The 115,343-nt window shown below is 61.5% G+C and carries 87 protein-coding genes, 1 tRNA gene and 1 pseudogene (2 of these 89 cut by a window edge); 23 read left to right on the top strand and 66 right to left on the bottom strand.

Annotation, left to right across the window (positions count from 1 at the left end):
• Together ACGHIZ_RS00725 and ACGHIZ_RS00720 are read right to left on the bottom strand one after the other, a co-directional pair.
• Positions 1-632: the 5' portion of a DUF4038 domain-containing protein gene (locus ACGHIZ_RS00725; RefSeq protein WP_117839938.1), read on the bottom strand. It extends 682 nt beyond the left edge of the window; the window shows 632 of its 1,314 coding nt (coding positions 1-632); the start codon lies at positions 630-632; the stop codon falls past the left edge of the window.
• Positions 633-840: 208 nt separating this feature from the next.
• The gene (locus ACGHIZ_RS00720) at positions 841-2,268 is read right to left on the bottom strand and encodes a PTS transporter subunit EIIC (RefSeq protein ID WP_390448412.1); all 1,428 of its coding nucleotides are present in this window, start codon (positions 2,266-2,268) and stop codon (positions 841-843) included.
• Positions 2,269-2,758: 490 nt separating this feature from the next.
• Between ACGHIZ_RS00720 and ACGHIZ_RS00715 the strand changes: the two genes are divergently transcribed.
• A complete protein-coding gene (locus tag ACGHIZ_RS00715; RefSeq protein WP_390448409.1) occupies positions 2,759-4,096 on the top strand; it encodes a prolyl oligopeptidase family serine peptidase in 1,338 nt (445 codons plus the stop codon).
• Positions 4,097-4,358: 262 nt separating this feature from the next.
• A complete protein-coding gene (locus ACGHIZ_RS00710) occupies positions 4,359-5,870 on the top strand; it encodes a nucleoside hydrolase-like domain-containing protein (protein ID WP_117839935.1) in 1,512 nt (503 codons plus the stop codon).
• Between the two features lie 325 nt (positions 5,871-6,195).
• Here ACGHIZ_RS00710 and ACGHIZ_RS00705 read toward each other — a convergent pair whose 3' ends face one another.
• Together ACGHIZ_RS00705 and ACGHIZ_RS00700 are read right to left on the bottom strand one after the other, a co-directional pair.
• The gene (locus ACGHIZ_RS00705; protein WP_390446660.1) at positions 6,196-6,411 is read right to left on the bottom strand and encodes a type II toxin-antitoxin system RelB/DinJ family antitoxin; all 216 of its coding nucleotides are present in this window, start codon (positions 6,409-6,411) and stop codon (positions 6,196-6,198) included.
• A gap of 47 nt (positions 6,412-6,458) precedes the next feature.
• Positions 6,459-7,514, bottom strand: coding sequence for an IS1595 family transposase (locus ACGHIZ_RS00700; protein ID WP_390446657.1), 1,056 nt, complete (start codon positions 7,512-7,514; stop codon positions 6,459-6,461).
• Positions 7,515-7,554: 40 nt separating this feature from the next.
• Between ACGHIZ_RS00700 and ACGHIZ_RS00695 the strand changes: the two genes are divergently transcribed.
• From ACGHIZ_RS00695 to ACGHIZ_RS00680, 4 genes are all read left to right on the top strand, one after another.
• Positions 7,555-8,253 carry a DUF4428 domain-containing protein gene (locus ACGHIZ_RS00695; RefSeq protein ID WP_390448406.1) on the top strand — a complete coding sequence of 233 codons (699 nt, stop codon included), beginning with the start codon at positions 7,555-7,557 and terminating at the stop codon, positions 8,251-8,253.
• A 24-nt stretch (positions 8,254-8,277) separates the two neighbouring features.
• Positions 8,278-9,600 carry a hypothetical protein gene (locus tag ACGHIZ_RS00690; protein WP_368157057.1) on the top strand — a complete coding sequence of 441 codons (1,323 nt, stop codon included), beginning with the start codon at positions 8,278-8,280 and terminating at the stop codon, positions 9,598-9,600.
• A gap of 48 nt (positions 9,601-9,648) precedes the next feature.
• Positions 9,649-10,890, top strand: a complete 1,242-nt coding sequence (locus tag ACGHIZ_RS00685) for an SPFH domain-containing protein (protein ID WP_390448403.1) — start codon at positions 9,649-9,651, stop codon at positions 10,888-10,890.
• An 80-nt stretch (positions 10,891-10,970) separates the two neighbouring features.
• Positions 10,971-11,813 carry a hypothetical protein gene (locus ACGHIZ_RS00680; protein WP_117770244.1) on the top strand — a complete coding sequence of 281 codons (843 nt, stop codon included), beginning with the start codon at positions 10,971-10,973 and terminating at the stop codon, positions 11,811-11,813.
• A 109-nt stretch (positions 11,814-11,922) separates the two neighbouring features.
• On the opposite strand, the gene ACGHIZ_RS00675 is transcribed toward ACGHIZ_RS00680, so the two are convergent.
• The 17 genes from ACGHIZ_RS00675 to ACGHIZ_RS00595 all read right to left on the bottom strand — a co-directional run bounded on the left by ACGHIZ_RS00675 (position 11,923) and on the right by ACGHIZ_RS00595 (position 31,625).
• Entirely contained in the window at positions 11,923-12,543 is a 621-nt protein-coding gene (locus ACGHIZ_RS00675; RefSeq protein ID WP_390448399.1) for a response regulator transcription factor, read from the bottom strand.
• On the bottom strand, positions 12,540-12,890 hold the full coding sequence (locus tag ACGHIZ_RS00670; protein ID WP_390448396.1) for a sensor histidine kinase: 351 nt from the start codon (positions 12,888-12,890) through the stop codon (positions 12,540-12,542). The genes ACGHIZ_RS00675 and ACGHIZ_RS00670 overlap by 4 nt, the downstream gene beginning before the upstream one ends.
• Positions 12,891-12,892: 2 nt before the next feature.
• Positions 12,893-14,038: a hypothetical protein gene (locus tag ACGHIZ_RS00665; RefSeq protein ID WP_390448393.1), complete on the bottom strand. Its 1,146-nt coding sequence runs from the start codon at positions 14,036-14,038 to the stop codon at positions 12,893-12,895.
• The gene (locus ACGHIZ_RS00660; RefSeq protein WP_390448389.1) at positions 14,035-15,867 is read right to left on the bottom strand and encodes a histidine kinase N-terminal 7TM domain-containing protein; all 1,833 of its coding nucleotides are present in this window, start codon (positions 15,865-15,867) and stop codon (positions 14,035-14,037) included. The genes ACGHIZ_RS00665 and ACGHIZ_RS00660 overlap by 4 nt, the downstream gene beginning before the upstream one ends.
• A gap of 258 nt (positions 15,868-16,125) precedes the next feature.
• The gene (locus ACGHIZ_RS00655) at positions 16,126-17,556 is read right to left on the bottom strand and encodes a 6-phospho-beta-glucosidase (protein WP_117758597.1); all 1,431 of its coding nucleotides are present in this window, start codon (positions 17,554-17,556) and stop codon (positions 16,126-16,128) included.
• A gap of 344 nt (positions 17,557-17,900) precedes the next feature.
• Entirely contained in the window at positions 17,901-18,545 is a 645-nt protein-coding gene (locus ACGHIZ_RS00650) for a DUF4867 family protein (protein ID WP_117839929.1), read from the bottom strand.
• A 144-nt stretch (positions 18,546-18,689) separates the two neighbouring features.
• The gene (locus tag ACGHIZ_RS00645; protein ID WP_117770240.1) at positions 18,690-19,178 is read right to left on the bottom strand and encodes an S-ribosylhomocysteine lyase; all 489 of its coding nucleotides are present in this window, start codon (positions 19,176-19,178) and stop codon (positions 18,690-18,692) included.
• A 135-nt stretch (positions 19,179-19,313) separates the two neighbouring features.
• On the bottom strand, positions 19,314-20,804 hold the full coding sequence (locus ACGHIZ_RS00640; protein WP_390448386.1) for an FGGY family carbohydrate kinase: 1,491 nt from the start codon (positions 20,802-20,804) through the stop codon (positions 19,314-19,316).
• Between the two features lie 56 nt (positions 20,805-20,860).
• Positions 20,861-21,802, bottom strand: a complete 942-nt coding sequence (locus ACGHIZ_RS00635) for a transketolase family protein (protein WP_390448383.1) — start codon at positions 21,800-21,802, stop codon at positions 20,861-20,863.
• Positions 21,795-22,631, bottom strand: coding sequence for a transketolase (locus ACGHIZ_RS00630; protein ID WP_199576976.1), 837 nt, complete (start codon positions 22,629-22,631; stop codon positions 21,795-21,797). Before ACGHIZ_RS00630 ends, ACGHIZ_RS00635 begins: the two co-directional genes overlap by 8 nt.
• A gap of 2 nt (positions 22,632-22,633) precedes the next feature.
• Positions 22,634-24,034, bottom strand: coding sequence for an L-fucose/L-arabinose isomerase family protein (locus tag ACGHIZ_RS00625; protein WP_195535695.1), 1,401 nt, complete (start codon positions 24,032-24,034; stop codon positions 22,634-22,636).
• A 258-nt stretch (positions 24,035-24,292) separates the two neighbouring features.
• Positions 24,293-25,303, bottom strand: coding sequence for a LacI family DNA-binding transcriptional regulator (locus ACGHIZ_RS00620; protein WP_055252157.1), 1,011 nt, complete (start codon positions 25,301-25,303; stop codon positions 24,293-24,295).
• Between the two features lie 174 nt (positions 25,304-25,477).
• Entirely contained in the window at positions 25,478-26,896 is a 1,419-nt protein-coding gene (locus tag ACGHIZ_RS00615) for a 6-phospho-beta-glucosidase (RefSeq protein WP_164473267.1), read from the bottom strand.
• A gap of 146 nt (positions 26,897-27,042) precedes the next feature.
• Positions 27,043-28,491 carry a PTS transporter subunit EIIC gene (locus tag ACGHIZ_RS00610; protein ID WP_271740368.1) on the bottom strand — a complete coding sequence of 483 codons (1,449 nt, stop codon included), beginning with the start codon at positions 28,489-28,491 and terminating at the stop codon, positions 27,043-27,045.
• A gap of 70 nt (positions 28,492-28,561) precedes the next feature.
• A complete protein-coding gene (locus ACGHIZ_RS00605) occupies positions 28,562-29,401 on the bottom strand; it encodes a PRD domain-containing protein (RefSeq protein ID WP_231500758.1) in 840 nt (279 codons plus the stop codon).
• A gap of 249 nt (positions 29,402-29,650) precedes the next feature.
• Positions 29,651-30,625, bottom strand: a complete 975-nt coding sequence (locus ACGHIZ_RS00600; RefSeq protein ID WP_390448379.1) for a nucleoside hydrolase — start codon at positions 30,623-30,625, stop codon at positions 29,651-29,653.
• Positions 30,626-30,629: 4 nt separating this feature from the next.
• Positions 30,630-31,625, bottom strand: a complete 996-nt coding sequence (locus ACGHIZ_RS00595) for a ribokinase (protein ID WP_390448376.1) — start codon at positions 31,623-31,625, stop codon at positions 30,630-30,632.
• Between the two features lie 186 nt (positions 31,626-31,811).
• Here ACGHIZ_RS00595 and ACGHIZ_RS00590 point away from each other — a divergent pair, with 186 nt between their 5' ends.
• Complete coding sequence (locus tag ACGHIZ_RS00590; RefSeq protein WP_390448373.1) at positions 31,812-34,028, top strand: acyltransferase family protein; 2,217 nt, start codon at positions 31,812-31,814, stop codon at positions 34,026-34,028.
• A 543-nt stretch (positions 34,029-34,571) separates the two neighbouring features.
• On the opposite strand, the gene ACGHIZ_RS00585 is transcribed toward ACGHIZ_RS00590, so the two are convergent.
• The 8 genes from ACGHIZ_RS00585 to ACGHIZ_RS00550 form a co-directional block, all read right to left on the bottom strand.
• Positions 34,572-35,768: an Nramp family divalent metal transporter gene (locus tag ACGHIZ_RS00585; protein ID WP_117637211.1), complete on the bottom strand. Its 1,197-nt coding sequence runs from the start codon at positions 35,766-35,768 to the stop codon at positions 34,572-34,574.
• A 74-nt stretch (positions 35,769-35,842) separates the two neighbouring features.
• On the bottom strand, positions 35,843-37,687 hold the full coding sequence (locus tag ACGHIZ_RS00580) for a magnesium transporter (RefSeq protein WP_390448371.1): 1,845 nt from the start codon (positions 37,685-37,687) through the stop codon (positions 35,843-35,845).
• A 330-nt stretch (positions 37,688-38,017) separates the two neighbouring features.
• Positions 38,018-39,424 carry a polysaccharide deacetylase family protein gene (locus tag ACGHIZ_RS00575; RefSeq protein ID WP_390448368.1) on the bottom strand — a complete coding sequence of 469 codons (1,407 nt, stop codon included), beginning with the start codon at positions 39,422-39,424 and terminating at the stop codon, positions 38,018-38,020.
• Positions 39,425-39,499: 75 nt separating this feature from the next.
• Positions 39,500-40,252, bottom strand: coding sequence for a PRC-barrel domain containing protein (locus ACGHIZ_RS00570; protein WP_390448366.1), 753 nt, complete (start codon positions 40,250-40,252; stop codon positions 39,500-39,502).
• On the bottom strand, positions 40,252-40,641 hold the full coding sequence (locus ACGHIZ_RS00565) for a YtxH domain-containing protein (RefSeq protein WP_117583713.1): 390 nt from the start codon (positions 40,639-40,641) through the stop codon (positions 40,252-40,254). Before ACGHIZ_RS00565 ends, ACGHIZ_RS00570 begins: the two co-directional genes overlap by 1 nt.
• A 136-nt stretch (positions 40,642-40,777) precedes the next feature.
• A complete protein-coding gene (locus ACGHIZ_RS00560; RefSeq protein ID WP_390448363.1) occupies positions 40,778-41,611 on the bottom strand; it encodes a hypothetical protein in 834 nt (277 codons plus the stop codon).
• A 24-nt stretch (positions 41,612-41,635) separates the two neighbouring features.
• Positions 41,636-43,009 (bottom strand): hemolysin family protein, encoded by a 1,374-nt coding sequence (locus tag ACGHIZ_RS00555; RefSeq protein WP_390448361.1) that lies wholly within the window; start codon positions 43,007-43,009, stop codon positions 41,636-41,638.
• A gap of 110 nt (positions 43,010-43,119) precedes the next feature.
• A complete protein-coding gene (locus ACGHIZ_RS00550; protein WP_390448358.1) occupies positions 43,120-43,803 on the bottom strand; it encodes a hemolysin III family protein in 684 nt (227 codons plus the stop codon).
• Between the two features lie 186 nt (positions 43,804-43,989).
• On the opposite strand from ACGHIZ_RS00550, the gene ACGHIZ_RS00545 reads away from it, so the two are divergent.
• The gene (locus ACGHIZ_RS00545; RefSeq protein ID WP_390448355.1) at positions 43,990-44,955 is read left to right on the top strand and encodes an alpha/beta hydrolase; all 966 of its coding nucleotides are present in this window, start codon (positions 43,990-43,992) and stop codon (positions 44,953-44,955) included.
• 251 nt (positions 44,956-45,206) lie between these two features.
• On the opposite strand, the gene ACGHIZ_RS00540 is transcribed toward ACGHIZ_RS00545, so the two are convergent.
• The 3 genes from ACGHIZ_RS00540 to ACGHIZ_RS00530 form a co-directional block, all read right to left on the bottom strand.
• Positions 45,207-46,412 (bottom strand): DUF362 domain-containing protein, encoded by a 1,206-nt coding sequence (locus tag ACGHIZ_RS00540; protein WP_390448352.1) that lies wholly within the window; start codon positions 46,410-46,412, stop codon positions 45,207-45,209.
• Between the two features lie 109 nt (positions 46,413-46,521).
• Positions 46,522-49,188: an ABC transporter permease gene (locus ACGHIZ_RS00535; protein ID WP_390448350.1), complete on the bottom strand. Its 2,667-nt coding sequence runs from the start codon at positions 49,186-49,188 to the stop codon at positions 46,522-46,524.
• Positions 49,189-49,196: 8 nt separating this feature from the next.
• Positions 49,197-49,910, bottom strand: a complete 714-nt coding sequence (locus ACGHIZ_RS00530; protein ID WP_390448348.1) for an ABC transporter ATP-binding protein — start codon at positions 49,908-49,910, stop codon at positions 49,197-49,199.
• Between the two features lie 209 nt (positions 49,911-50,119).
• On the opposite strand from ACGHIZ_RS00530, the gene ACGHIZ_RS00525 reads away from it, so the two are divergent.
• The 4 genes from ACGHIZ_RS00525 to ACGHIZ_RS00510 all read left to right on the top strand — a co-directional run bounded on the left by ACGHIZ_RS00525 (position 50,120) and on the right by ACGHIZ_RS00510 (position 53,603).
• The gene (locus ACGHIZ_RS00525; protein WP_390448345.1) at positions 50,120-50,368 is read left to right on the top strand and encodes a hypothetical protein; all 249 of its coding nucleotides are present in this window, start codon (positions 50,120-50,122) and stop codon (positions 50,366-50,368) included.
• A gap of 155 nt (positions 50,369-50,523) precedes the next feature.
• Entirely contained in the window at positions 50,524-51,762 is a 1,239-nt protein-coding gene (gene istA, locus ACGHIZ_RS00520) for an IS21 family transposase (RefSeq protein WP_390447819.1), read from the top strand.
• A complete protein-coding gene (gene istB, locus ACGHIZ_RS00515; RefSeq protein ID WP_390448342.1) occupies positions 51,759-52,547 on the top strand; it encodes an IS21-like element helper ATPase IstB in 789 nt (262 codons plus the stop codon). Before istA ends, istB begins: the two co-directional genes overlap by 4 nt.
• Positions 52,548-52,667: 120 nt before the next feature.
• A complete protein-coding gene (locus tag ACGHIZ_RS00510; protein ID WP_390448339.1) occupies positions 52,668-53,603 on the top strand; it encodes an IS3 family transposase in 936 nt (311 codons plus the stop codon).
• 108 nt (positions 53,604-53,711) lie between these two features.
• On the opposite strand, the gene ACGHIZ_RS00505 is transcribed toward ACGHIZ_RS00510, so the two are convergent.
• Genes ACGHIZ_RS00505 through ACGHIZ_RS00495 form a run of 3 tightly spaced genes read right to left on the bottom strand, consistent with a single transcriptional unit; the run spans position 53,712 to position 57,039 of the window.
• A complete protein-coding gene (locus ACGHIZ_RS00505; RefSeq protein ID WP_390448336.1) occupies positions 53,712-54,917 on the bottom strand; it encodes an ABC transporter permease in 1,206 nt (401 codons plus the stop codon).
• Entirely contained in the window at positions 54,904-56,091 is a 1,188-nt protein-coding gene (locus tag ACGHIZ_RS00500; RefSeq protein ID WP_117766270.1) for an ABC transporter permease, read from the bottom strand. The genes ACGHIZ_RS00505 and ACGHIZ_RS00500 overlap by 14 nt, the downstream gene beginning before the upstream one ends.
• Before the next feature lie 9 nt (positions 56,092-56,100).
• Complete coding sequence (locus ACGHIZ_RS00495) at positions 56,101-57,039, bottom strand: ATP-binding cassette domain-containing protein (RefSeq protein WP_390448333.1); 939 nt, start codon at positions 57,037-57,039, stop codon at positions 56,101-56,103.
• A 210-nt stretch (positions 57,040-57,249) separates the two neighbouring features.
• Between ACGHIZ_RS00495 and ACGHIZ_RS00490 the strand changes: the two genes are divergently transcribed.
• Both ACGHIZ_RS00490 and ACGHIZ_RS00485 read left to right on the top strand, forming a co-directional pair.
• A complete protein-coding gene (locus tag ACGHIZ_RS00490; RefSeq protein WP_117778699.1) occupies positions 57,250-58,395 on the top strand; it encodes a sensor histidine kinase in 1,146 nt (381 codons plus the stop codon).
• Positions 58,392-59,021, top strand: a complete 630-nt coding sequence (locus ACGHIZ_RS00485) for a response regulator transcription factor (protein ID WP_117766276.1) — start codon at positions 58,392-58,394, stop codon at positions 59,019-59,021. The genes ACGHIZ_RS00490 and ACGHIZ_RS00485 overlap by 4 nt, the downstream gene beginning before the upstream one ends.
• A gap of 78 nt (positions 59,022-59,099) precedes the next feature.
• Here ACGHIZ_RS00485 and ACGHIZ_RS00480 read toward each other — a convergent pair whose 3' ends face one another.
• Both ACGHIZ_RS00480 and ACGHIZ_RS00475 read right to left on the bottom strand, forming a co-directional pair.
• Positions 59,100-59,345, bottom strand: a complete 246-nt coding sequence (locus tag ACGHIZ_RS00480) for a hypothetical protein (RefSeq protein ID WP_117773680.1) — start codon at positions 59,343-59,345, stop codon at positions 59,100-59,102.
• A 282-nt stretch (positions 59,346-59,627) separates the two neighbouring features.
• The gene (locus ACGHIZ_RS00475) at positions 59,628-65,927 is read right to left on the bottom strand and encodes a Spy0128 family protein (protein WP_390448329.1); all 6,300 of its coding nucleotides are present in this window, start codon (positions 65,925-65,927) and stop codon (positions 59,628-59,630) included.
• 868 nt (positions 65,928-66,795) lie between these two features.
• Here ACGHIZ_RS00475 and ACGHIZ_RS00470 point away from each other — a divergent pair.
• The gene (locus ACGHIZ_RS00470) at positions 66,796-68,034 is read left to right on the top strand and encodes an IS110 family transposase (protein WP_055310779.1); all 1,239 of its coding nucleotides are present in this window, start codon (positions 66,796-66,798) and stop codon (positions 68,032-68,034) included.
• A gap of 173 nt (positions 68,035-68,207) precedes the next feature.
• Here the strand turns inward: ACGHIZ_RS00470 and ACGHIZ_RS00465 are convergent, their stop codons facing one another.
• The 8 genes from ACGHIZ_RS00465 to ACGHIZ_RS00430 all read right to left on the bottom strand — a co-directional run bounded on the left by ACGHIZ_RS00465 (position 68,208) and on the right by ACGHIZ_RS00430 (position 77,409).
• Positions 68,208-68,549: a 4Fe-4S dicluster domain-containing protein gene (locus ACGHIZ_RS00465; RefSeq protein ID WP_138113720.1), complete on the bottom strand. Its 342-nt coding sequence runs from the start codon at positions 68,547-68,549 to the stop codon at positions 68,208-68,210.
• A gap of 7 nt (positions 68,550-68,556) precedes the next feature.
• Positions 68,557-69,645, bottom strand: coding sequence for a nickel-dependent hydrogenase large subunit (locus ACGHIZ_RS00460; RefSeq protein WP_390448326.1), 1,089 nt, complete (start codon positions 69,643-69,645; stop codon positions 68,557-68,559).
• A 5-nt stretch (positions 69,646-69,650) separates the two neighbouring features.
• Positions 69,651-70,370 (bottom strand): NADH-quinone oxidoreductase subunit C, encoded by a 720-nt coding sequence (locus ACGHIZ_RS00455; protein ID WP_390448323.1) that lies wholly within the window; start codon positions 70,368-70,370, stop codon positions 69,651-69,653.
• Positions 70,370-70,990 (bottom strand): NADH-quinone oxidoreductase subunit B family protein, encoded by a 621-nt coding sequence (locus tag ACGHIZ_RS00450; protein WP_390448320.1) that lies wholly within the window; start codon positions 70,988-70,990, stop codon positions 70,370-70,372. The genes ACGHIZ_RS00455 and ACGHIZ_RS00450 overlap by 1 nt, the downstream gene beginning before the upstream one ends.
• Positions 70,991-71,002: 12 nt before the next feature.
• Entirely contained in the window at positions 71,003-73,885 is a 2,883-nt protein-coding gene (locus ACGHIZ_RS00445; protein WP_196031365.1) for a proton-conducting transporter membrane subunit, read from the bottom strand.
• A 285-nt stretch (positions 73,886-74,170) separates the two neighbouring features.
• A complete protein-coding gene (locus ACGHIZ_RS00440; RefSeq protein ID WP_035136573.1) occupies positions 74,171-74,566 on the bottom strand; it encodes a helix-turn-helix domain-containing protein in 396 nt (131 codons plus the stop codon).
• A gap of 449 nt (positions 74,567-75,015) precedes the next feature.
• Entirely contained in the window at positions 75,016-77,046 is a 2,031-nt protein-coding gene (gene bilR / locus ACGHIZ_RS00435) for a bilirubin reductase, long form (protein WP_390448316.1), read from the bottom strand.
• 286 nt (positions 77,047-77,332) lie between these two features.
• Positions 77,333-77,409, bottom strand: a tRNA-Met gene (locus ACGHIZ_RS00430).
• A gap of 196 nt (positions 77,410-77,605) precedes the next feature.
• Between ACGHIZ_RS00430 and ACGHIZ_RS00425 the strand changes: the two genes are divergently transcribed.
• Positions 77,606-78,379, top strand: a complete 774-nt coding sequence (locus ACGHIZ_RS00425) for a type III pantothenate kinase (protein ID WP_158554584.1) — start codon at positions 77,606-77,608, stop codon at positions 78,377-78,379.
• 198 nt (positions 78,380-78,577) lie between these two features.
• Here the strand turns inward: ACGHIZ_RS00425 and ACGHIZ_RS00420 are convergent, their stop codons facing one another.
• From ACGHIZ_RS00420 to ACGHIZ_RS00410, 3 genes are all read right to left on the bottom strand, one after another.
• On the bottom strand, positions 78,578-79,279 hold the full coding sequence (locus ACGHIZ_RS00420; RefSeq protein WP_390448312.1) for a hypothetical protein: 702 nt from the start codon (positions 79,277-79,279) through the stop codon (positions 78,578-78,580).
• Positions 79,280-81,007 (bottom strand): dihydropteroate synthase, encoded by a 1,728-nt coding sequence (gene folP / locus ACGHIZ_RS00415; RefSeq protein ID WP_349071576.1) that lies wholly within the window; start codon positions 81,005-81,007, stop codon positions 79,280-79,282.
• 94 nt (positions 81,008-81,101) lie between these two features.
• Positions 81,102-81,854 (bottom strand): NAD-dependent protein deacylase, encoded by a 753-nt coding sequence (locus tag ACGHIZ_RS00410; protein WP_390448309.1) that lies wholly within the window; start codon positions 81,852-81,854, stop codon positions 81,102-81,104.
• Positions 81,855-81,989: 135 nt separating this feature from the next.
• On the opposite strand from ACGHIZ_RS00410, the pseudogene ACGHIZ_RS00405 reads away from it, so the two are divergent.
• Positions 81,990-82,808 (top strand): annotated as a pseudogene (locus ACGHIZ_RS00405) (exodeoxyribonuclease III).
• A gap of 161 nt (positions 82,809-82,969) precedes the next feature.
• On the opposite strand, the gene ACGHIZ_RS00400 reads toward ACGHIZ_RS00405, so the two are convergent.
• The 4 genes from ACGHIZ_RS00400 to ACGHIZ_RS00385 form a co-directional block, all read right to left on the bottom strand.
• A complete protein-coding gene (locus ACGHIZ_RS00400) occupies positions 82,970-84,208 on the bottom strand; it encodes an IS110 family transposase (protein WP_055310779.1) in 1,239 nt (412 codons plus the stop codon).
• A 434-nt stretch (positions 84,209-84,642) separates the two neighbouring features.
• Entirely contained in the window at positions 84,643-85,356 is a 714-nt protein-coding gene (locus tag ACGHIZ_RS00395; protein WP_349070253.1) for a DUF6580 family putative transport protein, read from the bottom strand.
• A 4-nt stretch (positions 85,357-85,360) separates the two neighbouring features.
• On the bottom strand, positions 85,361-87,004 hold the full coding sequence (locus ACGHIZ_RS00390; RefSeq protein ID WP_390448306.1) for an ABC transporter ATP-binding protein: 1,644 nt from the start codon (positions 87,002-87,004) through the stop codon (positions 85,361-85,363).
• Positions 87,004-87,954: an energy-coupling factor transporter transmembrane component T gene (locus tag ACGHIZ_RS00385; protein ID WP_373580802.1), complete on the bottom strand. Its 951-nt coding sequence runs from the start codon at positions 87,952-87,954 to the stop codon at positions 87,004-87,006. The genes ACGHIZ_RS00390 and ACGHIZ_RS00385 overlap by 1 nt, the downstream gene beginning before the upstream one ends.
• A 135-nt stretch (positions 87,955-88,089) precedes the next feature.
• On the opposite strand from ACGHIZ_RS00385, the gene glmU reads away from it, so the two are divergent.
• From glmU to gltA, 5 genes are all read left to right on the top strand, one after another.
• On the top strand, positions 88,090-89,502 hold the full coding sequence (gene glmU / locus ACGHIZ_RS00380) for a bifunctional UDP-N-acetylglucosamine diphosphorylase/glucosamine-1-phosphate N-acetyltransferase GlmU (RefSeq protein WP_390448303.1): 1,413 nt from the start codon (positions 88,090-88,092) through the stop codon (positions 89,500-89,502).
• Between the two features lie 193 nt (positions 89,503-89,695).
• The gene (locus tag ACGHIZ_RS00375) at positions 89,696-90,682 is read left to right on the top strand and encodes a ribose-phosphate pyrophosphokinase (protein ID WP_022094252.1); all 987 of its coding nucleotides are present in this window, start codon (positions 89,696-89,698) and stop codon (positions 90,680-90,682) included.
• 242 nt (positions 90,683-90,924) lie between these two features.
• Complete coding sequence (pth, locus tag ACGHIZ_RS00370; protein WP_195621613.1) at positions 90,925-91,554, top strand: aminoacyl-tRNA hydrolase; 630 nt, start codon at positions 90,925-90,927, stop codon at positions 91,552-91,554.
• Between the two features lie 374 nt (positions 91,555-91,928).
• A complete protein-coding gene (locus ACGHIZ_RS00365; protein WP_006235793.1) occupies positions 91,929-92,768 on the top strand; it encodes a sulfide/dihydroorotate dehydrogenase-like FAD/NAD-binding protein in 840 nt (279 codons plus the stop codon).
• Positions 92,759-94,168, top strand: coding sequence for an NADPH-dependent glutamate synthase (gene gltA / locus ACGHIZ_RS00360; protein ID WP_022094914.1), 1,410 nt, complete (start codon positions 92,759-92,761; stop codon positions 94,166-94,168). The genes ACGHIZ_RS00365 and gltA overlap by 10 nt, the downstream gene beginning before the upstream one ends.
• Positions 94,169-94,490: 322 nt before the next feature.
• On the opposite strand, the gene ACGHIZ_RS00355 is transcribed toward gltA, so the two are convergent.
• The 10 genes from ACGHIZ_RS00355 to ACGHIZ_RS00310 all read right to left on the bottom strand — a co-directional run bounded on the left by ACGHIZ_RS00355 (position 94,491) and on the right by ACGHIZ_RS00310 (position 110,384).
• A complete protein-coding gene (locus tag ACGHIZ_RS00355) occupies positions 94,491-94,985 on the bottom strand; it encodes an FN3 associated domain-containing protein (RefSeq protein WP_390448299.1) in 495 nt (164 codons plus the stop codon).
• A 12-nt stretch (positions 94,986-94,997) separates the two neighbouring features.
• Complete coding sequence (locus ACGHIZ_RS00350; protein WP_390448296.1) at positions 94,998-96,941, bottom strand: Ig-like domain-containing protein; 1,944 nt, start codon at positions 96,939-96,941, stop codon at positions 94,998-95,000.
• 99 nt (positions 96,942-97,040) lie between these two features.
• Positions 97,041-101,075 (bottom strand): leucine-rich repeat protein, encoded by a 4,035-nt coding sequence (locus ACGHIZ_RS00345; RefSeq protein WP_390448293.1) that lies wholly within the window; start codon positions 101,073-101,075, stop codon positions 97,041-97,043.
• A 335-nt stretch (positions 101,076-101,410) separates the two neighbouring features.
• The gene (locus tag ACGHIZ_RS00340) at positions 101,411-103,804 is read right to left on the bottom strand and encodes an LPXTG cell wall anchor domain-containing protein (RefSeq protein ID WP_390448290.1); all 2,394 of its coding nucleotides are present in this window, start codon (positions 103,802-103,804) and stop codon (positions 101,411-101,413) included.
• A 205-nt stretch (positions 103,805-104,009) separates the two neighbouring features.
• On the bottom strand, positions 104,010-105,647 hold the full coding sequence (locus ACGHIZ_RS00335; RefSeq protein ID WP_390448287.1) for an LPXTG cell wall anchor domain-containing protein: 1,638 nt from the start codon (positions 105,645-105,647) through the stop codon (positions 104,010-104,012).
• Between the two features lie 56 nt (positions 105,648-105,703).
• On the bottom strand, positions 105,704-107,317 hold the full coding sequence (locus ACGHIZ_RS00330) for a hypothetical protein (protein ID WP_390448285.1): 1,614 nt from the start codon (positions 107,315-107,317) through the stop codon (positions 105,704-105,706).
• Between the two features lie 56 nt (positions 107,318-107,373).
• On the bottom strand, positions 107,374-107,769 hold the full coding sequence (locus ACGHIZ_RS00325) for an LPXTG cell wall anchor domain-containing protein (RefSeq protein ID WP_390448283.1): 396 nt from the start codon (positions 107,767-107,769) through the stop codon (positions 107,374-107,376).
• 495 nt (positions 107,770-108,264) lie between these two features.
• Positions 108,265-108,480 (bottom strand): type II toxin-antitoxin system RelB/DinJ family antitoxin, encoded by a 216-nt coding sequence (locus tag ACGHIZ_RS00320; RefSeq protein WP_390446660.1) that lies wholly within the window; start codon positions 108,478-108,480, stop codon positions 108,265-108,267.
• A 47-nt stretch (positions 108,481-108,527) separates the two neighbouring features.
• Positions 108,528-109,583 carry an IS1595 family transposase gene (locus ACGHIZ_RS00315; RefSeq protein WP_390446657.1) on the bottom strand — a complete coding sequence of 352 codons (1,056 nt, stop codon included), beginning with the start codon at positions 109,581-109,583 and terminating at the stop codon, positions 108,528-108,530.
• 57 nt (positions 109,584-109,640) lie between these two features.
• The gene (locus ACGHIZ_RS00310) at positions 109,641-110,384 is read right to left on the bottom strand and encodes a hypothetical protein (protein ID WP_390448280.1); all 744 of its coding nucleotides are present in this window, start codon (positions 110,382-110,384) and stop codon (positions 109,641-109,643) included.
• A gap of 216 nt (positions 110,385-110,600) precedes the next feature.
• Here ACGHIZ_RS00310 and ACGHIZ_RS00305 point away from each other — a divergent pair, with 216 nt between their 5' ends.
• A complete protein-coding gene (locus tag ACGHIZ_RS00305) occupies positions 110,601-112,004 on the top strand; it encodes a helix-turn-helix transcriptional regulator (RefSeq protein WP_390448277.1) in 1,404 nt (467 codons plus the stop codon).
• Between the two features lie 164 nt (positions 112,005-112,168).
• Here the strand turns inward: ACGHIZ_RS00305 and ACGHIZ_RS00300 are convergent, their stop codons facing one another.
• From ACGHIZ_RS00300 to ACGHIZ_RS00285, 4 genes are all read right to left on the bottom strand, one after another.
• A complete protein-coding gene (locus ACGHIZ_RS00300) occupies positions 112,169-113,284 on the bottom strand; it encodes an AAA family ATPase (RefSeq protein WP_390448274.1) in 1,116 nt (371 codons plus the stop codon).
• A gap of 190 nt (positions 113,285-113,474) precedes the next feature.
• Complete coding sequence (locus tag ACGHIZ_RS00295) at positions 113,475-114,098, bottom strand: AAA family ATPase (RefSeq protein WP_022094991.1); 624 nt, start codon at positions 114,096-114,098, stop codon at positions 113,475-113,477.
• A gap of 168 nt (positions 114,099-114,266) precedes the next feature.
• The gene (locus ACGHIZ_RS00290; protein ID WP_006235796.1) at positions 114,267-114,905 is read right to left on the bottom strand and encodes an amino acid ABC transporter permease; all 639 of its coding nucleotides are present in this window, start codon (positions 114,903-114,905) and stop codon (positions 114,267-114,269) included.
• A gap of 3 nt (positions 114,906-114,908) precedes the next feature.
• Positions 114,909-115,343 carry the 3' portion of an amino acid ABC transporter permease gene (locus tag ACGHIZ_RS00285; protein ID WP_035136546.1) on the bottom strand. It continues 312 nt past the right edge of the window, so 435 of the gene's 747 nt are visible here — the last part of the coding sequence; its start codon lies beyond the right edge, outside the window — the gene reads right to left on this strand; it ends in the stop codon at positions 114,909-114,911.

Genomic DNA, 115,343 nt, shown 5'->3' with positions numbered 1-115,343 from the left:
CCCAGATACTGCGCCGGAATGGTACGATTGCCGCGGTTGATATGCATGGTGCGCAGTGCCTCGGGCGCGCGCTTGACGACCTCGTCGAGCGCGTCCTCGTAATAGACGATCGCCTCGTCACCGGCAAAGTCGGTATCGCCCGTCACTACGTAGACGGGGTCGAACTCGCCCAGGTTCTCGACGACGCGGGCAACGTGGGCACGGACCTCCTCACGCGGCATAACCTCGGCGCCGCAACGCTCGGCGATCTTGGCACCCCAGGTACCGGGCACGTAGTTGCACCACATAAGCACGAGCGCCGGGCGAATGCCGTGCTCCACGGCCGCCTGGCACATGCGGCGGGCGCGGTCCCAGTATTCCTGGTTGGGCGCGCTCCAGTCAAAGTGCACGCCGTCCTCGCTCGCGTAGGGCCAGATGCCCAGGTCGGGCAGGCAGCGGTCCCACTGCGGCAGGGTATTGACCTGCAGCACGTTCATGCCCTGCTCGGCGCGGCGGGTCAGATAGTAGTCCCAGTCCGCCTCGGTGATACTCGTGAATGCGCTCCAGCACGTGTCGGCAAACCAAAAGAACGGCTTGCCGTCGCAGAGAAACCCGTCCTCACGACCGTTGACGGTCAGCTTTCCCAAACTCATCTGCGTGTCCTTTCGTTTGATAAAGGATTTGCGAACCGCCGGGGGCTTTCGCGATAACCCCGCGCGAAAGCCTCCGCCGCTTGGCAAACCCTCGCGGGCGAAGCTCACCCGCCCCATCAGTCTACCTTGCAAGAAGGGCCCCGCCGGGCTTACGCCTGACGGGGCCCTGTCGTGTAGGTGAGGTCATATGTGACCGAATGGCTTGGCCTTAGGCCTCCATCTCGGCGAGCTCCTCCTTGGAGAAGCCGGAGACAAAGACGACGGCAGCGGCGATGACAAAGGAGATTGCCATACCAACGATAGCCCAGACGGTGTTCATCTGGCCACCCTGCAGGTAGTTGGTGAAGACCAGGAAGTTGGAAGCACCGCCTGCGAGGTAGTAGGTGACGCCCATGAGGCCGGAGAACACAGCGCCGATGGCACCGCCGATGAACATGCCGAACATGGTACGATGGAAGCGCATGAGGATACCGAAGAGCGCGGGCTCGGTGACGCCGCCGGCGATAGCGGAGATGACGTAGCCGATGGCAAGGGACTTCTCGTCGGGGTTCTTCATCTTGAGGAAGGCACCGAAGGCGCAGCCCCAGACAGCGGCCATAGCGCAGTTGGTGGAAACGAAGACGAAGGGATCGTAGCCGGCAGCGATGATCTGAACCTGAGCGAGCAGGATGACGGGCATGTGCATGCCGCAGACCACGAAGAGCTGCCAGAAGGCGCCGAGGACGGCCATGACGATCAGGATACCGATGCCGCCAAGGTCAGCAAGGCCGAAGAGCGCGTTAGCGATCAGCGTACCGATCTCGTTGCCGATGGGGGCGAGGACGATGAAGGCGATGGGGATGGTAACGATCATGGTGCAGAACGGCGTGAAGACCGTGGAGAGCACGTCGGGCATGACCTTCTTAAAGAACTTCTCGACGAAGTAGAGGACAGGCACCGAAAGGATAATCGGCAGGACGGACTGCTGATAGTTGGCAGCGGCGATCTGGATGCCGTAGACGGAGATGATGCCGCCACCCTCCTGAGTCGCGACACTCACGACGGACGGGGCCATGAGAGCGCCGCCGAGGAGCATGCCCAGAACCGGAGAGGCGCCGAGCTTCTTAGCGGCGGCATAGCCCAGGTAGATGGGGATAAAGGTAAACGTTGCCTCGTACAGCGTGGTGTAGAGGAACGTATAGGTCGGGTCGTCGGCCGAGAGCACACCGAGCATGGTGGGGCCGAGGACGGCCGCGATGGTGCGGAACAGACCGCCAGCCATGAGCAGCGGGATGAGCTGGGTCATGGAGCCGGACAGATAGTCGAGGATGATGTTAGGCAGGTTCTTGAGCTCGAACTTCTCCTTGGGAGCATCGAGGTTCTCGTCAACGGCCTCACCCTGCTTGACGCCGGAAATGGCGACGAACTCGGCGAGTACCTTGGGCACGTTCTGGCCGATGATGACCTGGAGCTGGCTGCCGGCGAACTGGCAACCCAGAACACCCTTCACCTTCTTGATCTTCTCCACGTCGGCCTTGCTGTTATCCTTGAGCGTCAGACGCAGGCGCGTCATGCAGTTGGTGGCGACGGTAACGTTCTCCGCGCCGCCCACGAGCTCGAGGACATCGGTGGCAATCTGTTTGTTATCTACTGCCATGGGACCCCTCCCCATATCTTCGTGTGCCTACCCGCTTGGGCGTAGGCACGCCTTTGGCCCGGCGACTATAACCCCTTACGGTTACCGAACCCTTGGATACGCTTTTGTAAACAAGGTGTTTACTGAACGTTTACGGGCTTTAGTTTACACGGAGCGCCGAATTTATGGCAATTTTGCCGTCTACAGTCCGGTGAACGGTAGGAAATCGGGGGTGAGCGTATTTGAATGGCGGGAGATGGTCTCTTTGACCCTCTATTGATATATAGCCATTTACGTGGGATTTTATTTTGATGAACACCTCACTGATCTGTTAACTCATCAACAGAATCCCTGCTAGAAGCTAGTAAACATACGTTTAGTAGTTCACGACGTGTTCAATTTTGCCGTTTACCGAGTTCATCTGGTTATTCTTCAATTCTAGATTACACTAAACATGTTTAGTTTGTATTGCCGCAGATGCCAGGCATTCGCGGCGCAAGGGAGGCAGCTCATGGAACTCAAATTGTGTACCTACGCAACCGTCACCACCTTGGGCGACTTTGGCCCCTGGATCAGCAAGGTCGTACTCGACCTGCCCTGCACCGTGCGCGCCAACGACATCGACACGAACACCTTCAATATATATGTAGAGCGTCACGAGCGCTCGGGCGAGGTTCTGATGCGCAAGGAGCGCGGCGCCGACCATGCCGCGCCCTCCGTGGGTTACATCGACATTCTCGCCGCATATCCGTGCGACGAGAACGGACGTAAGCTCGCCGTGGGCACCCATGTGGCACTCGAGGTCGCCGAGCAGCGCCTGACCAAGACCATCGAAGGCGGCGTCATGGGCTCGCGCATGCTCGATGACCAGCTGCGCATCACGCAGCTCACAGCTCTTCCCGGCAACGACGGCGACGATCCCACCTGCGGCCTGGTCTTCGACACCTGCCGTGGCGATATCTGCCCCGCGCTCAAAGGCTGGAGCAACGCCACGCAAAAGACCGCCGTCGACGGTATCGCGCTCGAATACGGCTTCTTTGAGCCCAGCTTTAAGGCCGAGGACTCGGCATGCTTCAACCCCTTTGCGCCCGAGGCCACGGCCATGCCCCAAAAGGCACCGCTCGTGGTGTATCTGCACGGCGCCGGCGAGGGCAAGGGCGCCACGCAGGGCGAAGGCGCCACGCGCGCCTATATCGGCAACCGCGTGACGGCCATCAGCCAGGCGCAGATCCAGCGCTACTTTGGCGGCTTTGCCTGGGTGCTCGTGCCGCAGTCGCCCACGTTTTGGATGGACAACGGCGTCGAGCAGCTTGGTCACTCCAACCAGAGCATCTACTCCCCCGTGCTCAAGGCACTTATCGATGAGTTTGTCGCCGAGCATGCCGACCGCATCGACACCGACCGCATCGTGGTCGCCGGTCTTTCCAACGGCGGCTTTATGACCCTGCGCCTGTGCGCCGACTACCCCGATTTCTTCGCCGCGGGCCTTCCCTGCTGCGCCCCGTGGTACAACGCCACGGACGAGGACGTAGCCGCGCTCGCCAAGACGCCGCTGTGGTTTACGCACTCCAAGGGCGACGAGCTCGTGCACCCGCAACAGACCGTGCTGCCGCTGTTCGCGCGCCTGCGCGATGCCGGCGCCAACGTGCATCTCACCTACTTTAGCCATGTCGAGGACCTGACCGGCGTGTATCGCGAGGCCGACGGCTCGGCCAAGAAGACGTTCAACCACGGCGTGTGGATCCACCAATTCAACGACCTGTGTTATCAAGACTTCGACGGGGGCAACGTACTCATCGACGGCGAGCCGGTGGGCTGCTGGGAGTGGTCGGCCAGGGTCGACCGCTAAGCCCTCCCATCGCGGGGACCGGGGTTTAGTCTTGCAAACGTCCTCGGGCATGCATGGGCTGGCGCTTTGCGCTTCGCGCTGCGCCTGCCCATGCCCCCTGCGGAATGTTTGCAAGACTAAACCCCGGTCTCCGCTGCGTTGACGTTGCTGTGACCCTGGCCGGCCGCTTCTAGCGGGCCGCCGGGTCGGTGGCGATGGGGGTATGGGTCCCGTCTTGCCTTGCGCGTAACTGGCTGAATTGATTTTGATTGGAGCTGTTCCTATGTCCCAGAAGTTGACTCGGGTGATTGTTACCACTGATATGGAAGTCGATGATATGAACTCGCTTGTTCATTTGGCTCTGTATCTCAACTTGCTTGATGTTCAGGCTGTGGTGTATACGGCTTCGCAGTATCACTTTCTTGGGGATGGGGTTCATACGCTCGGCGAGGTGAATTCGCATTGGCGGACCAAAGGGCGGCGCTCTTATGAGTGGGCTGTTGTGCCTCATGAGCCCGATCCGCTAGCCGGCGAGCTTCGTGAGTATCGGCCGTTTCCCGAGCATTGGATTGAGAGTCTCTGGAGTAATGAATATGCCCAGGCTTGGCCGCAGTTGCAAGCAAATGCGGCCGCTGCCGGTGAGCCGCCGTTTCCCACGCCCGCCCAGATGATCGAGCGCACCTTTGTGGGAAATGTTGCCTTTGAAGGTGATGTGACTGAGGAAACTGAGGGGTCTCGCGTAATTGCGCAGGCGATTCTGGATGATGATCCGCGTACGTTATGGTTGCTCAGCTGGGGTGGTATGAATACGATCGTTCGCGCCCTCATGAGTATTGCCGAGCGCTATCGCGCCACGCCCGAGTGGCCCGCCGTGCAGCAGCAGGTCTATCAGAAGGTGCGCGTGATGGGCGTTGCCGATGGCGTGGGACAGGACAACTCGTGGCTCGACCATGGGCGCGAGCTCTTTCCCGAGCTCATCTTTTGGCGTACGCCCTATATGTATGGCAACTATTTCGACGCCAAAACAGCTCAGCCCGATACGCTGCCGCTGTTTAAGGCTCCCTGGCCCGAGCAGAATCTCACGCAGGGCAACGGCCCCCTCATGGCACGCTATATGCTCTATGGCGATGGTAAGGTCTACGAAAACGAACCCGAGCGCTTTCAGTTTGGCAAGCATGCCCGCCTGGATTGGGGCCTGGAAGGCATGCCCGCGGTGCAGTTTGAGCGCGGCGACTTTATGGCCGAAGGCGACAGCATGACCTATATTCCACTGCTGCCGTTTGGCCTGCGCGGCATCGACGACCGCGACTTCGATACGCTGCTGGGCCGCATGTTTCTTGATGGACACCCCGATGCGAGCGCGCCCGCCGGTTTTGCCTCCATCGGCACGCCCGCAGACGACAATCTCAATCCCTATCTGCGTGCCTATCAGGAAAACTTTGCCGCCCGCGCGCAATGGTGCGCCCATGATCCGGCCATCTGCTCGCATCCGGCACATGTTGTCGAGGTCACGGCCGACCGTAGCGCCGCAGCCGGCGAGCGCGTCGCCCTTGCGGCAACCATCGTCGACCCCGACGACAAGGGCTTCGATGCACATTGGGATGTGGCCGTAGACCCATCGAGCTATGCAGGCGTCCAGGATCTGTCGATGTGGCAAGAATGCACGGTGGACACCGCTTTCATCGTGCCCGCCGACGCGCAGCCCGGTGACCGCTTCGTACTCACGCTTACCGTGCAGACGCGCGCCGAGCGCCCCTGCACCCGCTACGCCCAGATCGCCGTGACCGTGGCATAGCAAGAACGGCGCCCACATTCGGCAGCCGCCGCATTCGACAAAGAGTGTCCCCAATGAGTAGGAAAAATGAGCCATGTGTCCCAGTTGTGGAGACTCGTTGAGCCGTCTGGGTATCGTGAAAGGCTGCGCACTCCCCCATCATCAAAAGTGACACACGCTACCAGTTGATGGGAGGCAGCCATGGGCTTCTTTGACAAGATGTTCGAGAAGAAAGAGTGCGCGATTTGCGGTACCGAGCTGGGACTTCTAGGTAAGACAAAAATCAAGGCTCTGTTAGACCAAATTTGACACGATCGGCTGTTCGTCGAACCGGAAAATAATCGGGCTACCCCCGTCCATCGCGGTCCCCGCCCTCCCCGTCAGCCTTCCCCTCAGATCCCAGCCTGACGTCGAAGGGCAGGCCGCCCTCGCGGATCACCGCCCTGAGGAATATGTTCATGGCGCCCGACATGGAGAGCCCGAGCTCGTCGAGCACGGCTGCGGCCTCCCTTTTGACCTCGGGATCGATTCTTATCGTGGTGGCCGGGACGTTCGATGTCATTGCCGCTCCTTCCGCGGTCGCTGCTCCGTGGCCACCATTTTAATTCGCTAGGCCGCCCGCCCGTCCCAGTAGTCCATGAGGGGAGGCTCGAGGCCGAACATGTCGCGGACGCGGGTCGAGCAGGAGCCGTTGGCGAGCTGGCGGGCGACCGTGGACTCCGCCGCGCGCGAACCCGCCGCCATGAAGGTGCGGCACCAGCGGAACCAGTCGAGGTAGGCTCCCAAGTGCTTGGTGGACACTCCCTTGAAGCGGGCCATGAACGAGCCGAGGAGCGAATGGACGGCGTTGATGCGGTTGATGGTGCCCTCCGAGCGGTCCTTGGAATCATAGGATTCATGCGAGGCGACCTTCAGGTCGCGCAGCACGTCGATGTACGCGGTCGCCTTGTCCGTGGCGACGACCGCGCCCGCGCCGATGCGGTCGCGAAGGGCCTCCGCCGCACGCTTGCGCGAGACAACGCCGCGGCCCGAGACCTCGAAGAAGGTGGCGTCCGTGTCGCTAACGCCCGTCATGACGCAGATCTGCTCGCGGGAGAGGCCGCGCCTGTGGACCTGCTTGCCGCGGTGGCGAGCCTTTCTCGGCAGGGTGAAGGAGCCTTTTGAATGGTTGCCCTTGAAGGACTCGGGGAAGTACGTCTCGTCGAGCTCGCAAGCCTGCCCCTGCCCCACATGGAACGTGGGCGAGTATTCCTTCAGGCACTCAATGAGCCTGTGGCGCATGGTGTAGGCGGTCTTGAGGCAGACACCGCAGCGGCCGGCGCACTCGCGGAGAGGGAGCATGAGGGCGAAGCACTCGGCATAGGCCATCCAGGTCTCGCGGGGCAACTTGCTCGTGCCGAGGATCCGGTCGGTGGAGCCGGAGAACGTCCTGCCGCAGTCGCGGCAGAGGTAGCGCTGCTCGCCGTTCCTGGACTTGCCCTTCTTGACGATAGCGACCGAGCCGCAACGGGGGCAGCGCTCTACCTCATAGCCATCTCCCGCCGCATCGTCGAACATGGCGGCGCGGACGACGTCCCCGACCAACTCGACGGCTTTACGGCGCTCGGTCCTGCTGAGCTTCGCCAGGCTCTTCTTGAGGGTGATGACCAGGTCGTCTGCATCCATGGGCGCTCCTTCGACGTTAATTGAAGGGTACCGCCTCGCGGTGACATCGTTTTTATGTCAACCTTGGTCTAACAGAGCCAAAATCAATGAAGGCTACCTGTGCAAAGAGTGCGCCGGCAAGCTCTCCCCCTACTTTCACGGCTATCGCTCCAGCACCGCGGACGACATCCGCGAGCAACTCGCCTACCGCGAGGCCAACGCCGAGCGCCTGGCCTCGTTCAACCCCACGCGCACGCTTTCTGCCGGGCGCACCAATATTATGCTCGATGAGGACGCGGGCCTGTTGATCATCACTTCGCAGAGCCGCTGGCGCGACGCCAATCCCGACATCATCGAGTTCTCACAGGTACTCGGCTGCGATATGGATATCGACGAGCATCGCACCGAAATCTATCGCGAGACCAAGGACGGCGAGCGCGAGAGCTACAACCCACCGCGCTACGACCTGGATTACGACTTCAATCTGACCATCCACGTCAACACGCCGTACTTTACCGAGATCAACCTGCGCGTGAACGACTCCACCATCGATCAGCGCGGTTCCATCGAATACCGCGAGGCCAAGCGGCAGGCAACCGAGGTCCGCGACGCGCTGGTGCAGCTGCGCCAGGAGACGCGCGACAGCGTCGTGGCCGCCAAGGCCCCCAAGACCGCGGTCACCTGCCCCTTCTGCGGAGCCACCACCATTCCCGATGCCAGCGGGCGCTGCGAATACTGCGGCGGCGCCATCGGCGCATAGCCTCCGGCAGCGAAAGGACCGATCATGGCCTTCGAGAGTGTCAACTATCAGTGCCCCGCGTGTGGCGGCCCCCTTCACTTTGCCAGTGCCGAGCAAAAGCTCGTCTGCGACTACTGCGATTCGCGTTTTGAAGTCGAAGAAGTCGAGGCCCTCTATCGCGAGCGCCAGGACAAGGCAGATGCCAAAGCCGATGCCGCAGCCGCGGCCCCCAAGCCTGCTGTCGACGATGCCGTGCAGGAGCTGGCTCAAAACGCCGGCTACATCTGCTCATCGTGCGGTGCCGAGCTGGTCTCGGACGGCACTGTCGCCGTTACCACCTGCCCATACTGCGGCAACTCCGCCGTGGCACCCGGCCAGCTCTCGGGCGACTTCTCACCCGACCTGGTGATTCCGTTTAAGCTCGGGCGCGACGATGTCATGGCCGCGCTCAAAGACCACTACAAGGGCAAGATCCTGCTGCCCAAGAGCTTTGTCACCGGCAACCATATCGACGAAGTCCAAGGTGTCTACGTGCCGTTTTGGCTCTACGGCGCCCGCGTTGACGGCGAAGTGTGCTTTGACGCGACCAACGAGACCGTAACCGAGGAATCCGACCGCACCGTCACGACCACCGACCACTACGACGCCTACCGTAAGGGCAATATCTCGTTTGAGCGCGTGCCCGTCGACGGATCGTCCAAGATGCCCGACGGCCATATGGACGCCATCGAGCCGTTTGACTACGACGCGCTGCGCCCGTTCTCGGTCGCGTATATGCCCGGCTACATCGCCAACCGCTACGACGAGGATTGCGAGACCTGCAAGGCGCGTGCCGAGCGCCGCATGGAGGAGAGCACGATTTCGGCCCTGCGCGAGACCGTCGTCGACGAGTACGACGACGCCACGGTCGAAAACAAGCAGCTCGACTACACCTGGGAAGAAAGCGATTATGCCCTGTTCCCCGTGTGGATGCTCTCTACCTCGTGGAACGGCAAGAGCTATCTGTTTGCCATGAACGGACAGACCGGTCGCATGGTCGGCGAGCTCCCCTGCTCCAAGCCCAAGCTCGCCATCGCCTCGGTGCTGTTCTTTGTGATCGGGTTTGTCCTCTCCCAGATTCTCTTTATGGGAGAGAACGCCTTCGATCCGGACTACCTCGCCTTTGATGTCGAGGGCATCCTCATCAACATCGTCGCGCCGCTGATCATCGTAATCATCGCGGACGTGCTGCTGGTGGGCCAGCTCAAGACGGCCAACGAGGCCATCCACGCCGATTGTTACTGCGGCGAGCTCGACCTGACCGAGAAGCACGACACCTTCAGCCACACCGAGACCACCGTTGTCATGAAGGACAACAAGGACGATTAGCCATTCTGACCAATACCACCCGGCCTTTGACGAGAAAGGAAGATCACCATGGGACTCTTGAAAGCTGGATTGGGTGCTGCCGGCGGCGTCATGGCCGACCAGTGGAAAGAATTTATCTATTGCGAATCGATGCCCGCTGACGTCTTGGCCTGCAAGGGCAGCAAGCGCACCGGCGGCCGCAGCTCCAACACGCGCGGCGAGGACAACGTCATCTCCAACGGCTCCGTCATCGCCGTCAACGACGGCCAGGGCATGCTCGTGGTGCAAAACGGCAAGATCATCGAGGTCGCGCTGGAGCCCGGTGAGTTAGTCTTTGACACCGGCAGCGAGCCGAGCGTCTTTAGCGGCAACCTGGGCGATTCCATCAAGGAGACGTTCGCCAATATCGGCAGCCGCTTTACCTTTGGCGGCGACGCAGGCAAGGACCAGCGTGTCTACTTCATCAACACCAAGGAGATCATCGGTAACAAGTACGGCACCGCCTCGCCCGTGCCCTTCCGCGTGGTCGATAACAACATTGGCCTGGACGTCGACATCTCCGTTCGCTGCAACGGCGAGTATTCGTACCGCATCACCAACCCGCTGCTGTTCTACACCAACGTGTGCGGCAACGTGACCGATAGCTACACGCGCGATAAGATCGACAGCCAGCTTAAGTCCGAGCTGCTCACCGCTCTGCAGCCCGCCTTTGCCAAGATCTCGGAGATGGGCATTCGCTACAGCGCCATTCCCGGCCACACCACCGAGCTCGCCCGCGCGCTCAACGAGGTCCTCTCGGCCGACTGGCGCGACCTGCGCGGCGTCGAGATTGTGAGCTTTGGCGTCAACTCCATCGCCGCCTCGCAAGAAGACGAGCAGATGATCAAGGACCTGCAGAAGGCCGCGGTCATGCGCGATCCCACCATGGCGGCCGCCAACATCGCCAGCGCCCAGAGCGATGCGATGCGCGCCGCAGCGGCCAACCCCAACGGCGCGATGGCCGGCTTTATGGGCATGGGCATGGCAGGTGGCATGGGCGGCATGAACGCCAGCCAGCTGTTCGCCGCCGGCCAGGCACAGCAGCAGGCCGTCCCGCAGCCGGCTCCGGCACCCGCTCCCGCACCGGCTCCTGCCGCTGCTCCCGCGGCCGGCACATGGACCTGCAGCTGCGGCGCCACCAACACCGGCAAGTTCTGCTCCGAGTGTGGCAGTCCCGCACCCGCCCCGGCACCGGCCAAGTGGTTCTGCCCCAACTGCGGCAGCGAAAACGGCGGCAAGTTCTGCAGCAACTGCGGAACGCCCAGGCCCTAGCCCCTCTATCTGGTAATTGGCGGGGGATCCGCCACCCCCGCATTTGCTTCTATGGCTTTCGTTCGATAAAGGAGGACACCATGAAGACAACGTTCAAAAAGTCCGTACTCGCATTTCTGACATGCGTCCTTGCGCTCGCCTTTGCCCTGACGGGCTGCAGCGGCGGCGGCAAAGACCCCAAGGCCAACTTCGTCGGCAGCTGGGAACTCTCGGGTGGAACCATGGAGGGCGAAGAGCTGACCGATGAGTACATGAAGATGCTCGAGGATTGGGGTGTGCACTGCGTCCTGATTCTCGATGAGGACGGTACAGGTGCCCTCGACCTGTTCCTTGAAGTCGTCGACCTTAAATGGGAGGCAAAAGACGCCACCACCGTAACCATCACCGCCGAAGACGAGTCGCATGACATGAAGCTCAAGGACGGCAAGCTCATCCTCGAAGAGGATGACGGCAATCTTGTCTTTACCAAGTCCGACAAGGACCTGTCCGGCACGGTGAAGAAGGATCGCGAGGCGGCCGAGAAGGAAGAAGAGATCGACGAGGCCGTCGAAGACGACGACGTCCAGAAGATTGAAATCTCCCCCGCCGTCACCGTTGCCGATGACGACCTGTGCACCATTACCATCACCGAGAAGTTCAAGGACGAGTGGGGCGACATCGGTTTTGTCGTCAACATCACCAACAAGAGCGACAAGGACCTGACCTTCTACGCCCCCAGCGGCAAGACCAACGTCAACGGCACCATGAAGGAACCCTGGTTCTCGGCTCACCTGATGCCCGGCACCAACGCCACTGAGGAATTCACGTTCTCGAACGGCACGCTCGATAGCCTTGACGACCTGGTCAACACGACCATCGGCATCGACGCCTACCTGACCGATTCCTACGAGGACGTCGCCTCCTACAGCGCAACCATCGCGTAGCGGTAGACCACGACAGCCGCGGATTGGCGGACACATCCGCGCACACCAGACGGGGCCGCAGGAGATGATCCTGCGGCCCCGTCGCTTTTATGCCGATGCGCAACGAGCGCTAGCGCTCCATATTGGGGACGATGCTGCCTTCGGTCACCGCATGCACGGCAAGACGCATGATGTTGTCGTAGCCGGTCTTGCTCAGGATCTCCGAGATGCGACGCTTGATGGTGCCCTCACTCATAAACAGCTCGGCCGCAATCTCGCGGCGGCTTTTACCCTCGCAGGCAAGGCGCAAAATCGACAGCTCGACATCGTCGAGGGCCGCCGTGCCCGAGAAGATGCTCTCGGGAGGCTTGGGAAACGTGCAGTAACCCGCCAGCGTGGAACGCATCACGGCGAACAGTTCATCGATACCGACGTTCTTGTACACAAAGCTGTCGACGCCCGCCTCGCGTGCCTGGTCCACAAAGGTGATCTCGGGCATACCCGTCATGATAATGACGCGGCACTCGGGCAGCCGTTCTTTGATGCGCGCCGCCGCCATGATGCCGTTGGAATCGTGCTCGGTGCACACATCCATCAGTATCATGTCCGGACGCTCCTTGAGCACAACGTCCAAGGCATCCGAGGCGTCGGCAATCGCGGCGACAACGGTCATGTCGGGCTGGTCGCCCACGGAACGCGCCAGGCTCTCGCGCAAGATAGCCTGGTCTTCGACTATAAGGACGCGGATCATGAGCTTCTCCTTTGGACCGTGGCGTTGGAGGCGAGCGGGATGGACACCGCAAGTGTAAAGGGCGGGGCGGTGTGGACTTCCAGGCTGCCGCCCAGATTCTGTGCGACATGCCTCATACCAGGGATACCCGTTCCCTCGCGATACGATACGGATGCAGGCGTGCCGTCGTTAGAAACGGTCATCCACGCAACAGCGCCGTCTTCCGACGTCTCCTGCCGCAGGCGCACATGGACCTGATGGGCCTGCGCATGCTTGGTGGCATTGGTCGAGGCTTCGCGGATAATCTGCAGAAAGGCCGCGGCGACACGTGCGTCGCTTGGCAGCTCGCCCTCCACATCGATCTGCACGCTCACCAGACCAAAGGCATGGACGATATCGCCCAGTTGCTCTGCCGGTTCGGTGTCGCCCCCGCTGCGCAGATCGGCAGCGATTGAGCGCAGCAGCGGGTCGATCCGCTCGAGTGACACGTCATCCAGGCGCCCCTCCTCCAAATAACGATGGAGGATGGACAGGCCTGCCCGATCACGTCGTGCACGCGAGCGCGTATACGCAGATAGGCCGCGTTGTCAGCAACTTTTTTGACTTCTTCGATCTGGGCTTGAAGCTCTTGGCCCGCAAGCTCAAGCAGGTGGTTGGCTTGCGCCAGGCGATCGTGAGCATGCGCATACTCTGTTACATCCAGACCGATAATGCGCTCGAAGAGGCGGCCCGAAACCATAACGTCATCGTGCACAAACAAGCGAATCTCGGCGGGAGAAACCTCGACCACAACGCGCGCCTCACCAAAGCGGTCCAGATTAATGCGCACGCGGTTCTGGCTGCTTTCGGGCATTTGCATGCTGAGTTTACGCAGGTCGTTCCATGTGCTGCTCATGTCACCTAGATCGGTGGGCATATGAAACTCCACCAGGTTTTTGCGCATGCAGCGGTTCATGAGCAGCGGACGGCCCCTCGGGTCCAGATACAGGATGCCCACGGGAATCACGTTGATGGTTTCGATCGTCGAGAACGCGGTGATATCCTCCTGGCGGTTACGGACGTCCATCAAGAGCGCCGCGATGGAACGGAACAGGAAGAACGCTCCCTCTGCGATAAGGACAACGGTCCACGCCGAGCCCATAACAACAACCACTGGCGGTGTAACGGCGACAACAAGCAGCAGCTCGGCCAGCATGACGGGGCGACGATAGTGCACCATAAGCACTACGCCGTAGGCAAAGATCGCGGCATTGAGCCACAGCGCTCCGCCCATTGCCCTGGCGCAAACGTCAAGCGGCGCCACCAGATATGAGCCAGACGACGCGAACAAAATGACAGCCGAGATGACCAAGTGAAGCACAAGGCTCGCCTCGTAGGCGCAAATCACCTTACGGTTATAGGACGAGCGGCGCGATGCGATGAGCGGGACGTGGATCGTCTGTAGACACGCAGCCAGGGCAAAGACACCATCGAGCGCAACGATTTGGGGAAGGATGAGCGGGATCTGCATCGTCACTCACCCGCCCGCGGCATCAACACGATCATGCGCAGCTGGCCGGGCTCGCCCTCAAGGCGGTATGCCACGTTGCGCCCTTGCAAAGCGCTTTCGAGCTCTTGCGCAGCGGGCGTCTGCGAAAGATCTGCATCATCGTTGGAAAAAAGCGTGGCGCGCAGCTCGACACTGCATCGGTCATGGTCGCCCAAGTGATACATAAGCGCCGGATGGTCGGTGGTGTAGGCAAAAAACGCAAAGTCATACACGCAGTCGTACAGGGCGCTTACCGTACTGGCGTGCATCGGGCGCCGTATGGCGATAATCGAGGCGCAATCGATATCGATGGTGCGCAGGTCGCTCGCGAGCTCGTTGGCAATGAGCTGAATGCGGTCGCGATCAAAACCGCTCTCCCCATGCTGTGCCAACGTGAGCGACCCCTTGCGCTTGCAATAGGCGACGAGCATCTTGGCGCGCTGCAGTATGCGGTAACGCTCGTGCGAAGACGCCTCGTCGGTCAACGGCGGCAGCGAGCTCAGCAGGTCGTACATCCCTTCGAGCGCGCGGGCAATCGCCTGGTCCACGTCTTGGACCAGCAAGGTCTCGGCCTCTTGATCTGCCAAATGCGTCTTAAGATCGTAGTCGGCCGTGAGCAGCTCATTTTGGCGCTGCAGCTCCATGCGACGATGTGCCAGTTCACGGTTAAGCTCGTTGAGCTCCGACACGTCTTGGGCAAGCAGGGCCGATCCGCCCAGCAGTGGAAAGGCTCGGTACATCACATCGGGATCGGACGCCACGGCAAAGGCATGGGCATGCCCGTGTTCCTGGGCCCGCAGCTCTTCGCACACGCCCGCCGGCATTGGCTTTGACACCGGTGTGGCATAGACTTCCTGCAGGTCGCGCGTTAGAACTTTGAGGTCGAGCGGCAAGGTGTCGAAGATGCCGGCGATGTCGTGATACGACGGAATGACACCGCAATCGAGACAGATTTCCATCGCTACCACGCACAGGACGCAATAGACGAGCGAAAAGTTGAGCCTCCATGCCCAGGGCACGCGCAGAGCATACGAGATGGCAAAGAACGCACCGCCCAACAAAACAAGCGCCGCCGTGCCCGAAAAGCGCTGAATGCGAAAGGACGAGGACCGACCCACCAGGATAAAAAAGGCCACGAAGTTAAAGGCCGTCCACAGGAGGACAGCGAAATAACCCCAGCCATACGTATAATCGTTGCTCCAGGTGTCGCTTGCACGGTCAAAGTGGAATACCTGCTGGTGAAAATCGTTGGTGAGCACAAATCCGATAAGCAAGATGGCCACAATCCACAGCGCGGCGCAATAGCGGCGACCCAGGCGGTGTTGCTCCAGACCCGCAAGGCGCAGACCACACAACTGGTAGAGCAGCGGAATGAGCGTCATGGGCACGTAGTACAGGTACCACAGCACGGTGGCATAGAACGGCGTGAACGACTTGTACTTGAGGATGACCTCAATCATCCAGAGGGCGCAGATGGTGGCGACGGCAACAAGGCGGCGGCGCAACACATAGTCCAAACAGCGCAGATAGACCGATACACCCCAGATCGAAAATATAATTGCGGCGACAAGCAACGGGAGAGAGCTCGAGTGGACGAGCGCATCCACGACCTCTTCGGACACCTCGCTATAGGCGGGCACGGCGTTAGAAAGTTTGGGGTCGAAGGCGAACAACGCCGGCAAGACTGCCAAAAGTATAAGGAACAGCGCGGTAATGGCGCCGGCGAGAGCGAAGACGCGGCGGCGGTATACACGATGCGATATGCCGACAAGGAATCGCGGCATGGCAAAGAGCTTGCCGCCCCTAAGATCCGCCACGGGCGCGGATCGGGCGGCCGCGTGGCCGATATGTCGCTCGCGGGTACCCATAGTGCTTTTAGTGTACCGACAGGCGGGCCCAAAAAGCGGGCCACATGTCCCAAAATCCGCCGACGGCGAGGGACGTCGCCAGCGACTAGTCGTTTAAGAACGTCCCCAATGAGTGCTTTCACTTCTTTTAACAAAACGCCCGGCGGGCATTAACTGCTCGCCGGGCGTATTGGTTAGGAAACTCTGAAGTTGAGTGTCTCGGCTTCCTTAGGACAGATCCTCACCATTCGTTTCAATGACATGCTTGTACCAGTGAAAGCTCTTCTTTTTGGAACGCTTGAGGGTGCCGTTGCCGGCGTCGTCGCGGTCCACATAGATAAAGCCGTAGCGCTTGGACATCTCGCCCGTGCCGGCAGACACCAGGTCGATCGGGCCCCAGGTGGTGTAGCCCAGCAGGTCAACGCCGTCCTCGGTCACCGCATCGCGCATCGCGGCGATATGCTGGCGCAGGTAGTCGATACGGTAGTCGTCGTTGATGGAGCCATCCTCCTCGACAACATCCTTGGCGCCCAGACCGTTCTCGACCACAAACAGCGGCTTCTGATAACGGTCGTACAGGTCGTTGAGGGTGATGCGGAAGCCCAGCGGATCGATGGCCCAGCCCCACTGGCTCTCCTGCAGGTAGGGGTTCTTGGCGCCGGCGAAGGCGTTGCCCTGGGTGCGCTCGACATCGGGGTTATCGGCACCGGCGGAGCAACGGGTGCTGTAATAGCTAAAGCTGATGAAGTCGACGGTGTTGGCGGCCAGGATCTCGCGGTCCTCATCCGTCATGCCCACATCGATGCCCAAACGCTCGAGCTTCTTGACGGCATAGGCCGGGTAGTAGCCGCGGCTCTGAACGTCGACGAAGAAATAGTTGCTCTGGTTGTCAATCTGCGCTTGGCGCACATCGCCCGGACGGCAGCTGTAGGGGTAGTAGCTACCTGCGGCAAGCATGCAACCGATCTTGACCTCAGGGTCGATCTCGTGAGCGATCTTGGTTGCCCAAGCGCTGGCGACGAGCTCGTTGTGGGCGGCCAGGTACTCGACGGCCTCCTTGTTCTCGCCCTCCTCAAAGACCAGACCGGCACCCATAAACGGCAGGTGCAAGATCATATTGATCTCGTTGAAGGTGAGCCAGTACTTCACCAGACCCTTGTAGCGGGTAAAGATCGTGGTCGCGAGGTTCTTGTAGAAGTCGATGAGCTTGCGGTTGCGCCAGCCGCCGTACTCCTTGATGAGGTGGATCGGGCAGTCGAAGTGCGTGATGGTCACGAGCGGCTCGATGCCGTGCGCCTGACACTCGCGGAACACATCCTCGTAGAAAGCCAGGCCGGCCTCGTTGGGCTCAGTCTCGTCGCCGTTGGGGAAGATGCGGGTCCAGGCCAGGCTCATGCGGAAGGTCTTAAAGCCCATCTCGGCAAAGAGGGCGATGTCCTCCTTGTAGTGGTGATAGAAATCGATGCCGGTCTGCGCGGGGTAGTAATAGCCGTCCTCGAAGTCGAGCATCTTGCGCTGGCCGGAGACCACCGCATAGCGCTCGGGGCCGTGCGGCGCCACGTCCACGTTGGCCAGGCCGCGGCCATCCACGTCGTAAGCGCCCTCGCACTGGTTGGCAGCCGTCGCGCCGCCCCACAGGAAGTCTTTACGGAAAGCCATGCATCAATCCTTTCACACGCTGTTTGTCGTGGTTTCAGTATCCCCGTAAGCAGCGCGCTACTCAACGGCAACGACGCAGGCCGACACTTCTTTTCGCACACGGCGGCCCGGCAGCCGCCCCTGCCTGACACTTTCTGATACCGCCGCCCCAAACCACCACAAAGGGGACAGGCACCTTTGTGGTGGTTTGGGGCGGTTTGTCTCGATCTGTAACAGGTAGGCAGCCAAAACCGGGCTTGGTGTTACAGATCGAGATTTTCGGGCAGCCCCCCGCAGTTTGTCTAAATCTGTAACAGGTAGAGACGATTTAGCCCGCTAGATGTTACAAATCGAGACGGAAGATGCTAGTCACAGGCGATGTCGAGGTTCTTGCCGACGAGGCCCACGTAGCCGCCCTCGGCAGCCTTGGGACTATCTGCGTGGCAGAGAACCCACTTGTCGGCCTTCCAGTAGCAGTAGCTGTCACCGGCGGCAGGCATGTCGGCTGCGGCCTCGGGGCGCGGGCCATTGGTGCCCGCCGGCAGCGCCACCATCACCTGGAAGCCGCCGTCGTCGACCATGCAGGGCGTGTAGTGGAGCGTGGTGTTGAAGACTTCGACGACCGTACCCGCCGGCACGCGGAACGCCTTGACGCACGCGGTGTCGAGCTTGCCGCCCTCAATCTCCCAGCGATGCGCCACGAGCAGGATAAAGTCGCGGGCGCCCAGGTTAAACTCGCTGGCGCGGTGATACTCCAGGCAGTTGAGGCGTGTGTTGTGCCCGTTGCACCAGCCGAGCTGGAAGGAGCGGCCGCCAAACATGAGAAAGCCCAGTTTATCGGCACCCTTGACGCTCTCGAGCTCCGGCGCGCTTGCTACGTACTTGCTGCCTTCGGGGATGGGCGTGGCAGAGAGCGCCTCGAGCACGAGCAACGTGAGCTCGGACGGAACGTCATCCCAAACGTTGCCATAGGATTTGAACTCGGGATCGTTGACAGAATAGATGTGCATGTTCGCTCCTGTTCGTAAATGTGACTATATGAACATTCTAGAACAAACATGAGCGATTTTGAACGCTCGTCCCGACCACTCAACAAAAAGGCGCCCCCGCATAAGCGAAGGCGCCCAATGCGCGCGCTTTGGGCGATAAAGCCCTTACGCCTGCTGATAATGCAGGTGCTTCTCATCGATATCGGCCAGGTCGCGGTCGAGATAGCGACGCGCGAGCCAGTTTGCCATGGGGAGGTTCTGGTCCAGATAGTTACCGCACTCCTCGGGAGCGGCACCGGGGACATCGCCCTCAAAGCCGGCGACAAACTCGAACAGCTCACGCACGAGCGGCAGGATCTCCTCGCTCGTCACCTCGCCAAACACGACGAGGTAAAAGCCCGTGCGGCAGCCCATGGGACCAAAGTAGACAATGCGGCTCGACCACTCGGCATGGTTGCGAAGGAACGTCGCGCCCAGGTGCTCGATGGTGTGGCACTCGGCCGTGTTCATGACCGGCTCCTTGTTGGGCGTGGTCAGGCGCAGATCAAAGGTGGTGACGGCGGCGCCGGTCGCCGGATCGCGGTCGATGCGGCTCACATACACGCCGGGCTCGAGCAGCAGATGGTCAACGGAAAAACTCGCGATACGCTCCATGGCAGTTCCTCTCGGTAGTCAATTTAGGACGGGGCTCTTTTAGCTGGTTCGAATGATCGCACCAATCATACCAGTCAAAAAAGCCCCGTCCCAAATGAGCTACCCGGGAATAGCCTGCGGGCGCCGCGCAGCCGCCTAGGCAGTGTAGGCGATGGTCGCGTCGACGGCGTGGCGCCAGCCGGCGATCATTTTAGCGCGCTCGTCGGCGGGCATCGACGGCTCCACGATGCCGCGGGCGCCGTAAACGTCGACGACACCGCGCGTGTACATGCCCAGCGCAATGCCGCAGGCCCAGGCCGCACCCAGGCCGCTCATCTCGTCGTTGCTCGCGATGCGGATGGGCGAGCCAACCAAATCGCTCTCAAACTGCATCAGGTACGCGTCGCGCGTGGGACCGCCGTCAACGCGAAGCTCGGCCAGCGCCGCGCCTGAATCCTCGACCATCGCATCGATCACGTCAAAGATCTGATAGGCGATCGACTCGTCGGCGGCCTTCACGAACTCCGCGCGACCCGTGGTGCGCGTCATGCCAAAGACGCAGCCCTCGGCGTCACTCGCCCAGTGCGGCGCGCCCAAACCGGTAAACGCCGGCACAAAGTAGACGTGGCTCGCCGGATTGGCGGCGTAGCACAGGTCGGTAACCTCCTCGGGGTTATTGATGAGCTCAAGATCGTCGCGCAGCCACGTCTTGACGGCGCCGGCGTAGCTCACGTTGCCCTCGAGCACGTACTCGGTCACGCCGTCCATGCGCCATGCGAGCGAGCTCGAAAGCCCGTGCGAGCTGGCAACGAACTCGTCGCCGACGTTCGTCATGACCGAGCTGCCGGTGCCATAGGTCGCCTTGGCCATGCCGCGGCTATGGCAGCCCTGGGCAAACAAGGCCGCGTGGCTGTCGCCCAGCACGCCGTGAATGGGCACGGGCGCCGGCAAAAAGCCGCCCAGATCCGTCGTGCCGAACAGGCCATCGGAATCGGTCACCTGTGGCAGACAGGCCACGTCGACGCCAAAGGCCTCGCACACCGGCTCGCTCCAGCAGCCACGGCGCAGGTCAAAGAGCTGTGTGCGGCTGGCGTTAGACCAGTCGCAGCGGAACTCCGCGCCGCCCGTGAGCGTCCAGACCACCCAGGCATCGATGGTGCCCAGGCACAGCTCGCCTGCCGCCGCGGCCTCGGCAGCAGCGGGAACGTTCGCAAGGATCCAGGCCATCTTGCCCGCCGGATAGTAGGGCGAGAGCACCAGGCCCGTCGTGTCGCGCACCAGCTCGGCCACACCCTCGCGCGCGGTCAGCTCGTCGCACAGCTCGCGGGCGCGGGCGCACTGCCACACCACGGCGTCGCACAGTGGCTCGCCCGTCGTGCGGTTCCATGCAACGGTGGTCTCGCGCTGGCTGGAGATGCCGATGCCGGCGACGTCGGCCGGATCGACCCCGGTCTCCTCCACCACGGCACGCGCCACGGCCAGCACATTGGTGGCAATCTCGGCCGGATCATGGCTCACCCAGCCGGCTTCGTTGACAATCTGGCGATGCGAGCGGTCGGCACGATGAATCAGATGGCCGCCCTCGTCTACCAGCAGCGCCTTGGTGCCCTGCGTGGATTGATCGATTCCGATGATGTAGCGGCCCATGGCCACCCCTTTCAAAACGAATGTGACAAAGGGACGGTCCCTTTGTCACATTCCAATTACTCTGCGGGCAGGAATTCGGCAACGGTCTTGGCGATTCCGACACCCGTCAGGCCGTAGTGTGCAAAGACCTCGGGGCTCGTGCCAGTGATGACCGGCGCGTCGGGCAGGGAGAGACACTTGACCGGACGCGGGCAATGCTCGCCCACCACCTGCGCGACCATAGAGCCCAAGCCGCCGAAGGGGCTGTGCTCCTCGACGGTCACGACGGCGCGCGTGGCACCGGCGGCCTCAATCACGGCCTCGGCGTCGAGCGGCTTGACGCAATACATGTCGAGCACCGTTGCCGAGATGCCCTGCTCGGCCAGCAGGTCGGCGGCGTCCACGGCATGGCGGACCATCTCGCCGGTAGCGACGAGCGTCACATCGGTGCCGCGGCGCACCCAGGTGGCGCGATCCATCTGGAACGGGCACTCGTCCTCGGTGTACACGTCCTCGACCGGGTTGCGGCCCACGCGGATGTAGGCCGGCTTGTTGTCGGCGACCAAGGCCCGTACGAGCTTGGCGGTCTGGAAGCGGTCGCTCGGCAGGTACACGCGCATGTTGGGAAGTGCGCTCATGGCGGCGATATCCTGCGCGGAGTGATGGCTCATGCCCAAGGCGCCATAGGACACGCCGCCAGAGATGCCGATGAGCTTGACATTGGTGTTGGAGTACGAGACGTCGACCTTGCACTGCTCATACGAGCGCGTGGTCACAAAGGACGCCGGCGAAGCGGCCCAGGCCTTCTTGCCGCACGAAGCCATGCCGGCGGCGATGCTCACCAGGTCCTGCTCGGCGATGCCGACCTCGACGGACTGCTGGGGATACTGATCAAAGAACGGCGTGAGCGATGCGGAGCCACGGGAGTCGGAGCACAGGACGACGATGTCCTTATCGGTCTTCGCGGCCTCGAGCAGCGTGTCGCAGATAACCTTGCGATTGGCGATCTTGTTAGCCATTGATGGCCTCCTTATGGGCAGCGAAATCGGCGATGATCTGGGCATATTCCTCATCATTGGGCAGGTGATGATGCCAGGCGGCCTTGTCCTCCATAACGGGCGAGCCGTAGCCCTTCACCGTGTTGAGGATGATGACCGTGGGCTTGCCGCAGGTCTCGGCCGCAAGCGTCAGCGCGGCGTCGATGGCCCGGACGTCGTTGCCCGGAATAGAGAGCACGTTCCAGCCGAAGGCGGCCCAGCGCTCCTCCTGCGAGTCCTGCTTCATAACGTCCTCGGTGCTGCCGCTGATCTGCAGGCGGTTGCGGTCCACGAGCGCGCACAGATTATCGAGCTGGTAGTTGCCGCCGCTCATGGCGCCCTCCCAGACCGAGCCCTCGGCAAGCTCACCATCGCCCATGATGGTGTAGACGCGGTAATCGCGGCCGTCCATCTTGCCGGCGAGCGCCATGCCCACGGCCACGGGCAGGCCGTGACCCAGCGAGCCCGAGTTCATTTCGATGCCCTTGAGCTTGTTGTTGGGGTGGCCGATGTAGGGGCTGCCGAACTTGGAGAAGCGGGCCTTGACGTCGTCGAGGTCAAGATAGCCCTCGTGGCAGAGCACCGCGTAGTAGGCTTCCATGGCGTGGCCCTTGGAAAGCACGAAGCGGTCGCGGTTGGGATCGTCGACGGTCTCGGGCGAAATGTTGAGGTGGTTGGCATAGAGGGTCATGAGGGCGTCGATCACCGACATGTCGCCGCCGATGTGGCCGCCGGCGCCAGCCATGATGATATCGACGCAATCGCGGCGAAGGTCCCAACGCAGGGACTCAAGCTCTTCGATAGTTGCCATTTCTACTCTCCTCGCAGGTAGGCTTTAACGTCTTCTTCGATGGGGTCGTACAGGTCGGGGGCAATGCCGATGTACTTGCACGCCTCGTAGAGCACCGGCACCACGTTGGCGTGAATAGCGACGCAGTGGTGGATGTAGGGGCCCTCGACGATCTTGGCTTCGAGGCGCTTGAGGTTGTCGACCTCGACCCACAGGTAGGTGCCCATGCCGGCCGGGCCGTCGATGCCGCGGGCGTTGCCCAGTAGCAGCGAGTACTCGCCGTTGTCACCGTCAAAGCGGGCAAGGGTGAGGTCGCCGTGCTTGGCCTCGGCCGTCAGCGCGCCGGGGTGATCGAAAGCCAGCGGGTAGGTGAGCTTGGGCTTGACGGCCGCGCAGCTGCAGGGCCAGGGGCCGCAATGCTGCAGCAGCTCGCCGTTCTCGTTATCGGGATGGCGCACGGTCCAGTCGGCGAACATGCCGCGGTGACGGCCCAGGTCGGCGGCCTCGACCATCAGCGCGGTGATGGCGCCGTGGATATCGGTCTCGCATACGATAGGAATGCCCATCTCGTTGAGGATGGCGTTGGCGGCGCAGGGCATAATGCCCAGCTCGTCCTGCAGAGCGTTCCAGCACTGAATGGCACCGGCGTTGCAGCCATACTTCTCGACCAAGCGCTTCATGGCGATGGCAAGACCGGCGACCGCGGGGACCTTGTCCTCGGGGATGCAGATCTCAAAGCTGTCGTTGATGTGGGCAAGCATGGCGGCCATGGCCTGCTCGTCGGCCTGGGCGTCGCGCACAGCCTGGACAAGTTCGGTCATGGGGATAGGCGAAAGCTGGATGTTGAACTTCTCGAGCAGCTCGCCCTCGTTGCACATGGTCGACCAGAAGTCGAATGGACGGGTGGCCATCTGCAGGATGCGGGTGTGCTTGAAGGTCTTGACCACGTTGCAAACGGCCAAAAAGTCCCAAACGCCGCGCTCGAACTCGGGGTCGGTCAGGCGGCAGTTGGTCATGTAGGTGAAGGGAACCTGGAAGCGGCGCAGGACCTTGCCGGTGGCGAACAGGCCGCACTGGCTATCGCGCAGGCGTGTGCCGTCGGGCTCGGGGCGCTCGTCGCGCGGACCCCACAGCAGTACGGGTAGACCGAGCTCGCGGGCAAGGCGAGCGCAAACGTACTCGGTGCCAAAGTTGGCGTGGCACAGCATAATGCCATCGACGCCCTCGGCGCGGAACTTCTTCACGATAGGCTCGATATGGCTGTCGTCGAACAGCAGGCCCTCGTCATTGATGTCGTCGATATCCACGATGTCGACGCCGATCTCGCGCAGGCGATCAGCCGTCAGGCCGCGATACTTGATTGCGTCCGGCGCGCTAAAGATACTGCGGCGCGTGGGCACAAAGCCGAGCTTGATCTTGTCCATGTACGTCCTCCCCTAATCACATGTTCAGTAAACAGACGCATGTTTCGTTTTGTTCTGTTTACTAAATGTTTTACTCTACTGTTTAGAAGTTTAACGCGAAATACCCGTAGACGGTAGAGAAATCAGCCTAAACGGTATGTAAACAAACTGAACATACAAGGGCATCAAAAAGAGGGCCCCGAAGGACCCTCTCTTAGTAGCGTTATGTATGGCTGCCTTAGCGAGCTTTGCCTCCCTACGGCCTAGCGTTGCCTTTGCCTAGATTTCGCGCACGCTTTGGCGCTCGACAAAATAGGTCGACACGGCCGTCTTGCAGGTATAGCTCTTGGGATTGCGGATGTTGCCCACCAGGCGGCGCACCGCGATCTCGCCCACCTCGTGCTTGGGAACGTGCACCGTGGTGAGCGGCGGATTGGAGAAGGCGCCCAAAGACAGATCGTCAAAGCCGATGATTGAGACATCCTCGGGGACACGTATGCCGTGCTCGTTCAGCGCGCGCATGGCGCCTACGGCGAGCACGTCGTTTTCGGCAAAGAAAGCCGTCGGCAGGTCGTCGCGCGAGACGCTGTCGAGCCATGCGCCCATGTCGCGATAAGCACCTTCGAGCGTGGTGCCCAGTGTGACGCGCCATGTCGGGTTGGCCTCAAGGTCCGCATCCTCAAGCGCTTGGCGATAGCCGCGCTCGCGATCCTTAAAGTTGCGGATGCGAAGGTCGCCTGCCAGATAGCCGATTTGCTTGTGACCCTTCTCGATAAGGTAGTCCACGGCGCGCAGCACCGAGTCGGTGTTGGCAATGACTACGGCATCGAAGTACTGACGATCGCTCCAGCCATCGAGCACGATCAAGTGGGCGGCAGCGTTGGCGAACAAGGCATAGTCTTCCTCACCCAGCTCGGTACCCATCAGCACGATAGCGGCGGATGGATCGGCGATCAGGCCCTCGACCTGCGGACGCACGGCGTCCAAGTCGCTAAAGTCGAGCGAGACAAAGCTCGTGCTCATACCGTGACGACGCGCCTGGCGCTCCACGCCCTCAATAACCGCGGGATGAAAGGTGCTCTCGTCCAAAATGGCGCCCGTCTTGCGCGCGAGCACAAACTGAATGCTCTCGAGCTGCGTCGACTGCTGGTAGCCAAGCGATTGCGCGCACTCCAGGATGACCTTGGCGGTCTCCTCACTCACGCTGCGCTTGCGGTTGAGCGCGTTGGACACGGTCGCAGGCGAAAAACCGGTGATGCGGCTGATCTCGCGAACACTTGCTTTGGCCATTGTTCCCCCTAGCAACGGCCGTGGCGGAGCATCGCAACTCGATGGCTCGGCAAATAAACGACCGCAAATTCAATCTAAACAGAATAGTAAATGTTTAATAGCTAGTTTAGCCTGTTGTCAAGCGAAGTGGCACGACTATTCCCCCAACGGGCGCATTTGTCCATCTTAACGTTATTACGCAAGGTCTTCGCCATTGCTTGCTATTACGCGTCGGTACCATTCGAAGCTTTTCTTTTTACGTCTCTCAAACGAGCCCGCACCGCTATCGTCTCGATCGACATAGATAAACCCGTAGCGCTTACGCATCTGTCCTGTGGCGACCGAAACCAAATCGATCGGGCCCCAACAGGTATATCCCATGAGTTCCACCCCGTCGAGCTCGACGGTCTCCCTCATCGCCTCGATGTGGGCCCGCAGGTATTCAACTCGATAGTCGTCTTCTATTTCACCCGAATCTTCCGGCACATCAGGAGCACCCAAACCGTTTTCGACGATGAACAGCGGCTTTTGATAGCGATCCCAGATTTCATTCATGGTGACGCGCAGCCCTTTGGGGTCGATAAACCTCCCCCAAGGCTCCTGTTTTAGATACGGATTAGGCGCCGAGCGAAGAAGGTTCGAATCGAACTGACCTTCCGCATGCGCTTTTGCGACGCGCGTCGAGTAATACGAAAACGAGACGAAATCGACCAGGTTTGCAGCCAGTACTTCGCGGTCATCATCCCGATAGGGCACCTCAAAACCATGGCGGGCGTATTCCTTGAGAACATAGCTCGGGTACGCACCGCGCACCTGGACGTCGGTAAACATGTAATGGCTGCGATTCTCAGCCTGCGCAGCCAGCACATCGTCCGGATCACATGTAGCCGGATAGAAGACACCTGCGTTGAGCATGCAACCGATCTTCGCCCCAGGGCACAGTTCATGACACGCCCCGACCGCACGGGCGCTCGCAACCAATACATGGTGCACGGCCGTGTGAACCGTTGCATAGCGATTCTCCCCTTGCTCGAAGATGATCCCCGCCGCCATAAAGCACGCCTGCGTCATGATGTTGATCTCGTTAAAGGTCAGCCAATAATTGACCAATCCCCGATAGCGCTCGAACACGGTACGCGAATATCGCTCGAACAGGTCGACCAACCTGCGATCGCGCCATCCGCCATACGCATCGACGAGATGCATGGGGACATCATAGTGGTTGAGCGTCACCAAAGGCTCAATGTCATGCGCGCGACACGTCCTAAAAACATCCTCGTAAAAGGCAAGGCCTTCTTCATTGGGCTCGGCTTCGTCTCCTTTGGGAAAAATGCGGCTCCAGGCGATTGATAAGCGCAGGCATTTAAAACCCATCTGGGCAAACAGTTCAATATCCTGCTTGTACCTATGGTAAAAATCAATGCCCTTGCGAGCGGGATAGAAGCTGTCGGGTGCCAACGCACGCGGATCAAGGTCTCCCCGCATGACGTCCATGCGTTGATCGCCAAACGGCAGCATGTCGGAATTGGCTAAACCGCGACCGCCTTCGTTCCATCCTCCCTCGCACTGGTTTGCAGCCAGAGCCCCGCCCCATAAAAAATCTTCTCTAAACATTATGGTGTCGTCCTTTCTATCAAATTCCCGGCCCACACTGTCGAACGCAACGGACTCGGCAAGTGCCGCGCAACAGCACAGTACCGTTGCGCGGCCAAGGGGTCGGACCGCGCAACGGCTGGGGAGCATATTTGTGTAGTAGCCTCTTATGCCTCGACGGATTCAACGGCCTCAGAATCGCCGCTCTTGGACTTCAACGGCATCTTCTCCTGTCCTTCAAATCCAAAAATCATCGCCAACGCAAACGTCACGGCACCGCCAGCAAGACACCCGATGGTGCCAGGGATGATATCCTGAGCAAACATGAGCACGTTCATCCATGGGAAACCAACGCCAGTGAAGATATAGACGTTGGCATGAAGAAGGCTTACCAGCAGACCACCGACAGCACCACCAATCATGTTCCAGGCAAGAGCCTTCTTGTCGCGAAACAGGATGCCGTAGATGATGGGCTCACTCACGCGACCGAAGGCATAGGTGATGAACAAGTTCCAGCCCGTGGCTCGACTCTCCTTGCCCTTAGCGCGCAGGCCATAGGCGAGCGCGATGGCAAGCGTGGTGTAGGCTACAACCGCGGTGCCGGGGTATAAGATGGCGTCGTAACCGTTCTGGAGCGCGGCGGGCAATATGGCGGTATAGATCGGCACGTGCATGCCGGTGGCGATGATCAGATTCCAGAATGCGCCGATAACCGCGGTCGCAGCGGGACCGGCAACAGAGGCGAGCCAAATGATGAAATCGGCCACAAGGCCCATGACAAATTGGACGGCAGGGCCGCAGAGGCACAGCGCGACCGGCAACATCACGAGCACCGTACCCACGGGTACGATCAGAATGCGCAACATATCAGGCGAGATCTTCTTAAAGAAGCGCTCAACATAGGACTGGGCCCAGGTGATCAAGATGACCGGAAGAACAGCCTGGGTGTAGTTGACGAGCTGCATGGGGATGCCGAAGACGCTGAAAGGCTTTCCGTCCTCAACAATAGCGAGCATGTCGGGATAAATCATCACAACAGCGATGAGCAGTGCCAGCACAGGACTCGTTTTGAACTTCTTAGCCGAGCTATAGGCGGCAAACACCGGGAAGTAGTAATACGCCGCATCGCCCACCAGGGAAAGGATCCGATACAGGTCGCTCGTTTCGGACATAAAACCGGCGCCTTCGGGCCCAAACAGAATAACGAGCATCTTGAAGATACCGGCGACACAAAAGATCGGAAGGATCGGGGTGATAGCGCCGCTCACGGCATCGAGCAGCTGATTGAAGAGGTGCTTGGGCGCCAAGCGCTCCTTCCAGCTAAGCTGAGGGCCATCGAGTTCCTCGTCAATCGATACCGTGACCTCGAATCCGCCCTGCTTACAAACCTCGTCGTAGACCTTGTCGACCGTGGGCCCGACCACCAGCTGCACCTGCCCTCCGGCGTGCACGACGCTGATGATAGACGAGATGTCCTCAAGCTTCTCATCATTCGAGAGGCTTTCATCCTTGAGGTTGAAGCGCAGGCGCGTCATGCAATGCGTAACCGAAGCCACGTTTTCCGCCCCGCCCACAGTGGAGAGAATCTGCTCTGCCACCTTTTTGTAATTTGCCATCATTGGCTCCTTTGCACAATCTTGGCTTACTGTTCGAATCGGCAAAGGTCATGCCCCGAATGGCTACGGGTTACAATCCTTTTTTGGAGATGATCCGGTTGAGATGGATCATCAGATAGAGTTCCTCCTCCTCGGAGAGCGTGGCGTCCCACGTTTCACGACAATAGGAACCGATATGCTTCACGCACTCTGCCAACTGCGGAAACTCCTCACGAAAGTTCTTGTACATCTGCATGTTGGCGCTGTTCAGCGACTCGCCGGCTTGAATGCGCTTGAACAGGTACCGCAGATGCGTGGCATAGCGAGTGAAATCGTAGGAATCGCGGTCAACGATGATGCGAAAATCACTCTCGACGATCTCAGTGACATCTTCTAGCATATCGTCAAACTGCTTGGTGGGTTTGCTCGCGGTCTCGATGGCCTGAACAACCCGCGCATTGACGAGATTCATCGCAATACTGGCAATCTCATCCTTGGGAAGCCGCTCTCCGAGCTCCTTCTCGAGTCGCATGACGATAAACTGGGCAGCCTTGTATTCCTTCGGATACGTCTCCCGCACTTCATAGGCAAGAGGCATCGCGATGCGGACCCCCTTTTGGGCTCGCGCAACGGCAAACGACAGGTGATCAGCCATGAACAGCGTCGCATTGGTCGAGAGGTCGTAGGGCAGTTCGTTGGCAACGATGTCCATAACTTTCGCCGCAAACATCACGATATCCGAGGGAAGATCCCTCATGACATCTTGTCCTTTAGGATCAATGTCGTAAAACGTATGCTCGATTTTAGAAAGAGGGAGCTCTCGAGGAAAATCTCCGCCGAAACCGACGCCCCTGCCCATGGCGATGACATCTCGCCCCTGTCCGTCACGGCAAAGAACCGCGTTGTTGTTAAGCTTTTTAATTGCAAGCATGGTGAACCTCCTTTCAAGAACACTCACAGAAAAAGGCATGATAGCCAATAGCAGTGCTATTGCGGTCATGCCTTACGTAACAATCCGTGTTGTATTGCTCTTGGGCATGCCTCCACACAGGAGTAACAATCCAAGATGCAGAATGCATTATAGCGCTCTCCCCGCCCCGGGGACCATCGGGCTGGCGAACGGTAGATGTCGGCCCGCCAGCGGCCACATCGAGCAGATGGGCGTGCTTCGATCCCGAGCCTAGCCTAGGATGCGGGCCATGCGCGCCTTGAACTCGGACAGAAAGCGCGGGGCGTCCACGGTGAGTGCCACAAGCGCGCTCTTGTCGGGGTCGGACAGGCGGTGCTCATCGCAAATGGTGCGACCGCGATACTCGCCCAGCAGATCAACACGCAGATTGCAGCCGAGTGCACCTACGAGCGTGGGGTCGATCGCCACGGCAACGGCCAACGGATCGTGCAGCGCACAACCACCCAGGTAGGGTGCGTTCATCTCGTACGAGCCAATGTAGTGCTCGACCATACTCGCAAATGCGCAGCCCGCCATGGTGCCCGAGCCCGTCCAACCGGCAATGTCGCGGCGCGTCAGCACCACGCGATGCGTCACGTCAAGACCAACCATGGTGAGTTTGCGGCCCGAGCGCAGCACGGCGTCAGCGGCCTCGGGGTCGCTCGCCATGTTGGCCTCGGCACCGGCGCTCACGTTGCCGGGCACGGTCAGGGCGCCACCCATCACCACCACGCGGCCGATAGACATCATCGCCGCCGCATCGCGCTCCAGGGCAAGCGCCAGATTGGTGAGCGGGCCGGTCGCAACGTAGACCAGATCGGGACCATAGGTACGCGCGGCATCAATCAGGTAATCGACCGCCGCATTGCCATCGGCCGACGTCGCGCCCACCGGCTCGTACGGCGAGGCGGGCACGCTTGCGCCGCCGATGCCGTTCTTGCCGTGGATAAGCGTGGTGGACGCCGGCGGCGTGTAGGGTTCGGTCGCCTTCACGGGACGATCGGCGCCCAGGTACACCGGCACCTCGGGACGACCCAACAGGTCGAGCACCGCCAAGCAGTTGTGCGCCGACTGCTCGACGCGCACGTTGCCAAAGCACGTGGTGATGCCGACGAGCTCCACCTCGGGGCTCGCGATGGCATAGGCAAGCGCCATCGCATCATCCACACCCATATCCAGATCAAGGATCAGCTTCTTGGTTGCCATTGTTCTACTCCGCTTCTCCGTCTACATCCAAACCGTCTAAACCAAACTTGTGCTCGACTTCCGCACGCGTGGGAATTGATTGCTGAGCGCCCAGGCGCGACACCGTCACCGCCGAGGCGCGAGCGCCCGCCGCCATGCACTCAAAGAGCGGCAGGCCCTCCAGGCGAGCCGCGGCAAGCGCACCGATAAATGTATCGCCCGCGGCCGTCGTATCGACCAACGTGCTCGAGAGCGCCGGCATGCGCAGCGGCTCGCCGTCATCGCCGAGCGTAACCGACCCGGCGCCGCCCAACGTGATGACCGCAGCTCCGGCACCCTTGGCGAGCAGGGCATTGAGCGCCGCGACGCAGCTCGCATCATCCGCGGGCAAGATGCCCGTCAGCACCTGGCACTCAGTCTCGTTGGGACAGACCAGGTCGACCGCAGGCCAGGCCTCCGCAGGCAACTCGCAGGCAGGCGCCGGATTAAAGACCGTATAGAACCCGAGCTCGTGAGCGCAAACAAGCGCCTCGGCCGTCGTCGCAAGGTCACATTCGCCCTGGGCGATAAAGACGCTTCCGGCAGCCGGGGCAATATCGCTGGCGTCTCCGTCGAGCTCATCGGCTACCAGACGCCTCAGCGCGCGGGCAACATCCTCGCCCGCGAGCGCATGGTTGGCACCCGGCGACAGCACGATGCGGTTGTCACCCTCGCAGCGAATGATGGTCGCCGTTCCCGTCTCCACGTCATCGCGACGCGCTACAAAGGCACAGTCCACGCCGGCGTCTTGGAGCCCCGCCACGAGCGACGTGCCAAATGCGTCGCAGCCGACCGCGCCGATCATATGCGTGTGCGCGCCCATGCGCGCAGCAGCTACGGCCTGGTTGGCGCCTTTGCCGCCGGCGTTGGTGATAAACCCGCTGCCGCCAACGGTCTCGCCCGCACGCGGCATGCGCTCGCACGCCACCGAAAGGTCCATGTTCATGCTGCCGAACACCGCAACGATGCCGCTATCTGCCATGGAAACCTCCTCGTCCGCGGGCTCTGCACCCGCCGTTGGCCGTCAATCGTGCGCTCTCGCGCCTCTATAACTTTAGTTCACTTTGATGTGGACGCGCGCTTGAGCTTGCGCCGGCAGCAAGCATTCACAGGAGCAGGCGGTTACAATGAAGACGTGCTGATTATTCTCGTCATTGGATGATGTTTTATGGAACAATTCTCGCAATCGGGCTCGCGCGGTCGACGCCGCACGGGCAACGAGCCGGCGCCGCACGAACGCGTGAAGGGCGAGCGCCGTGCCAACGAGCCGCGACGCACCGCGAGCCCCCATCGCGCTTCTGCCAACAACGCGGGCCGCGCCAACACTCCCGCCGCGGAGCAGACGCCTGCTCGCCCCAAGTCCCGCTACATCCCTGCCCTTGACGGCCTGCGCACGCTTGCCGTCGTCGCGGTGGTGCTCTATCACCTCAACCTCACGTGGGCTCAGGGCGGCCTGCTTGGCGTCACGATCTTCTTTGTGCTTTCGGGCTATCTGATCACGCGCTTGCTGCTCAACGAAGTCGCTAAGACCGGTCGCATCGACCTTAAGAGCTTCTGGATTCGCCGCATCCGTCGCCTGGTCCCCGCCGTGGTAACGGTAGTGTTCGTGACCTGCGCGCTGTGCACCATCTTTAACCACGTGATGCTCACCAAGATGCGTCCCGACATTCTGCCGTCGCTGCTGTTCTTTAACAACTGGTGGCAGATTATGCAGGACGTCTCGTACTTCAATGCTCTGGGCGATCCCTCGCCGCTTACGCACTTTTGGTCGCTCGCCATCGAGGAACAGTTCTACCTGGTTTGGCCCCCGCTGCTGCTCGCTATGGTATCCATGCACATGAGCAAGCCCAACACGCGCCGCATGGTTCTGGGCCTGGCTGCTGTCTCCGCCATCGCCATGATGGTGCTCTATAACCCCGCCGCCGACCCCAGCCGCGTGTACTACGGCACCGACACCCGCGTCTTCTCGCTGCTGCTGGGCGCCTGGATGGCCTTTATCCCCGATCGCGACCTGGCGCCGGTGCGTCTCGCTCATCGTTTGGGGCTCAATCGCCTGGCTGGCGCCGCCAAGCACGGCAAGAACGCCGAGGGCAAGCCTGGCGAGAAGGCCGACAACGCAGCCGAGACCGTCCCGGCACAGCCGAGCGCCCTCGTGCGCTTTTGGTCCTCGCCCGCATCCATCGATGTGTTGGGCGTCGTGGGTCTGGTTGGCCTTGCCGCCATGGTCGCGCTCACCAACGGCTACACCGCGTTCCAGTATCGCGGCGGCACGCTGCTATGCTCCATCCTCACGCTCATGGTCATCGCGGCCTGCGTGCAGCCCCAGGGAATGGTTGCCCGCGCACTGTCCGCCGAGCCGCTCGTGTGGGTTGGCAAGCGCTCGTACAGCATCTACCTGTGGCACTATCCGCTACTGTTGCTCATGAACCCGGTCGCCAACATCAACGATACGCCGTGGTGGCAGTACATTTTGCAGGTGTTGTTGGTGGTCGCCGTAGCCGAATGTTCATATCGCTTTATCGAGACGCCGTTTAGAAAGGGCGCCTTTGGGCGCACCGTATCCGAGTTCCGCGACGGCACCACCGCGCCCGCCAACTGGGTGCGCGCACACGTCCCTGTCTGCGCAGCCTGCGCTGTCGTGTTGGTCGTTGCACTGGGCGGCCTGATCTTTGTGCCGGAGACCTCCGCACTGAGCGGTGAGGGCGCCGAAGTCCTCAACAAGGAAGCCAAAAACACCGCGCCCACAGACCAACAGGCGGCCGACGACACCGACAAGGACAACGACGGCTTCCCCGATGGCTCCTACGACCTGTTGATGATCGGTGACTCCGTGTCGCTGCGCGCCGTTGATTCCTTTGACGGCGTGTTCCCGCACAGCCATATCGATGCCGAAAAGGGCCGCCAGTTTGATGCGGGCCGCGCGACATTTGAGGGCTATCTCCAACAGAACCTTGCCGGCAAGATCGTGGTCTTTGCACTGGGCACCAACGGCTTGGTAACCGACGACCAGATCGACGCCATCATGACCGATGCGGGAGATAAGCGTATTGTGGTGTTTGTGAACACGCGCAGCCCGCAGCCGTGGGTTGGCTCTACCAACCAGGCCATCGCCAACGCTGCTACGCGCTACAAGAACGTGCGCGTTATCGACTGGTACGGATACAGTGCCAATCGCAACGACCTGTTCGATGGCGATGGCACGCACCTGTCGACCACTGGCGTGACTGAGTACCTCAACTTGATCCACGATGCAGTCAAGAAGGACCTGCCCGTGCATCCCGAGGATCACGTCAACGATCCGCAGCCGGCGGCCGTCAAGTCTGCCACCGACGCGCCCGTCAATGCGCTCGCTCTCAAGCCGCACAAGCTGGGCACCGACAAGTAACCTGCAGCGCAAACTTCCCACATCCGGAGGGGTGCCCGCCACGGCAGGCACCCCCTCCGACAGTTAGGGACGTTCCTTATATGCCGGCACCCAGGGACACTCCTGACACAGCCGAGGAACGCCCTCCTTGCGACCAAATTCTGGGCGCCTCGCCACCCCGAACGTTGTTTCCAAGCCCACACCCGCAGCAAACAACCCAAAATCACTCTTTTCGAGCCGACTCCAAGAGGTCATGGACAAAAAGGGGCAAATATGAGTACTGTTACCATTTTAGTAGCAGGCAAAACCACCCAAAATGACGTCCGAGCGACCCCTACAACCCCCTAAAGCAGCCAACCTGACTGGTTTAAGACATATTGGAGCCAATTTTAATGAACATACTATCGGCTATGTCCATTATCTTCTTGGATGTAAATGCTATTCACTTAGCAACAGTACTCATATTTGGCATTTTTTGTCCACTGCCATATAACTAACCCCCTATAGCGGGCAAAAAAGAGGCCGCGGCCCATGGCAGCGGCCGCTCGAAACCCAAAAGAGGCGCTAAGCGCTGTAACCCATCGCCTGCAGAACAAACATGACGACCGTCAGCACCGTAATCACACCGATAGTCGCCCAAGTGAGCACATTCCACACGCGGCCGTTGCGGTTAGTGCCCATAATGTGACGGTCAGCGGCAATAACCACCTGGAACACCAGAACCACGGGCAGCAGCACGCCATTGATGACCTGCGAGGTCATCATAATCTGGAACAGATCGACGCCGGGCATAAGCACCAGCACGGCAGAGATGCCGATGATGGCCGTAATGATGCCGCGATAGACCGGGGCCTCGTCCCAGCTGCGATCGGCACCGCGCTCCCAGCCAAATGCCTCGCAGATAGCGCTCGACGTAACGCCCGGCAGCACGCAGGCAGCCAAGAAACTCGCCGCGACCAGGCCCGAGGCAAACAGTACCGTAGACCACTGACCCGCAATAGGCTCCAGCGCGCGGGCAGCATCGGCAGCATCGCTAATCTGAATACCCGCCGGGAACAGCACCGTACCGGTCGTAATGATAATAAAGCCGGCAATGACATCAGCGGCAAGCGAGCCGCTCACGGTATCGATGCGCTGCAGCACGATATCGTCCTCGCCCGCGTTCTTATCGACCACGTTGTTCTGCGCCAAGAAAATCATCCACGGCGCGATGGTGGTACCGATCGTTGCGACCACGAGCGACACGTAGCTGGGGTCATTTTGAATGTTAGGCACGACCAGGTCGACCGCGACCTCACCCCAGTTGGGGCCAGCCATAAACGCGGCGACGATATAGGTCACGAACACGCAGCTCACCAGCAGTAGAATCTTCTCGATGCGCTGGAAACTACCCGACATGGTAAGCATCCATACCAGCAGCGCCACCAACGGCACCGAGATGCTCGCCGGCACGCCAAAGAGAGCAAGACCGCTGGCGATGCCCGCAAACTCCGAAATGGTCACAGCCGTGTTGGCGATCAACAGCGCCGCCATAGCAAGTACACTCTTGCGCACGCCAAAGCGCTCGCGAATGAGCGATGCCAGGCCCTTACCCGTGACGCAGCCGCAGCGCGCCGCAGTCTCCTGCGTCACGATGAGCAGCACAGTCATGACGGGAAGCATCCAGAGCATCTTGTAGCCATAGCTGGCGCCCGCACTGGAATACGTTGCAATGCCGCCGGCGTCATTGCCCGAAAGCGCCGCCAGCAGACCGGGACCCATAGCGCCAAAGATGGCCGCGATGGTCAGCTTTTGCTTGGTGCCCGACTTTTGCTTGGTATTTTGCACGCGACCACCTAACCCATGACTGACATGGCGAGCAGCACCGCGGCGATGCAATACGCCACACACGAGATCATGACGGCAATGACGTTCATGGCGGTGCCCGACGTGTTGAGGTCATGCTCGTCACGCCAGAACAGCACCATCAGGTAAATCACGGCGCTCATGTTGCCAACCAGGCAAATGATGGCAGCGATATTAAAGCACCCGGTAAAGAGTTGCTCCTCAAACATGGGCGCATCGGGGAACGCGGCGGTGCGCACCAGCTGGGCGCACAGGTAGGTCACGAGTGACAGAATCAGGCCCATGCCCGTGCTCTGGAAGAAGAATCCCAGATACGGCTTGGGCTCGTCGTCGTGACCGTCATACTCCAGGAAGTAGTTCTTGACGAACGACACCATGCGCGAGGCCGCCAGCAGCACGAGCGGCATGGCGCACATGGGGAACACCACCAGATGCGCGGAGCCGAGCGCCGTCCCCAGCACGGTCGCCATGATGCACGACGCGATGCCCCATACAACAACCCAGTACTGGCGATGCACGAACCAGCTGAGCACGTTCGTCGAGTCGTCCGACGCGCTGTCGCCCGAGCCGACACCGGCGATCTGCAGGTCCTCCTGATGCTCCTCGGCGATAACGTCCATGGCGTCGTCGAAGGTTACGATACCCAGGATATGACGGTTCTCGTCGCAGACGGGGATAGCGACCAGGTCATACTTGGTCATCTCGTCCGTTACGTCTTCCTGGTCGTCGTCGGGCGACACATAAACCAGGTCGCGATAGGCCAGCTGGCCCAGCGTGGCGTCGCGATCGGCCACGATCAGCGTGCGCAGCGAAAGCACGCCAGTCAGCATGCCGCTCGGATCCTCGGTATAGACGTAGTAGACGCTTTCGAAGTCCTCGTCGAGCTCGCGAATCGCCTCGATGGCGTCACCGACCGTTGCCGTCGCGGGCAGGGAGACAAACTCCGAGGTCATGATGCGGCCGGCGGTGTTGTCCTCATACCCCAGCAGATTACGAATCGCCTTCTCCTCCTTGACGCCCATCAGGCGCAGGAGCTTCTCGGCCTTCTCGTAATCGAGCTCGTCGATCAGGTCGGCAGCGTCGTCCGGGTCCATCATGGCCAGCATCGACGATGCGTCGGTGTCGGACAGGCCCTCGAGCATCTCGGTCATAAGCTCGTCGTCATCGAACTCCGAGATGGCCTCGGCGGCCTGGGCAGTATCGAGCTGCGCAAACACCTGCGCACGCAGACGTGGGTCGAGCTGCTCGATAATGTCGGCGATGTCGGCAGGGTGCAGCTCGCCGAGCGTCTTGTGCGACACCGAGAGCTGGATGTTCTTAGTCGAGCGATCGAGCAGGTCCATGTAGGACCAAGCGATGATGTCCTCACTGAGCGGCTTACCCAGGTGCTTCATAAAGCCTTCGACGATATGCTCGAGCGCGGGGCTGATGGCGCGTAGCAGACCGCGGGCACCGACCTCGGCACCCAGCAGGCGCAGCTGGTTTTCGCCCGACATGGAAAACTTGATGTCGTTTACGCGCACGACCTTCATGCCCTGCGTGTCGACGATCTGCTTGTTGAGCACGTCGCGTGCGAGCAAGAGCTCGGTCGGCTGCAGGTACGAAAAACGGATTTCGGTGGCCGACGCCTTAAGGTACACGCCCGTCTCGTCGATACGGTCGACCCATTTGCGCCAACTGATCATAAACGGCGTCTTGCCGGGTCCGCGGAACGCGAGCGACGTCACGTGCGGAAAAACTTCGCCGGTAGCAATACCAAAATCGTTGACCACGCCGAGCTTTTCGCCGTCGACGTCCAAGACCGGCAATTTGAGCATCTCACTCAGATAATTCAATGGTGCTCCCCATCATTATTCCTCCGGACGCGGCCATGCCGGCGCGCCATCCGTGGACTTTTAGATATGTATACGCATGCGCGGGCGGCACGCCGCTCGGCGCTCACACCCCGTGCATGCGCAGAAAGCACCTGCATGGGGTCATCGACTGTATGGTCGAGGTTTGGATTTCACCTGTAACCTTTCTCTTGACCCTTATTATCCGCAGTAACTATAGCATCAGCATCGCGCTGTGGCGCCAAATTTTTGCGCTGCACATCGCAGGCATACCAAAGGCTGACGCATCCGTGACATAGTCATTGGGGACGTTCTTAAATGACTACCCAATAACTACTCTGCGGTGTCGTTGTCCTCGGCAAGTTGGGGGAACACGGCATCCTTGGGCATGGTGACCTTCGTCAGCGAGGTGAGCTTTTTTCTCAGCGACGTGTCCGTCTTGACCAGGTCGCTGAGCGTCACGATCTTGTAGCCGTCGGCAATGAGGCCGTCGATAATCTGCGGCAGCGCCTCGAGCGTCTGCTCGGCGCATTCGTCTCTATCGGTGAGCAGCACGATATTGCCCGGCGTCACCGAATCGAGCACCGTCGAGACCTGCTCGTCGGCACCGTTGAGCAGCCAGTCGCCCGAGTCAATATTCCACGAGACCACGGCGGAGACCAAGTCCATCGCATCAATCCAGTTTTGCTCGTCAAAGGCAGCATAGGGAGCACGCAGCAGCATCGTCTTCACGCCGGTCGCCGACTTAATCGCATCGGTGCCTTTCGTGATCTGTTCGCGTACCGCCTCACGGTCCTGACCCTTGAGCGAATCGTCGCTGTAGCTGTTGGATCCGATCTCGCACCCGGCATCGACAATCGCCTTGGCCGTGGCAGGCGATGCCTCGGCCGCATCGCCCGACAGGAAGAACGTCGCGGTGACGCCCTTTTCCTTGAGTACCTGCAAGATCTGCTTGGTAGCGCTGCTCGGACCCTCGTCAAACGTCAGCGCCACGTACTTTTTGTTGCCCTTGGGCGCCACGCTGGCGCACGCAACGACGCAATCGGTGGCGAGCACGACCTCGCCGCGGTCCTGTGTCTTGCCCGATTGCTCGCCGACCCACACCTCGGAGCGGCCCTGGACACCCCACGTCTGCACATACTCGATAGCGCCCGTACCCTCGACCTTGAGCTTGGGCTCGATAACCGTAGCCTGAACCTCGTGCTTCTCGTAGGTGTTACGGCCATCCTTGACCGTCACCTTCTCGCCGCCCTCAAGTTCGCGGCTATCCCATTTGCCCTGCTTCACGCGCTTGCCGTCGACCTTCACCGACAGCTTTTCGCCCCCATGGCGCTTGAGCACGCTGTCATCGACGGCCAGTAGGTCGCCTGCGTCGTAGGTGTCAGTCAACTCCTGGTCGTCTATGAGATTCTGCAGCGTAGAGCCCACGCGCACCGCGGTCTTCTGGCCGTTGAGTTCCACGTCCACGCTGCGGTTGACGTAGCCCACGACGGCAGCGATAAACAACACGAGTGCGCAACCCACGGCGATGAGCGCATAGGGCAGGCGAGACGAACGACGGGGCGTACGGCTGTTGCCGATGCGCGCGCTGCGATCGCTAAAGCCGCGGCTATGGTTGAGGTACATCGCGCCGGGCTTACGGTGACGCTTGCGCTGACCGCTGGGCAGCTGCCCCAGATCGCGGCGCGCCGTCGGACGCGTACCCGAACGCCCGTTTAAGTTGGATCCGTTTTGGCGCATGTGCCCTCCCCCATAAACACAGCAAGCCGGAGCAACAGGTCTCCGGCTTGCCTCCCATCATTTGGTACGTCGCTATTATGTAGCTTTTGACGAGCCTCCGCTCGCCTTTTGGTATTCGTCCTTAAAGGCCTTGAACATACCGCGCGTCTTGCCGAGCTGCTTGCCCAGTGCGCGGCTGCCCTTGTCCACGGCGACCGATCCCTTGTCATCGAGCACCTTGGCGCCCTTTTTGACCTTGTCGCCCACCACGACGCTGGCCTCGGCGGCCTTGGCAGCCGCACCGCCCGAATACCCGAGCGACTTGACCTCGTCCGAGACGACCATCGCGCCGTTCTCGTAGCCGCGCAGCATCGTCGGCGGCACCTGCGTGTCACCAACCAAAACACTCGAAGCAGCGCCGGCGGTCACATAGAATGCCTGCACGATGCCCGAGCGCGGCTTGAACTCAACGTCCGAGCAATAGCCCACGACGTCGCCCGATTCCGTGCGCACGTCCATACCGACCCAGATGATGCAATCGTCCAGGTTGATGTCGAGGCGCTTGGCCGCAGCGGTATCGTAGGTGCCCTTGACGTCGTCAACCGCGATGGCGCCCTCGTAGACACCAATGGCGTCGAGCGCCACAAATCGGTCGGGGCGCTCGATCATGCCCGCGATATCGGACTGGCGCACCATAAAGCCCACCACGCGCGTACCGCCCGGGGTAAAGACCGGAAAGTGAATCTTTCCGAGCTTTTTGGGGCTGCGCGGCGTGCCGTCCTTTTTGGTGCGCTTGTCCTCGGTAGGCTTGCGATAGATCTTGGCGCCGACAAAATCCCCAGCGCGCATTATGCCTCGGTCGAGGGTTCCGCAGCCCCGGCATCAGCCTCGACGGCGTTCTCGACCACGACGTCGGCGGCAGGCGTCACGTTGCCACCCGAAATGGCGTCGTTGAGCTGCTCGCGCAGCTGGTCCATGCGCTCGCGGGCCAGGTCGACCTTGGCGCGCAGGTCGTCGGTCTTGGCGTCGACCATCGGGCCAAAGTCATTCACCGCAGCACGGGCCTCCTCGGCGCCGTGCTCGTAGGTGTCGCGCATATTGTCCCAGGCGTCGTTGGCGATATCGGCAGCCATGGCGCGGGTTTCGGCGCCCGAGCGCGGGGCCAGAGCAACGCCGATAATAGCGCCAGCAGCAGCACCAAAAAGTGCGCCGGAGACAAAGCTGAAAGTCTTACCCATGATCATTCCTCTCCTGCGGGCACGTCGGTGCCCACCGTTTGAATGCTGTCCATTATACCCGCAGCGCATCACTTGCCGCTCCGCTCATCTGCGTACGGCAAAGGCGCAGGTACGTGATGGTGATAAACGCGTAGGCCTACTCCTGAGGCATAGCCGGCATGGCCACCGTGGCACCCGGGTCCTCGCCGGCGCCGTCCACGAGCGGCAGGCCGCCCTCATGCGCAGGTCCCGCCGGAACCGTCGCCGCACCGCCAAAGACGGCAGCGGAGGCCTCGTGGTTCTCGGCAACCGCGCCCTCGGTATCAATCGCCACCTGGGGCTCGTCGTCAAAGTTGGGGACGCCCTGGGGCTCGGTGGAAACGGGCTCGGCGGTCGCATCGGCAACGGGCTCGGCGTCAACCGGCACATCGCCCTCGTCAGCGCCCTCGTCCTCGGCAGTATCTTCGCCGTTCGCAGCGGCAACGGCCTCGTGCGGGTCCTTGCCCTCGGCCTCGGCACGCATGCCCAGCACCAGGTTGCGCAGGCCCGCGACCGTGCCGTCCACATCGGGGGCGGGCTGGTCGGCGTGCAGATAGGCCCAATCCATCATAAAGGTGGCCGACGACAGCGCACCGATGGCCAGTGCGTCGTCGGGGCACGAAAGCTCGACCTCAAAGACACGCTCGTCATGCTCGCTTACGCGTGTGCGGCCGCACGAGATGCTACCGGCAAGACCGGTCTCGTTCATGAGCTCGACCGTCACGTGCTCCAGCAGATGGCAGAGCTCGGTCTGACCCATGCAGTCCTGGAACTCGCGGCCGGAATCGCCCAGGCACAGATGCTTGGCAATCGCCGGCACCAGGTAGTACACGCGCGCCGTGGCCTCGATGTCCTCCGAAGTCATAAGCGGCATGCCGGGGTTCACCAGCACATGCGCGCAGATCTTGTCCTCGCTGACGGTGACCTTAAGGATGTTGAACAGGCCTGCCATAACTCTCCCCTACTCGTCCTTGCCCTACTCGTCGCCGTCGTGCGGGTCCGCAGAGCCCGCACCCGACGCCGCCGGCTTCTCTGCCGAAGACTCGGAATCCTTCTTATCGGTTTCGGCCGGAGCGATCACGCGAATGAGCGAGATGCGCTGGCCACGCATCGACTGCACTTTAAACTTGTACCCCGCGACCTCAAACACCTCACCGATGTCGGGCACCGAGTCGCAAAGCTCCAAGATCCAGCCGGCGATGGTCTCATAATCATCGCTTTCCTCGAGCGGCCAACCAAGCTCAATCGCGTCATCGCACGAAAAACGCCCATCAACGAGCCACTCGCGGCGCGAAAGGCGCGTGAGATACTTGTTGTCGGGATCGAACTCGTCCTCGATCTCGCCGACGATCTCCTCGACGATGTCCTCGATGGTGATGATGCCGGCCGTGCCGCCGTACTCGTCCACGACCACCACGATCTGGTCGTGCGAGGTCTGCATCTCGGACAGCAGCGGCAGGATGTCCTTGGTGTCGGGCACAAAGGTGGCGTCGCGCAAAAAGCCGGCGATGGGCTGGTCGCCCTTGCCGTCGAGCGCGGGCTGGATCAGGTCCTTGATGTGCGCGATGCCCGCGACGTTGTCGGGGTCCTCGTGATAGACGGGAATGCGGCTAAAGCCGGTCTGGCGCATGGTGGATAGCACGCTGGCGACCGTCTCGTCATCCTCGCACATGGTGGTGTCCACGCGCGGCACCATGACCTCGCGGGCAACGGTGTCGCCCAAGTCAAAGATCTCGTGGATCATACGCTTTTCCTCGTCGAGCAGGTCGTCCTGCTCCGAGACCATGTACTTGATCTCTTCCTCCGAGACGTTTTGACGGTCATCGGCGCTCTTGATGCGCAGGATGCGGGCCAGGCCATCGGAGCAGGCGCCGGTCAGCCACACGAGCGGGTGGGCGATCTTTTGGAAAAACGACAGCGGGCCCACGACCTGCTTGGATACGCCCTCGGCGTTGGCCAGTCCAATGCGCTTGGGAACCAGCTCGCCGATCACGATAGACACGAAGGCGACCGCGACGGTGATGATAACCGGCGCCAGGCCACGCGCGATGGCGGAGAGCGGCGCGATGCCAAAGCTCGTGAGCCATGTGGCAAGCGGGTCGGACAGGCTCGTCGAGGCGACGGCAGACGAGGCAAAGCCCACGAGCGTGATGGCGACCTGGATGGTGGCGAGCAGCTGGTCGGAATCGGCGGCCAGCTTAATGGCGCGCTCGGCGCGCTTGTCGCCCTCCTCGGCCTCGTGCTCCAGCACGGCGCGCTTAGCCGTGGTGAGCGCCATCTCGGACATGGAGAAGTAGCCGTTGATGAGGGTCAAAACGAGGGTGGTGATAAGGGAGATGGTTATGTCCATCGGGAGTTTCTCGAACCTCCAAGATTCGGGACGTTAGGGTAAAACGTTGATGACAGATACAGCAATTGCACTGGCGCCCAAACGAGGACGCGGACGCGCAGGCATGGTCGCTAGATTACGAAGAGGATCACCGCCATGAACTGGAAGATGCTGCCGGCGAGCACCCACAGGTGAAACACGCTGTGCAGATAGCGCACGTTTTTGGCGATATAGAACGGCACGCCCGCGGTGTAGCACACGCCGCCGACGGCGAGCAGGGCAAGTGCCACGGGGTTGAGCAGCGACACGAGCTCGGGCAGCTTAAAGACGACGAGCCAGCCCATCAGCAGGTAGACCAGGCCGCTTACCCAGTGCGGTTGACGCTCACGCATAAAACACTCGAGGGCGATGCCGATGATGGCGATGGCCCACACGGCAAAGAACAGCACAGCGCCGCCGTCGTTTGCGAGCGTGATGAGGCAAAACGGCGTATAGCTGCCGGCTATGAGCAGGTAGATGCAGCTGTGGTCGATAATGCGGAACACGCGTTTAGCGCCCGCGGGCTGAATCGCATGGTAGAGCGTAGAGGCTAGGTATTCGAGGATAATGCTGACGCCATAGACAATTGCCGCGGCCATGTGGGCCGGGCCCCCGCCGCGCAGGGCGGCGAATACGATCAGGAGCACCAGGCCCGCGATACCCAGCAGGCAGCCGACACCATGGGTGACGGAGTTCATGATCTCCTCGCCCACCGTGTAGTGTGGAACGGCCGCGGTCTTGGGTCGCGGCTTAGAACTGTCACTCGAATCGGACATGCCGGTTACATCCTCCAACGTAAAGAGTTCTCAACACTATATCAAAGCGTCTAGGTACGTGCGAAATTTGCACCATACGTGACCCTTTGTTTACCCATTCTTTGCTTGTTGACGCATCAACGGCGAACGTCCATAATGCGCTTGCATTAAATGTTGATGTATTAACATCTTATAGGAGAATACCGCATGGCTCAAAACGCACGTTCCCATCGAAAGCTCAAGATAGCCGGCATCGTTGCGCTGGTGGCTGTCGTTGCGCTGCTCGGATTTGCCGGCAACTTTCTGTTTGACTTCGCGCTGAATCCCCGCGCGCCATACACCATGAAGATGATGCAGGATGGCAAGGACGCCGAAAAGGGCGAACAGATGGATGCCGAGGACACCGAGGCGCGGGCGTGGTTTAAGGACAACCGCAAGAGCAGCAGCCTTACCGCAGATGACGGAACCGAGCTCGCCGCTTGGTATTTTGCCGCCCCAGAGAGCACGCACGATTACGCTATCTGCCTACATGGATATACCAACGAGCCCATCGGCATGGCCCGATACGCCAAACGATTCCATGACCGCGGCATGAACGTACTCGCACCCGCCGCCCGCGCCCACGAGCGCTCCGGCGGCGACTATATCGGCATGGGCTGGCCCGAGCGCCTCGACATCGTCGCATGGATTGGGCGGATCGTCGCAGCTGACCCCGAGGCGCGCATCCTGGTCTTTGGCGAGTCGATGGGTGCGGCAACCGCCATGAACGTCGCGGGGGAATCTCTGCCCGCAAACGTGAAATGCATTATCGAGGACTGCGGTTATACGAGTGTTTGGGACGAGTTTTCTCTGCAGCTCAAGGACGTGTTCGGCCTGCCCAGCTTTCCCTTGCTCGATGTGGCAAACTTGGTGTGCAACGTGCGCGCAGGCTACGACTTTCATAAGGCAAGCAGTGTGGAGCAACTCAAACACGCGACGGTTCCCATGCTGTTTATCCACGGCGATCAGGACACCTTTGTGCCGTACGACATGCTCGACCAAAACTACGACGCGTGCGCCAGCAAGGTCAAGCAAAAGCTCACCATCCATGGCGCCACCCACGCCAAGAGTGCGCAAGTTGACCCCAAGCTCTACTGGAATACGGTCGACGACTTCCTCGATAGGAATTTTTAGGGAAAAAGCGGCGTCTGGGGATTTATCTAACCCCCTATTTTCGGAAGTATGCGGCAAAATCCGGAACTGCCAACCGGACCGCAGTTTTACCAACAATTTATCAGGGGTTTTGTTGCCAAAAAACGTCGTGCGCTCGGCAGTCTCAGTATTTGCCGCATACTTCCGAAAAACCGCCTGCGAGCACCGTGCTCACAGGCGGTTTTTGATTGAGTTACGCAACAAAATCGCGTTCTTTGTCCAATAGGACGACGCTATTTAACCTCGATGAGCTCGTACTTGCTCGTGCCCAAGCCGATCTTCTCGGCATGCGCGATGCACGCGCGCCAGTCGGTGTCAGGATGCGTGATGCAGAAGGGGTCACGCGCCTGCTCGCCCTCCAGATGCTCGTGGTTATGCTCCATCTTGGCCGCGCTATCGGTGAGCTCGGTGTTGGGCAGCGGCTCGGATGCCATGACGGCATCGGCGCAGGCCTGGTCGATGGCAACCGGGTCGAAGCTCGCGAACATGCCGATATCGTTGACGATGGGCGTGTCGTTTTCGGGATGGCAATCGCAGTTGGGGCTGATGTCCATGGCGAGCGAGATGTGGAAGCTCGGACGGCCGTCGACGACGGCCTTGGTGTACTCGGCGATCTTGCAGTTGAGCACGTCGGCCGCGGCGTCATAGCCGGGCTTGATGCAGTCCTGGTTGCATGCCGCAATACAGCGTCCGCAGCCCACGCAGCGATCGTGGTCGATGGCAGCCACGTGCACCGTGCTGGTGTTGCCGTTGGCAAGCTCGCGCTCGCGGGTGTCGTCGAACGAGATAGCGTTGTGCGCGCAGATCTTTTCGCAGGCATGGCAGCCAACGCAGTGATCGGTCGCGACATTCGGCTTGCCGGCGGCATGCTGTTCCATCTTGCCGGCACGGCTGCCGCCACCCATACCCAGGTTCTTCATGGCACCGCCAAAGCCGGCCTGCTCATGGCCCTTAAAGTGGGTGAGGCTGATCACGATATCGGCATCCATGAGTGCCTGACCGATCTTGGCCTCGTGCACGTACTCGCCGCCCTCGACCGGGACGAGCGCCTCGTCGGTACCCTTGAGGCCGTCGGCGATGATGATCTGGCAACCCGTGGCATACGGGGTAAAGCCGTTCTGATAGGCGGTATCGATGTGCTCGAGCGCGTTTTTGCGGCTACCGACGTAGAGCGTGTTGCAGTCGGTGAGGAAGGGCTTGCCGCCCAGCTCCTTGACGACATCCGCGACGGCGCGGGCGTAGTTGGGACGCAAAAAGCTCAGGTTGCCCAGCTCGCCAAAGTGAATCTTGATGGCGACGAACTTGTTCTCAAAGTCGATCTGCTCAATACCGGCGTGACGGATGAGGCGCTTGAGCTTGTCGAGCTGGCTCTCGCGAGCATGCGTGCGCAGGTTGGTGAAGTACACCTTAGCGGGTGCTGCGGGTGCAGTTGCGGTCATAGTTATATCCCCTCGGTCTATATGGCGTTACAGACATAGAGGATGGTACCCGTTGAAGTAGGGTCAAAGTCAAGCGCGAAACCTAGTCGTTGGGGAGGTTCTTAAACGACTACTCTTGGACTTTAAGGGCCTCGGCTAGGCTGACGCGCTTGATAGAACGCGTGTGTAGCAGCGCCACGACCAGGTAGGTCGCAAAGCCAATGCCCACGCACGCCGTCATGGACCAAGCGGGCACGTAGATCTCGATATTGCCGTTGTAGGCGAGCAGCATCGAGCGGAAGATGGCCGTAAGCGAGCCAATAATGACCGGCAGGCTCAGCACAAGCGACGCCACCACGCACAGCGTGATCGAGCGGATGTACAGATGCGAGATCTCGCTATCGCGATAGCCAAAGACTTTCATGTAGCTGATCGAACGGGCGCCGTGGTCGATCACAGCCTTGGTCAACAGGTACATAAACAGCAGGAAAATAAACACCGCGAGCCCAACCATCATGCCGATCATTTTGCTCATCATGCCGATAAACTGGTCGCCCACGGCGCGCATGTCGTCGGGCGTGGTGTCGCCGGCAAAGTAACGAGCATCGAGATCGAGCTTCTCGTCGCTCACATAGCCGTTAAAGTAGGCGGCGTCGTTGTCGAACAGCTCGTTAAAGTCATCGATACTCATATAGATATTCATGTCCGACTTGGAGCCCCAGGTACAATCCTTGCCCGCGTACTCAAGGGAATAATGCTCGCCCTCGTACTTGTCGCCGAGCATGACCTTCTGACCCTCGCTCCAGCCAAACTTATCGAGCAGACCGCCGCCAAAGACGATGCGCCCATCGCCGACGTTGAGGTCTTTCCAATAGCGCGAATCGGTTGAAATGCCGTAGACGGAAATCGTCTCCTCGCCATTTCCATCGCCGCGGTCGTATTGCAGCTGGTAAACGGCGTATTTCTCAGCCTGTGCGATTGCGCCCGCGCCGTTGTCGGTCGTATTGACCGGGTGGATATCGTCGTTGTCAGTGTCAATCTTGGAGGCTTTGTCGATCAGGTCGATAGCCTCATCACGGTTGCAGCCGAGGGCATCGGCAAGATCATCGAGGCGCGCATAAAGCGCATCCTTCTTGTCCTGGACCTTGGCAAGCGCATCCTGCGCCGCAGTCAGGCTCTCGGCAGACGGAGATGCGGTCGCGGCATCGGCTGCCGTCTGCGCCGCATCGGCCGCGTCGTCAAGCTCGTCATCGGCATCCTGGGCAGCGGTTAGCAGCGCGCCGTCAACCGACTGCAAGCGCTCGAGTGCCGACCACTGCTCGCGCTCCTCGGCGGTGCCCTCGAGCTCCAGCGGCGCCTTGAGCGTGTACTGGTGCTCGGCGACCAGGCTCGTCTTCAGGTTGTCCGCGTAGTGCGTCATCGTGGGCAGAATCGCCAGGCCAAAAAGCATCAGCAGCGACGCAAATGCAATGCCCACGAAGAGCGTGGCGAAGTTGCCCAGGTTGCGCAGGAAGATACGCAGGCGGAAGCGCGAGACAAAACCCATGCGCTCCGGCAGCTGCAGGCCGCACTTGGTACCCGATTTGCCGCTCGCCTCGTGACGAAGGAATTGCAACGGCGTCTTGCCCATTTTGCGAAGCAGGCCCACCAGCGTGATGAGGATGAGCGCGGCGGCGGGAACCACGGCGCACTTCACAAAGATCTCCCAGCTCCAGTACACCTGGAAGGGCGGCAGGCTATACGAACCGTAATAGAGGCTGCGCATGGGCTCGGTAAAGAACACAACGCCGAGCGCAGTGCCCAAAAGCGCTGCGAGCACGCCCACGATGGCGGGAAGCGCAAGGTAGTGCAGCACGATCTCGCGACGGCGATAGCCGCTGGCGAGCAGTGTGCCAATGATGGCGCTCTCCTCCTCGATGGTGGCGTCGGTAAGGACCACAAAGACGAACGCCATGATCACGATGATGATGTCGAGCAGCGTCATCCACATCATAGAGTCGCCGTCCACGTCGTCGCGCGCGTAGCCAATACCCTGGTTGGAATCGGCGTCGATCAGATCGTCCACGCGCGTATCGGCATCGGTCAGCGCCTCGACCATATCCTGCTCCGCATCGATGCGGTCCGCAGTGGAGAGGTCGCGATCGGTAAAGGTAAAGGAGTAGGTGTAGGCGGGCGCGCCGCCGACGTCCTCGAGCGCGGCAAAGCCAGCGTCGGTGACCTCGGCCACGCCATAGGTGATGGTGTTCACCGTAAAGTCGGAGTTGTTGAGGAACAGCGCCTGGCTATCGGGTTGAGTCATGATGCCGCAGATGGTGTAGGTGCGACCCTCGAGCTCGACCTTATCGCCCACGGACAGGTTGTTATTGGTGGCAAAGACACGGTCGATTGCCACCTCATCGTCCGTCTTGGGCTCCTTGCCCTCACAGTAGGACGCGATATCGACCTTGGTGCGGTGCGCATAGGTGCGCAGCGTGCGCTTGGTGCCGTCGTCGCCGGACGCCTTTTTGATGATGGCGTCGATGGAGAAGTTCTTGTAGAGCGTGACGCCGCCGACGTCGCCGGCTGCACCCTCGGCTGCCTTGAGCTGGTCTTTGGTGGCCTCGAAAGAGGTGGTCACGCGGCCGTCCTCAATCGTGTACGCATCGCGCATGTCGTCGATAAGGCAACCGATGGAATGCGCTGCGAGCAAAAAGCCCGAGGTAAGGGCGATGCTTCCGCACATAAGCAAAAAGATGCCCAGGTACTTGCCGATATTGCGGCGCAGCTCGCGCGGGAGACGTTTTGTGAGAGGTGTCATGGCGCCGCCTACCAATCGAGCTCGGCGGCCGCGACGGGCGACTCGTTGAGCTCATCCTCGACGATGCGCCCGTCGCGCAGGCGCAGCACGCGATTGGCCATGCGCGCGATGGCGGCATTGTGGGTGACAATGATGATGGTGCAGCCGTAGGTGCGGTTGACATCCTCCATGAGCTGCAAGATTTCCTTGGACGTCTTGTAGTCAAGCGCGCCCGTGGGCTCGTCGCACAGCAGCAGGCCCGGGTTTTTGACGAGTGCGCGGCCGATGGCACAGCGCTGCTGCTGGCCGCCCGAGACCTGGCGCGGGAACTTGTTGCGGTGCTCGTAGAGACCCAGCGAACGCAGCAGGTCGTCGACATTGAGCGGGTTTTTGGACAGGTGCGCCGTGACCTCGATGTTCTCCTTGATGGTGAGATCGGGCACCAGGTTGTAGAACTGGAAGACAAAGCCCAGCTCGCGGCGGCGGTACTCACCCAGGTCGGCGGGCTTGAGCGTGGTGAGGTCGCAGCCGTCCACCAGAATAGAGCCGGCGTCGGCATCCTCCAGGCCGCCGATCAGGTTAAGAAACGTCGACTTGCCCGAACCCGAGGGCCCCAGCATGACGCAGATCTCACCGCGATTGATGGACGTGTCGATGCCGTCGAGCACCGTCAGGCGCGCATCTCCATCGCCGTAGTGCTTCTTGAGCCCCTTGACCTGGACGTAGGCTTGCTTCGTCGCCATGCTATCCCCCATTGTTAGCCTTCTGCTACTTTTCTAGGCTAATAGTAAACCCGGGCGAACTATTTTTAAGCGACGTGCGCGAACTATTTTCCAACCTACTCATTGGGGACAGACTTAAATGAGTGAAATCGCTCATTTAAGTCTGTCCCCAATGAGTGGTCGGGACTGCGGACAAAAAGTTGGACCATCAGGTCCGGTTTGGAGTCCGCATGACATACAGTAGAGCCGTAGTGGAGAGGGCCGGGGAGCTACGCCGCTCCGGGCTCTCGTGCAGGGAGATAGCCCGGGAGCTCGACGGGCCGAGCAAGAGCGCCGTCGCGCGCTGGACGAGGGCCGGGGCCGCGGGCGGAACCGTCGGGAGGGCGGTCGCGAAGATGGATCTGCCGAAGGTCGTCGGGGACGGTCCGGTGTACCCCGACATCGACCCGGACGACAAGGACGCCCTGATAGAGTGTTAGCGCTACTGTAAAAACAACCATTTTGACCAACGCTCAACAACCAATCATGCCAACGCAATCCCGCCATTTGCGCCAACGCATTTTCACCATTTCCACCAACGCCGGGGCTTACGCTTCGATCGACGAGCGGACGATGCTTTCGGGAGGAGCGGGCCGTGGCGGAGAAGAGCCTGATCGGAGAGTTGGACATGTACAGGGAAGCGGGCATAAAGCCCAACTTCAGCGACATAGCGAAGCGCTACGGCAAGGACAGGCACACCGTGGCGTCGTACTGGAGGGCCGAGGGCGGGCGGCCCCGCGACGGGCGCGGCGACAGGGCGGGCTCGTTCGACGCGCACATCGAGGAGGTGGCCGCCAAGGCGCAGCTGCCGGGAGTCACCAAGAAGGGCATCCACGAGTGGCTGCTGCACAGGTATCCCGGCGAGGACCTGGCCGGCTACAACGCCTTCACCCAGTTCATGCGCAAGAACGGCATCGCCGTCGGGGCCTCCGGCGGCCCGGAGCCGCACCCGCGCTTCGAGACGCCGCCCGGACTGCAGCTGCAGTTCGACTGGAAGGAGTCCGTCAAGATGGCGAACCGCGACGGCGAGCTGTTCGAGTTCAACGTGTTCGCGGCGACGCTGGGCCATTCCCGCAGGCACATATTCATCCGGTCGGGGACCAGGACGACCGACGACCTGGTCAGGTGCATGTACGCCACGATCGCGAGGCTCGGCGGCGTGCCGCGCGAGTGGGTCACGGACAACATGTCCGCCCTGGTGACGGTCAAGGGCGGCAGGCGCCTCAAGGTCCAGCGCGCATACGAGTTCGCCAAGGCCGCCGGCTTCGAGCTGAAGCTGTGCCGCCCGCGCAGCCCCCAGACGAAGGGCAAGGTCGAGTCGTCGAACCGCTTCCTGTCGCGGCTCGCGGCCTACCAGGGCGACTTCGACGGCTGGGACGACATCGACGAGATCGTCGCGCGGATCGAGGACGCCAGCAACTCCGAGCCCAACGAGACCACGGGGCTGCCGCCCTCCGCGCTGTTCATGGAGGAGAAGGACGCGCTGCTGCCCGTCGGCAACCTGCGCGCCCTCGAGGAGGCGATGGGCGACGTGGTGCGCGTGGCCAGGGTGCCGGCCACGATGCTGGTGAGCGCGCACGGCGAGCCCATGTCGGTGCCCAGGCGCTGCATCGGCAGGCCCGCCCGCATCGTCTGCATGCCCGGCGGCGCGATGGACTGCTACGTCGGCGGCGAGCTGGTGGCCACGCACGTGGCGGGCGGGCCGGCCTACGACCCGGCGCACTACGCCGAGGCCATGGCCGGGAAGCGGTGGTTCGGCGACGCCGCCGGCGACATCGAGGCGGCCGCCGCGGCCAACCTCGGCCTGCTCGACTCGATAGGGGGCTCGCTGTGAGCGCCGCCGTGCAGGCCAGCCCCCTCAACCGCCTGGCGGCCAACCTCGAGGAGCTGGGGCTCGAGGGCATGGCGTCGTCGGTGCCCGAGTACGTCAGGCTCGTCGCCGACGGGAGGAAGGGCCTGGTCGACGCCATGCTCGAGCTCACCGACGCCCAGATAGCCCTCAAGCGGCGCGCCGACGACGAGCGCCGCTTGAGGATGGCCAACTTCCCCTACATAAAGACGCTGGCCGACTTCGACTGGGGCTTCCAGCCGAGCGTGCCCCGCGGGCTGGTCGAGCAGCTGGCCACGCTCGAGTTCGTCGACCGCGGCGACAACGTCGTGCTCGTCGGCAGCCCGGGCGTCGGCAAGACCCACCTGTCGATAGCCATAGGCCACGAGGCGGTGATGGCCCGCAAGCAGGTGTACTTCGCCGACTGCTCGAGGCTGGTCGAGGACCTCAAGCACGCCTCGGCGAAGGAGGCGCTGGCGCGCAGGATGCGGTTCTACGAGCACTGCAGCCTGCTGATAATAGACGAGCTCGGCTACCTCGACATCGGCAAGGAGGGCGCGGACCTGCTGTTCCAGCTGGTCAACAGGCGCTACGCGCTCAAGCGGTCGACCATCGTCACGACCAACGTGCCGGTGGGCAGGTGGGGCGACGTGTTCGGCAGCAACGTCACGGCCTCGGCGGTGGCCGACAGGCTGTGCCACCATTGCGCGATGATCAAGATAACGGGACGGTCGTACCGCCTGAAGGACGTATCCATCGGCGGCGAGGAAGGGAAGGAGGAGGGAGCCTAGACGCCGAAAGCGGCGCATCCGCGTTGGCGCGATTGGCGAAAATACGTTGGTGAAAATGGTGAAAAATATATTGACGCTAACATAGAGCGCCTCGTCCTGGAGAACGCCGTCCTCAGGGCGGTGAACGACGTTTTAAAAGCCGCGAGCCTCGACGGGATGTCGAACAGGGAGAAGACCCTGGTGATAGACCGCCTGAGGCCGTGCGGGAAGTGGTCCTTGAGAGAACTCACGAGTTCCTTGGGGATATCAAAGAGCTCCTATGAGTACCAGCGCCGCGCGATCGCGAGGCCCGACCGGCTCGCGCCCCTGCGCGCGCTCGTGCGCAGGATCTTCACCGAGGACGGTGAGGGGGCGCGGGGGTACCGCTTCGTGACGGCGCGCCTGCGCGAGCTCGACGAGCCCGTGCGCGCCTCGGAGAAGGTCGTCCTCCGCATCATGCGCGAGGAGGGCCTGGTCCCCAGGTGGATGAGGAGGAAGAGGAGGCCCTACAGCTCCTATGCGGGCGAGCCGACGCCGGCCCCGCCGAACCTCGTGCGCCGCGACTTCCGCTCGGCCCTGCCGAACTTCCTGTGGCTCACCGACATCACCGAGTTCAGGCTGCCCTCCGGCAGGAAGGTCTACCTGTCGGCCATCAGGGACTGCTTCGACTCCTCGGTCGTGGCGTGGAGGGCCGGCGAGAGACCGGACGCCGCGCTCGCCAACTCGACGCTCGAGGACGCCTGCGCCCGGCTGGCGCCCGGCGAGCGCCCCGTCATCCACTCCGACCGCGGCGGCCACTACCGCTGGCCCGGCTGGATCTCGATCTGCGAGGACAACGACCTCACCAGGAGCATGTCCGCCAAGGGCTGCAGCCCGGACAACGCCGCGATGGAGGGCTTCTTCGGCCTGCTCAAGAGGGAGTTCTGGCACGGCAGGGACTGGTCGGGCTGGGCCCCCGCCCGCTTCATCGAGGAGCTCGGGGCCTGGATCGGCCGCTACAATACGGAGAGGCGCAGCGATGCGCTCGGCGGCCGCACGCCGGCCGAGTTCCGCGCCGCGCTGGGAAGGGCCGCGTAGCGGTCCAAGAAATCGTCCGCAGTCCCGTCCCCAAGTGCCGACATATTGGGACAGTCCCTGCCAGCCCTGCCGGCGGATCGGCAAAGATTGTCCCCAATGACTAGGTGGCTAGACGCTGGATTTGTTGTGGGCGAGGGCTAGGCCTACGGCGGCGATGGCGGCGGCGAAGAGCACCGTGACGCCCAGGTCGCAGGCGATGTCGTCCAGCGCGGCAGACGTCAGGTCAGAGGTAAGCGCCTTGCCGATCGCGTCGTTCACCCAATACGTCGGCACAAAGTGCGCCACCGTCTGCACGGCCGAACCCATCAGCGACAGCGGCATCCAGGCGCCACCCAAAAACGTCATGAGCATGCCGAGTAAGTTGCCCACACCGTTGAGCAGCTCCTCGCGCGCACCCAGGCTCGACAGCATAAAGCCAACAGCCAGCGGCGTGCACGCCAGGGCAAACGTTGCCGCCAGCGCTAGGCACACGCGACCCACGCCGACCTCGGCAACCGCGCTGGCAAAGCCCACGACGCCCATCATGCTCGACACGAGCCAGATGCAGACGGCGAGCACGGCGGCGGCCGCGAACACAGCGAGCGAACGCTGGCGCTCAGAGACCGGGCTGGCATCCATGCGGCGCACGCGCTCGGGCTCGTTCATGCCCGAAAACACCAGTCCCACCGACACGATGACCGACGAGATGATCGCGTACGCGCCAAAGTTGAAGTACGACTCGAGCGTGGTAGCAGCAGTCGAGTCGACCTTGACCTGCTCGATCTGGACCTCCGCGCGCTTTGCGGCCGCGTGCTCGGCGGCCCTTGCGACGTCACCGTTGGAGGCAGCGGGTTCAAGCGCCGCCGCAGCGCCCGCGAGCGAGATCCAGCGCGAGGCCTCGGCGGACGAAAGCGCCGCCGCCATGGTGCCGGAACCATAGGTCACGTCGAGCTTGGGCAGGGCCTCCCCCGCACGGGCGGCTGCAACAAGATGGTCCTCAAACCCCTCCGGGATAAAGAACACGCAATCGGCACTGCCCTTGGCGCTGTTGCTCTTGGAGAGCGCGTCGGCAAGGTCGTATGTGTCGTCGCCGACGCCCGTGACCAGGTCAAAGCGTGAGCCCAGGTGCTTGGTAAGCGCCCGCGAAAGGTCGCTATTGTCGCGGTCGACCACGATCACGTTGGTGTCGTAGGGCTTGTACTCGGTAAGCTGCGACGAGTTCCAGCTCACCGAAGCCGCGATGAATACGCCCATGAGCGAGATGAACACCGTATAGATGAGCAGGTAGAACGGGTGCGCCAGCGCCATGCGAAGCGCGGTCTTAAAGGTGCTCATAGCGGCTCCTTCCAAAGATCAGCGTAGCGGCGGCGACAAACACCAGGGCCATCAGGACGAGCGCGCCGGCGCGAACAGCGAAGGGCCCCAGGTCCTCAAAGAAATACAGGCGATTGAACATGTCGCAGATGAGCTTGACGGGGTTGAGCCAGCACTCGACCGGACAAGCGCGGGCGACGTCGTCGGCAAGCGCCATCGCCGGCTCGCCGTAGAGGCCGGCAAACAGGGCGCACGTGGTGGCAAAGCCCGTGAGGATGCCCGACTTGGATGCCTTGCCGCCCTTAACGGGAAGCGTGCCCACAAAAAGCCCCAGGCCCGTGGCGGCAAGCGCGGATGCAGCCCCGCCCAGCAGGCACAACCCCTCGCGCCCGCCAAAGTCGACGCCCACGACCAGGCGCACGTAGCCGATCGCAACCGCCATCGATGCAAAGGAAACCAGCCACGAGCCGACAAAAATGCCGGCCAGCGACGCCGTCTTGGAAAGACCGCCCACGCAGCGGCGCGCGCCAAGGCCCGACAGATTAGGCTGCAAATCGACGACGCTCAAGGCGGCAAACTCGGCAGACATCATCGCGACCAGGCCAAAAAGCGCGTAATAGTAGATGACCGTGCCATCGGGCGTGGCACGAGTCAGGCTCATGCGGCGGGTTCCGCCCTCGAGCGACAGGGCGTGCGCAACCGCCGCCGGATCGGCGAGCGCCGCCGGGTTGTCCTGGGCAATCTGGCGCATGAGCTCGACATTTTGCGTATACGAGCTTGCCACCGTTTCAAGGATGCTGCGGTCGGTGAGCACCGACGAGGCGCGCGAGCTGTCGTAACTCGACAGCAGCGTGAGCCTGGGCGTGCCCGCGGCATCAACCGTATAGATGCCCGCGACCTCGCCGGACTTGAGCGCACGGTTCGCGGCGTCCACATCCTCGCACTCGTGGATCTCGAGCAGCTGATCGTTGTCTTCCTTGGCAAGCGACGTCGCCACGCCCTTAAAGGTCGAAGCGTCCCAAGCCTCGTCCGCCACGACGGCAACCGGCACCGGGTCGATCTTGCCGTCGGAGCTGAGGTTAGCAAACATAAACATGAACATCGTGGAAAGTGCGACGGGAAAGAGAGCACCCCAGACCCACGTGCTCGGCCGGCGCAGCAGCGTCTTGACCGTAGTGATGATGGTGTTGAACATGGCTGCCCCCTAGTCGCGCAGCTTGCGGCCGGTGATCTCGAGGAACACGTCGTTGAGGGTCGGCGGTTCGCTCCACACGCGGCCGAGCGCCACGTCGGCAGCACGCAGCGTGTCGAGGATGTCGACCAGATTGTGCGGGCTCGCCTCGCAGGTGCAGACGAGCTCGCCGCCGGACAGCTCGACCGAAAGCACGTGCTCGAGGGCCCGCAGTCGCTCGACCGTGGCGGCCTCGACGGCACCGACCTCAACAGTCACGCGCTCGCCCATCTGGATCATGCGCTTAAGCTCGTCGTTGGTGCCCTGCGCCAGCACGCGGCCGCCGTCCATGATCATGATGCGGCTGCAGATCTGCTCGACCTCCTCCATGTAATGGCTGGTATACACCACCGTAGCGCCCTCGTCGCGCAGGCGGCAGATGCCCTCCAGGATGGCGTTGCGGCTCTGGGGGTCGACCGCCACCGTGGGCTCGTCAAAGAAGATGAGCTCGGGCTTGTGTGCGATGCCGCAGGCAATGTTGAGGCGGCGCGCCAGTCCGCCCGAAAGCTTGCCGGGACGAAACTTGGTAAAGTCGCCCAGCCCGACAAAGTCGATCGCCTCGTCCACCAGCGCGCGGCGGCGCTTGCGGTCGTTAACGTAGAGGCTGCAGAAATAGTCGATGTTCTCGCGCACCGTGAGCTCGTCAAACACCGCCACCTGCTGCGGCACCACGCCGATGCGGCGCTTGAGGTCGTAGCGGGCGGGCGTCATGGGCTCGCCGAACAGCTCGATGGTGCCTTTGTCGTAGGCGAGCAGCTGCAGGATACAGTTGATGGACGTGGTCTTGCCCGAGCCGTTGGGGCCCAGCAGGCCAAAGATCTCGCCGGGGGCGATGCTCAGGTTAAAGTGGTCGAGCGCAATAAGATCGTCATAGCGCTTGACGAGGTTTTCGACATGGACGATGTCTGTCATGAGGCGGCCCTTCTGTTGGTCGTGGCCCGGTACGATTTCATCATCGCAGGAGCGGGCGGCGCGCACCAGTGAGCTTTGTCACGAGTGAGGGGGGCGGAGGCGAAACCCCCGCTCGCGCGAGCGATCGACGCCGATTTGCCGCGCGGGAGGAATGTCACGGTTGCCCCGGGCGGCCCCTCCACCACGCGCGGCTTCGCGTACAATACCCGTATGAACAGGCTTTTCGACAAATCGATTGTGCTGGCGTGCTGTATCGCAGCCGCTCTGGGCCTTGCTGTGGACGCTCGCCTGGTCGCGGCGTTTTGCCTTGGCGTTATTGCCACCTCGCTGGCTGAGCTCGCGCAGGGGAAAAGCGCCCGGCGCGCGAGCGAGACCGCGAGCTGCGCTTACATCATCGCGGCTGTCTTCGTGCCGCCGTTTGTGCCGTTTGCGCCTCTCGCCCTCTATGACATCGCGCGGCGGGTGCGCCGTGAGCACGCCTGGGCCGCGCTGGGCATTGGCGCCACCTTTGTCTTTGCGCTTGTCGCGGACCTTCGCACCGACGCGCTCACCGCCCGAACGCTCCTGCTGACTGCCATCCTTTCGGTTGCCGCTACCTTGCTATCGCTGCGCACCGCCCAGTTGGAACGCGAGCAGCAGCGCATGCGCCGCACCCGCGACGAGCTGCAGGAACGAGCCCTCGCGCTCGAAGCGCGCAACCGCGATCTTGCCGATCGCCAGGACTACGAAGTCGAGCTCGCGACGCTCGCCGAACGCGCCCGCATCGCGCGCGAGATCCACGATAACGTCGGGCACCAGCTCACGCGTACCTCGCTGCAGACCGAGGCCCTGTGCATAGTCCACGCCGATGAACCCGGCGTCGCCGCCGATTTCGCCGACGTCAAGCACACCGTTGACGAGGCGCTCCAGCTTGTGCGCACCAGCGTCCACGCGCTCAACGACAACGCCGTCGATCTTTCCGTGCAGCTCGAACGCATTGTTGAAGGCGCACGCTCGGACGGCGGCCCGCAGATTGAGCTTGAAGTTATGACCGAACATGCGCCCGCAAACGTCGCCAACTGCTTTGCGGCGGTCCTGCGCGAGGCGCTATCCAACACCATGCGCCACGCCCGCGCGCAAAACGTTGCTGTGCGATGCATGGAGCATCCATCGTTTTACCAGCTCATCGTTACCGACGATGGCATGGGCGGGACCCAGACGGGCGGTCGCGGCGCCGCCGAGGGCATGGGGCTCGGCTCCATGCGCGAGCGCGTCGAGGCGCTTGGCGGCACCTTCACCGCCGGCCCGCGCGCCGGCGTCGGCGGCTGGCGCGTGTTTGCCACCGTCCCCAAACAGCAAGGAGATGAGGCCCGATGAGGCTCATTGTTGTCGACGACGACCGCCTAGTGGTCGATTCGCTCAAGATTATCCTGGGCGCCCAGCCGCAGATCGAGGTAGTGGGCACCGGCGCCAACGGCAACGACGCGGTTTCGCTCTATGCCGAACACGCACCCGATATTGCACTGCTCGACATTCAGATGCCGGGACGCGACGGCCTATCGGCGGCGCGCGAGATCCTCGAGCGCGACCCTGCGGCGCGCGTGGTGTTTCTGACAACATTCTCGGATGACGAGTACATTGTGTCGGCGCTCAAGCTGGGCGCCCGCGGCTACCTGATCAAAACCGATGTCGCCGCTATTCCACCGGCGTTGGCGCAGGTCATGGACGGCAAACGCGTGCTCGAGGGCAAGGCGATCGAGGACATCGATTTTGACGGGACAGGCGCCGATGCCAGCACGCCTCGCCGACCCGCCGCCTTTGCCAGCCTGACCGACCGTGAGTTCGAAGTCGCCGAGCTCATCGCCCGCGGCCTCGATAACAAGGAGATTGCCGCCGCCGCTTACATGGGCGAAGGCACGGTGCGCAACCACATCAGCTCGATCCTTGCCAAAATGGGCCTACGCAACCGCACGCAGATCGCCATCGCCTACCTGCGAGGGTAATTACCCAACAACCGACCACCCCGGCATAGCAAAATGGCTGCTATCGATTTAATGCCATTTCAAAACTATGTCGGTTTACTACGATGAATCGCCCACCTTCGACCACGGCAAATTGCGCGCTTCCAAAACCGCAGGTAGAACGCTTGCGATATTTAGAAAAATGCAGTCATGGTCGGGAATGTCGAGTTCATCGTAGTAAACCGGCATAGTTTTGTTCGGGCGGCCCTGCACGAGCGCCTCCGCAAGCCTCGCGAGACCAAAATGATCCGTTTTCCTCCGTTCCCAAGGGATCAGCTGGAACCGCTCGCCACGAAACCTGCCCATCTACTACGTTTGACTCGATACCCCCGACCATACCCCCGTTTTCCGGAAAACCGCAGGCGTTCTACCTGCGGTTTTGTTTTTGCGCTTTTCGGCATGGTTGGGGGTAAGGGGCTAAACGTAGTAGATGGGCCGGTTTCGTGGCGAACCCTTCTCGCCTACGCACAAAAGCGCCGCCACGGAGGAGGGAGATACCTCCGTGGCGGCTGGGGCTGGGGGTGGGGCTATGTTCTGGCTCCCCGCCGGCCGCCCGGGGCCTTCTGGCCCCGGGCGCTGCCAGCGTGCCTAGCGCTTACGGATACCCCAGACCAGGGCTCCGACGCCGGCCATGGCGATGACAAATGCCATAAGCAGAGCGGCAGCCTGCTGGTCGCCCGTGGTGGGCAGGAAACCCTTGACCGTCTTGACGATGTTCGTCACGGTCTTGGGCGTGCCGGGATCGGGTGTCGGCGTAGGAGTCTCGGGCTTCTTGTACGTGTTGTTGAACACGATACCCTCGACGCTTTTGTCGCCCTTGGTATAGGTAACGCTCGCCTTGAGGTTACCCTCACCGTCGTCGACCACGTTGACGGTCGCGGTAAAGACGGACTTGTCGTAGGTCATACCGGCCTCGTCGCCCTTGACCTCGCTGACGGTGTAGACGTACGTACCAGGCTCGTCGTACTCGAACTTGTCGAAGTTGATCTTGCCGTCGGCATCGTTGGTAACCGTAGACTCGATGTCCTCGCCAACGAGCTTAAAGCTAAACTCGTCCTTCTTGAGCTCACGTCCCTCGAGCACCTTGATGGCCCCGATGGAAACCTGCGTGGGCATGGCGTGATACTTGTTGGTAAAGCCAGCCGACTCGGTGGTTCCCTCGAGCTTGTGCGTCGCGGTCAGCGTGCCGCCGCCGTTGTCGGAGACGGTGGTCACGACGGTGTAGGTCGCGCCGTCATAGGTGACGCCCTTGTGCAGGCCGAGCGCGTTGGGGCAAGCCTCGCGCAGCATGTACGTGTGCGTGCCGGGCGCCTCGTAGCGGATCGGGCTCAGCGTAACGTTACCGTCGACGTCATTGGTGCCGCTCGCGACAACCACGCCGTCCTCGAGCAGCTCAAACGTGAACTCGCCAGCTGCAAGGTCGCGTCCGGTCAGACGCTTGACCGTCTTGACCTGATCGGTCACGGAAGAATCGGTAGGTGCCACGCCGTAGGTGTTGGTGAACGTGAAGGCAGCACCGTCGTCGCCCTCGCGCACGACACGCAGATGTCCGGTACCGTCGTCAGTCACGGTGTAGGAAACCTTGCGCATGGCGTTGGCGTCGTTGGTCACACCAGGGGCACTACCGGACTCGGTCACCGTGTAGGTAAAGGTGTGCGAGCGCGGAGCGGTGGGGGCTGCGGGCTCGGACTCGTCGTTGGACTCGTCGGTGTCGGCAGCGTCGGCGTCAACCTCGGCCTCGCCGGCGTTGGCCTCGGCTTCGTCAGCTTCGTCTGCCTCGGCCTTATCGGTCGCATCGTCCGTCACGCCCAGAGCGCGGTTGAGGTCCTCGAGCGTAAAGTGGATCTTGCCAAAGCCCACGTTGCCAGCCGCGTCGTTGGTTGCGGTCGTGCGCTCGGGCATCGGGGCACCAGCCTCGTCGGCGGTCACGGTAAAGGTGAACTTGCCCGTGATGTCAACCGGGGTCAGGCCCTCGGCAGCTTGGAGCTTCTTAGTGCCGGTGAGCGCGGCATCGACGGCTTCGGCGCCGTAGACGTTCTCGAACAAGGGCTCGACGCCGCCGTAGTCGACCGTTGCCGTCAGGGTACCGTCACCGTTGTCGACGACGATAACCTTAAAGCCAAAGCTCCACGTTGTAGCGGAAACGCCATTCGGCAGCCCGAATAAATCTTCGTAGGCCGTGTAGTTAATGGTCCAGGCAAGCTTACCGTCCTTATCGGTACGATGGGCAAGCCCAGCAGCCTCAAGATTAGCAAGCATCTTAGTGTCGTAGTGCAGCGTATCAAAGCTCACGTGCCCGCCGATATTGGGCTTGAGGTTTTCGTATGCCACAAGCTCACCCTGATAGGCGATGCCGAACCAGAACTCGCCGTCGGCCATCGGGCGGCCGGTCAGAGTCTTGGTGGCAACGACCTGAGCGGCGGTGCCGCCAGGCGTGTTGGTCGTAGCGCTGTAACTGTTGTGGAACGGCACCAGGGCCTTCTCGACCTTGTTCTCGCCACTCTTGTGGACCGTCTCATGCGTGCCCTCGGGACCGCCGGAAACGGTCGTCGTAGCAGCGAGCGTGCCGGCGGTGTCGTCGGCGATGGCGATCGTCACCGTGCGCACGGCGTCGTCGTAGGTGTAACCGGGCTGGCCGTCGTTCTTCTCGGCCACGGTGTACGTAAAGGTCTTGCCGGCGTCAGCCTGCGTAAATATAACCTCATGACCAGCCAGAATGTCGATCAGTCCGACCGTTGCCTCTGCCGCTGCGGGGGACTTGAAGCTATTAGCCCCGGGCAGCAGACCGAGCGCGCGAGCCGAAGCGTCGTCAGCAGGTGTCACGGTAAAGGTGAACTGACCCTCGGTCATGGGGCGGCCATCCAGATACTTGCTGAGCCACAGACCGCCGGCAGCGGTGTAGTTAAGCTCAGTGCGGTACGTGTTGGTAAAGCGTCCGTTTTCCTTCTTGGTGACGTTGGCGGTCAGGCTGCCATCGCCGTTCTCGGTCACGGTCACTTCGGCGGTTGCGACATGCGCGTCATACGTCAAGCCGACCGTGCTGCCCGCGTTCTCGCGAATCTCGTACTTATAGGTTCCGGCGGCAGCGTAGTGAATCTTGCCGAACTTGATGGCGGCAATGCCGTCCTTCGCGTCCTTCTTGCTCACGGTTACGGTTGCGGGATCGGGCAGTGGGGCGTCTTCGGGGGCGGTGATGGTAAAGCTGAACTCGTCCCCATCCGTCCAGTCGCGGCCGCTGATGACCTTGCCCAGGTCAAAGTCGAGCTCCGCATCGAGCGGGGCCACGCTGTAGGTGTTCTTGAAAGTCGCAGCCGTGGCGTCCTTCAGGACATGCTCGGCCTTGAGGGTGCCGTCGCCGTTGTCCGTGATGGTGGTCTCGATGGTGTACTTGGCGTCACTGTAGGTGATGCCCTTGCTGGTGGTTCCGCCCTTGATCTCGCGCAGCGTGTAGGCGTGCTTGCCGGCCTCGGTGTACTTCACGGCGTTCATCGTGATCTTGCCATCGGCGGCATTGGTGCCGGTGGCGACGACCTTGGCGTCCTCGTCCTCGCCCTCGACGAGCTCGAAGGAGAACTCGCCGTCCTTGAGGTCGCGGCCGGTCAGGGACTTGGTCGCGGTGATCTGGTCGGTGACGCTCGTCTCGGCAGGCGTCACGTTATAGGTATTGGTGAACGTAAATGCCACATCGCCGTCCGGCTTGTGGGATACTTTCAGATTGCCCTTGCCGTCATCAGTCACGGTGAAGGAAACCTCGCGCGACAGCTTGGCGTCGTTGGTCACGCCAGCGACCTCGCCGGACTCGGTCACGGTGTAGGTAAAGGTGTGCTCGCGCTTCTCGGGCTTCTCGCCCAGAGCCTTGTTAAGGTCGTCGAGCGTAAAGGTGATCTTGCCAAAGTCGACCTTGCCCTTGGCATGATTGGTCACGCTCGCGTTCGCGGGCATGGGTGCACCATCTTCACCGGTCACGGTAAAGGTGAACTTGCCGGCAATGTCAGCCGGGGTCAAGCCGTCGGCGACCTGCAGGTTCTTCTTGCCCACAAGTGATACCTCGGCAGTATTCGTGGTGTAGACGTTCTTGAACTCGATGCTCTTGACGTCCTTGGCGTCCTTCAGCTCGTGCGTGGCAACCAGCTGGCCCTTGCCGTTATCGGCGATGATCGTCACGATGGTGTAGACCGCGTCATCGTAGTCAATACCGCCGGCGTTGCCCTTAACCTCATGCAGCTTGTAGGTGTGCTGGCCGATCTCGGTGTACTTGATGGCACTGAACGTCACCATGCCGTCGGCGGCGTTCTTAACGGTCTCGATAAGATCAGAGTCCTCACCCTTAATCTCGCGCAGCTCAAAGCTGAACTCACCGGCCGTAAGGTCGCGCCCGGTCAGAGACTTGGTCACGTCAATCTTGTCGGTAACGCTGGACTCAACAGGCTCCGCAGTGTAGACGTTCTTGAACTCGGTCTCGTCGGCTTCGCTCCAAGTCACCTTCACAGCGGCGCTGAGCTCGCCCCTCTTGTTGGGCGTTACCGTCACGGTGACCTCCGCGACGTTCTTGCTGTAGGCGATGCCGTCAATCGTGGTCCCGGCATGCTTTTCACTGACCTTGTAGACGTACGTGCCAGGTTCGGTGTATTCGATCGTGCCGAAGTCGATGGCAGCCTTGCCCTGGTCCAGGTCAGCCTTGCGCACGGTCGCAGTCCTAGCCGCAGGCATCGGGGCGCCGCTCTCGGATGTCAGGCCAAACTCAAACGCGTCAGCATTCGTCCAGTCGCGACCCTCGAGCACCTTGGTCAGGCCAAAGCTAGCCTTGGTCTCCGCCGTCGCCGGCGTCATGTTGTACGCAAAGCTAATCTTGCCGTTGTTGCCCAGGTAGGAATTGACATGCGTCGCGGTCGCCTTGGCGGACGTGTTGTTCCACTTGGGGTTGAGAACGTCGGCCGCGGTATCGGTTTTGTTGCCGCCCACGCTCTCCTTGGTGGTGTGGAGCTCATCGATAAAGGCCAGGCGTGCGGTTCCCACAGTAAACACCAAGTTACCGTTCTCATCGGGAACAATCGCGCCGCCGAACTTCGCGGCGTCGCCGCCGATAAACTCGATGACGGCGGTGGCGGGCTTGGCCTCGCCGTTCTCGCCCTGCTCTTCAAACTTATCCTTGTAGTAATAGGTGCCGGTATCTGCCAGCGAATTCTTTGCGGGCTGCGTGCATTCCTTATCCGTGTAAATAGGAGTCTGCTTCTGGAAGTAGTAGTAGCGGTTGGTGTCGGCGGGTTCAAAGGTCGCAACCGTATCGCCCATCGCACCGTCGCTCCACTTGTTCGCAAAGAAGTTCACGGTCTTGGTGCCGTCAACGACGGTCGTATTATGCTCGATGTAATCCTTGAGCCCCGCTACCTTCTCGGGCGTAAACAGGTTGTCGAGTGCGACCTTCTTCACGCTCGAGGCATACTTCACCTGGATGGGCTTAACGGTATCGACCGAAAGCTTGCCGTCTACGGTCTTAAAGTGACTCAGCGGAATCAACGACGCGGGAATGTTGACCGTTACGATATCGCCCTTCTGGGGATTGTCGTCGCCGGCACGCTGCACGGTAATGAGCAGGTCTTTTGCCTTGCCATCGAACTCGTACGTATCGGTCTTGGTTTCTTTGTTGACCGTCTTGCTCGCCTTGGTAAACGGCGTGCCGTTGATGACGACCTCGGTGAAGCTGTCGACCTGCATAAAGTCGCCCAGCTCATCGGTAAACGTGATGTAGCCGGACTTGGTCTCGTCGTAGCCCTTGTGGATTTCGGTCGGATAAGGCGGCTCCGACGTAATGGCCTGCGAGATGTCGTCGAAAACCTTCTTGAGTTCTTCTGCATTGGTCGCCGACTTATAGTAGTCGGAGTTTTCCGCGCGTGTGCCATGAGTATTCCACGCCGTGGCATTGGGGTAGTTACTAGAAACGGCCTGCATGAACTTGTTCTCTTTTTGGCTTTTTCCCGAATCCTGGATACCAGCGCTGGGATCCGCGCCATCAAAGATGCCGATAGTATAAACGGTGGCCTTGCTGTCCTTCATGTTCTTGGCAGCCGCCACGGCAGCGTTAGCAACCGTAGGATCAAACTTGTCAATTTTCGTTGGCGTGCCGTCGGTAAAGAACACAACAATCTTCTTGGCGTCCGCGCGACCAGAAGTGATACCCTCTGCCAGCTGCAGACCATTGTCGGCGCGCGTTGCACCAGCGGGTGTAATCTGGGCAATCCTATGCTTAAGAGCTTTCACGTTGCCGCCGGAGCAATCGGTCAGGTCTTTCATAACCTGTGTGTAATTGTAGGTGTATCCTCCGTCACGATACGTCTCGTTGCCGATATTGTTGGACGTCTTGCCCGCAAACTTAACGATAGCAACCTTATGCTGCCTATCCACGCCCTCGATGCCCTCGTTTTGTTTGGCAATGGCGTCGATGAAGCTGCTGGCAGCGCTCTCCAGCGCATCGATGCGCCTGGTGGGATCTCCACCGCCCATCTCATGATCCATCGAGCCAGAGGCATCCAGCACCATCACGATGTCGAGCGGCGTGGTAACCGTCACGGTTGAATTAGACGTCGAGGACATCGCCGAAAGCGTGGTCAAAAAGTCCGACTCTTCGTTTTCCTCGGTTGCCTTGACCGTCTTGTCGGTCCAGATTCGACCGACGTTTTGGGTCGTTACCTTATTGCCACCGTGGCCTGCCGCCCAGATTTCCCAGCGACCGCTGGTGTCGGGGTCGGCGACCTTTCCGGTCATTATCGGTCCGTCCATTCCTGTGCTGGACCTGGCGTTGGCCTCGGGCAGCATGGCAAATGCTGCAGCCGGCAACACCAGCACCACGGCCAGTATCACCGCCAAGAGACCCCTCGTGTACTTACTCATCGCGTCTCCCTTCTCGCGGTCTCAGACCTTGCAACAGCCTAAAGTTACGAAATGAGACACAATTTGGGCAGGTGACACATGTTCCAGATTCTGTTTTGGGCGTGAGACAAATGTCTCACCAAAGTTGAGACACGGCGTTTTCGCAGGAAAACGGGTGCGACTCGGAGCCATCAGGCAAAAATGATCCGCTTTCCTCCGTCCCCAAAGGGGGCAGTCGATGGCGCTCGCCACGAAACCGGCCCGTCTACTACGTTTGACCCGATACCCCTGACCATAGCCGCGTTTCATGAAAAACCGCGGGCAATTTACCTGCGGTTTTGTTTTTTGCGTTGTTCGCCATGGTTGAGGGTAGCAGCCTAAACGTAGTAGATGGGCCCATTTCGTGGCAAACGGGTCACGTGGCAGCCCTCGCAAGGCCAAAATGACCCGTTTTCCTCCGTCCCCGGGAGATCAAGGGCTGTTACGGATATGGTGCCATTTCAAAACTATGCCGGATTACGGGGCTAAAGTCGGAACCCTCATCCATACCCTCATTTTTTGAAAAACGGCAGGCTATCTACCTGCACTGATAATTGTTCTCGGGGGAAGCGGGCACTGCGGGGCGCGGCAACGGCGCGCGATTTCCGCGTCGCAGCGCTACCCTGATGCTGAATGCCGGGACGATGACCCACTGACCTGCTGACGCCTCTTCGGCCGTCCTCAAATCCGACCTGTCTCGCCCCGGCATCCGCGTCCCGGAGTCCTGCCATGACCTAATAGGAGCATGAGCGCGGACAATCGGACAAGCCAATTGGATTGTAGCGCTCCCGTCAGTGCAATGTCTGGGAGACCCGGGCGCGGAGCAGGCGGCAGACCGAGGGGAGCGAAAATGGAAGGCGAAACGGTCATCGCGGGCGTCGACACGCACAAGGACGTGCATGTTCTGTGCCTGCTCGACGGCCTCGGGAGGAAGATCTGGAGCGGGAGCTTCGGGGCCGACCCCGAGGGCTACGACAGGCTGGCGGAGGCGATAGGCGACCCGGGGAGCTGCATGGTCGTCGGCGTCGAGGGCACGGCATCGTACGGGGCCGGGCTGACAAGGAGGCTCGTGGAGCTCGGGTACAACGTCGTCGAGGTGCTCAGGCCCAAGAGGGACAAGGTGAGGCCCGGCGAGGGGAAGAGCGACCCGCTGGACGCCGAGCGCGCGGCGCGCAAGGCGGCGTCCGGGAAGGGCTGCTCCGTGCCGAAGTCGCAGGACGGCTGGGTCGAGGCGGTGCGCCAGCTCTACGTCGCGCGCAGGCTGGCCGTCGCGACGTCCACGTCCTGCGTGGCCTGCGCGAAGTCGATGCTCACGACGGCCCCGAGCGCCCTGAGGGAGCGGTTCAGGGGCCGCGAGCGGCCGAAGGACCTCATGCCGCTGCTCGCGCGCGGGAGGAAGGCGGGCGACGCGCTCGAGGAGAGCGTGCTGGCCTCGCTGCGGTCCGTCGCGGCGGTCTGGAAGGAGGCCCGCAGCCAGGTCGAGTCCCTCGACGAGCGCATCCGCGCGCTGCTGGAGGCGAACGCGCCCGCGCTGCTCGGCGTCGAGGGCTGCGGCACCACGACCGCCGCCGCCCTGGTCGTGGCCGCCGGCGACAACCCCGGCAGGCTGAAGGGCGAGGCGGCGTTCTCGATGATGTGCGGCGCCTCCCCGATCCCCGCGTCGAGCGGGAAGACGGACCGGCACAGGCTCAACCGCGGCGGCAACCGGCAGGCGAACTGGGCGCTCTACGAGATCGCGATCAAGCGCATGGCGTACGACGAGAGGACGAGGAGGTACGTGGCGAGGCGGACCTCCGAGGGGAAGTCCCGGCGGGAGGCGGTCCGCTGCCTGAAGCGCTACATAGCGCGGGAGGTGTACCACGTGCTCATGGACCCGAACCCCGACGGCGCCGCGCCGGAAGGCCCCGAGCTCGCGAAGATGCGCAAGGCGATGCGGGTGACTCAGAAGAAAGCCGCCGCGGAGCTCGGCCTGTCCGCAGCCACACTCGGGCACTTGGAACGGGGGAAACGGCGGTCGACGAAACTGGAGAGGAGGTATTACGAGCTCCTGTGCGAATTGGAGAGAGCGCTCCCGCAAACTGCCTCTTGACAACTTATAGGAGCGTCGGTTTTGTTTTTGCGATTTTCGGTATGGCCGAGGGTCCGCTATCCAGCCCCGTAATCCGGCATAGTTTTGTTCGTGGCGGCCCAACCGCGCGTTTAAGTGCGGGGCCGGTGGGGCAAAATTGCCCCACCGGCCCCTATTCCAGTTCTATCCCAGCGTTACTCCGGCTTGGTTTCTACCGTGGGAGTCTTGTCCGCCGCGACTGGAGTGCGGGCAGTGTCCATAGTCAGGCAGTGTTTAGGACAGCTCTCGATGCACTCGCCGCACACCACGCAAGCGTACGGGTCGATCGACCAGGTACCGCCCTTGCGATCGACCGCGAGCGCGCCCGCCGGGCAGCGGCGCGCGCACATGCCGCAGCAGATGCACACGTCCATGTCGTTGACGATATGCCCGCGCAAGCGCTCGGGTGCCGTCAGCTTCTCCTGCGGATAGCGCACCGTGACCGGCTGCTTGACCATAGAACCTAAGGCCGTCTTGGCAAATGTCAGTAAACTCATGCCGCGCCTACCTTTCCGTGCAGCTAATGCAGGGGTCGATGGTCAGGATAATCATGGGCACGTTGGCAAGGAGCACGCCCTGCAGCGCATGTGTCAGACCCGCCAGGTTCTGCGACGTCGGCGTGCGCACGCGGAAGCGGTCCAGGTTCTTGGTGCCGTTACCGCGCACATAGTAATACGCCTCGCCGCGCGGCTGCTCAATCACAACCTCGCCGCGTGCGCCGTCGGCCGGTGTAAGCTTGGTGCGCCCGCCTATCCCGTCGTGCGGAATCTTGCCCACAAGCTCCTTAATGATGTCCATGGCCTGCGTGACCTCGGCACAGCGCACCTGGCAGCGGGCATAGCAATCGCCATCGGTAGCAACGATGGGCTCAAACGCAACCAGATCCGCATAGGCACCGTCGTCAAACATGCGCACGTCGTAATCCACGCCCGAGGCGCGCCCAAACGGGCCGACCATCGACAGATCCAGCGCATCTTTCTTGCTGATCACACCCACGCCATGCAAGCGCTCGCCGCAGCTGTCATCGTCCAAAAACGTATGCACCAGGGCCTCGTAGTCGGGACGCATGGCATCGAGCGTCTGGACAATTCCGGCCAGCTCGGAGTCCTCGATATCGTGCTTAAGGCCGCCGATCTCGTTAATCGACAGAATCACGCGGCCACCGCACGTGCTCTCGAAGATCTTGAGAATCTGCTCGCGCAGGGTCCACGAACGATAGAACAGTGCCTCGAAGCCAAAGGCGTCGGCGAGCAGACCCAGCCACAACAGGTGCGAATGAATACGCGAAAGCTCGTGCAAAATGGTGCGGATATACTGCACGCGGCCGGGCACCTCGATGTCGAGCATGCGCTCGCAGGCGCTGGCATAACCGTAGCTGTGGCCCACGGCGCAGATGCCACAGATGCGCTCGGCGATGTAGCCAAACTGGTGCATGTCGCGCTTTTCGGTGAGCTTCTCGAGCCCGCGGTGCACAAAGCCGATCTGCGGAATTGCCTCGATGACGCGGTCGTCCTCGATTACCAGGTCCAGATGAAGCGGCTCGGGCAGCACCGGGTGCTGCGGGCCAAACGGAATAACGGAGCGATGTGCCATGGACCTTACGCCTCCTTTTTCTGCTTGTCGCGGGCGGCCTTGGCGGCAAGCGCCGCGCGGACCTTGGCCGCTTTCTCGGGATCCATGGCGGCGAGCTTTGCCTCCATCTCGGCAGCCTTGAGCGCGGCCTTCGCAGCAGTTTCATCGTGCTGAGCATCGGAGCCGGCAGCCGCAGCGGGCTGAGCGACGGCAGCGCCCGCAGCATCGCCAGCGCCCGCAGTGCCCTCCCCCGCAGCGGCCGTGGCAGTAGCAGCCTTCTCGGCCGCGGCCTTGCGCGCCTTGGCCTCGGCAGCGGCACGGACCTTCATGGCTTTCTCGCGCGCGGCCTTCACCTCGGGCGTGATAACGCTCATGGGCTCGGCAGTCGAGACCTGGTAGAAAAAGCCCTTAAAGTCAATCTGCATATCGGTAATGGCAAGACCAAACAGGTCGTGCGCTTCGTTTTCAAACGGGAATACTGCCGGATAGTACGAGCTGATGGACGGAATCTCCTGGTACTGATTAATTCCCTCAACCACCAGGTTCTCGATCGCATAGCTGCCGTCCTGCGCAATCTGCTCCTGAGCAGCACGGACGTTGATAAACGTATAGACCAGGCGATACGACCCGTCGTCCACACAGCGCTCGGCGTGCATTTGCACAAAGCGCGCGCCGACGCCCTTGAGCGCCTGCACATGCGGCAGGAGCTCGTCGAGCCCGACGGTGGTATAGATAGCCTTTTGCATTACTCGGCCTCCTTTGCAGCGACGGGCGTCTCAGCAGGTGCGTCACCAGCGGCAGGCGCTGCGGGTTTCTCGGCAGGCGCGCCACCGGCACCGTCAGCCCCGGCCCCAGCTGCAGCCACGAACCCGTCCTCGCCCAACTCGACGCCGCCATCCCAGGTAGCAGCGCCGCCCACGGTAAGCGGGTCACCGCCGGCGCGCATCACGGCCTCCTTCTGATCAAGGATGCCGCACGCCTCCACGATGGCATCGATCACGGTCTCGGGACGAATGGCGCACCCGGGCGCATACACGTCCACGGGAATCGCGCGGTCCACGCCGCCGATCACGTTATAGGCATCGCGGAATACGCCGCCCGAACACGCGCAAATGCCGCACGCCACCACGCACTTGGGCTCGAGCATCTGGCTGTAGATCTGGCGCACGACGGGCAGGTTCTGGGCATTGACCGACCCCGTCACCAAAAAGATGTCCGCATGCTTGGGGTTGCCGGTGTTGACCACGCCAAAGCGCTCCGCATCGAACAGCGGCGTGAGCGAGGCCAGCACCTCGATATCGCATCCGTTGCAGCTCGAGCCGTCGTAATGAATGACCCACGGCGAGCGCGACATTTTATGATCCATGGATGCCGCCTCCTAAATAAACACGTCAACGAGGATGGGCATAAGGTTGAGCAGGCCAAACACCAGCGCCACGCCCCATCCGAGCCTAAAGCAGCTGCGCCAGGTGCTGCGTGCGAAGGTGTTGTCGATCAGGACCTCGACAAAATACGTCGCGGCCATCACGACCAGGGCTACAACCCAGCTCACGGGGTTGTCCCAAACAAAGAACATGCCCACCCACATCAAAAACAGCACGGTCTCGCACCAGTGCATAAGGGTCATCTTGGCCAGCGTGCCGCCGCTCATCTCGGTGGCGACGCCCTGGACGATCTCCTGATGCGCGTGATGCGAGTACGAAAGGTCAAACGGCGACTTGCGCAGCTTGATGGTAAGCACCGCGAGCAGCGCCAGGAAAATGGGCGCGCTGTACACGATGATGGGGGCCGACTGCCCCGTCACGGCGATGGAATCAAAGCTGTCGGTGGCAAGGTACAGGCCCACGCTCATCAGCAAAACGGCGGGCTCGTAACTCATAACCTGCAGTAACTCACGATCGGCGCCAACCTGGGCAAACGGGCTTTGCGTCGAGGCGGACGCCAACACCACAAAGATCGCGGCGAGCGTCACCATAAAAGCGCACAGTAGCGTGTTAGAGCCCGACACAAAGATGCCGCCGCCCACGACGGTAAAGATGAGCGCGCACGCCATATAGGTATCGTCCATGGTGTTTACGCTGGCAGGGGCTTTGCGCAGCAGCTTGGCAACGTCGTAGAAAGGCTGGAGCAGGCGCGGGCCCACGCGGCCCTGCATACGGGCCGAAAGTTTGCGGTCAACGCCGTCGATCAGGCCACCAACCAAAGGCGCCAGCAGGGCAAACACCACGGTACCAATAAATATGCCCACGACGCCCGAGCCTTCAAAATACTTGCCGCGCAGCACCGAGGGCGCACTCATGGCAAGCCGCTCGGGCCCAATCCACGCGCAACACAGCAGCGCAAACAAGATAATACTGCAGCACACGACGCTACCCGCGGGACCAATACGCTTCTCGCCAAGGGCGTCCTCCGAGTACCAATTGCGCTTTTCAGCCTTTACCTCGTGTCCCATCGAGCCGCGGAAATGGCGATATTTATCGGTTCCCACGCCCGAAAGGTACACGTTGACGTGCGGCTTATTGCTCACGCGGAATGAAGTCAGCAGCACCACGGCGATAAACGCCACGATAACCACCATCAGATACATGGCGTCCTTGCCGATAACGTACGGCACGCGGCCAAACACCATGGCCAAGTAAGGCGACACCAGACCGCTCGAGATAACCGGGAACGCCACGCAGCACAGAATCAGCAGCGCGGCGATGGTGTTGAGGGCCATCCATTCGGTCTTATGAACATTGACCTCAACGTTTTGAGCCGTGGGGTCGACGCCCGAAAGCTTGGCAAGCCACTTGCCCCAGAAGTAAAACGTCGCGGCCGAGCCAAAGGCCAGAACCATGATCATGAGCACGTTGCCGGTCTGGGCAAACGCCACCAGGGCGCCCCACTTGGACACGAGCATGCCAAACGGCGCCACAAACATGCCCATGATGCCCAGCATCATCAGGCGCGTCAGGTGCGGCATGCGGCTGAACATACCGTCCATGTCCTCGATATTGCGGCTGCCGATATGATGCTCGGCCGTGCCCACGCACAGGAACAGCAACGACTTTGCCACCGTGTGGAACAGGATCAGGAAGATGGCCGCCCATACGGCCTCGGGCGCGCCGACACCCAAGCAGGCACTGATGAGGCCCAAGTTGGAAATGGTGGAGTACGCGAGCACACGCTTGGCGTTGCTCTGCGAGATGGCCATGAGGGCAGCGAGCAAAAACGTGATGGCGCCCACACTCGTGACCATAAAGCCGGTCACGGGATAGATGGCATAGAGCGGGCTCAGCTTGACCATCAGGAACACGCCGGCTTTGACCATGGTTGACGAGTGCAGCAGGGCGCTCGTGGGCGTGGGGGCAACCATGGCGCCCAGCAGCCAAGTGTGGAACGGCATCTGTGCGGCCTTGGTAAGGGCGGCGAGCGATAGCAGGACGACCGGCATCACCAGCAGTGCGGACTGCGCGGTACCGGCGCCGGAAAGCTCGATCATGCCCGAGATGGTCAGCGGCATGCCGTTGACGTGCAGAAACATAAGGCCCGCCAAAAACGCGATGCCGCCCAGCATGTTGAGGATGATCTGGGTGAAGGCGTTTTTGATGGCCTCGGGCGTGCGCGTGTAGCCAATCATGAGGAACGAGCACACGGTGGTGATTTCCCAGCCGCAGAACAGCCACTCAAGGTTGTCGCTCGTCACGATGACGAACATGGCCGAGAGGAACAGGAACATGAGCGCCAGGAACTGCGGGCGACGGTCGGGCGCGGTCTGCCCGCGCAGCGCGGCCTCGTGCTCGTCATGGGCCTGGAAGTCCTTCATGTAGCCCAGGGCATACACGCAGATAAGGCTGCCGACAATGCCAACGGCGAGCACCATGATCACACTCATGTAGTCCAGGTAGAGCGGGGTTGCGGTGACGGCTTCGGTCGCGGGCAGCGTCATGGCTGCAAAGGCGAGCGAGCCCACCAGTTGGACTATGCCGAGCACCGTGGTGAGCGCGTTCCTATATTTGTACGCGTTGTATAGGATGACGGCGCACAGGATGACGTCGATGACGGAGCTGATGATCGAGAGCACATGCGAGGTACCGGGGGCAACCTCAAAGCTCTGCGGACCCGTGCCAAAAAACATGACGGCGACTACAACCGTCACCGCCATAATAATGCCGGAACCTATGAGCCCCACCGCATCGCGGGCGCGGTCACCGCGCGCGAGCAGCATGCTCAGCGCCGGTACCAGCGGAAACAGGGTAAGGAAATACAGTAGCGTCATACCATCACTCCCCCATGCAAAAACGCTGCAATTGTTTAACGTTATAGCTCAATTGAGGAGCAGCGGCGGCAGGTTTTCGGTCAACTGGGGAGTTTTAGGCGTACGGGGTAAGGGCACGTCCGCTTTGGAGCAGTGGGGCGACGCTCCCCTATCGCAGCGACAGGCGCGCGGGCCACTGCGCGCGGTTTATTGGCCACGTTGGAGGATGTCCCGACAGGCTCGCGCCGGTCCAAAAAGTTGGCGCGGCAAGAAAAATGCGCCCCTATGGGCGCACCATCCCGTTTGCTATTCCGCCTTTTTAACGCGCGGCTTGCGACCGCGCGGCTTATCGACCAGTGCGGCCTCACCGCTCTCGCGGTACTGACGGCACCAAGCCTTGACCGAAGACTCGCTGGGAATCTTGTGCTTGATCATGGCCTCGCGAACCGTCAAGCCGTTTTCCAGACGGTCCTTAACCACAGCGAGCTTTACGTCGTACGAGTAGGTGTGATGATGCGAACCGGCATTGAGAACGGCGTCGGCACCGCCCACGGCATACGCGCGGGCCCACTGACGAGCCGTGGCCTGGGGAATGCCAAGCTCCGCGGCGAGGGCGCGATGACCGACCCCCTCTTGGAGGATCTCGACGGCGCGCTGCCTAACCTCGGGCGCATGCGTGCGAGTCCTAGTTGCTTCCGACATACCTGCCACTTCTTAGCCTTAACCGTTAATCTGCTTTCTTACGTGCAAGTTAGATAGTAGCATTTTACTGTTTGCTCAAAGCAGTTAATTAAAATAGACGCGGCGTTATCTGGGCATTTGGCACCAAATTACGACATTTCTTTATCGATTATTTACGCTGGTAGCTGACTCGCAGCTAATCGTCATTCGCTTGTCAACAAAATTGGCATCTCTTTATGTCCTTTGATATAGAGGATATAGTTATTAACCCCTCCCCCAATAATTTTGAGTGATCTGCGAGGCAGTAGACGTCCTCACTCCTCATGGTTACCGCGCATTGCCATCCACCGGAGCAAAACAAAAAGGGCGGGACCTGCTGCGCTTGCAGGCCCCGCACCGGTTGACACCCGACGGGGCACAGCCGGGCGAGACGGATCCGTGCTACCGCCCCGCCTGGCCGCGATGTTCAACTACAGCTCGTTGGCCGCGTGATACGCCGTGCGAATGGCGCTCGCAATGTCGGCGGTGCGCTCACCCGAGCAGTCGCCCACGCAGGTCACGGGCACCGTCACGCCATCCAGGTCAAACGCGTTGGCCTTGGAGCCCACGGCCATCACCACGTAATCGCAGGCGATCTTCACCGGCTCCTCGGCGCCGTCCTCGGTGGTGCGAACAGCCTCCACGCCCTCGTCGGTAATGGCGGTCAGGCGGGTCTTCACGTGCTGCTCCACGTTGTGCTCGGCAAAGTCGCTCATAATCAGCGGCAGAATGGTCTCGGACTCGCCCGCGGCAATCTTGTCGAGCATCTCCACGATCGCCACCTCGCAGCCGTGCTGCAGCAGATACTCGGCGGTCTCGGTGCCCACCAGGCCACCGCCAATGACGGCGACGCGGCCGCTGAGCTCCACCTTGCCGGCCAGCACGTCCCAGCTCGAGACGACCTTGTCCGAGTCGCCACCCGGAACGGGGATGACCACGTCGTGCGCGCCCACAGCCACAATCGCGGCATCGGCGGCGTTGAGGTCCGCGGGGCTAGCGACGTGGTTGAGCTCGACCTTCACGCCCAGGCCAGGCAGAATCTTCTCGTAGTACTCGACCGAGCGCATGATCTCGTCCTTGCGCGGAGGCGCAGCCGCCAGCACAATCTGGCCGCCCAAGTGATCGCTCGCCTCGTAGATGGTCACGTCGTAGCCGCGCTTGGCCGCCACGCGTGCGGCCTCCAGGCCGGCGATGCCGCCGCCCACCACGGCGATCTTCTTGTCGCCCTCGCCCGGCTTAATGGCGATGGTCGCCTCGTCGCCGTTCTCGGCATTGAGCACGCACGAGATGTACTTGCGATTTTGAATCGCGTCGACGCAGCCCTTGTTGCAGTTGAGGCACTCGCGGATGGGCTCACCCGTGGCGGCCTTCAGCGCAATGTCGGGGTCGCACATGAGCGAGCGGCCATAGGCGATGATATCGGCCGCGCCGTCTTCCAGAATCTTCTCGCCGGCCTCAACCGAGACAACGCGGCCGACGGTTGCCACCGGCACGGAGACCAGGGCCTTGACGCGCTCGGCCACGGGCAGCGTCCAGTTGTAGGGCATGGCGCCCATGGGCGGAATGGTGTCGCCCATGTTGCCGGTGTGGTTGGCCTGTGCGACCTGAATCATATCGATGCCCGCGCCCTCGAGCAGCTTGGCAAACTCGCAGGCCTCGTCGGGCTGCAGGCCACCCTTGCCGCGCGGCGTGCCGTCGGGGTTCTCCATGATCACGGGGAGCTTGTACTCCACCATCAGCTGCGGCGCGGCTTCCTTAATGGCGGCGACGACCTCCAGCGCGTAGCGGACGCGGTTCTCGAACGAGCCGCCGTACTCGTCGGCGCGCTGGTTGAGGATGGCCGAGCACAGCGAACCCACCAAGCGGTCGCCGTGGACCTCGATGGCGTCGATCCCGGCCTGCTGTGCGCGAGCGGCCGAGGCAGCGATGGCCTCCTTGATCTGGGTGAGCTGCTCTACGCTCGCCTCGTTCACAAAGTGCTGCATGTCGTGATGCAGCTTGGCGTAGGCCTGGTTGCGGATCTCGTTGGACTCGGCCATCTTGGCGGCAAAGGTCTCCTCGTCGCCGGCGGCCTTGGCCTCCTGCGCGGCCTTGGCGGCGGCCATGGATCCCATGACCATGCGGCCGACACCGGGCACATCGTACTCGGGGTGGAACAGCTGCAGCGCGACCTTGGCGCCGTGCTTGTGGACGGCGTCGGCCAGCGCCTTAAACGTGGGGATCTGGGCGTCGGTTGCCAGCTTGGGCGTGGGGCTTGCGGTCATGACGGGAGCGACGTCGCCGATGACGATGTAGCTCACGCCGCCACGGGCCAAGCGCTCGTAAAAAGCCAGGCTGCGCTCGCCGATGGAACCGTCACGCTCCTCGTAGCCGGTGGTCAGCGGCGGAAACATAATGCGGTTCTTGAGCTCAAGGGGGCCAACCGTAATGGGCTGGAGCAGCTTGGATGCAGGTGTGGTCATGGACATTCCTCTCTTGTAGGCGCGGCGGCGATGATGCCACGTAGTTGTCTAGAGGATATGGCATGGGAATACAGCAGCGCAACGGAAATCGGCGAATATCAGGTGCCGGCAGGTGGATGGGATGAGCCCAACAGCGGGTTTTTCTCGATCTGTAACACCTAGCCGCCTAAATCGGGTCTAGATGTTACAGATCGAGATTTTGTTTGAGAGGCCAAGAATTGGACCGAGAACACGGTCCCGGAATAACAAAAAAGCTCGCCGGCTAGGCCGACGAGCTGCAAGTTCTTGGTCGCGGGGGCAGGATTTGAACCTACGACCTCCGGGTTATGAGCCCGGCGAGCTACCAGACTGCTCCACCCCGCAATGTCTGGGCGCCTCATGTGCGCAAGAAAGAATATTACGCGGGAGTTCGGTAAACGGCAAGGAAAATCTCGTAGAGCATAATTCCTTCATATTTAAACCTCTCAGCCCCTATCACCGTAAACGAATCGCAGCCGAGCGCCGTCGACGGCGCGTATACAATGGTGCGCGTCCTTTTATGCCAACACTGGGAGTAGACATGCTGCTCGCTATCGATATGGGAAACACGCAGACGGCCATGGGCCTGTTTGACGGAGACGAGCTGGTGCAGTCGTGGCGTATGCCCACCGACCGCTCCTATACCGCCGACGAGATCCACGTGCGCCTGATGGGTTTCTTTAAGATGTACGGCCTTTCGCTCGATGCGGTCGACGCAATCGCCTTTGCGGGCGTGGTGCCGCAGCTCTCGCGCGAGTGGCACGCCGTGGCCGACCGCATTGCCGCGGACGCCATCGTTATCGGGCCGCAGACGGCCGCGGTGACCAAGCTGCGCGCGGCGCGCCCCCAGGCCGTAGGTGCCGATCGCGTCGCCAACGCCGTTGCGGCCGAGACTTTCTACGGCGCGCCGGCAATCGTGGTGGACTTTGGCACCGCGACCAATATCGACGTCATCGATGAGGACGGTTATTACATTGGCGGAGCGATCGCGCCGGGCATCCGCATCTCCATGGACGCGCTTGCCGCCCGTGCCGCCAAGCTCGCCAGCGTGCCGCTCGAGGCACCCGAGCACGCCATCGGCCGCGACACCGAGGAATGCATCAAGGTCGGCGCCGTAACGGGCGCCGCCGCCATGGCCGAGGGCCTGGTCGCGCGCATGAAGCGCGAGCTGGGCCGCGAGGATGCCACCGTTATCGCCACGGGCGGTCTCGCCAGCATCGTCGCCGATTCGACCGATGCCTTCGATGTGGTCGACGGACAGCTCACCATCAAAGGCATCTGCGAAATCTACCGCCGCATGCAGGAGCTAGGGTAGGACAGGGGCTTAAGTCGAGCACGCCCGATGCCACAGTCCCCGCAAAGGCTCGCCAAGCCTATTCCTCAAAATCGAAAAATTTTCAGTTTTGAGGAATAGGGCGCTGGCAACCCATTCCCCAGATAGGCGAAACCCTCCCCGGCGCAGGCCGAGGAGGGTCTTGGTGTCATCGTTGTCTTTGAGCGCTAGCGCCTCGCGCTACAGTCCGCGAATCCGTACGGCCTCGGGTGGAAACTCCTGCTCACCGGCATCGGTCTTGATGGTCGCGCGACCCCAGATGTCCAGGCCCGCGAACACGCCCACCGCGAGCGGCAGGCCGTTGGGCGACACCGCCGCAACTTGGCGACCGAGCAGCGGCACCATGTCGAAGTACTCGCCCAGCACGGGAGCCAGCGGACCGGCGGCGCCCTGCGGTGTGTTGGCAACAACCGCCCAGGCGTCCACGCGGGTCAGCACGGCGGTGGCCAACGCCTCGACCAGCGCTTCGTCAGCCACATCCACGCCAAGCTCGCCCAGCGCCGCGCGCTCAATATCCACCGTCACGGCACCGAACATGCCTGCGGCACCGGCGCCACCGTTGACGGCGACGCGTGCAAACGGCGTCTCAAACGTAGGCGCGCCGCACACAATGTCGCTCGGCCATTGAATGCCCACCTTGCCGGCAAGGCCCAGTCCCGGTGCCGCAGCCGTTCCCACAAGCGCATCCATCATGCCCATCGCAGCCACAAACGGCAGGCCGTGGAAGGCATGCATGTTCACGTCGGGGCGAACGACCAGCGAAAATGTCAACGATGCATCGCCCGCGCTCCAAGCGCACCAGCCCGCGGATGCGCCTTCGCGACCAGCGTCGCGCGCGGTGTCGAGCTCGGCACCGACGGCTACAACATTCATCTCGATCATCTACATACGCCCCAATTCGCCCACGATATGGCCCACGCGATCCTCGGGTTCCTTGACCTCGACGCCGTTGTAGCGGAAGAACCGCGCCGGGTCGTGCATCAGGTCCTCGAGCGGCACCAGCACAAAGTCGCGCTCGCCGATCAACGGATGCGGCAGGCGCAGCTTTTTGCCACCGTGGGTCTCGCCATCCATCCACAGCAGGTCCAAATCGATGGTGCGTGGGCCATTGACCTTGGCCTTTTTGGAACGGTCGCGGCCCAGCTCGGCCTCGATCTCCATAAGCTCATCGAGCAGCACCAACGGCGCCAGCTCGGTCTTGATCTCGATGACGGCATTGGCGAAGGCGTCCTGGCGCGTCTCGTAGGCCGGTTCGCTCTCGTAGATGCGAGAGCAGTTGGACACGCAGGTGAGCGGGATCTCGGCAATCATGTCGCGCGCGGCGCGGATGTTATCGCAACGATGTCCCAGGTTGGAGCCCACGGCCACAAACGCGCGACGCGGCTGCGGCTTGGCAACAGCCCAGTAACCGTTCAGGAACTGTGCAAAGCCCGCGACGTCGTGCACGCGCACGATGTTGGCGCCGGCCTGGATGGCGCCCAGGCACACGCCAAACGTGGCGGCATCGCGCTCGGCGGCCTCGGTCACGCCCGAGACAGCGCCCACAAAGCGCTTGCGCGACACGGCGCACATGAGTGGATAGCCCAGCGACGCCATCTTGGCGGTCTCGCGCTGGATGACGATGTCCTCGTTGGCCGTCTTGCCAAACCCCGGGCCTGGATCGATGCAGATGCGGTCGCGCGACACGCCAGCGTGGATGAGCGCGCGGGCCTGATCGGACAGAAAGCCCATGACGCGGCGCATGATGGGCGCCGAATCGGGCAGGGTAAAGCGGCGGAGCTGCGAGGTGGGAACGTAGGCCTCCTCGCGGCGGGCGCTGCGGCGCATCATGGCGGCCAGGTGATCGCTGGGCTCCGGCGCGGGCTCAGGGGTTGCGGCAGACTCGGTGACAGGGGCGGCCTCTTCGGCGGCAGGCGCCTCCTGCTTCTGCTCGCCCGTAGGCTCGGGTGCGGACTCCGGATCGCCAAACGGCAGCGAGGGCTGCACCACGCCACCCGGCAGCTTGGCCTCCGTCTTGGGCTCGCCCAGCAGCTTGCCACGGCGACGGCGGGCAGGCTTCTCGGCCTCGCGCGCGGCCTCGGCAGCCGCCTCGCGCGCCTTCTCGGCAACAAACGCCGCGGCAGAGGTATCGAGCTGCACCGTCGCGTGCGTACGAGCGGGCGCAGCGACCTCGCCGGCGTGCATTACGATAACGCCGCAGGTGCTCGCCGCGACAAACTCGACCATCTTGGGGTCGGTGAAGCCCGTCACGTCGTTGACGATCGAGGCGCCGCAGCGCACGGCCGCCTTGGCAACCGCCACATGGCGCGTGTCGATCGAGACGATGGCGCCCTCTTTGGCCAGCGCGCGCACCACGGGTAGCACGCGGCGAGCCTCCTCGTCGGGGTTGACCGGGGTAAAGCCGGGGCGCGTGGACTCACCGCCCACGTCGATGATGTCGGCGCCGGCGTCGAGCATCGCCAGGCCGTACTCGATGGCGGCATCCGGGTCGAAGTGCTCCCCGCCGTCGCTAAACGAATCGGGCGTCACGTTGAGGACGCCCATGATGCGCGGACGGTCAAAGCTGAGCTCGTACTTTCCGCACCGCCATGTCTTGCTATCGTTCGCCATGAACATCCTCCTAAAATGCCCGCGCCGCCGCGCCTGAGCGCTAACGGCGGGGTCGCTTTGCAATTAGTCTTTCTATTGTATCCGCGCGCGCCGGCTAGAACGCAAACGCGGCCGCGATGTCGCAAGAAATCAGCAGGTCGGCATTTGCATCTTGATCGGTGGGGGCAAGATTGCAAATGGCCAGCGTATCGCCGGTAAAGTAACGCGTAAGGCCCGCCGCCGGATACACCACGAGCGAGGTCCCGCCCACAATGAGGGCATCGGCCGCGGCGATGGCGGTAACGGCGCCAGTCAGCACGTGCTCGTCGAGCGGCTCCTCGTAGAGCACCACATCGGGCTTGATGCGCCCACCGCACGCAGGACACACGGGCACGCCCGCGGCGTCCTCGTGCTCGCGCGAGCAAATCCACTCGGCGCTATAGACCGCGCCGCACGACTGGCAAATGTTGCGGTGGACCGAACCGTGTAGCTCAAATACGTGCTTCGAGCCGGCCATCTGATGCAAGCCGTCGATATTTTGCGTTACCACAGCGCTGAGCTTGCCGGCGCGCTCCAGCTCGGCCAGCTTAGTGTGGCAGCGATTGGGCTTGGCGCCAAGCGCGATCATCTTGGTGCGGTAGAAGTCGAAGAACTCGGCCGGATGTGCCTCGTAAAAGCTATGCGAGAGCATAGTCTCGGGCGGGTAGGCAAACTGCTGGTGATACAGGCCGTCCACGCTGCGGAAATCGGGGATGCCGCTCGCCGTGGAAACACCGGCGCCGCCAAAGAACACCACACGCTTGTGGGTACTGAACAGCTCCGCCAGTGCGGCGGAGGCCTGCTTGGGGTCCGTTATCGCCTGCGTCATATGAGTCCTCCGTCCTTGTTGGTCGGGCAGCATCGGGCGACATCCCGGCATACGGCCTTTGAGTCAGCATGCGCGGAGCCCACCCCGCCCCTGTTGCGCTAATCTTAAGCCTGCCAACCCCGTCGAAAGGACACCATGCCTCAGACTTACACCTTTGCCTCGTGGAACGTCAACGGCCTGCGCGCCGTGCTCAAAAAGGACCCGAGCTTTATCCAGATCGCGCAAGAACTCGACGTCGATATCCTGGCGCTGCAGGAGACCAAGCTGCAGGAGGGCCAGGTCGATATCGACCTGCCCGGCTATCACCAAACATGGAGCTACGCCGAGCGCAAAGGCTATTCGGGAACCGCAGTCTTTAGCCGCCAGGAACCGATACGCGTACTGCACGCCGACGCGCTGCTGCCCTACGCCGGCGAGGGCAAGGCTGCTGAGCTCGTTGCCCAAGCCGCAACCGAGGGCCGCGTCTGCGCGTTGGAATTCGCCAAGTTTTGGTTTGTCGACGTATACACGCCCAACGCCCAAAACGAGCTCGCGCGTATCGATGTGCGCATGGCATGGGACGATGCCTACCGCCGCTTTTTGAGCGCGCTTGAGCACGAGACCGGTAAACCCGTGGTGACCTGCGGCGACTTTAACGTAGCGCACGAGGAAATCGACCTTAAGAACCCCAAGTCCAACCGCGGCAACGCGGGCTTTTCGGACGAGGAACGCGGCAAGTTTACCGAGCTGCTCAACGCCGGGCTTACCGATACCTGGCGTGCGGCAAATCCCGACGTCGAGGGCGTCTACAGCTGATGGAGCTACCGCTTTAATGCGCGTAAGAACAACGCCGGCTGGCGCATCGACTACTTCCTAGTGAGCAACGCAATTGCCGCCAACGTACGCGACACCGGCATCCGCGGCGACATCTTTGGCAGCGACCACTGCCCCGTCACCCTCACGCTGGAGCTCTAGTCCCGATCGGTCCCTTGGAGGCGGGGGAAGGGATCATCTTCACCTCGCGAGGGCATCAACGCGGCCCGCTTGCCACGAAACTGGCCCATCCACTACGTTTAAGCCACTACCCTCAACCACAGCGAACAACGCAAAAACAAAACCGACGCTCCTATAAGTTGTCAAGAGGCAGTTTGCGGGAGCGCTCTCTCCAATTCGCACAGGAGCTCGTAATACCTCCTCTCCAGTTTCGTCGACCGCCGTTTCCCCCGTTCCAAGTGCCCGAGTGTGGCTGCGGACAGGCCGAGCTCCGCGGCGGCTTTCTTCTGAGTCACCCGCATCGCCTTGCGCATCTTCGCGAGCTCGGGGCCTTCCGGCGCGGCGCCGTCGGGGTTCGGGTCCATGAGCACGTGGTACACCTCCCGCGCTATGTAGCGCTTCAGGCAGCGGACCGCCTCCCGCCGGGACTTCCCCTCGGAGGTCCGCCTCGCCACGTACCTCCTCGTCCTCTCGTCGTACGCCATGCGCTTGATCGCGATCTCGTAGAGCGCCCAGTTCGCCTGCCGGTTGCCGCCGCGGTTGAGCCTGTGCCGGTCCGTCTTCCCGCTCGACGCGGGGATCGGGGAGGCGCCGCACATCATCGAGAACGCCGCCTCGCCCTTCAGCCTGCCGGGGTTGTCGCCGGCGGCCACGACCAGGGCGGCGGCGGTCGTGGTGCCGCAGCCCTCGACGCCGAGCAGCGCGGGCGCGTTCGCCTCCAGCAGCGCGCGGATGCGCTCGTCGAGGGACTCGACCTGGCTGCGGGCCTCCTTCCAGACCGCCGCGACGGACCGCAGCGAGGCCAGCACGCTCTCCTCGAGCGCGTCGCCCGCCTTCCTCCCGCGCGCGAGCAGCGGCATGAGGTCCTTCGGCCGCTCGCGGCCCCTGAACCGCTCCCTCAGGGCGCTCGGGGCCGTCGTGAGCATCGACTTCGCGCAGGCCACGCAGGACGTGGACGTCGCGACGGCCAGCCTGCGCGCGACGTAGAGCTGGCGCACCGCCTCGACCCAGCCGTCCTGCGACTTCGGCACGGAGCAGCCCTTCCCGGACGCCGCCTTGCGCGCCGCGCGCTCGGCGTCCAGCGGGTCGCTCTTCCCCTCGCCGGGCCTCACCTTGTCCCTCTTGGGCCTGAGCACCTCGACGACGTTGTACCCGAGCTCCACGAGCCTCCTTGTCAGCCCGGCCCCGTACGATGCCGTGCCCTCGACGCCGACGACCATGCAGCTCCCCGGGTCGCCTATCGCCTCCGCCAGCCTGTCGTAGCCCTCGGGGTCGGCCCCGAAGCTCCCGCTCCAGATCTTCCTCCCGAGGCCGTCGAGCAGGCACAGAACATGCACGTCCTTGTGCGTGTCGACGCCCGCGATGACCGTTTCGCCTTCCATTTTCGCTCCCCTCGGTCTGCCGCCTGCTCCGCGCCCGGGTCTCCCAGACATTGCACTGACGGGAGCGCTACAATCCAATTGGCTTGTCCGATTGTCCGCGCTCATGCTCCTATTAGGTCATGGCAGGACTCCGGGACGCGGATGCCGGGGCGAGACAGGTCGGATTTGAGGACGGCCGAAGAGGCGTCAGCAGGTCAGTGGGTCATCGTCCCGGCATTCAGCATCAGGGTAGCGCTGCGACGCGGAAATCGCGCGCCGTTGCCGCGCCCCGCAGTGCCCGCTTCCCCCGAGAACAATTATCAGTGCAGGTAAACGGCTTGTTCTATTTCGGAAAAAGCCGGTATGGTCTGCCTGCGCCAATCTAGCCCCGTAAACCGGCATAGTTTTAAAATGGCACTTTGGCAGTATTGATTCCCGCGTCGGCGCAACCAGCCTTACAGCCCGTATTTCACGACGACTCGGTTGATGCGGCGACACCAGGGCTTGTACAGGGCGGCCAAGAACACGCAGGTCGCGAGGCCGTGTGTGATATCGAACGGCACTGCCGTGGCAAGACGCGCCACGGCACCCGCCCAAGTAAGCGGCTGTACAAATCCAATGATGTCATACGCGTTAATCACGACGCCATAGAGCAAGCCCGACGCAAAGCCGTAGGTCAGCAGCGCCGGCATACGCACGGTGCCATCGGCGCGATCAAAAGCGCCGGCATGCGCCAGCGCACCGCCAACGTATCCCACGAGCCCCCAGGCATACATCTGCCACGGCGTCCACATGCCCTGCCCAAAAAAGAAATTGCTGGTCAGCGCCGCCAGCGCGCCAACCATAAAACCATTGCGGCGACCAAGCGTCGCCCCCGCGATAATGGCGATAGCGCTCACCGGTTTAAAGTCGGGAATGGGCCCAAACAGGATGCGCCCCGCCGCCGCCAGCGCCGCTAGCACCAGCGTGGGCATAATCTGGCGCAGGCCTGGACGCGATGCCTCATAGCCCGCAAAGAACAGCGCAAGCACCAACGCCACCACAACCAGCATGGCCAACGCTGCCTGCTCAACACCCGCCAGCAACGCGGCAGCCATCACCGCCGGCACCGCCAACAACAGCGGGATCTCCAGTTTTGCAAGCAGGCGCAAGCCGCGATAATCCGCCATTCCATCACGCCCTATAGAACACGTTGTCGGCAAAGAAGTCGGCCGGCGGCTCCATGCAGGCAATCTCGCCGTCAAACATCATGGCGACGTCGTCGGCTACCTGCTCGGCAAAGTCCAAATCGTGCGTAGCCATGATGACGGTGCCGCCAGCCTTCGCATGGTCACGCAGGGCGCGGGCGATAATGCGGCGGCTGAACAGGTCTAGACCCTTGGTGGGCTCATCGAGCAATAGCAGTTCGGGGCCGATTAGCAGCAGTTTTGCCAATGCAAGCAGTTGACGCTGCCCGCCCGAAAGATCGTACGGATGGCGTCCATCCAGACCCGACAACCCCAAGCTCGCCGCGCGCTCCCGCGCCAAGTTCTCGTCATATCCGCAGGTCGAGGCCCATTCCATCAGCTCATCGCGAACCGTCTCGGCAACCAGCAATGCTTTGGGATTCTGAGGCAGCAGCGCCGCCGAGGCCGCTCCGCGCACCATGCGGCCGCGCTGCAGCTTGGCGGTCTTCGCCAGCACCGAAAGCATTGTCGACTTGCCGCAGCCGTTACCGCCAACAACCGCATGCACCGCACCGGCCGAAAACGCCACGTCGAGCCCACGCAGCACCCAACCGCCCGCGCGATTGTAGCGAAACCAGCCTTCCGACAGGGTGGTAGCCGACCCGCCGTGCATTTTTTGGAGTATTCTGCTTCCATCCGTGCGCGGAAAGGCTTCCGAGCCGTTCTCGAGCGACGTTTGCGCCACAAAATTGGACGATTTGTCCAATTCCGAACTTTTTTTCGCGCTCGATACGTCCCCGGGCGGCTCCAGAGAGCCCAAATTGTCCTCACGCCTGCTGAATACTCCGTTTTTTGCACATCGGATGGCACCCCACCCCAACATGTCGTCGGAAAACAGCGATTCTCGGCGTCCCAAAGAAGCCATATCCGCCACCTCGCGCACGCGACCGCCCTCAATCCGATACGCGCACGTCGCGTATTCAAGCATCGGGCGCGGCTGGTGCGTCGCCACAACTACTGTGCAGCCCAGCTCGCGATTCACGCGAAACAAAGCATGCAGAAAATTTTTCTCGGCAACAGGATCCAGCTGAGATGTGGGCTCGTCGAGCAACAGCACGCGTGGGCGCAGCGCCAGCACGGCCGCCAACGACAGCAGCTGCTTGCGTCCGCCCGAAAGCGTATCGGTATCGCGGTGGAGCCAATCCTCAATTCCAAAGAAATAGCTGGTCTCGGCTACGCGGCGGCGCATTTCGTCGCGCGCTAGCCCCAAGTTTTCCAAGCCAAACGACATCTCGTGCCACACGCTTTCGCATACGATCTGGTTCTCGGGGTCTTGAAACACATAGCCCACGCGCTCCGCAGACGCCCGAACGTCCATGTCGGCAACGTTCTCGCCCAGCACGCGCAACTCGCCAGTACATTCGCCCGTCGGCGCGATCTCGGGTTTGAGCAGCGAGAGCAGCGTCGACTTACCCGACCCGGTACCACCAACAAGCAGTGCAAATGCTCCTTGGGGAACGCGCCAATCAAGTGCCTCGAGCACCGGTGCGCCAGCCCCGGGGTAGGCAAAACGCAGACCCTGCACTTCAATCGCCGGCGCATCCGAGCCGCACACCGTGCCCGCCATCTTGCTCCCGTCCAACCGAGCCATCAGCCAAACCTCTTCTCGTCAATCGCGTGCAATGCGCAGGGCAGCGCCATCCAGACCGCGTACACAGCATAACCCGGCCACGGCGCCGGCACCGAAAGCTGCGGGTAAAACGAATACTGCGTCGTCGCAATCCACGCCACCGCCACCGCGGCAGCGCCAAACATCGCAAGCCCAACCAGCGCGGCAACGTCGCCGCGCCCCAGCCGATACCGCGCGTACGTCGTACGGCGCGCCGCGGCGCCCCACCCGCGAGAGCGCATGGCGTCCGCGCGCTCCAGCGAATCTTCCATGCCCCAACCCATCAGCACGCTCGACGTCCGCAGACGCGAGCGCACGGGGTCGGCCGGTGCGCGCCCCGGCACATCAATCGCATCCTGCGCCGCCAGCACCGTGCGACCGCGACGCAAAAACTGTGGGATAAGCCGCATGCACATCGAAATCATGAGCGCAGTCACCGGCGCGGCATTACCCAAAAGCGCGAGCACTTTGTCGTAGCCGAGCATCGACGCCGCAGCCTCAAACCACAGCACGCTAGCCACAAACAGCCCGCCCATACACAGGCCGTATACCATGCTCTCCAAATACACTGCGCGCATGCCGATGCGGAACACCTCCGTCGAGCCCGAGGCGCTAAACAGCGGATTCACCAGCGCGATAATCAAAATCACCGGCAGCTGCCAGCGAAGCGCGCCCAGCGTGCGAGCAGTCCCGCGGGTCGCAAAGCCGTATGCCAGCCCGCCCGTGAGCGACAGCGCGATCAGCACCGGTTGCATCGAGAACATAGTGAGCCCCAGCGTTAGCGCCGTGTAGAGCGCAGGCACCGCCGGGTGCGACATCGAGAATGCCGCAACGGGCTCGTTGCCCGATTCCTCTCGCATGATGTCCACGGGCACCCCGTCCCCTCGCTCAAACGCCAACGCCACGGCGCCGCCAACGCCGTGCGCAGGCATCGCAAACACCGCGATGGCGGCACAGACCTCGACCGCTACGCGTCAATAGCTACGCGCTCATCATATGCCTGCGGTATCATATTGCGCCGTGTATCGTTTCCAAACACACGTCTCTATAACGTAACAGGAGATCACATGGATGCAACCGCAATTATCCTCGCCGCCGGCGAGGGCACACGCATGAAGTCGAACCACTGCAAGGTTTCGCACAAGATCCTGGGTAAGCCCATGGTTCAGTGGATCGTCGACGCCACCATCAAGGCCGGCTGCAGCCGCGTCGTGGTCGTCATCGGCAGCCACGCCGACGAGATGCGTGCCCTTATCGACGGCGCCTACGCCAACAGCGCCACCAAGGTCGAGTGCGTCGAGCAGACCGAGCGCCTGGGCACCGGTCACGCCGTGAAGGTCGCGCTCGAGGCCTGCGGCATCACGCAAGGCCCCGTCGTCGTGCTCAACGGCGACCTGCCGCTCATCACCGCCGACACCGTCGCCAAGTTCGCGCAGACCGTCGCCACCGGCGAGCTCGCCTGCACCGTCATGACCATGACCCCGCCCGACCCCTTCGGCTACGGCCGCATCAAGCTGGGCGCCGACGGCCAGATCGAACGCATCATCGAGCAGAAGGACTGCACGCCCGAGCAGGCCGCCACGCTGCTGGAGTGCAACGCCGGCTGCTACGCCTTCGACGGCGCGCAGCTCGCCGCCCACATTGACGAGATCGGTAACGACAACGCGCAGTCCGAGTACTACCTGCCCGACATGCTCGAGATCCTTAAACGCCACGGTCAGGCGGTCTCCATCTTCCACTGCGATGACTACCGCGACGGCCTGGGCGTCAACAGCCGCATCCAGCTCGCACAGCTCACCGCCATCGCGCGCGACCGCATCAACGAGCACTGGATGGCCGAAGGCGTCACCTTCATCGACCCCACACAGGCTTGGATCGGCCCCGACGCCGTCATCGGCCGCGACACTATCGTGTGGCCGCAGACGCACCTGATCGGCAACGTTACCGTGGGCGAGGAGTGCCAGCTCGGCCCCAACAGCCGCCTCACCGACACCACCGTCGGCAGCGGCTGCGTCATCGACGAGACCATCGCCATCGAGGCCGTCATCGAGAACGGCGTCGACTGCGGCCCGCGGGCCTACCTGCGCCCGGGCACCCACATGCTCGACGGCTCCAAGGCCGGCACGCACGTGGAGATCAAGAAGTCCACGATCGGCGAGGGCTCCAAGGTTCCGCACCTGTCCTACATCGGCGACACCACCATGGGCTCTGGCGTCAACGTGGGCGCCGGCTCCATCACCTGCAACTACGACGGCGTCCACAAGCACAAGACCGTCATCGGCAAGGATGCCTTCATCGGTTCCGACACCATGATGGTCGCGCCCGCCCAGATTGGCGACGGCGCACTCGTGGCCGCCGGCTCCGTCATCACCGAGCCGGTCCCGGCCGACGCACTCGGTCTGGGCCGCGCCCGTCAGGTAAATATTGAGGGCTGGGCCGCCGATTATCGCCGCCGTCTGCACGAGGACGACGAGGTATAACGTTTTACCAAGCACAAAAGGAGCCGCTTCCGTGGGGACGGCTCCTTTTTCTATGTTGACCTGCGCGGCCGAATGAGTGGTCGGTTCGTGTCCGTTGACGGTAAAGACGTTATCAAGACCCGATAAACCCCGCCGCGCGGTTACAATGCAACAAGGCATCTATATGGCATTCGATATATAAAGGAGAAGGGTAATGCCGATTAATGATCCCGAGAAGTCGGAGAATATGCGCAAGTCCATCCGCGTGTATTCCGGTTCCTCCAACCGTCCCCTCGCTCAGAAGATTGCTGAGTACCTTGGGGTCGAGCTTTCGGGCCTTACGCTAAAGCAGTTCGCCAATGGTGAGATTTACGCCCGCTACGACGAGACCGTCCGCGGCGCCGACGTCTTCCTGATTCAGTCCGTGGCCGGCGGCAACGTCAACGACATGCTCATGGAGCTGCTCATCGCCACCGACGCTGCTAAGCGTGCATCCGCCCGCTCCATCACCGCCGTTATCACCCACTACGGCTATGCCCGTCAGGACCGCAAGGCCGGCCCGCGTGAGCCCATCACCGCCCGCCTCGTCGCCAACCTGCTCGAGCGCGCCGGCGTCAACCGCATCATCACCCTCGACCTGCACCAGGGCCAGATCCAGGGCTTCTTTGATATCCCGGTTAACCACCTGTCCGCGCTGCCGCTGTTTGGCCAGTACTACAACGACATGCACTTCGACACCGACAACCTGGTTGTCGTCTCCCCCGACGTGGGTCGTGCCAAGGCCGCCAAGAAGCTGTCCGACATGCTCGGCTGCGACCTGGCCATCGCCCACAAGGGCCGTCCGCGCCACAACGCCGCCGAGGTCATGGGCATCATCGGTGACATCAAGGGCAAGACCTGCATCATCAACGACGACATGATCGACACCGCTGGCACCCTGTGCGCCAACGTCAAGGAGCTCAAGGCTATGGGCGCTGGCGACATCTACGTCTGCGCCACCCACGGCATCTTCTCCGGTCCGGCCATCGAGCGTCTGAACGACGCCCCGATCGTCGAGTGCCTCGTCACCGACGCCATTCCTGTCGAGGTCGGCGGCAAGATCAAGACCATCTCGGTCGCCGAGGAGTTCGCTCAGGCCATCTCCGCCGTTTACCACGAGGAGCCCGTCTCCACGCTCGTCGGCGGCGACTTCGCACTGTAGTCGCTCGACCCTCGCATCCCTCCGGAAGCCCCGGACACGCCTGCGGGGTTATCACGCGAACGTCCTCGCCGCTTTGCGGCTGCGGGATGTTCGCTTTGATAACCCCTCCCGGCGTGTCCGGGGCTTCCTGCTGTCTCGGGGCAGCTGTTTTCTGAAATGACTTTGCTGCAACCTTTCCTCGCCTTCAGCGGGCGTGGTAGCCTTTGTCGTTGATTGAACTTTTGTGTAACGAAAGGATGAACATGGCAGCTGCACAGCCGCTTAAGATTCGCATGGTTGCCGGACTTGGCAACCCCGGCGAGGAATATGCCGAGACCCGCCACAACGCTGGTTTCAAAGCAATCGACGAGCTGGCCCGTCAGGCCGGCGTCACATACTGGAAAAACCAGGCAGGCGCCGAGGTCGCGCTCATCAATATCAACGATGCAGAGGAAGAGAACGGCAAGCGCCAGATTGTGCTGGTCAAGCCGCAGTCGTATATGAATACCTCGGGTGGTCCCATCTCCAAGCTCTGCCGCGAGTACAAGATCAAGGCCGAGGAGCTGCTCGTGATTCACGATGAGCTCGACATTCCCGCCGGCGACGTACGCGTCAAGGTGGGCGGTGGCCACGCCGGCCACAACGGCCTGCGCTCCATCATCGACAAGATGGGCAGCCGCGACTTCAGTCGCATCCGCACCGGCATCGGCAACCCTCCCGGCAAGATGGCCGTGGCAGACTATGTGCTCAAGCAGCTGCGCGCCCGCGAGGCCGAGGACTTCCAGGACACCTGCGCCCGCGCCGCAGATGCCGCCGGTCTGGCCATCGTCCACGGCGTAATCTACGCCCGCGATCACGTAAACGGCGCTGCTTCCGCCAACGGCAAGCACTAAAACCTACCATTTAGGGACAGGTTTATTTTGGCAGGTTTTATCTGCGAAAACACCGCAGTCGGCACATCGCAATAAACACGCTGCCACCATACATGCATAACACCCCAAAGGGGGCCGGCCTCAACGAAGCGCGAGGCCGACCCCCTTTGCCGTTTTGCCTGATAAAACCGAACAAAATAAACCTGTCCCTATTAGGTAGGTCGAAGTGGGTAAACCCTTTTCCCACCTGCCAAAGATACACGTAAGCGACATTGCCATGAGGGTATAATTTGCACCGTATGTCTGCACATCGCCTGTGCGCGTACGGTTTTATTCGGGCTACCGTCCATTTCCGTGGAGGCACGGTTCGGCAGCCCTAACAAGAGAGGGGTTCTATGTATAAGATCCTGGAGAAGACGCAGTTCTCGGAGAAGGTGTTCAAGTTCCGCATCGAGGCGCCTGCAATCGCCAAGCATGCGCACGCTGGACAGTTCCTCATGGTCCGCGCCAACGAGACGGGCGAGCGCGTCCCGTTTACCCTGGCCGGCTGGAACGGTGACGAGGGCTGGGTCGAGTTCATCTTCATGGTGATCGGCAAGACCACCGAGATGCTGTCCACCTACGAGGCCGGCGAGTCGCTGCGCGACGTCGTGGGCCCGCTGGGCGTTCCTACCGAGATGGCCGAGGGCCCCTGCGCCGTCATTGGCGGCGGCGTCGGCCTGGCAATTGCCTTCCCGGTCGCCAAGCACTTGGTCGAGACCGGTCACGAGGTCCACGCCATCATGGGCGCCCGCACCAAGGACCTCCTGCTCATGGAGGACCAGTTCCGCGAGCTCCTCGACGAGGACCACATCCACATCACCACCGACGACGGCTCCTACGGCGAGCAGGGCGTTGTTACCGCTCCGCTGGAGCGCCTGCTGCAGGACAAGGCCGTGAGCCAGGTCTTCTGCGTCGGCCCCGTTCCGATGATGAAGTTCTCGACCCTCACCGCCCAGAAGTACGACACCCCCATCACCGCGTCGCTCAACCCCATCATGGTTGACGGCACCGGCATGTGCGGCTGCTGCCGCGTCGAGGTGGGCGGCGTGACCAAGTTCGCTTGCGTCGACGGCCCCGACTTCGATGCCACCCTGGTCGACTGGGATGACCTTCGTGCCCGCCAGGCCGCTTACCGTTCCGAAGAGGGCGAGTCCCTCAAGGCCTATGAGGAAAAGAGCTGCGCATGCCACTAGTTAACGGTCGTTTCGTTGCCGATATGAAGTCGCCCCGCACCCCCGATAACGAGGAGCCGGCTGCCGAGCGCGCCTGCGACTTCCGCCCCGTCGACAAGGGCTTCACCGAGGAGATGGCGCTGGCCGAGGCCGAGCGCTGCCTCAACTGCAAGAAGCCGTTCTGTGTTGAGGGTTGCCCCGTCAACATCAACATCCCCCGCTTTATCGAGCAGATCCGCGCGAAGGACTTCGGCGGCGCTCTCGATACCATCCGCGAGGACTCCATGCTTCCCGCCATCTGCGGCCGTGTCTGCCCGCAGGAGAACCAGTGCGAGGGCAAGTGCATCCGTGGTAAGAAGTCCGAGCCCGTGGCCATCGGCCAGCTCGAGCGCTTCCTGGGTGACCGCCCCGAGCTCGCCTCCACGCCCAAGATGGCCCCCAAGAACGGCAAGAAGGTCGCCGTCGTCGGCTCCGGCCCGTCCGGCATCACCTGCGCCGGCGAGCTCGCCCGTAACGGCTTTGACGTCACCGTCTTTGAGGCCTTCTTCACCGGCGGCGGCGTGCTGGTCTACGGCATCCCCGAGTTCCGTCTGCCCAAGGCAGTCGTCAAGCGCGAGATCGACGGCCTGGAGGACATGGGCGTCAAGTTTGAGTACAACTCCGTCGTGGGCAACATGGCCACGGCCGAGGAGCTGTTCGAGCAGGGCTTCGACGCCATCTACGTGGCGACCGGCGCTGGCCTGCCCAAGTTCCTCAACGTCCCCGGCGAGAACCTGCCCAACGTCTTCTTCGCCAACGAGTACCTCACCCGCGTGAACCTGATGAAGGCCAACAAGTTCCCCGAGTACGACACCCCCACCAAGCACGGCAAGAACGTCGTCGTCTTTGGCGGCGGCAACGTGGCCATGGACGCCGTCCGTACCGCCAAGCGCCTGGGCGCCGAGCATGCCATCATCGCCTACCGTCGTACCGAGGACGAGATGCCCTGCCGTCGCGCCGAGCTGCACCATGCTAAGGCCGAGGGCGTCGAGGTTCTGCCGCTCGTCTCCCCGCTCGAGTTTGTCGCTGGCGAGGACGGCTCCGTGTGCGCCGTCAAGGTCCAGAAGATGGAGCTCGGCGAGCCCGACGAGTCCGGCCGTCGTCGCCCGGTGCCCATCGAGGGCGCCATCGAGGAGATTCCCTGCGACGTCGCAATCTCGGCTATCGGTACCAACGCCAACCCCTTCGCAAAGAAGATCGGCGGCAAGATGGAGCTCAACAAGTGGGGCTACATCGTCGCCGACGAGGAGACCGGCCAGACCACCGATCCCCGCATCTGGGCCGGCGGCGACATCGTCACCGGTGCCGCTACGGTCATTCTGGCGATGGGCGCCGGCAAGAAGGCCGCCGCTTCCATCACCAAGAGCCTGCTGGGCGAGTAATCACCTACAGCGTTAGCCATCAAACGGCAAAGTCCCCGTCGAGCACGCGCCCGGCGGGGACTTTTTTATACCGGCCGCCCGACCACCATAAAGGGGCGGCGCCTTCGTGGTGGTCGGGGACTTGACCGGCGAACCAATTCCGACGTTTGTCTCAATCTGTAACAGTTAGAGACCAAATTCCTCGCTACGTGTTACAGATCGAGACGTTAGGTTGGCGGCTAAACAGTTCATCTCAATCTGTAACATCTAGAGCCGTTTTGGGCAGTTTGGTGTTACAGATTGAGATTTTGCTAAAGCCGAGGACGGACGCCACCACCAAAACCTAGCGCTTGCGACGCTTGGTAGCGGCGATGCCGGCCGCGGCAACGGTTGCGCCGGCGATGCCCAGAGCAGCGACCGTCATCGCGGCGGAGTCACCCGTGCTGGCGAGCTCCGTGCCGCCAGACTTCTTGCCGTTCTCGCCCTTACCCTTGGACTTGTCCGTCGTCACCGTGGTCGTCGTCGAAGTCGAACTGCCCGCAGGAACCCCGGCGCCACCAGAGCCATCCGTACCGCCGCCCTGCTCGCCACCGTCAGGCGTCGGCTCAGGCGCCGCCTCATCGGTCACCGTAATCGTAATGTTCAGACGCTCGGAATACTCACTGTATGACATGCCAGGGCGCTGTGCCGCAATGCGCACATACATGTTGCTATCGAGCGCAATAGGCTCGGTGTACTTTACGCGGCCTTCGTCACGGCAGGGGCAGGTGTCGTTAGTCGTGTACCAAATCGTCGTGCCATCCTCGGCCGAAAGCTCCAGCTTCGTGCCCTTGGGCACCGTAATGTAGTTCTACTTGGGCGACCACGCACCAAACGTCGTCGCACCAATCGTCGCCACCGGTCGCGCCGGTCGCACTGCCTCGGCAGACACGCGAACGTCGACCTGCTTGGACAGCGCCGTGCCGTCCACCGCCGCCGTCGACGTCGTCAAACCGGGCAGAGCACCATGCAGCACAAACGTCGCCGCGCCGTCCTCGCCCGTCACAGCCTGGGTAGCATCGACAGAGCAGATAGCCGAGGACTCCAGCCCAACACTAACCTTGGCGCCCGCAAACGGCTTGCCCGCCTTATCGGTCACGTGCGCCACCAGCCCAAAATCACTGCCCTCAAGCATGGTCACGGCCTGCTCCACGTTGAGCTTGAGCTTGTCGGCACGAACGCCCACGACAAGCTCGCCACTTGCCCAGCGCGCCATGGCTGTACCGGCGTAGTTGCGAGCACCGTCGAGCTCAAACGCCACCGTCGAGCCCGCCTCACACGCATCGGCATAGCGAATACGCAGTACGCGCGACAGCGGCTTGCCGTTGGGATCGTCCTGCTTGTCGAGCCACGTATACGTCACGTCGCCGAAGCCCTGCGCGCACAATGCGACCAGGGCATCGTCGCTCGCATCCATATACTGCGTAAACTCAACCTCGATGCAATCGGTATAGGCATGGGCCGAAGCAACCTCGGGCGCCGCCGTCGACACCAAGCCAATGTTCACCTCAGTCTGAATCGGCGGCACGCGCAGCCAAGCCGAACGCGCCTCCTCATACCCGTCCTTGGTCACGTGCACCTGATACCATCCGGTCGGCGTATTCCAGTTGTACGCACCGTCCGCACCCGTTGCAAGCGGATTGTCCTGCTCATACTCCTCGGCATCCCAACGCACCGCATTGGTACCGGCCGCATCGTCGGCGCTCCACAGCTCAACCGTCGCGCCTTCAACCGTATTGGACAGCAGGCCCTCGTACACCACGCCCGCAGGGTCGGGTGCAGCCTTGGCAGCCACATTGCGATAACGCGCCTCGAAGATCGACTGCATCTTCTCGTCCGAGATCAAGCCGTCCTTGTTGGCCTTGTAGACCTCGGCATCGGTCAGCTCGCCCCAGTTGACCGTAATACGGTTCTGGCACGCGCGCTCCACCTGCTCGCAGGCAACATCGTAGGCGCATTCGGCATTGGTCAGCTTAATCGCGCGCTCCGAACCTACGCTGGTCGAAGCCGCGTCATAGGCAGCGCCCACCACGGTACCCGCCGAACCGGCCGTCAGCACGCCGGCGATTGTCATAATGGAGCCCACTGCCACATCGGTACTGTCGTGGCAGAGCTGGCGATACAGCAGATCCTCAAACGCACGCGCCTTCTCCATGGCGTCACGCAGCGCGTAAATGCACTTCCAATCGTCCTCGGTCTTCTCGGGCTTGGCAAGCAAGCGCGTATGCTGAAGCTCATAGCCCTCGCGCTCGCCCTTCACCTTCTGCATACGGACGTTCACGTTCTCCCAGTTCTTGCTGGCATCGTTCACGCCGTAAATGCCGGTAAAGATGCCGATGCCCTGGGTCGCCGCGGGAAACGCCTGGCCGGCCGCCTTCCACGCATCGGTCTTAAAGACCTGTCCGAACATCTCGCACTCGATCTTATAGCTCTTGAGCGAACGGATCGTGCGGATGAGCTTCATATGGGCGCTCACGTCGCCGTTGAGCTTCCAGGCCATGAGCCATCCGCGCACCTTGGAGTTGTTGAGGCTATGGACCACATTCCAGTTGTCGTACAGGTTGTCCAGAATGTCGCACTGCATGGCGATCGAGTTAAACAGAAGCGCCTGGTTCTTGTTGTTATTGGAGTTCTCGATAAACTCCGACTCTATATAGGCCGTCTGCTCGCCATCGGGCGCGGCGACCTTAAAGCCCTTAACGGTATCGTCGTCAGCCGCCTTGTAGCTCAGCGAGCTGCCGAGCGCCTGGCCCAAATCGTTAAACCCGCTCGTCGACTGGCCGTTGTACTCACTGGCCTTAATGCCCGCACACTTGTTGAGCGCCGCAGCGGTTGCGTCATTCCAGCTTCCGTATTAGTTGAGCTGACCGATACCCATCGACTGGCCCACCAGATCCTCGGCCCGCTGGGCAATAAACTCCGCTCGCGATGCATGGTCGACGAGCTCCTTGATGGCGGCCGCATCCGCAGCGTTCGCGCCCTGGGCCGCCGCGAGTTCCTGATACCAATCTTCGCTGGTGCCGTAAGCATCCTCAAAGATCATCTTGTCCACATTGACGCCATAGCTGTCGCCCTGCTGGGTCAGCAGCGCCGCCGACCCGCCGACCGCGGCCTTGAGCTCAGCCGCAAACTGCGCGGCCTCGTCGTTGCCAGCATCATCACCCTCGCCGTCGCTGGCGGCAGGGGCGCGACGAGCCTTACGGGCAGCTCCACCTTGGGCTTCGTCCTCTTTACCGTTCTCGTCCTCCTCGGCAAACGCATCGGCAACCATCTGGTCAATCGCGTCGTTAAAGGCCTCGTCGACATCATTAAACGAGTTATCCATCATATACTCGTGCCACTGCTGCACAGCATTCGAGAACTCCTGCTGGCGCTCCTCGGCCGCGGCGGAATGCTTTTTGGCCGCGGCTTTGGCGTCAAAACTCAGCATGGTCATAAGCTGGGCATTGGAGATGCGGTAGGTCTGCGGCATAAAGATTTGCTCAAAGTTGCCGCAGTTCACATAGGTCGAGTCATTCGTCTTGTTAAACTCATCGAGCAGCTTAAGGTAACCCTCGTCCACATACTCCGCCACATAGCGAACACGGGTGCCCTCGCGCGACTTTTGAGTCAGAGGAATCGTCACCGTCTTGCCATCCACGCAGTCCACGTACAGGTCGAGCGTGTCGGCGGCCTCTTCGTTTCCCACCTCGAGCGTGATATCGAACGTCCAGTAGGCGTTCTTCTTTTGCGGCAGATGATGGAAGGTCCACAGACTCTTGCCGGTGTCCTTGCCGTCCTTGACCAAGTTTTGCGTACCGCCACGATACGTCACATCAAAGTTCCAGACCGAAGCACCCGGAACATAGCGCACATAGTTGCGAGCCGTCACCTCTGCGGCAGCGGCGGCAACATCGGTCGAGCCCACGCGCGCCTCGAGCGTCACACGCTCGGCGGCAAGCGTATCCTGCGGCAGGTCGTATTCAATCTTGGCACGGCCCAGCTTGTTGGTCTTACCGGTGTACTTTGCAGCCGACGAGCCCGTCCCCACGGTGAGCTGCACGCTCTTGCCCGGTGCCGCATAAACGTAGGCCACATTGCCCAGTAGGCTGTGAACGTCGGTGCTGTCGACCTCGATGCGCGATCCGCTAGCCTCGAGTGTGGTGCTTCCCAGCGGCAATGTCACCTCACCCAGCGTAATAAGCGGCGAGATGGCATAGATGCCCGCGGCCTTGGGCTTAAAGCGCACAAACACATCGGCGCCCATGCCCTTCTTCATATTGAGAACGAGGTTGTCGCCCTCCCAAGTTGTGTCAGCCCACATGGCATCGGAGCTGGCGCCGGCTTCGCGAGCGCCGGCGGACACATCCTCGACGGCATCCTTGGCCAGCGGAATCTCAATCTTGGCAGCCTGGCTGTCCTTGAGCTCGTAATGAATGCGCAGCTCGGTCTCCACGCCAACGACCGCGGACGAATCAGCGATAACCGAGCCCGCCGTCAGCCCACGCTCGGCACGATACGTCTCCACGTCAAACGTGGGGACGTCGAGCGTCACGTCGAGCTGTTTGCCGTCCTCAATCTTCACCTGCTTTTGCGCGATATGCTTACCCACGGTCAGCCCTAGGCGGCTAAACGTGGAATAGCTCGTCGCTTGGATGTCGTAGCTCGTCTTGTTAAAGGCGACGATGGTGTACGAACCGGCCTTAAGGCGCGGCGTCTCGGCCTTCATGATAGGCGTGGTGCCATCGTCTTCGTAACCCATCAAATAGGTGACGCCGTCGGCGACTAGCTTGCCGTCGGACGTACGGAACACCAGCACGCGGTTGGCGCCCTGGTAGTCGCCCTTGGTCGTGACCGTCGCCGTGCCCCAGGGCTTCAAGTCGATATCGACCTTGCCGGCCGAAGGCTTCACCGTCGCCGTCGCCCCACCCAGCTTGAGGCTGTCTTTGGGCTCGAGCGTTATCTCCAGATCCTGGTCCGCGTCGGCAATGGCCTGCGACACCACGAGTGCTGTGCCCTGGATACGGAAGTCGTTTTCTTTGTCACCCTTGGCAGGCTTAAGCGTCTTGCCGCCGCTCTTCACCGTCAGATCGATGTTATCGAGACTATCGAGCTCAATGCGTTCGGTCTTATCCTGGCCCACAATCGGTTCAAGATAGCTCACGTTGAGTTCAATCGCGCGCGAAGCCGGAATCTTGGTAAAGTCCTCAGCCTTAATCTCTCCGATATTCCATGTGCCCGTCATCTGGTCGCCCGGGCGCGCCAGCACCATGTCATAGTAACCGCTGAGCGAAATGCGCAGCGTTGCTGCTGTCTTGGAGAGAACGTCCGCTGTAAAGCTGCCGTCATCGCCAACCGCCAGCGGCGTGGACTGCCCCGCCTGCACGAGTGTAGCCGTCGCGCTCTGGGGAAGTTTGCCCGTCACCTGGGCCGCCTCGCCCATCCACTCAAACGTGTAGGCAGGCTTCGAGGAATCGACGGAGTCCTTGTGATCGGCCACGGCATCGGCAAGCTTTTTGACCATCGAGGGGTTGCCAGCCGAATCGGTCGCATAGGCATAGATGGTCTGGCCTTCACCAAAGGGAATCGCATACGTTACGCCATCGATTGTCACGCGCTCATTATAGTCGCCCGGATAGCCCGCCTCACCAAACTGAAGATCGGGGTTCATCACGCGCAGGGCAACGGCATTATGGTTCGTCTCGTTTCCGTATCTCGTGTTCTCAAAAGCTCCCCACTCTATCATTTCCACGCTTTTGGGTAGCACAATCTCTTTGCCGGCAATCGCAGGATCAAGAGAGGCGAACGCGAGCGCCCCGATAGATTTGACACCATCGCCAATCGTCACCGACGACACGTGCGAGCACCCGTCAAAGGCATAGCGCTCAATCCGCTCCACCGTGCCCGGCACGTTGATCTGCGTAAAGGTGAGTACCGTTGTGTCCGAGACATAGAACTGCGGTACGCCGCAATTGGCGAAGGCACGATAGTCGATAGTCTTAACCGAAGGCGGCAGCGTTGCCACCACATTGTCGTCAAGTTGTTCGCAGCCCTCAAAGGCCTGCTCGGGAATCGTGGTAAAGGCCGCGTTGTTGGGCCAGGTCACCGTGTGAAGTGTCTTGCTTCCGGTAAACGCATTCCAGCCCAACTCCTCAACCGAATCGGGCAGTGCGATTTCCTTGATGATGCTGCCGCCCAAACCGCCCACAGAGCGGATATGCGAATCGGGGGCAAACGTAATTGATGTGAGCGCAGCGTTTCCCATGCCCTTAAGACTCACGACATGCTTGCCGTCGATGGCCGAGGGCACCTCCAACGTGGTAATGCCCTCGTCGCCATACTCGATAGAAATATCGTTGGTGAGGCTATCGATCGAGAAGTAGTACTGCGCGGGGGTCTGCTCGCCGGCCACGTAGCCATCGTCGTATTCGTCCTTTACGCCCGTGGCGCCCTTCGAGGTTGCCCAGAGTTCAAGTTCCTCGTTCCAGGTCGCCTCGGTGCCGGAAGCCTCCTCTTGCTTTTGCTGCTCGGCGAGCTCCTTGCCCTCGACAAGATCGGTGGCAAGCGTACCCGCAGGTGTGCTCTCGGTCTGCCCGGCGCCCGTCAGGCCCGCCGCCGATGCAATCTCGGAGGCCGGGGGCGTAGGGGTGTCACCGACATCGAGCGCTGTGGGGTCGGCAGCGCCGGCATCGGGCGCGGGGTCGGCGGAAGCAGAGTCTGACGTTTGGGCATCAGCCGAATCGGCGGGAGCGGCGTCGGCTGCTTGGCCGTTATCCGTCTGCACAAAGGTGCTATCGGTGGTGAGCGCCTCAGCAAACGCGCCCACAGGCAACGAGCCCGTCACCATGGTGAGGGTCACCGCGGCAATGGTCAGGCGGCGGCAAAGCGCTCGAACAGTAGTCCACCTCATGGTCGTTCCTTTCCTGAAACCAAAAGTCATCCAGCGTAATCGTTGTCCAAAAACAAAGCGAACGGTAGGTTCATATATGCGAACCTACCGTTCTACCTGCGCAAACCACCACAAAGGGGACAGGCACCTTTGTGGCGGTTCTGGACTTGGCCGGCCAGTTTGTCTCGATCTGTAACAGTTAGAGGTCAAATTCCCCGCCTGGTGTTACAGATCGAGACATTAGATTGGCGGCCATTCGGTTCATCTCAATCTGTAACACCTGGAGCCCAAATATTTGGCTCGGTGTTACAGATTGAGATCTTGCAAAAGCCGAGGATGGGCGCTGCCACCAAAACCTAGCGCTTGCGGCGCTTGGTCGCGGCGAGGCCGGCAGCGGCAACGGTTGCACCGGCGATGCCCAGAGCAGCGACCGTCAATGCGGTGGCGTCACCCGTGGCGGCCAGGACAGCATCGCCCTTCTTGGCAGGCGTGGTTTTCTCTACCGTCTTGGTCGTGGTGGTTGTCGTTGCAACTGGCTTGGCTTCGGGTTTCGCCTCAGGCTTAGCCTCCGGTTTCTGCTCGGGCTTCGTGTCGGGCTTCACCTCAGGCTGCGGTGTCGGCTTGGGATCCGGCGTAGGCTGCGGGTCGGGAGTCGGCGTGGCTTCGGGCGTAAACGTCAGATCGGTGTTGAGCCACAGGGTGTAGATCCAGCCACTCTCGGGATCAACCACACTTGCCTCACCCACCTGATAGCCACACTCAACCCCATTGATCTTCAGCTTGGTGTCGGGCGTGAAGTAGAAGCCGCGCGCGGGCTTGAGGTAGATACCGTAGCGATAGGTCACGCCAGGCTTAAAGGCGTCGATGTGGTTCGTGATGTTCTGATCCCAGAACTTCTGAGAGTTCACTTCGCTGCCGTCGCTACCCGTCCAGTACTCACACTGAGGAAGGGAGTTGGAGCCCGTCGGAACATTCGCCGTAAAGACCGGCTTATCGCCCGCCTTGAAGGTGGTCGTGGCGCCGTCGATCTCTATAACGTCGATGGCACGCCATTCGTCGATTGGCTGCTCGCACAGCATATTGTCAGCATTTGGCGCGAAGACACCGTTGGCGGTCTTGATGTGGTGCGTCCAATGGCCGTTGACGTACATCATGCAGTCATCGGCCACGGTATTGTCGCCCTTGAGCCTCAGCTCAACGGAGTACATGTAGAACTTGCCCTCCTCGAAGTGTTCAATCTTCTTCATGCCCGGCGTGTACTTTGCGGGGTCGGAATACCAGAAGGCAACGGGCTTGAGCTCCGCAGGGTCGCTGCCATCCATCTCTTCCCAGCACTCATAGGCGATCTCATACTTATCGGCATCGGCGGCAGGAATCGTCGCGGTCGCACGCGGCGCCTCGCCGGGCGCATAGTCGGTTTTCACATCGTTGACGTTTAGATTCTCAAGAGCTTCGTTTTCCGACGAAGCAGGCATCGTAATTGTTTTAATAGCAGGGACATACAGGAATTCTCCGCTTAGACTCGACTTTACGGTTTCCCCGTTTACGGTAACAACGGTTTCATCGCTGAAGGAATATCCGTCTTTTGGCTTCAGCATAAGAGAATACACGTACTCTTTCCCGCTTTTAAACTTTGTAATAGTCGGCAGGGAACCATGTGAGCCGTTATCGGAATACCAGGCAGCAACGGGTTCGTTGTTTTCAAATTCCTGCCAGCATTCATAAGCGATTTCGTATTTATCTGCATCGTAGTTAGGGACACCTGCCGTCACCTGCGGACCAGTAGCCAGCTGCCAATTGAAGTCCGTATTCTGAACATTGGCAAAGGAGATGGATTCCGATTCTGATTCCGCTGCCGGGATAACAAGGCACGCCCTCTCGTAGACATGGGTGCGGGTGTAGTAGTCATCCCGGATCTCGTTAATAGTGGGTTTCCCGGTCGCCTCGGTATCTCCTTTAAAGGCGTCGTCCGGATCACCGATGATGATATTCCCGGGCTCTGTACCCGTATACGTAAGCTTGGATCCATCATAGGTGGTCGTCATCTTGGACTTATTCTCCCTGTACTCCGTAAAGTACTTCTGCTCCTCCTTCTGTCTCTGAATCTTGCTGATATCCAGGGTAAGCGTTGTTTTATTGCTCGCACTGTCATACGCCGCATGGACGATCAAGTCCCCCAGGCCGATAAAAGTCAAAGCGCTACCATCGAGAGCAGACTGGTCTCCATCTACAAGGGCAATCCCCTTCACATACTCAATCGTTTCTTCTTTCTTGATGTCGGTGTAATTGTTCCACACCGTAATATTGACCCTAACGTCGCTGCCGCCAACAACATCGGTCACACCGCAGGGCATGATGGCGTCATTCGCCGGCGTGGCGGCGTTGTCGCTGGGAGTATTTTGTTCAGCGGGTGCCGCATCGTTGGATTCATCGGTGGCGCCAGTCGGGGCCGTCTGCTGAGGTTCAGCGACGGTTTGTGCCGTCGGAGCAGCATCAGTTGCAGGCGCGGTCGCCGGAGCCGCATCCTCCGCAACCGCCGGTGTCACCGGAGCCGCGGCAACCTCACCAGTCGCAGCGGCGGGATCCGCACACTCGGTCGCAAGCGCCAAACTCGGCAGTAGCAGCTGACCAACCATAAGCGCACACGCACCGACGCTCGCAATCCTCACACCCACGCAGCGCCAAGTACCATGAACCAGCGAGCAAGTGCGTTCGCGCTGGGCCTCCTTATCAAAGTGGCTTCCGTACATAACGGCCTCCTTGGTCGTAGGGACATACCACCACAAAGGCGCCTGTCCCCTTTGTGGTGGTCCTGTACAACCAAGATGCGCCAAATGACTCTATACGCCTAGGTTCGTAGATGCGAACCTAGGCCTCTACCTGCGGAAATACAAAGAGCCGCCGCAAGGGCATTTGTACTCACGCGGCGGCTGAAAATGGCTATGAAAGCTTGCGTTAGCGGTTGCGGCGCTTGGACGCGACAAAGCCGGCGCCGATGACGGACGCGCCCGCGATGCCGAGGGCGGCCGCCGCCGTCGCGGCGTTGTCGCCCGTGGCGGCCAGAGTGCCCACGGACTTCTGAGCCGCAACTGCCTTCGCGGCCGGCTTGGAGGCAGCAGCCGTGAAACTCACCTGAGTCGGCGTCACGGACGGCGTGCCCGTCTCACTTCCACCGCCTGGCTGCGGCGCAGGAGCCGGGGTGGACTCAGGCTGCGGCGTGGGCTCGGGCGCGGGATCGGGCTGCGGCGTGGGTTCGGGCTCGCCCGCATCCCCGTAGCTGATCACCACGTTGCGGGCGACCTCGTTGGAGGTCTTAATATCCTGGATAGTGGACGACCCGGCGGTGCCGATGACGAGTCCGTTTCCGGCGGTGTCGTAGTCAAGTCCGTTTCCGGCAGTTTCTCGCACGGTGCCGCCGGCGGGAGTCGTAATCACCGACCCGTACATGATATCGAGTGCGGGATTCATAGACGGTCCTCCGCCCGTGGTCTTTCGGTTGACAACATAGATCCCCGCTGTCAGGCCCGACGCCTCAACATTCGATTTGAAAATCCTAATCTGGGGCCTTTCCAGATCGTCATATCCTGCGGCGATGATTCCGTAGTCCTCTCGACGAGGCCCAGGGTTGGGTTCGCTCACATTTCCGCCAGTACGCACTGTGAGGTTCGATTTTTGGACAAGCATCCACGTCGAACCGCCCTCCGCCTGCGCGTCAATGCCCCTCGAAGACAGCACCGCATCGCCGGCAAGTATCTCGACATCAGCTCCGTTGACGATCTGCAAGAGCGTGTTCTTGTTGATGCCAAGCGTATGGATGCCTGCAGAATAATACGGGCCGTCCGCCGTCTTAATTGCAACCTTGGCGCCATCGATCGTGACGTCGCCCCCGTGCACGGAGACATAATCCGGTTCTTCCTGACCGCTTTCCCGAGCAACGCGACCGCCTGGCTTCCCATCGGCAAAGATGCCATAGGCGCTTTGCGGCGGCCGGTGTAGCCCATCCGCCTTCTTTGCCTCTATTTTAACGTCGGCGCCCTTGTCGATTTTCACGTTGCCCGATTTCGCGCGAATACCGTTTGAGCAATAAAAGCTACCCGTAGATATCACGTTAACACTGGATCCACTTATAGTGATGTCTCCATTCGTGACACCATCGCCCGACGCAGTAAGCACATTATCCTGAGCCGTCGCGTTGAGGGTCCCCTCCCCCGTGATGGCGAGATTGCCGTCCTTGACCTCGATGGCGCTCTGCCCGGCGTCGGCCGTTACGGTGTTGATGCCCGTCACGCCGATGGTGAGGTTGCCCTTGGCGCCGATGGAGCCGCCGTCGTAGCCGTTGAGCTTCATGTCGTCGGCGCCATCCCAGGACCAGGTTCCCGCCTCGTCGCCGGCAGCGGTTCCCGCGTCGTACTGCGTGCCGCCCACGCTGACCCAGTCGGCGGCGAGCGCCACGCTCGGCAGCAGCAGCTGGCCGGCCATGAGCACACTGGCCCCCGCGCAAGCAAGTTTTGCGCCCACGCGGCGCCACGTTCCATGAGAGAGCGCGCACGCGCGGCCGTGGTCGATTGGGTTGTCATGGATTTGCTTTCGCATGTGAGCCTCCTTGTCGTAAGGGGTACCTCCGCTGTCTTATGTTGCGGAAGCTTGCGCTAGCGGTTGCGGTGCTTGGACGCGACAAAGCCGGCGCCGATGACGGACGCACCGGCGATGCCGGGGGCGGCCGCCGCCGTCGCGGCGTTGTCGCCCGTGGCGGCCAGAACACCGGAAGCGCTTTTGGCGCCGGCGGCAGTCTTGGTCGTAACGGTCTTGGTAACCGCCGTGGTGGTCTTTGCGTCCTTATCTACGGGCTTGAGGTCAGGCTTCTGCTCGGGATTGGGCATGGGATCGGGCTCCGGAGCCGGCTCGGGGTCCGGCGTTGGGTCCGGCTCCTGCCCGTCTCCAAAATCAATCGCCACATCATGGGCGACCTCGGCAGAACCGACGATATCCGAAATCGCAGACGAACCGGCAACACCGATGACCTGCCCGCTCTGGGAACTAGGCCATTGCCCCGTATCGACAACCTTCTTCACATCGCGCACGGCACCGTCCGTCGGAGTCGTAATCATCGCGTTCCCTTGTAAATCGATCATCGCGGCACGGAACAGTGTCGCATTCGCGCCGTTGCGGTTGATCGCATAGATTCCCGCAGTCGCGCCCGAAGCCTCAATCTTCGATTTGAAAATCTGGATACGAGGCGTTTCAAACCTGGTATTTGCCTCTGCCATGATTCCAAAACTTTGATTGCGATCGGCGTCAATGCCGCTTGCGGCAGACAAGCTTCGAGACGTGAGGTTCGACTTCTCGACAAGCATCCGCACCGCACCGGCTTGCGAGCGTGCGCTGATACCCGCCGAGAGCGAAGCCGCACTACCAGCCGAAAGCGTGACATCGGCTCCGTTGACGATTTTCATGAGGGTATTCTTCTTGATACCAAACGTATTGATGCACATGGAAGCCCACGAGGCATCGCCAGTCTTAATCGACAGACTGGCGCCATCGACGGTGACATCGCCGCCGTGCTCATAAGCGGAATCCGGCTCTTCCTGCTCGCCTTCCTGGACAGCGTGTCTGTTTGGAATGTTATCAGCATGGATACCGCAGATGATCTCCATTGGACGCCAAGATCCTTCAGCCGATTTCGCCTCGATTTTGACATCAGCGCCCTTATCGATTGTCACGCTGCCGGCCGTCGCGCGAATGCCCGCCACGTTTTCCGCTGCACCCGAAGCCGTCGCGTTGACGATGACGCCGCTGATGGTCACATCGCCACCGGCATTGCCGTCGCCTATCGCTGTAATTACATCGTTCTGGGCCGTCGCATTCAGGGCGCCGTCGCCGGCAATGGCAAGGTTACCGTTCTTAACAGCAATGGCGCTCTGCCCGGCGTCGGCCGTGACGGTGTTGGTGCCCGTCACGCCGATGGTGAGGTTGCCCTTGGCGCCGATGGAGCCGCCGTCGTAGCCGTTGAGCTTCATGTCGTCGGCGCCGTCCCAGGACCAGGTCCCTGCCTCGTCGCCGGCGGCAGTGCCCGCGTCGTACTGCGTGCCGCCCACGTTGACCCAGTCGGCGGCGAGCGCCACGCTCGGCAGCAGCAGCTGGCCGGCCATGAGCGCGCAGGCCCCCGCGCAGGCGAGTTTTGCACCCACGCGGCGCCACGTTCCATGAGAGAGCGAGCACGCGCGGCCGTGGTCGATTGGGTTGTCATGGATTTGCTTTCGCATGTGAGCCTCCTTGTCGTAAGGGGTGCTTCCGCTGTCTTATGTTGCGGAAGCTTGCGCTAGCGGTTGCGGCGCTTGGACGCAACGAAGCCGGCGCCGATGACGGACGCACCGGCAATTCCGAGGGCCGCTGCCGCCGTCGCGGCGCTATCGCCCGTGGCGGCCAGAGTGCCCACGGACTTCTGAGTCGCAACTGCCTTCGCGGCCGGCTTGGAGGCAGCAGCCGTGGAACTCGCCTGAGTCGGCGTCACGGACGGCGTGCCCGTCTCACTTCCACCGCCTGGCTGCGGCGCAGGAGCCGGGGTGGGCTCAGGCTGCGGCGTGGGTTCGGGCTCGGCCGCATCTCCAGATCTGATTACCACGTTACGGGCGACCTCGTCGGAAGTTCTAATGTCCTGGATGACAGACGACCCGGGAACGCCGATGACACGCCCACTTCCAACGGTGTCGCGCACGGTACCTCCGTCGGGAATCGCAATCTTTAACCCTCCCTCAAGTTTGATATAGGGGGCCCTGAAGGACCCCATATTGACGGCATAGACTGCCGCCGTCGAGCCCGACGCCACAACATTTGATTGAAAGAAGCTAATTCGAGGGGTAGCCGACGGGGAGCCAGACTGTAAAAAATTCCATAGACATCTTTGCGATTTGCCCCTACAAGCTCATCAGTCCCGGCATCACCTTGAGCCGTGAGGTTCGAGCGACTGACGCGTATCCATGACGCCCCGTCTTGCACGCGTATCCAAACACCAGCCGAGATTTTTCCTGCGCTCCCTGTCGCGAGCGAAACATCCGCCCCGTTGGCAATCTTCAAATATGTTTCCGTCTTAATACCAAACGAATACAGAGCGACCGACATGCCCCTGCATTACCCGCCGTCGCATTTAATTTGGCTCTGTTAGACCAAATTTGACACGATCGGCTGTTCGTCGAACCGGAAAATAATCGGGCTACCCCCGTCCATCGCGGTCCCCGCCCTCCCCGTCAGCCTTCCCCTCAGATCCCAGCCTGACGTCGAAGGGCAGGCCGCCCTCGCGGATCACCGCCCTGAGGAATATGTTCATGGCGCCCGACATGGAGAGCCCGAGCTCGTCGAGCACGGCTGCGGCCTCCCTTTTGACCTCGGGATCGATTCTTATCGTGGTGGCCGGGACGTTCGATGTCATTGCCGCTCCTTCCGCGGTCGCTGCTCCGTGGCCACCATTTTAATTCGCTAGGCCGCCCGCCCGTCCCAGTAGTCCATGAGGGGAGGCTCGAGGCCGAACATGTCGCGGACGCGGGTCGAGCAGGAGCCGTTGGCGAGCTGGCGGGCGACCGTGGACTCCGCCGCGCGCGAACCCGCCGCCATGAAGGTGCGGCACCAGCGGAACCAGTCGAGGTAGGCTCCCAAGTGCTTGGTGGACACTCCCTTGAAGCGGGCCATGAACGAGCCGAGGAGCGAATGGACGGCGTTGATGCGGTTGATGGTGCCCTCCGAGCGGTCCTTGGAATCATAGGATTCATGCGAGGCGACCTTCAGGTCGCGCAGCACGTCGATGTACGCGGTCGCCTTGTCCGTGGCGACGACCGCGCCCGCGCCGATGCGGTCGCGAAGGGCCTCCGCCGCACGCTTGCGCGAGACAACGCCGCGGCCCGAGACCTCGAAGAAGGTGGCGTCCGTGTCGCTAACGCCCGTCATGACGCAGATCTGCTCGCGGGAGAGGCCGCGCCTGTGGACCTGCTTGCCGCGGTGGCGAGCCTTTCTCGGCAGGGTGAAGGAGCCTTTTGAATGGTTGCCCTTGAAGGACTCGGGGAAGTACGTCTCGTCGAGCTCGCAAGCCTGCCCCTGCCCCACATGGAACGTGGGCGAGTATTCCTTCAGGCACTCAATGAGCCTGTGGCGCATGGTGTAGGCGGTCTTGAGGCAGACACCGCAGCGGCCGGCGCACTCGCGGAGAGGGAGCATGAGGGCGAAGCACTCGGCATAGGCCATCCAGGTCTCGCGGGGCAACTTGCTCGTGCCGAGGATCCGGTCGGTGGAGCCGGAGAACGTCCTGCCGCAGTCGCGGCAGAGGTAGCGCTGCTCGCCGTTCCTGGACTTGCCCTTCTTGACGATAGCGACCGAGCCGCAACGGGGGCAGCGCTCTACCTCATAGCCATCTCCCGCCGCATCGTCGAACATGGCGGCGCGGACGACGTCCCCGACCAACTCGACGGCTTTACGGCGCTCGGTCCTGCTGAGCTTCGCCAGGCTCTTCTTGAGGGTGATGACCAGGTCGTCTGCATCCATGGGCGCTCCTTCGACGTTAATTGAAGGGTACCGCCTCGCGGTGACATCGTTTTTATGTCAACCTTGGTCTAACAGAGCCTTTAATTTAGCGTTGTCCACCATGATACAGCCACCATGTTTGGCGCTGTAGTCTGCCTCTTCGGCCTGTGCACCCTCGATGGCAGAATGCCTGGGAGGAACATTTTCGGCAAGGACTGCAAAGACATCGGCGTTCGACTTTGCCTCGACATGGACGTCGGCACCATTCTTTATGGCTATGTCGCCCGCTGCCGCATGGATACCAATAGATTCATATGCTCCGCCTGTGGCTGTCACGTTAACGTCAGCGCCATCAATGGTCACATCGCCGCCGGTCCTGCCGTCGCCTATCGCTGTAATTACATCGTTCTGGGCCGTCGCATTCAGGGCGCCGTCGCCGGCAATGGCAAGGTTACCGTTCTTAACAGCAATGGCGCTCTGCCCGGCGTCGGCCGTGACGGTGTTGGTGCCCGTCACGCCGATGGTGAGGTTGCCCTTGGCGCCGATGGAGCCGCCGTCGTAGCCGTTGAGCTTCATGTCGTCGGCGCCGTCCCAGGACCAGGTCCCTGCCTCGTCGCCGGCGGCAGTGCCCGCGTCGTACTGCGTGCCGCCCACGTTGACCCAGTCGGCGGCGAGCGCCACGCTCGGCAGCAGCAGCTGGCCGGCCATGAGCGCGCAGGCCCCCGCGCAGGCGAGTTTTGCACCCACGCGGCGCCATGTTCCGTGGGAGAGCGTGCACGAGTGGCCGTGGTCGATTGGGTTGTCATGGATTTGCGTTCGCATGTGAGCCTCCTTGTCGTAAGGGGTGCTTCTATAACACCATGTTACGGGAAGATATCCGGATCCCGGGGCACAAATTCATATGCGGCGCATCTGCCAGCGCAAAAGGCAACGAGCACGCTATTGCCAAGCGCGCCCCGCCCCCCCGAAAGGCCCACCCCCTACCGTCATGGTCTACAATCGAGGGCACGATTGTTCCGTCCACCCAAAGGACCGTTCTTGAACCTGAGCAAGCCTAAAATCAGTGCGCTTTTGGCACTCGCGCTCTTTACCTTCGTCTTTCTTGCCGGCGAGTTTCGCTTCGACATCAATGTCGGGCTGCTCGCCGGTGCCGAGCGCGTTGTAATTGCACAGGGCTTTATCCTGGGCGCCAGCGTCATCGGCTTTATCGGATACGCGCCGCTGCTGTCCCTCGCCCAGCGCAAAGGCCAGCCCCAGGCAGTTGCCACCGCCGCCGTCCCCATCGCCATCTTGGGGTTGACCCAGATTCAGTCCCCCACGAGCCCGCTTGCGCTCGAGATTCTGGGGTGCCTCGCATTCCTCGGGCTCGGCCTGCTGGGCGCCGCCGCTCACCACGCCTTTTCGTTGGCATTCCAGGATGACCCCAAGCTTGCCACCGGTGCGGGAGCAGCCTATGCCGCGGGCATCCTGATGCAGTTCGCCATCAACCTGCTCGATTGCGGCGGCATCGCAGAGCTCATCGTCCTTGGCACAGCGACTATCGCCATCTCCGTCCTCAGCGTCGTTCCCCAAAAGGCCGCCAAAAGCTCCAGCGACCTCGCCAATCCCTTTGCCGAGCCATCGCACGTCCTCGCCAAGCAGGCGTGTTGGAGCATCGTGCTCGTCATGATTCTTGCCTGCTTGTTCTCAACACTCGACAACGTGGTCACGTTCTCCAACGCCCACGGCACCATCGCCGTACAGACCTGGCCGCGCCTCTTTTTGGCGGCGAGCGGTCTCGTCGCCGGTATCGTCTTTGATCTTGCCGAGCGTCGCTACATGGGTCTCATCATGCTCGGCGTCACGGTACTTTCCACCATCTCGATCTTGGCCGTGGAGGCCGGCGCCGACCCCAACTTGGGCCTCATCGTCTTTTATCTGAGTTCGGGCTTTTTTGTCACGTTCTTTACCGCCACGTTTACGCAGCTGGCGCCGCGCGTGCACACGCCCGCACTGTGGGCTGGCATGGGCCGTGCGGCCAATAACGTGTGCGCGTTCACCACGTCGGGCGTCTCGCTTGCGCTTGTGACCTCGGGCAACGTCGCCCTCATCATGATCGGCGCGCTCGTGCTGCTCGTAGCAGCCAGCGTTGCGTTCGTTGCCGCGGGCCTATTCCGCCTGCCTCAAACCGAGCAGGAGCGCGAACATCAACAGCTTGCCGAGGAGGCATTGGCAGCACCGAGTATCGAGGAACAACGCCAGACCTTCATCGCCAACCACGCTCTCACCCCGCGCGAAGTCGACGTGCTCATAGCCGTGACCCAGGATGAACGCCCGCTCAAGCAGGTTGCCGAGGAACTCGGTATCTCGATGCGCATGGTACAGCGCCACCTGAGCTCTATCTACCAAAAGACCGACACGCAAACGCGCGCCGGTCTCACCAAAGCCTTCCCCTCGGCCTAAAACAAAAACCACCACAAAGGCCCCTTTGCGGTGGTTTGAGCGGAGCAGAAGGTCACTCTGCCAGCTTGTCTCAGTCTGTAACAGATAGGCCCCTAAAAGCAGGCTTATTGTTACAGATCGAGACGGCAAAGGGACACGAAGCGATCTTTCGCAGCAACGCCCCTCTAGTAAAGCGATGCCATATATCGGCCGAAGCCTGGCAATGCAAACTCAAAACGTCCTTGCAGAGGTTCTTCAATTACCCCAGCCTCTACTAGACGCTTTTTATACGTTGAAATCGAACCGGAACTCTTCTTAAGCCTCGCTGCCAGCTCTTGCCTGGTCGTCGTCCCAACCGGATTCATTGCACGAAGAAAATCCAGGTCCCCTCGTGAAAGTTCCGCCGCTGTTGAAGCGAAAACTCGCGATTCCAGCTCCTCTTGCGCAAGTTTCGCGCCTCGTTCGACATCCTCAATAGAAACCTCGGAGGCTTGGCGCGAAGCATTCCATGCCCGATACCCCACCAACTGGAACATAAACGGAAAGCCATCGATCGCCTTGGCAGCGAGGTCGATCGCCTCATCAGAAATCGTCTTGCCGCCGTCCTCAATCGTTAGTCGAAACGCTTCTTTTACCTCAGTCGGTGAAATTGATCCCAGTGAATGTTGAGCCGCACGACGAAGAAACGATGTCGATCTCCCCGTCAGCAGCGCCAGCACGCGAAACGGCAGTCCCGCCATAAGCAAAGCTACCTTTTTATTCTCGCTTACAAAGTGCTGGTAGGTAGTAACAAGCTCCGTCATTTGCGCAAATGATGCATCCACTTCGTCAACGGCGATAAGCACCCCGGTGTCAGTCGCTTCAAGCTGAGCAAACAAAGCGTTCATCTTAGTACGCCAGTTAGCGCCCTCAAATTCAATATCGATGTTTTCCCAGCTCATGCTTCCTACGGGGGCAATGCCGACACTGTTCACACGCCTAGAAGCGGGCTTTTCGATCAGATGGGCGGCTGATTCGTTGAGGCGCTGCAAAATGTCTTCGAGCATCCCCTCCGAGGCCGTCACATTCGCTGTAATCCAACCCTCTTGCTGGGCGCGATACGACAGATATGCCAAAAGCGCCGTTTTACCTGTACCACGCGCACCATAGAAAACCGAGCAAAGATTGGGATCGGAATCGTCATTTTCAAACGCCAGCACCATATCATCGATGATTTGCTCACGGCCGGCCATATACGCCGGTACACGTCCGAACATCGGAGTGAATGGATTTGTCTGCCTGTACGCCGTCGGTGCCGCCATAAAGCCTCCCTTGAACTCATACAACTTAATTATGCCCCTACAATCTTTAAGTTATTTGAGTATCTTTGAGTTTTTTGAGTATCCTTGAGTTCTTTGAGCGATCGGCTCCCGGCAGAACCAGTTGACTTTCTCCGCCTAAAACAAAAACCACCACAAAGGTGCCTGTCCCCTTTGTGGTGGTTTTGGTCGGCTAGCCTTCGAGCTGCGCTACTTTGTAGCGGTAGGCAGCGGCGATAACGTCTTTGCAACCCTCGCGGCCCAGCTTGGCGCGGTTGACGACGATGTCTTTGCCGCTCGTCATCTTCCACTTTCCGGCACTGTAGCGCTTATAGAACGCCTCGCGCGCCTTCTGCTGCTGCTTGACCAGCTTGGCGCCCTTCTTTTTGTTAAGGCCACGCTTCTTGCGCACGATCTCGACGCGGTCCTCAAAGGGTGCGGTCACCAACACGGCAATGTGATTGGGGTTATTACGCAGCAGGTAATCGGACAGGCGGCCTTCGATAATGCAGCTCTCGGTCTCGCCCAGATCCAAAATCACCTGGCTCATCTTTTGGAACAACTTGTCCGAGTACGAACGCGCATCGTAGCGGTCGGGCAGAAACGCCATGTTCTCCACAGCCAGACGCTCGTCATAGGCGGCCATCTTATCGAGCGACTCGCCCGCGCGCAGCGACGCACGCACCAGCAGCTCGTTATCGTACAGCGGAATCCCCAGCTCATTGGCGAGGATACGACCGATCTCGTGGCCCTCGGCGCCAAAGTCGCGCGCGATGGTAATGACCACAGGACTCTTCTTGTTCTCCAGATCGCTCATCGCGATTCCTTTCTAACAAATGAGAAAAAAGGTTGTTTATCGCCTTTTCCCACGATAGCGTACCTGGGTTTTCCTGGTGCCCAAGATTGGCCTGAAAGAGGAGCGACGCGTACTTTGGTACGCGAGCGACGGTTTGAAGGCCAAGGTTGGGTGCCAGGGAAAGCCAGGCTACGCTGCCACCATTCGCCTCTGATATGCGCGAACCAACAGCGAGATGCCAAAGTTGAGCACAAAGTACATCGCAAACACCAGGCCGTAGAGCATAAGCACCTGCGACAGATCGATCGCGTGGGCCATCACGACGTTTGCCGTGTACATGAGCTCGGCCACGTTAATGCCCGAAAGATACGAGCTGTCCTTGATGACGGTCGTGCACTGGCTAAACAGCGCCGGAATGATCGTCTTAAACGTCTGCGGCAGAATGATGTAGCGCATGGTGGCAAAGAAGCCGAAGCCCTGGCTCTGCGCCGCCTCAAACTGGCCACGCGGAATCGAGTTGAGGCCGCCGCGCACAATCTCGGCCATAACAGCGCTGGTAAACAGCGTAAAAGCGATGGTCGAAATCACAATGTCCAAACCCTGCACCGTAAAGTAGATAAACAGGATCCACAGCAGGTTTGGCGTGCAACGGAACAGCTCGATATAGGCGCTCACCAAAATACGGAACGGGCGTGGCGCATAGCTTTTAACGAGCGCCAGCACCGTGCCAAAGATGAGCGAGAAAAAGATCGACAGCGCCGAGATCTCGATCGTCTTAACAAAGCCGCCCCAAATGTAGAGCAGGTTGGTCGCGTTAAAGATTTCCATGCGCTAGGCCTCCTCTACGTTGTCGAGCCCCAGCTCGGCCAGGCTCACGCCGCGCGGACGCTCCTTGGAGCGGCGCTCGAGCCACTGCACCAGCATGGCGAGCGGAAAGCAGATGATGAAGTACATAAGGCAGCAGACGATGTATCCCTGCAGGTAACCGTACAGACTCACAAAGTTGTCGGAACGGTACATAAGGTCGCCGCCGGCCACGAGCGCCAGCACCGACGTGTTCTTGACCAGGTTGAGCGCCTGGTTACACAGCGGCGGCAGAATGATCTTGAATGTCTGGGGCAGCACGATGTACCAGTATGCCTGCGCACGGGTGAAGCCCTGGCTCTGGGCCGCCTCCATCTGACCGCGCGGAACCGCCTCGATACCGGTGCGGATGACCTCCGAAATGTAGGCTGCGTGATACAGACCCACACCCAAGAAGCCCAG

Source organism: Collinsella sp. i05-0019-G5 (assembly GCF_042851345.1).
In the GTDB taxonomy this organism is placed as follows: domain Bacteria; phylum Actinomycetota; class Coriobacteriia; order Coriobacteriales; family Coriobacteriaceae; genus Collinsella.
The sequence above is the reverse complement of the archived record's forward strand: the minus strand, read 5'-3'. Positions and strand labels throughout refer to the sequence as shown.

What these genes read in the sequence shown, in the direction of transcription:
- gltA (WP_022094914.1), top strand. Translation starts at nt 92,759, where the DNA reads ATGCCACTAGTTAACGGTCGTTTCGTTGCCGATATGAAGTCGCCCCGC.
- ACGHIZ_RS00565 (WP_117583713.1), bottom strand. Translation starts at nt 40,641, where the DNA reads ATGGGTAAGACTTTCAGCTTTGTCTCCGGCGCACTTTTTGGTGCTGCT.
- ACGHIZ_RS00445 (WP_196031365.1), bottom strand. Translation starts at nt 73,885, where the DNA reads ATGACGCTACTGTATTTCCTTACCCTGTTTCCGCTGGTACCGGCGCTG.
- ACGHIZ_RS00535 (WP_390448350.1), bottom strand. Translation starts at nt 49,188, where the DNA reads ATGACACCTCTCACAAAACGTCTCCCGCGCGAGCTGCGCCGCAATATC.
- ACGHIZ_RS00340 (WP_390448290.1), bottom strand. Translation starts at nt 103,804, where the DNA reads ATGTACGGAAGCCACTTTGATAAGGAGGCCCAGCGCGAACGCACTTGC.
- pth (WP_195621613.1), top strand. Translation starts at nt 90,925, where the DNA reads ATGGCAGCTGCACAGCCGCTTAAGATTCGCATGGTTGCCGGACTTGGC.
- ACGHIZ_RS00600 (WP_390448379.1), bottom strand. Translation starts at nt 30,625, where the DNA reads ATGGCAACCAAGAAGCTGATCCTTGATCTGGATATGGGTGTGGATGAT.
- ACGHIZ_RS00645 (WP_117770240.1), bottom strand. Translation starts at nt 19,178, where the DNA reads ATGGAGCGTATCGCGAGTTTTTCCGTTGACCATCTGCTGCTCGAGCCC.
- ACGHIZ_RS00460 (WP_390448326.1), bottom strand. Translation starts at nt 69,645, where the DNA reads ATGGCACATCGCTCCGTTATTCCGTTTGGCCCGCAGCACCCGGTGCTG.
- ACGHIZ_RS00320 (WP_390446660.1), bottom strand. Translation starts at nt 108,480, where the DNA reads ATGACATCGAACGTCCCGGCCACCACGATAAGAATCGATCCCGAGGTC.
- ACGHIZ_RS00420 (WP_390448312.1), bottom strand. Translation starts at nt 79,279, where the DNA reads ATGATCGAGATGAATGTTGTAGCCGTCGGTGCCGAGCTCGACACCGCG.
- ACGHIZ_RS00540 (WP_390448352.1), bottom strand. Translation starts at nt 46,412, where the DNA reads ATGACCGCAACTGCACCCGCAGCACCCGCTAAGGTGTACTTCACCAAC.
- ACGHIZ_RS00625 (WP_195535695.1), bottom strand. Translation starts at nt 24,034, where the DNA reads ATGGACAAGATCAAGCTCGGCTTTGTGCCCACGCGCCGCAGTATCTTT.
- ACGHIZ_RS00690 (WP_368157057.1), top strand. Translation starts at nt 8,278, where the DNA reads ATGGCCTTCGAGAGTGTCAACTATCAGTGCCCCGCGTGTGGCGGCCCC.
- ACGHIZ_RS00315 (WP_390446657.1), bottom strand. Translation starts at nt 109,583, where the DNA reads ATGGATGCAGACGACCTGGTCATCACCCTCAAGAAGAGCCTGGCGAAG.
- ACGHIZ_RS00495 (WP_390448333.1), bottom strand. Translation starts at nt 57,039, where the DNA reads ATGACAGACATCGTCCATGTCGAAAACCTCGTCAAGCGCTATGACGAT.
- ACGHIZ_RS00555 (WP_390448361.1), bottom strand. Translation starts at nt 43,009, where the DNA reads ATGGACATAACCATCTCCCTTATCACCACCCTCGTTTTGACCCTCATC.
- ACGHIZ_RS00310 (WP_390448280.1), bottom strand. Translation starts at nt 110,384, where the DNA reads ATGCGAACGCAAATCCATGACAACCCAATCGACCACGGCCACTCGTGC.
- ACGHIZ_RS00575 (WP_390448368.1), bottom strand. Translation starts at nt 39,424, where the DNA reads ATGCGCCAAAACGGATCCAACTTAAACGGGCGTTCGGGTACGCGTCCG.
- ACGHIZ_RS00545 (WP_390448355.1), top strand. Translation starts at nt 43,990, where the DNA reads ATGGCTCAAAACGCACGTTCCCATCGAAAGCTCAAGATAGCCGGCATC.
- ACGHIZ_RS00475 (WP_390448329.1), bottom strand. Translation starts at nt 65,927, where the DNA reads ATGAGTAAGTACACGAGGGGTCTCTTGGCGGTGATACTGGCCGTGGTG.
- ACGHIZ_RS00530 (WP_390448348.1), bottom strand. Translation starts at nt 49,910, where the DNA reads ATGGCGACGAAGCAAGCCTACGTCCAGGTCAAGGGGCTCAAGAAGCAC.
- ACGHIZ_RS00440 (WP_035136573.1), bottom strand. Translation starts at nt 74,566, where the DNA reads ATGTCGGAAGCAACTAGGACTCGCACGCATGCGCCCGAGGTTAGGCAG.
- ACGHIZ_RS00490 (WP_117778699.1), top strand. Translation starts at nt 57,250, where the DNA reads ATGAACAGGCTTTTCGACAAATCGATTGTGCTGGCGTGCTGTATCGCA.
- ACGHIZ_RS00605 (WP_231500758.1), bottom strand. Translation starts at nt 29,401, where the DNA reads ATGCTTGCAATTAAAAAGCTTAACAACAACGCGGTTCTTTGCCGTGAC.
- ACGHIZ_RS00655 (WP_117758597.1), bottom strand. Translation starts at nt 17,556, where the DNA reads ATGGCTTTCCGTAAAGACTTCCTGTGGGGCGGCGCGACGGCTGCCAAC.
- ACGHIZ_RS00560 (WP_390448363.1), bottom strand. Translation starts at nt 41,611, where the DNA reads ATGGCAGGCCTGTTCAACATCCTTAAGGTCACCGTCAGCGAGGACAAG.
- folP (WP_349071576.1), bottom strand. Translation starts at nt 81,007, where the DNA reads ATGGCGAACGATAGCAAGACATGGCGGTGCGGAAAGTACGAGCTCAGC.
- ACGHIZ_RS00500 (WP_117766270.1), bottom strand. Translation starts at nt 56,091, where the DNA reads ATGTTCAACACCATCATCACTACGGTCAAGACGCTGCTGCGCCGGCCG.
- ACGHIZ_RS00400 (WP_055310779.1), bottom strand. Translation starts at nt 84,208, where the DNA reads ATGGAAGGCGAAACGGTCATCGCGGGCGTCGACACGCACAAGGACGTG.
- ACGHIZ_RS00590 (WP_390448373.1), top strand. Translation starts at nt 31,812, where the DNA reads ATGGAACAATTCTCGCAATCGGGCTCGCGCGGTCGACGCCGCACGGGC.
- ACGHIZ_RS00525 (WP_390448345.1), top strand. Translation starts at nt 50,120, where the DNA reads ATGACATACAGTAGAGCCGTAGTGGAGAGGGCCGGGGAGCTACGCCGC.
- ACGHIZ_RS00465 (WP_138113720.1), bottom strand. Translation starts at nt 68,549, where the DNA reads ATGAGTTTACTGACATTTGCCAAGACGGCCTTAGGTTCTATGGTCAAG.
- ACGHIZ_RS00700 (WP_390446657.1), bottom strand. Translation starts at nt 7,514, where the DNA reads ATGGATGCAGACGACCTGGTCATCACCCTCAAGAAGAGCCTGGCGAAG.
- ACGHIZ_RS00585 (WP_117637211.1), bottom strand. Translation starts at nt 35,768, where the DNA reads ATGGGTCCCGGTCTGCTGGCGGCGCTTTCGGGCAATGACGCCGGCGGC.
- bilR (WP_390448316.1), bottom strand. Translation starts at nt 77,046, where the DNA reads ATGACCACACCTGCATCCAAGCTGCTCCAGCCCATTACGGTTGGCCCC.
- ACGHIZ_RS00570 (WP_390448366.1), bottom strand. Translation starts at nt 40,252, where the DNA reads ATGCGCGCTGGGGATTTTGTCGGCGCCAAGATCTATCGCAAGCCTACC.
- ACGHIZ_RS00675 (WP_390448399.1), bottom strand. Translation starts at nt 12,543, where the DNA reads ATGATCCGCGTCCTTATAGTCGAAGACCAGGCTATCTTGCGCGAGAGC.
- ACGHIZ_RS00365 (WP_006235793.1), top strand. Translation starts at nt 91,929, where the DNA reads ATGTATAAGATCCTGGAGAAGACGCAGTTCTCGGAGAAGGTGTTCAAG.
- ACGHIZ_RS00470 (WP_055310779.1), top strand. Translation starts at nt 66,796, where the DNA reads ATGGAAGGCGAAACGGTCATCGCGGGCGTCGACACGCACAAGGACGTG.
- ACGHIZ_RS00455 (WP_390448323.1), bottom strand. Translation starts at nt 70,370, where the DNA reads ATGCAAAAGGCTATCTATACCACCGTCGGGCTCGACGAGCTCCTGCCG.
- ACGHIZ_RS00290 (WP_006235796.1), bottom strand. Translation starts at nt 114,905, where the DNA reads ATGGAAATCTTTAACGCGACCAACCTGCTCTACATTTGGGGCGGCTTT.
- ACGHIZ_RS00720 (WP_390448412.1), bottom strand. Translation starts at nt 2,268, where the DNA reads ATGGCAGTAGATAACAAACAGATTGCCACCGATGTCCTCGAGCTCGTG.
- glmU (WP_390448303.1), top strand. Translation starts at nt 88,090, where the DNA reads ATGGATGCAACCGCAATTATCCTCGCCGCCGGCGAGGGCACACGCATG.
- ACGHIZ_RS00375 (WP_022094252.1), top strand. Translation starts at nt 89,696, where the DNA reads ATGCCGATTAATGATCCCGAGAAGTCGGAGAATATGCGCAAGTCCATC.
- ACGHIZ_RS00610 (WP_271740368.1), bottom strand. Translation starts at nt 28,491, where the DNA reads ATGGCAAATTACAAAAAGGTGGCAGAGCAGATTCTCTCCACTGTGGGC.
- ACGHIZ_RS00705 (WP_390446660.1), bottom strand. Translation starts at nt 6,411, where the DNA reads ATGACATCGAACGTCCCGGCCACCACGATAAGAATCGATCCCGAGGTC.
- ACGHIZ_RS00715 (WP_390448409.1), top strand. Translation starts at nt 2,759, where the DNA reads ATGGAACTCAAATTGTGTACCTACGCAACCGTCACCACCTTGGGCGAC.
- ACGHIZ_RS00505 (WP_390448336.1), bottom strand. Translation starts at nt 54,917, where the DNA reads ATGAGCACCTTTAAGACCGCGCTTCGCATGGCGCTGGCGCACCCGTTC.
- ACGHIZ_RS00550 (WP_390448358.1), bottom strand. Translation starts at nt 43,803, where the DNA reads ATGTCCGATTCGAGTGACAGTTCTAAGCCGCGACCCAAGACCGCGGCC.
- ACGHIZ_RS00425 (WP_158554584.1), top strand. Translation starts at nt 77,606, where the DNA reads ATGCTGCTCGCTATCGATATGGGAAACACGCAGACGGCCATGGGCCTG.
- ACGHIZ_RS00615 (WP_164473267.1), bottom strand. Translation starts at nt 26,896, where the DNA reads ATGTTTAGAGAAGATTTTTTATGGGGCGGGGCTCTGGCTGCAAACCAG.
- ACGHIZ_RS00395 (WP_349070253.1), bottom strand. Translation starts at nt 85,356, where the DNA reads ATGGCGGATTATCGCGGCTTGCGCCTGCTTGCAAAACTGGAGATCCCG.
- ACGHIZ_RS00485 (WP_117766276.1), top strand. Translation starts at nt 58,392, where the DNA reads ATGAGGCTCATTGTTGTCGACGACGACCGCCTAGTGGTCGATTCGCTC.
- ACGHIZ_RS00640 (WP_390448386.1), bottom strand. Translation starts at nt 20,804, where the DNA reads ATGGGCCGCTACATCATCGGAATCGATCAATCCACGCAGGGCACCAAG.
- ACGHIZ_RS00680 (WP_117770244.1), top strand. Translation starts at nt 10,971, where the DNA reads ATGAAGACAACGTTCAAAAAGTCCGTACTCGCATTTCTGACATGCGTC.
- ACGHIZ_RS00595 (WP_390448376.1), bottom strand. Translation starts at nt 31,625, where the DNA reads ATGGCAGATAGCGGCATCGTTGCGGTGTTCGGCAGCATGAACATGGAC.
- ACGHIZ_RS00480 (WP_117773680.1), bottom strand. Translation starts at nt 59,345, where the DNA reads ATGGGCAGGTTTCGTGGCGAGCGGTTCCAGCTGATCCCTTGGGAACGG.
- ACGHIZ_RS00630 (WP_199576976.1), bottom strand. Translation starts at nt 22,631, where the DNA reads ATGGCAACTATCGAAGAGCTTGAGTCCCTGCGTTGGGACCTTCGCCGC.
- ACGHIZ_RS00390 (WP_390448306.1), bottom strand. Translation starts at nt 87,004, where the DNA reads ATGGCTCGGTTGGACGGGAGCAAGATGGCGGGCACGGTGTGCGGCTCG.
- ACGHIZ_RS00345 (WP_390448293.1), bottom strand. Translation starts at nt 101,075, where the DNA reads ATGAGGTGGACTACTGTTCGAGCGCTTTGCCGCCGCCTGACCATTGCC.
- ACGHIZ_RS00650 (WP_117839929.1), bottom strand. Translation starts at nt 18,545, where the DNA reads ATGCACATCTATTCTGTCAACGATCCCGAGTTCAAATCCTATGGCAAC.
- ACGHIZ_RS00635 (WP_390448383.1), bottom strand. Translation starts at nt 21,802, where the DNA reads ATGGCTAACAAGATCGCCAATCGCAAGGTTATCTGCGACACGCTGCTC.
- ACGHIZ_RS00620 (WP_055252157.1), bottom strand. Translation starts at nt 25,303, where the DNA reads ATGGCCAAAGCAAGTGTTCGCGAGATCAGCCGCATCACCGGTTTTTCG.
- ACGHIZ_RS00385 (WP_373580802.1), bottom strand. Translation starts at nt 87,954, where the DNA reads ATGCCTGCGCACGGCGTTGGCGGCGCCGTGGCGTTGGCGTTTGAGCGA.
- ACGHIZ_RS00450 (WP_390448320.1), bottom strand. Translation starts at nt 70,990, where the DNA reads ATGGATCATAAAATGTCGCGCTCGCCGTGGGTCATTCATTACGACGGC.
- ACGHIZ_RS00300 (WP_390448274.1), bottom strand. Translation starts at nt 113,284, where the DNA reads ATGGCGGCACCGACGGCGTACAGGCAGACAAATCCATTCACTCCGATG.
- ACGHIZ_RS00295 (WP_022094991.1), bottom strand. Translation starts at nt 114,098, where the DNA reads ATGAGCGATCTGGAGAACAAGAAGAGTCCTGTGGTCATTACCATCGCG.
- ACGHIZ_RS00685 (WP_390448403.1), top strand. Translation starts at nt 9,649, where the DNA reads ATGGGACTCTTGAAAGCTGGATTGGGTGCTGCCGGCGGCGTCATGGCC.
- ACGHIZ_RS00330 (WP_390448285.1), bottom strand. Translation starts at nt 107,317, where the DNA reads ATGCGAAAGCAAATCCATGACAACCCAATCGACCACGGCCGCGCGTGC.
- ACGHIZ_RS00710 (WP_117839935.1), top strand. Translation starts at nt 4,359, where the DNA reads ATGTCCCAGAAGTTGACTCGGGTGATTGTTACCACTGATATGGAAGTC.
- ACGHIZ_RS00410 (WP_390448309.1), bottom strand. Translation starts at nt 81,854, where the DNA reads ATGACGCAGGCGATAACGGACCCCAAGCAGGCCTCCGCCGCACTGGCG.
- ACGHIZ_RS00335 (WP_390448287.1), bottom strand. Translation starts at nt 105,647, where the DNA reads ATGCGAAAGCAAATCCATGACAACCCAATCGACCACGGCCGCGCGTGC.